We start from the raw sequence: 114,542 nt of genomic DNA on the forward strand, positions 1-114,542 counted from the left end.
CGCATCGTGAGGTTGGTCCGCCAGTAGGTGGCCACCAGCAACACCCGGTCTTCGAAACACAGCCCCCACGGCCGGCCCCGCAACGGCCGATCAGCGCCCTCGCGCCGCAACTGGGTGATCAGGCGAGCGAACGTGCGTGGCCGCAGCCCGGAGAACAACTCCACCATCACCGGGTCAGCCGCCGAGATCACCACCGGTGACACGATACCCGTTGCTGCTCAACAACTTACGGGACATCCCTGAGGCTTCGATACAGACACTTGCGCATAAGGAACGCCGACGCTGGGCATGCGTGACCAGTTTTCATCGCGATTGTTTCTACGATTTTTCTACAATCTTCACGCGGGTTGGCACAGGAACGTCCGGGAAAGTTCCGGTAGTCTCAGTACTTTCAAATAGCCATCTACCTGCGCAATCAGGGAAATCATGGGAAGTGTCGAGCGATTTCGGGAACCTGCGGAAATGCTGGGCCGACTTCATGACCGACAAAGCCTACACCGCCGCTGACCTGGGCATCTTCGGGGTCCACCCCTGCTCTCTACGATTTTTCTACGATTTACCCAAAATTCTCAACACGTGTATCACCTATCTGTATTCCTGGATCGGGGTCGAGAAGGCGGGTGAGAACGTCGAGTCGATGGGCTGAGGCGCTTGCCGATCGGGCGTCGCTGCGGGCCCTGGCGCTTTCGGTCGAGGCCGAGATGCGTGGGAATCTGGGGCGCCCACAGGAATGCATGCAGACGACCGACCGCGACGCGCGTAACCAGGGCCCTGCGGCGACCAGGGTGCGTTGTATGGCAACAGCACATCGCGGTTGCCCACTAGCGGCACCTGAATGGTCGCCAGCGCCGCCGCTGTCCGACCGCGACCTGGAATCCTGGGTCCCCTTCAACCCTGATCGAGCGGCATGTGGACATTGCGTGCAAGAGATCAGCGCATAGCCCATTCCGATCCTTCACCGACAACCGCGATTGCTGGCCGGTAGGCGCGACAACGCAGGCGCAGGCCGCGGGGAGCTGTCCCTCGGTCACGTGGTTGCTTCTCCCCCATCGGGCAGGTTCGACGCCGAGGAACGAACGGTGACGCCAGCTCCGCAGCTCAACGCCGGGCGTGACGGAGTGGGAACCAGTCGACGAGATACAGGACGATCAGGGCGATGATCGCTGTTTCGTGCAGCAGCTGACCGACCCGGTCGCCGAGATCCCAGGTGAGGATCATTCGCGCCGCACCGCCTGCTGCCAGGCCGGCAACGACGGCCGCAGCGACGATCCTGCCCGGCGTCCACCGCTTCCGAACTCCCACAGAGTCCGGGGCATGAACCGAAACGGCAACGACCACCGCCAGCCCGCCGACCGCAGTAGCAAGGCCCAACAGTTTTGCGGCGGCGACGTCGTTCCAATCCCAACTGATGATCAGCCGGACCATCGCGGTGATACAGAGGCCGACAACGACGGCCACAGTGGCCATCCGCCACGGTGCCCCTGCACTCCGGGGGCAGCCGGCCACCGCCGACGCGGCCTGATCTGTCAGGCAGCCATGATCTCATCGTGGCGCGGACCGCGCCGACTGGGTAGGTGAATTGCGTGGCGCCCCAAGGCATCGTGCTCACGCCTTCTGCAGTAGACGTCTGACGAGCTTGTCCTCACAGCCTATGCTCACGTAGTGATCGAGTCGCGATGCCCGCGGTGCGGGGAGCTGATGGGTGAGCTGCCACCCGCCAAGTCTCGGATGAAGATCGATCGTGATCTGCTCGTGTGCTCGGCCTGCGGCACCGACAAAGCCGCGCGTGATGCAGTTGGGCTTGCGCCGGTCGAACCTTCGGCCTGGCCGACGGAGCGCTTGAATCTGAACGACTACATTCCCTGACCTGCCGAAACCTTATCCCTACGGTCAACCGCCAACCGCTGGTCGGCGCCCACGCCGCGCGTGGGTGAGCGCCAGGGCTCGACGCGGAGTTCACCCGAAGAACGAGTCCGACTGTCCCCCACTCAAGTTGACACGCAGTTTGTCTATCGCGAGACTTGGCCAGGCGGCTGACCAACCGGTCGCTACAGCGATTAGGTGGGGATTCGCGTCAAAGTGCAATACATGAGCCGTTCCCAGGCGGCGCTCCAAGGTGTGGTGATGGCAACTCAGGGATGGTTCAACCACTACGACGACCCGGATGAGTTCTGGGACGACGAGCCCTTTACTCCACGGAAAGCTCCATGGGATTCAGCGAACGGTTCCGCCGTTGAACATTCCGCACGGCCGGTGGCGCAAAACTCCCTTACGAACTCTGCCCCGCAGCCAGAGAGCGCGGCACATAACGCGGGGGGTGCGAATGAGTTGCAGCATCGATCCGGCTCCTCCTTCGTCTCTATGGACCTCGATCACGGGCTCCTACCCATCCGGCTAAACTTCCGCGCCGGGTGGAGCAGGCACGTGGCGCCACATGAGGTCAGCGAGGAACTGATGCTTGCCTATCGCGGCGCTGTTGCGACTCGAATGGCGCAAGTCTATTCCGGACACGCTCGACCGTCTCGCAGGGAGCTTTCGGTGAATGCTGTTCCGGACCGACGGACGATGCTGATGGTCCTACTCGAGACCGAGACATGGGAGCAATTCAGCGCAGTCTCCAGCAGCATGAACTGCGGCAGCTGGCACGAGGCCCGCGGACACGTCATGGACGACGGTGGGCGACCGGTCTCACTCACGGGCGATCGGCGATATCTGCGTTCGATTACGGTGCAGCCCAATTGGGCTGCGGTCGTTCATCCCGATCAGATCGCGGATGAAGTCCTGTGGTGCGCAGAGATCATCCGCGCCCAGCGACCCAATTTTTCGCCACGCGGTGACTATTCACGATATTCAGACGAGGATCTCGAATACGGCCTCGACCGTCACCGGGTTCGACTACTGAACGAACGGGTGGGGTGACATGAGTGACCAATTGAGACATTCGGCCGAGGCAATGGTCTACGCCGTCAAGATGTGGCGCGCAGGAGCAGAGGACCTACGCGCCGCGAGCGCGATGGTCAACAAGCTCGAACTGACCGCAACATCAGGCGGACCAGTTCAGCCTGGCGTAACCACCGCCACGGGACCGTTCGATGAGGCATTGAGCAAATATAAACCCGCCCCCGCCTATTTTCGGGATCGCGCAAACGAAGGCGCTGCGGTTTTCGATGAGATCGCCAGCGTCCTCGAGGAAGCGCTCACCCAGTATGCTGCGAGCGATGAGACATTTGCAGCCGAAGTACGTCGCCTCCAAGGCCAGATAGGAGGCTGAACATGACCGAGCTGACGAAGCAGCTGAATGCGCAGATCACGACGATCAGAACGAACATCGACGATATCGGCAACCTGCCGAACAAAGTAGACGAGTTCTGCGGGGCTCTCGCACTTTCGATGCGCTCCAACTACGCAAGCATCTCCGGGATCTTCAGCGCCTATGGCACAGAAAAAGCCATCAGCGACATGTACGAGGACAGGGACAATGTAAACGCAGCAATCCGCGAGGCTTGGACGAAACTCGACGCCACGGATCCAGACCTGGAAGTCCCGGTCCAGCTCCTTACGATCTCAGATGAATGGCGCAATTTCAAAGGCCTTGTGCAGGCCGCGAGAGCAGACTTCGACAACACTGACCTAAGCCAGAATTGGGCCGGCGATGCTGCGGCCGCGTATGTCGGTGTCCGCAACAGGCAAAAGCTCGCCTTGGAGTCTGTTCCACTTGCATGCGAGCAGATAGCGACCAGCCTCGGAAATCTGGCATCCTCAGAGTTGACGCTATATATCGAGCTCGCTCAAAAGACACGAGAAATGGTGACCGAGGTCACGGCACTTGTCGGTGGCTTGACATCCTCCACCGTGAAAATCGTCATCAACCCATGGGACATCGCCGAGTATGTCGACAGCATGAGCAACCTCGCGGTCACGATGGAAAACCTCAAGACTTTGATCATGGGGGTTGTATCGGCTATGGCGACGAACTCGGCCGCCAAGATCGCCGAGAACAATATGATCGGTCAAAGTTATTCGATTATTGATGGTCTACACAACAATAAATGGCCGACCGCAGTTTCCGCAGCGCACACAGGCGGCCTGCGGGACGTTATCGGCGACGCGACGACGAGCGATGGGGATAAATCAGATTGGGAACCAGGCACTACGGTCGTGGTAGCAACATCATGAAATTTGTCAGAATGGCACTTCTCGCAGCATGTCTCACCGCGGCGGGCTGCGCTCCGGAGAATCGCCCCGTTGAGCCAGAGCCGACGACGACGGTGGCCCCGCCGTTCAAGCTGAGTTCCATCACCCACGGGCAGATGTGTGATGCCGTGCTTCAGTTCTTCGGTCGAGAGCTGAAAGTTTACGAAGCAGGGGTGTACCCACTCGACAATCGAGACGGCACCATGGAGATAGGCGGTCACTGCCCGGTCCGGCAGGGCAGTATCCAGATCGGCTACTGGCAAACGCGGTCTGACCCTTCCCCCGACCCCACAGAGGGCGCGAAGAGATTCGATAAAACCCTTGAGGTTTCCGGCCGCACCGTATTCATCGACGATGAGAGACCCGACCCGACCGACACCCTGTCCGGTGTAACACTAGCCACGAGAGTTGGCGAATTCAACTCACAACTCAGTATTTGGCAGGCTTATGATGGCCATAAGACGCGTGCAGAGGATGGCCCACTGAGCATTTCGGACAGCCAGCTGGAATCGGCCGCGCGCTTTATCGTCGATGTAACGAGCCGCTTGGATGCCGGAACATGGTGAGGGATGCCACGAGAAGGCGTTCACAACCGATGACGTGGAATGTCGTCTGAGAATGACGGCTGCGGGGGCTCACCAATGGCGGTTTGCGGCGAACCAGGAACGTGAACGGGCCCGTTTCGCCGGGCGCGAGACCCACATGCCGGGCACCTGTTGCCACAGCACAGGCTGGGGTAACGCTTGATACTCTCGATTCGGCCGTGGCACAGTGCGCGGCAGAGCGTCCCAGGGGGGAAGTTGCGCAGATCGGCCGCCATTGGTGTTGTCGTCGCGGTATTGGGCGTCTTCGCATGTGCGTGCGGCACGGAGCAGTCGGGCTATCCCACTCCCGCCTCCGCCTCATGGTCGGCGGCGCCTACTACGGCCACCTCGACCATCAATCGGCCCGCCGCGTGGTCGACAGAGTTCGATGTCGGCGCAGGCAAGGTCGCTGTAGTGGGCGGGGTGGTCATCACGCCCCGGGAAACTTCGTTCATCGCGCTGGACCGCGTCTCTGGTCGTGAGCGGTGGCGACGCGACCAGAAGGTCACCGGCGGAGCGAGATTCGAGTATCGGATCAGCGGCGAGCTCGTCGTGGTCTCCGAGCGGCGAGCCGCAGTCAGCGACCCGACCTTGTTCGAGGTGATCGAGGCAGCTACGGGCCGCACTCTATGGCAGGCCAGTACGAATTATCTGAATGTCTTCGGTTACGCGGTGTACCGGACCGACTGCACGGCAATGGGAACACCCCAGGTGCAGTGCACCACGATGCGACACGATATCGGCGATGGAAAGGCGTCGTGGCCATACCCCGCGAGCGGTACCCTCGGCCACGACGTGATCGGAACCTGGCACCAGCAGGCACCACCGGAACCGGCATATCTGCCTGTCTGGCTCGGACCCTCGACGGCCGGCCCCAAAGACCGGCCATGGGCCTCGATCGCGACCGCTACCGGTCTCGTTCTCCCCGGACGCGGCGGCCATCACGCTTGGTACACCTTCAGTGTTGGCGAGCTGCTCGTCAATACCGACCACGACAGGAATGAGTACCTCTGCGAAATCGGCTTGGAGGCAATCGACGGCTCTACCGGAACGCGACAGTGGTCGGCATCGGTATACGGTGGTCGACGCAAAGCGAACGATTGCCAGAAGGCCCTGGGCGGGTCCGAGCTCAGCCAGATGATCGGTAACGGCTCGAAGATCGCGGCGAGCACCGCTGACGGAACTTCTCAACTGTTCGATCTGGCAACAGGTTCCACGGTATGGGCGGCCACCGATCGTGGTACTCCCCTCGACGGGGACGACCGCTCGCTGCTGGTCAGCGAATTCGCTGACCAGGGCGGCCTCTCCCTACTGGATTTCGCGACCGGCCAGAAGAAGTGGTCCGTACCCGATCCGGGATTCGCTCCGTACCCGAGCCAACGGACGACCTTCCTGACCGGTAACCGAGTTGTCGTGGGCGGCCAAATGGCGAGCGGCGAATTCGCCGGCCGCCCGACCACGATCATCTACGACCGCGAAACGGGACGGGAGATCGAGAGATTCGTCGGCCAGGTCCAAGGCGCTGGTCCTGACTGGCTCGCGTTGTTGGCGAGTGATGGCAACGGCGCCGACGAGCTCCAGTTCCACCGCTGATCTCTCGGCCGTGGTTCGGGCCAGGAACCCATAAGACAGCTCCAGGACGGGTCTTGCGCGGCCACCCACGCCTTGGCTGACCAGCATGAAGCTTGCTCGTCGAAGTCACACAACCACTGAAGTACTTGCGCGCCAAGCGCTTTTACGGCATCCTTACGGGCAGGTGAGCCGGGAAGTCTGGTCGGCATCTCGAATTCGTTCGGGGTTCGTTCGACGTGGGGAGACTTCTGTGCATAGTTTACGTTCGGCGCCTTTGCCAGTGACGGCCTTGCCGTCGCGTGAGTGAGTTCTTCGCCGCGATCCTGACCTTTCCGACCGCGCTCTTCACATTCGCGCTGCTCGTCGTCGTGGGCTTTTGGCTGCTCGTGCTCGGCGGTGGCGCAGAGGCGGATGCGCTCGACGGTGCTGAATCCGGTTCCGTCGTTGCTGCTTCGGATGCGCTCGGGCTCAGCGGTGTGCCTGTGTCGATCGCGGTGACGGGTCTGGTCACGCTGTCGTGGTTCACCAGCCTTGTCGGGACGGTGCTGGTGGACGCGGCGGGATGGTCCGGGATACCGGCGGTCCTGGCTGGGTTCGTGGTCCTGCTCGTCGCGGTTGTCGCCGCGGTCGCGGCGACCCGGATCGTGGTGATCCCGCTGCGGCGCTTCTTCGGCGCCGACAGTGAGCAGTCGCGGCACGACTTCGTCGGCCGGCTGTGCGTGGTGCGCACTGGCCGCGTCGACGCCGAGTTCGGCCAGGCAGAACTGACGTCCACCGACGGATCGTCGGCAATCATCCAGATCCGGCAGAGCACCACGCATGCCGCGATCGCTCCCCTGACGCAAGGGGATTCCGCTGTCGTCTTCGACTACGACCCGGCCACCGAGACCTTCTGGGTGGCCGCACGGGAGGGGAACTGATGTCCACCATCGCTATCGGAATCGGGGTACTGCTCGCGGTCCTGCTGGTCGCCGGTCTCGCCGTGCTCTTGCTGGTGAGCCGGCTGTTCAAGAAGGTCAGTCAGGGGCGTGCGCTGATCATTTCGAAGATGCGCAAGGTCGATGTCACCTTCACCGGCGCGGTCGTGCTGCCGGTCCTGCACAAAGCCGAGATCATGGACATCTCGGTCAAGACCATCGAGATCGCCCGGGTCGGCCGTGACGGCTTGATCTGCCGGGACAATATCCGCGCCGACATCAGGATCACCTTCTTCGTGCGGGTCAACAAGACCGTGGAGGACGTGATCAAGGTGGCCCAGGCGATCGGCACCGCCAGGGCCAGCGACCAGGCGACCCTGCAGGAGTTGTTCAGCGCCAAGTTCTCCGAGGCGCTCAAGACCGTCGGCAAGCACCTGGACTTCACCGACCTCTACACCCAGCGCAATGAGTTCCGCGACCGCATCATGGCGGTCATCGGCACCGATCTCAACGGCTACAGCCTCGAAGACGCCGCGATCGACTACCTCGAACAGACTCCGCTGATCCAGCTGGACAGCCAGAACATCCTCGACGCGCAGGGCATCCGGAAGATCACCGAGCTCACGGCGATCGAGCACGTGCGCACCAACGAGTTCCGCCGCCACGAGGAGAAGGAGATCACCCGCCAGAACGTGGAGGCACGTGAGGCGGTGCTCGAGTTGGAGCGCCAGCAGGCCGATGCCGAGAACCGGCAGCGGCGCGAGGTCGAAACCCTGCGCGCCCGTGAGGAAGCCGAGATCGCCCGGGTGCAGGCCGAGGAGCGCCTCAAAGCCCATGCCGCGGCGATGCGTACCGACGAAGCGCTCGGCATCCAGTCCCAGAACAAGGATCGCGAGATCGCGGTCGCCGAGAAGAACCGCGAACGGGTGATCGCGATCGAGTCCGAACGGATCGAGAAGGACCGCCAGCTCGAAGTCGCCGACCGCGACCGGGCGGTGTCGCTGGCGCAGATCTCCAACGAGCGTGAGCTCGAGACCGAGCGGCGCACGGTCGCCGAGGTGGTGCGCGAGCGCGTCGCGGTCGACCGGACCGTGGCCGAGCAGGAGGAGAAGATCAAGGGCCTGCGCGCGGTGGAGGCCGCCGAAAGGGAACGGCAGGCGATCATCATCCGCGCCGAGGCCGACGCCCAGGAGCACCTGGTCAAGGACATCAAGGCCGCCGAAGCCGCCGAAGCCGCCGCGAAGTTCCGCGCCAAGGAGTCGATGACGTTGGCCGAAGCGGAAGTCGCGGCCGCGGAACTGCAGGCCAAGGCCAAGATCCGGCTCGCCGAAGCGACCCAGGCCGAAGCTGCGGCGCCGGGTCTGGGTCAGGCACTGGTTCGTGAACGCGAGGCGGACGCGATCGAGAAGGTCGGCAGGGCCGAAGCATCGGTGCTGCGCGAGAAGCTCAAGGGTGAGGCCGAGGGTCTGCACGAGAAGGCCGCCGCGATGGCCGTGCTCGATGACGCCACCCGCGAGCACGAGGAATTCCGGTTGCGGCTGGAACTGCAGAAGGACGTGGAGCTGGCGACCGTGCAGGCGCACCGCGACGTGGCCCTGGCCCAGGCCGAGGTGCTGTCCACGGGCCTGCAGAACGCCAAGATCGACATCGTCGGCGGGGAATCGATGTTCCTCGACCGCCTCGTCGGATCGATCGGTCTGGGAAAGGGCTTGGACCGCCTGCTGCACTCGGACACCGGTGCCGCTGCCTCGGCCGTGGTCGGGTCGCTGCTCACCCGCAACGGAGCCGACGGCGGCGCGGCTGACGAGGTCACCGGACTCGACCTCGTGCGGGACAAGTGAACGCGGCACGGGCGCCGCACCAGGACACGGCGGTCGGGGCCGACACGTCAGCTCCGACGGCCGGTGCCGCCCTCGACGGCGGCACCTACGAGGTGCTGCGCACTCGATTGCACCAGCAGGCAACAGAATTGGCCGCACAGTGTACCGAACTCAACGAGCGCCGGGTCGAGGTCTTCGGCGGCATCGAACTGGCGCTCGTCGGAACCGAGCACATCCGCACCGAGCACAACTGTGTCCCCCGTGACATCGTCGCGGTCGGTGACGGCCGGATGCTGTTCGGCTACAACGTCTTCTTCGGGCTGAAGCCACAGACCGACGTCGGCGACGTCTTCGCCGTGCACCGGTTCCACCGGGACGGCACCGGCTACGGTTTCACCATAGCCGAGTCGGCCGGTCTGCTCGACGATCCACGCTTCCAGCGCGACTTCGCCGAGCTCTACCGGTATTACGCACAGGCCAGGCTGTTGCAGCTGCGCGCGCTGGACGGGCGGATGCTCGCTGTGTTCCAGACCGGGCAGCGCAGCGACGACATCAAGGTACTGCGCTGGCGGATCGGTCCGGCAGGGCCGGTCGAGTACCTCGACAACAGAGGCGAGCGCGACCACGTCTTCCCGCCCGCCTACGAGTTCGTATGGACCGAGACGACCCGCGACGACCAGGTCGCCGGCCGCCATCCGCACCTGTCGATCCTGGGCAAGGTGTTCGTCGAAACGCTCGGCGGCACACTCACGGTGAAAGTGGAGAACAACACCGAGACCGGCACCGGCGTGTACGCCGAGCCAGTCGACGAGCCGCTGCAGAGCCTGGCCGACGCCGACGTGCACTACGCCGAAGTGGGTGCGCTGATCCTGTTGCGGATCCGTCCCTACAACGAAACCGCGTGGCGGCACCTGGTGTTCAACACGCGAACCCGGTCGGTGGTGCGGCTCGACGGCATCGGGGCATCGTGTCGGCTACTGCCCGAGGACCAGGGCATTGTCTTTCCGGGCGGCTACTACCTGGAGACCGGGGTCCACAAGACCTTCGACATCGCCGTCGACGACCTCGAGTACGAACGCACGGTCCGCGCCGCCAACGGCGAGGACGTGCTGTACGTATTCCATGCCCGTGCCGAGGGACGCACACTCCTGCTGCCCTACAACGTGATTCGCAAGCAGATCAGCACGCCGATCACCTGCCACGGGTACTCGCTGTTCGACGACGGCACCATGGTCGTCTTCCGGGCGAGTTCGGATGAACCGACGCGAGTCCACACGATGCAGGTGTGGCGCACGCCGTTCGTCGCCGACATCCACGCGACGCGTGAACCGGTCACCGACGGACCGCTGGCCCGCATCGGCAACGCCGAACTGGTGCGTGGCCTCGCGGACTGTCTGTCGGTAGCGCGCATGGTCGAGGACATGGCCGCCACCACCGAGGTGTTCGAGGCGGTGATCGCCGCGTGCGACCGGACCGTCGATCACCACCACTGGCTCGCCGATGCCGAGTTCGCCGGCCCCGCCGCCGCACTGACCACGCTGCGCGCCACCGCCGATCAGATGGTGGAAGAGTTCGCCAAGGTCGAGGCGAGGACGGCGCAGGCGACCACCGCCGTGTCGACGGCCACCGACCAGGTCGCGGCCCTGATTCGGGGTGGCGGTGCGCACACCACCATCCAGGGTTGGGTCGATGAGCTCAGTGCACTGCGACGCATGACCGGCCACGTCGAGACCCTGCGCGAGCTGCGCCACGCCGACCTCGGCCGGATCGACCGGCTGGCCGAGACGGTCGCCGAGGCGCTCGCCCGCACAGGTCGCCGATGCGTGGAATTCCTCAGTGAACCAGCGGCTTTCGACGACTACACCGAGGCCGTCGACCAAGCCGACCAGCGCGCGGGGGCCCTCACCACCCTCGCCGAGGCCACTCCGATTCAGGCGTGGTTGTCCGAACAGACCGAGGGCCTGCACACCGTCATCGAGATCGTGACGGGTCTGGATATCGCCGACACGACCCTGCGTGCGGACATTCTCGAACGAGTCGCGACGGTGCTGGCCGCGGCGAACCGTGCCACAGCGACCCTGCGCGCTCGCCGCGCAGAGTTGGCCGGAGTGGAGGGGCGCGCCGAGTACGCCGCCGAGTACGCCTTGCTCGGCCAAGCGATCACCAGCGCGCTCGCCGTGGCCGACACCCTGGAGTCCTGTGACGACCACGTCGCGAAGCTGCTGCTGACCGTCGAGGGTATGGAAACCCGCTTCGGTACGTTCGACGAGTTCGCCGAGCGAATCGCGAGCAGCCGCGACGACATCTACGAGGCATTCGCCGCGCGCAAACAACACCTGCTCGACGAGCGCGCGCAGCGCGCCCGACGGTTGGCCGATTCCGCACGACGCCTGGTGTCGAGCATCGAACGCCGCAGTTCGGCGCTGTCCACTCTCGACGAGGTGAACGCCTACTTCGCCACCGACCCGATGGTCGTGCGGTTGCGCGCGACGATCGCCGACCTGCGTACCGCCGGGGAAGTGGTCGTCGCCGAGGAGTTCGACGGCCGGATCGCCAGTGTTCGGCAGGAGGCCGGACGGGTTCTCCGGGACCGGACCGACCTCTACACCGATGGCGGCGGCACCCTTCGCCTCGGCAGGCACCGATTCGCGATCACCACCGCCGAGCCGGAGCTGGCGTTGCTCCCGCACGGCGACGCACTGGTTTTCGCCATCAACGGCACCGACTACCGAGCGCCGCTGCCCGCCGACGAATTCGGTCCCGATACCGCGACCCTGTGGTCGCAGCTGCTGGTCTCCGAGACCGGGCAGATGTATCGCGCCGAGTTCCTGGCGACCTCGATCCTGGCCGACGTGGAGGGAGCGCCGGCCGGGATCGAGAGTCTGGCGGACGCGGCGGACGCGGGCACGCTTGGCGACATCGTGCGCGACACGGCTCGGCAACGCTACGACGAGGGCTATCAACTCGGCGTGCACGATCACGACGCCACGCTGATCCTGCACGCACTGATCGAGCTGCGCGGTGCCGCCGGCTTGTTACGTTTCCGGCCGATCGACCGGGCCGCGGCCCAGCTGTGGTGGCAGTTCGGCGCCGCGAATTGGCAAGTCCACGACGCGTCGGCTCGGGCGCACTGGCTCACCCGCATCGGTTCGACGGCCCGCGCCGCCGAACTCTTCGGTGCTCCGGGCGCCCGTACCGAGGTGATCGCCGACCTGCGTAGCGCGATTGCCGCGTTCGCCGACCGGCTGGGGCTCACCGACACGGACGCAGACCTCGCCGCAACGTATCTTTTCGACGAGCTCTCCACCGCACCAGCGGGTTTCGTAACCGCCGCCGTCGCCCGGGAACTCACCGAGGGATTCCGCGAGCGTCTCGAGGTGGTGCGGCCCGGCGCCTACGCGGACTTCCGGCAGGACGTGGGTTCCCTGGCCGGCGACTTGCCGCGCCGGTATCACCTCGTGGTCACGTGGCTGCGGGCCTACGCCGACAGTGTCGGCGATCCGGAACACCTCGAGTATCTTCCCGAAGCGGTGGCGATCGAACTCGGCGACGAGCACACCGCCCGCTATGACCGCGCGACGGAGCCGACCACCGAGGTAACCGGACTTCTCGGGGAACACCCGCGCATCACCGGACGGACCATGCGGGTGCGATTGGCCGAACTGATCACACGCGGCCACCGCTTTCGCACCGAGACGGTTCCCGCGTTCCGCGCGCATCTGCGCAGGCGCAGCGAACTCCTCGCGGCACGGCGCGAGCGCCTGCGCCTCGACGACTACCGACCCGCGGTCATGCACGGTTTTGTCCGCAATCGACTACTCGACGAGGTATACCTGCCGTTGATCGGCGACAATCTGGCCCGCCAGCTCGGCACCGCCGGCACGACGAGCGGAGCGGTACGGTCGGGGCTGCTGTTGCTGGTCTCACCACCGGGGTACGGGAAAACGACCCTGATGGAGTACGTGGCCGCCCGGCTCGGTCTCATCTTCGTCAAGATCGACGGGCCGGCGCTGGGCAACGCCGTGCGCTCGCTGGATCCGGCCGCCGCACCGAACGCCACGGCGTCCCGTGAGGTCGAGAAGATCAATTTCGCCCTGGAGCTGGGCAACAACGTGCTCCTCTACCTCGACGACATCCAGCACACCTCGCCGGAGTTCCTGCAGAAGTTCATCGCGCTCTGCGATGCGCAGCGCCGCATGGATGGCGTGTGGGAGGGCGAAGCCCGCAGCTACGACCTGCGTGGCAAGCGGTTCGCGGTGTGCATGGCCGGAAATCCCTATACCGAACAGGGCAAACGGTTCCGGATCCCGGACATGCTCGCCAACCGCGCCGATGTCTGGAACCTCGGTGACGCGCTGTCCGGGCGAGAGGAGCTCTTCGCGCTCAGCTATGTCGAGAACGCGCTCACCACCAATCCCGTCCTGGCCCCACTGTCCGCGCGGGACCCCGCCGACCTGGAACTGCTGCTGCGGATGGCGGCGGGCGACGACTCCGCGCGGACCGACCAGCTCGTCCACCCCTACTCCCCCGCCGAGCTGTCCGACATCTGCTCGGTGCTGAACAAACTCCTGCGCGTCCGGGAAGTCGTACTGGCCGTGAACCGTACCTATATCGCCTCGGCGGCCACCACCGACGCCGCCAGGACCGAGCCCCCGTTCCGGCTGCAGGGCTCCTACCGCGACATGAACGCCCTTACCAGCCGCATCGTGCCGGTGATGAACGACGACGAACTCGAGGCTTTGATCGACGACCACTATCGCGGCGAAGCCCAGACCCTCGCCGCGGACGCGGAGGCCAACCTGTTGAAACTGGCAGAACTCCGTGACCGACGCGCCCCGGCACAGACCGCGCGCTGGGGGGAGATCACCACCGCGTACGCGCGCGAGCTGGCACTCGGCGGAAACGAAGAGGACCCCGTGGTCCGTGTCGTCGGTGGCCTCGGTCTGCTGGCCGACCGCCTCGACGGCGTCGAAGCGGCGATCCGGGGAGTCGCCGACAGCCACCCGACCGGCCACCACGCTCGGATTCCCCAGCCGTAGCCGTTGCCGGTCACCGAGAGCCCCGGTTTGCGGTGGCGGTGGTCTTTGCGGCATCTTTACGGGTAGGTGCGCCGGGAAGTCTGGTCGGCAACCCGGCTCGAGCGCGGTCGAGGCGGGTTCGATTGGTGACGGGACTCAGCACTTGCTACTTGATTTGCCTCTTCTTCGAGTCGAGGTTCAGTTCCCCGGCGACGCGCGGGTGGCTCTACAGTGATGGCCGAACCGAAGACTCGGTACAAGGTCCTCACCCGCAGTAGCTGGCCGGAATCGCGTCGGATCGCCTCGGTACTACGCCGCGAGACGGTCGGCGGCATGCTACTGATCGGCGCAGCTCTCGTAGCTCTGATCTGGGCCAATACCCCGTGGGCCGCCGCCTACAGCGCGCTGCGCGACTTTCATCTCGGTCCGTCCTCACTGCACCTGAACCTGTCGTTGAACGAATGGGCCGCCGACGGGCTGCTCGCGATCTTCTTCTTCGTCGTCGGCCTCGAACTCAAACGCGAATTCGTCGCCGGTGATCTGCGCGATCCACGCCGCGCGGCACTGCCGGTCGTGGCCGCGGTCGGCGGCATGGCGGTACCCGCGGTCATCTACGTCCTGGTCAACCGCGGCGGACCCGACGGTGTGCTCGACGGCTGGGCGATCCCGACCGCGACCGACATCGCCTTCGCGCTCGCCGTGCTCGCGGTGATCAACACGCATCTACCCACCGCGTTGCGGACGTTCCTGCTCACCCTCGCCGTCGTGGACGACTTGCTGGCGGTCACGGTGATCGCGGTCTTCTACACCAGCAAACTGGATCTGCCGTATCTCGCGCTGGCGCTCGTACCGATCACGCTGTTCGCTCTCGCGGTGCAGCGCCGCATCAGCTCGCCCTGGCTCCTGGTGCCGCTGGCGCTGATCGCGTGGTGGCTCGTACACCTGTCGGGTGTCCACGCCACCGTCGCCGGTGTGCTGCTCGGCTTCACCGTCCCGGTGGTGGTGCGCGAGGGTGAAGACGCCGACCACGGCCCCGCGGAACGCTTCGAACATCGCATCCGTCCGCTCTCGGCCGGATTCGCGGTGCCGATCTTCGCCTTCTTCGCCGCCGGCGTCACCATCGGCGGACTCGACGGGCTCACCGATTCCCTCGCCGACCGGGTCACCATCGGCATCATCGTCGGCTTGGTCGCGGGCAAGCTGATCGGCATCACCGCCACGACCTACCTCACCGCGAAACTCACCCGCGCCGAGCTGGACGCGGAATTGTCCTGGATCGATGTCGCCGGGGTGGCGTTGCTCGGAGGCATCGGTTTCACCGTCTCGCTGCTCGTCGGTGAGCTCGCCTTCGCCGGTGATCCCGCCCATGGCGACCATGTCCGCATCGGCGTGCTGTTCGGGACGGTCACCGCCGCGATCCTGGCGACCATCGTGCTGCGGGCGCGCAACCGCATCTATCGCACCCTCGACGAAGCCGAAACCCGCGACAACGACGGCGACGGCATCCCCGACGTCTATCAACGCCCGACGCCGGACTAAAGCCGCGCCACCCATCACCGACCACCGCTGACGAGGAGCACCGATGACCGGAGCACTCCCCCATCACCCCCACGGCGCGCTCACCCACGTCACCATGGGATTGGGCTGGGATCCCGCCCGTACCGCCGGTTTGTTCGGTCGGCGCCGCAAGGACGTCGACCTCAACGCCGCCGCGCTCGCCTTCGCCGGTGAGCGCTTCGTCGATGTCGCCTTCCACGAGCAACTGACTTCACGTGACGGCGCCATCCGCCACCTCGGCGACAGCGTCACCGGGGACGGCGACGGGGACAACGAGGTCATCGTCGTCGACCTGACCCGCCTCGATTCCGGTATCACCACGATCGTGTTCATCGTGACCTGCTACACCGGGCAGGGCTTCGACCAGATCGAGAACGGATTCTGCCGCGTCACCGACAACGTCACCGGCACCGAGCTGGTCCGTCTCGAACTGGCCAGTGCCCGCTCCCACACCGGGATCGTGCTTGGCAAACTGCATCGCCCGCACCAGGATTGGGCTTTCACCCGGATCGAGGAACCCATCTGGGCCCAGCACATCGTCAACGTCATCCCCCAGCTCACCAACCATCTCCGGTGATCCGCGCTCTGCTCGCGCCCCGGAATCCGACATCCGGGCAGATTGTCGCGATGATCATGTGGCCGCTGGCGATCGTCGCCGGGGCCGACATGGTGATCCAGAAGGCGATTCCGGGCCATCACACCAACGACTTCAAGCCCGTCTACACCGCGGTCGCCGCGTTCTGGCGCAACGAACCCGTCTACACCGCGAACCTCAATTCCGTTGACCCGCACTACCTCTACCCGCCCGGCGGTACGCTGCTGCTGGCACCGATCGGACTGCTCGACGAGAGCACAGGGCGCCTGGTCTTCCTGTTCCTCAACCTGGCCGCCGCGGTCTTGGCGGTCTACCTGCTGCTGCGGATGTTCGGCTATTCGTGGCGATCGCCGCTGGCGCCGGTCGGGTATTTCGCGCTGTTTCTGTCCGAAGCGCTCGTCAACACGCTGACCTTCGGTAATGTCAACGGGCTGTTCTTCCTCGCCGAAGTGGTCTTCCTGACGCTGTTGCTGGGGCGCCGCGACACGGCGGCCGGAATCGTCCTCGGTGTGACAATTGCGATCAAACCCATTCTCGCGCCGCTGCTTCTGCTGCCCGCTGTGCGCAGGCAGTGGTCCACGGTCGCCCTCGCGGTGGCGGTACCGGTGCTCGCCACCGCCGTCGCCTGGCCGCTCGCCGCCGACCCCGGCCACTATTTCGTGCACAACCTCCCGTACAGCTTGCGGATCCGCGACTACTACAACTCCTCCGTCTCCGGATTCGGGGTGTACTACGACGTTCCCGCGCCGGCGATCCTGCTGGTGCGCGGGCTTCTAGCGCTCGCGGTGATGGTCAGCCTCTGGCTGCTCTACCGGTACTACCGCGAGCAGGAACTCTTCTTCGTCACCACGACCGCCGGCGTGCTGCTCACCGCCGAGTTCGCGTTGAGTTCGCTGGGGCAGCAGTACTACTCGATGTTTCTGTTCCCCTTCCTGTTCACGATCGTCGTCCGGAACTCGCTGCTCCGGAACTGGCCCGCGTGGCTGGCGATCTTCGCCTTCTACAGCTATGAGACCTGGCACCTGTTCCGCTGGCCCGCCTTCGGCCGGAATCTGGAGTACTCACGGACCACTTTCGGCTGGGCGCTGCTGCTGATCGTCGTGTGTTGTGTGCTGGTCGACCGGTACCTCGCCGCGCGGCGCGAAGGCCGGCTGGCGCACGGTATCGACCCGGTCCACCTGGCCCCCGACCTACCGACTCGCGACCACTCTCACGGGTGGGCCGCGAACGATCCACGCTCAGGGTGTACCACCGGCGTTGACTCCGAGCTCGAAGCCGCTCACAGCCGGTCGCGACATGTGGAGTGAAGATCGCGTCCGCGTCGGCAATCGTCTCAGAGGGTTGCTGACCGAATCCTTCCCGACCTGGACGCGACTTGTCAGAACCTGCGCGGTCTGGTCGGGTTCGGTTGATAACTCTGCGCACCGGGTGCTGTGGTGTGGGCGTCGGCTCCGCGCTAGCTTGATCCCCACGTCACCTCCCGGAAGGACACCTTGTGGCTTGTGGTGAGACTCCCGTGCCCGTGCCAAGACTCTCGGTCGGAGAGCTGGTTGTCCTCTGTACCATCTTGCTTTCACTGATGTCCTGCGCGCGCCCTGAATCCGCGATGACGCCGCTCCGATTCGACCGGGCGCCGATCAGCTGCGCGGTCGCACTGGCACCCGCACGCGCCGAGATCGATCAGTTCGCAGATGGACTGCAATCGGACCGGGACCGAATCAGTACCGATCCCGACCCCGACCTGTTCGAGAACTCCAGCGGGGTTCGGTGTGCCGCAATTTTCAGAGGTGGGTCCAACGCCTGGGATCCACTCGACGACCAAACACAGCGACCAACCAGTCGTCACCTGTTCGTCTCCATCGCCGTCATCCTCCCCGACGACTCGTATCCCGATCCCGAGACACGAGCACATAGTCTCTTCGACCGACGCCGCCCTCATGACGCAACTCAGGTCGAGGGGATCGGCGACGCCGCCTACTCCGTATCTACCCATTCCCGATACCCCGGCGGGATCGAAGGAACGATCGCCGCCTCGGTCGAAATCCGTTTCCGGATCAGCAACCTGATCGTGGACGTCGACGCCGGGGGCATCAACGTCCACGACAGCAACGAACCCGCCGAGTTGCCGACGGACTTGGCCCGGGATGCAGAAGCCATCGCCACCGCTCTCGCATCCAACATCGATGCCGTCATGACCTGACGATTCAGTGAAACTCACGGGTGGGAACCCGGTCGACGCTCAGGCGAACCATCGGCAGCGTAACGACCGGCGCCCCTGTGGCCTGCTCGATCGTCGCACGCAGTTTCGCCCAAGCCTCGGGGTGAGCACGAGCATAGCGGTCCAAAGTCGTCGCGGAGTCATCCTCCGTCAACGGTGCCGCAGTCGCCGAAACATCACGTCGGCGACCGATCCACAGCCCGACCTTCGGGTCGGCCAGCACGTTGCGGTACCACTGTGCGGTGGTACCGAAGCCGGATACGACCACGAAGCTGTCGGCCGACGGCCGGTCGACCACTTCGAGTACCACGTACCGTGCGACGCCGGAACTCCGTCCGGTGTGCCGCAGCATCAGCAGCCGTCGCCCCAGCAGAAAGCCGAGGCCGGCGCGATACAGCCAGATGGGGGCACGAACCAGCCATCGAGTGCGTAGCGCTCGCGCGCCGAGCTTCGTCGCAAGATCCGATCCGATCATCATGTCCTCACTGAACGACGTCACAGACAGTCCACGGTCATTTACTATCGATGATCGCATCCAGGAACCGCCTGGTCCGTGAGCTGGCAGGGTCGGTGAAGATCTCCTCTGGCGGACCCGATTCGACAATACGACCGCTGTCGAACATCAATATCCGATCGGACACTTCGCGGGCGAAACGCATTTCGTGGGTGACACAGAGGAAGGTGATATCGGTGTCGGCGGCGATGTCAGCCAGCAGATGGAGCACCCCGGTGACGAGTTCCGGGTCCAGCGCCGAGGTCACCTCATCGAGCAAGAGAACTTTCGGTTCCATCGCCAGTGCCCGCGCGATCGCAACACGTTGCTGCTGGCCACCGGACAGTTGTGACGGCGAGGCGTCGGCTTTGCCCGCCAATCCGACCAGCTCGAGCAGCTCCCGCGCCCGCTGGTCGGCCAGGTCCTTCGGCAGGCCGAGACTGCGCACCGGACCCAGCGTGATGTTGCGCAATACCGACATATTGGGGAACAGGTTGAATTGCTGGAACACCATGCTGATCAGTCGACGCATCTGGCGCAGGTGCGCTTCCCCCGCCGGAATCAGCGCGTCGCCGTCGCGTTCGTGGCTGAGGTAGTCACCTGCCACTTCGATCGTTCCGCTGTCGGCCCGTTCCAAGGTCATCAGCATCCGCAGAATCGTTGTCTTACCCGAGCCCGATGGCCCGATCAGCGTAACGAACTCACCTGGTGCAACAGCGAAGTCGAGGTGATCCAGGCACACGGCGGTGCCGAAACGCTTCTCGACATCGGTGAACCGGATCATCGGTTCAGATACTTGCGACACGCTTCTCCAGTTTTCGAATCAGCACCGAGCAGGGATAGCTCAGCGCGAGGAACGTCAGCCCGACCGCGAACCATGCCTCGGGACCGGCTCCGCCGACATCGGCGGCATAGACCGTCTTCACCTGGTAGACCATGTCCAAAATGACGATCGCCGAGAGTAGCGGAACTTCCTTGAACATCGCGATGGTGTAGTTGCCCAGCGCCGGAACAACACGCGGCACGGCTTGAGGGATGATCACATCGGTCCACGCCCACCGCCGAGGCAGGTTCAACGCCACCGTTGCTTCCCACTGAGCGACCGGCACCGCGTCGATGCCCGCGCGGAATACCTCTGCCGTGTAGCAGGCATAGTGCACCCCCAACGCGGTGACGCCGACAATCATTCGCTGAGTGTCCACCGGCAATCCGCCCAACAGTTCCGGCCGCACCACCCAGTAGAGGAAGAAGATCTGCACCAGCAATGGTGTGCTGCGGACGAACTCGATGAACACCCAGACAAGCTGGCTCAGCACCGGCAGTCCGGATCGGCGGATCATCGCGAAGATCAAGCCGAGTACGTAGGCCGCCAGCGATCCGAGGATCGTGTATTCGACCGTGACCAGAAGTCCCTCCCAGATGAACGGGAATGCATCGAAGAACCGTTGCCACCGCCATTTCTCCATCACGTCTCCAAACCCGCCGGTGCGGTTTGGTGGCCCCACCGCGCCGGCCGTCCCGCCCGACGGGCCGCGATCTGTTCCAGCGCCCGCATCACCACGGTGATGACGGCCGCGATCAGCAAGTACGCCACCAGCTCGACCAGGTAGATCAGGCCGAGCTCGCGGGAGAACGCGGGCACCGCTCGCAACTCGTCAGCCTTCTTGAAGATCTCGGGTACGGCGATGAAACTCAGCAGCGCGGTGCCTTTCAGCAACTGGATGAACAGGTTGTTGAAGGAGGGCAGCATTTCCACGACCGCCTGGGGCAGCACGATCCGCCACAGGCGCTGCCGCGGTGACAAATTCACCGCGATGGCGGCCTCCACTTGACCTGCCGGCACGGAGCGGATCGCGCCGCGAACGATCTCGGCACCGTAGGCGCCGTGGTTGAGCCCCAGCACAAGAATGCCGATCACCAACAACCCGCGATCAGTAGCGCCCAGTGATACCCCGAGAAAGATCGGGAGCGCGACCGCGAAGAAGAACAGCTGAACCACCTCGGAGCTCCCCCGAAGCGACTCGACGTAAATCCGCGCCAGTACACGTGGCAGGCGGTACCGCGACAACAACGCGATACCGGCGACCGACGACAACACGATTGTCAACGCGATTCCACCGACGGTGGCCCACACGGTGAAAGGCAGTCCGTCCAGAACCCGTTCTACGTAGGTCGGGAGATTGTCCGAAACCACGGGTCAGGCGATGCAGTACTGCTCGGTGGTGGATGTCGGATCCGGCTCGTTCGCCGCGGTGAGGCCGAACGGCTCGACCAGCTTCAGCCACTCGCCGCTCTCGTGCAGAGCGCGCAATTCGCGGTTGAAATCGTCTCGGAACTCGGTGTCGTCGAGCCGGAAATTGAACGTGCCCACGGCGGGCTTGTCCCCGAACTGGAACGACGGGGTGGTCTCCAGTTTCGCCTCGGGATTCTGCCGAACCAGCCACGCACTGGTGACGTCGAGCAAGGCGGCGCCATAGACGTCTCCGGCCTCCACGGCCCGCAGAATATCGTCCTGCTTCGCCATGGGCTCGATCAGCCCGCTCGGCACCCCGGCGGACTCGGCGTACCCGTTCTCCACCGCGCCGCCCAAGGTCGCGATTCGGACGTTCTCGCGGGTGATGTCTTCGAAGCGATCGATCTTGCGCGGATTGCCCTCCGGCACGAGGAACGCCGACCCGACCTGATAGTCGGGAATGGCGAACGCCGAACTCTGGCATCGTTTCGGATTGATGAACATCCCCGCAGCGACGAATCCGTAGTTGTTGGCACGTACTCCGTCGATGAGACCGTCGAAGTCGGTGACGACGCCTTCGATCTTGTCGATGCCGAGTTTGCCCAGGACCGCGCGCGCCACCGTCGGGGCGTAACCGGTGAGTTCGCCATCGGGACCGAGGTAGGCCCACGGTGACTCGTTGGCGAAACCGACTTTGATCGATCCGGAGGCCTTCGCCTCGGCATACGTCACCGCCGCGGGCTCGCCGTCACCGCCGAGGCCGCAGCCGGTGGCTGCCAGTGCCAGTGCCACCACCACGATCGACACGCCCCAGCGGGAACGACGGACCGATTTCCGCACACCGATTCGCAAGATCCGACCATCCTGTTCGTTCCTGGTCGACCACCGACCGAGTCCGGACAGAGTCGCGGGCCGATATTGAGATCCGCAGCATGGCTGTTTTGCGATCGTGTGACGATCACCCGTCCGGCCGAGTCTCGGTGGCAGGAGTCACCTCCGTTTGCCATCGGCACGGCCCTTGCGGCATCTTTGCGGTAGGTGTGCCGGGAAGTCTGGTCGGCAACCCGGTTCGAGCCCCTTCGCACCGGGGTATATCGCTGACGGCTGGTACGACACTCGATGTTCGACGATCTCGGGTCGCGAGGTGGATCGAGCTCAGGAGGATCCCATGACTATGCACCTGCTGATCGTCGAGGACGACACACGAGTCCGCACATCGCTGCGGCTGGCGATGGAAGACGAGGGCTACTCGGTCGGTGAAGCCGAAGGCACCGAAGCGGCCCTGGACGCTGTGCGCGCGAACGGCGTACCCGATGTGATGCTGGTCGACCTGATGTTGGGGGGGTTGGACGGATACACCTGCATCCGCGAGATCCGCCGCGATCACGACGTGCCGATCATCGTGGTCAGCGCGCGAGACGACACCCATGACGTCGTTGCCGCCCTGGAATCCGGCGCCGACGACTTCGTCACCAAGCCGTTCGAAGTCAAAGAACTCACCGCGCGGATCCGTGCGCTGCGCAGGCGGGCCCGAGCCACCGTGGTCGAACGCGAGGTCACCGAACTGGTACTCGACGCATCGCCGGGGCATCGACTGGTGCTCTGTCCAGAACGTGGATCGCTGCGGCTCTCGGGTGAGGACGTGTACCTCACCCTCACCGAGTTCCGGCTGTTGTGCGAGCTCGCCCAAAACGACAGCCTGGTCCTGACCAGACAGATGCTGCTCGACAAGATCTGGGACCGCGGCTTCTTCGGCGACGAACGCATCGTCGACGTTCACGTGCGACGGCTGCGCACCAAAGTCGAACGAGACCCCGCCGATCCGAGCCTGATAGTGACAGTACGCGGCTTGGGCTATCGCCTCGATGTCCAATCCTGACCGGGTTCACCCTCGGCTGTCCACCCGGCTACGCGGACTGCGCGGGCGGGTCATGGTCGCCTTCATTGCCAGCGCGAGCATGGTCACACTGGTGCTCATCGCCTCGGTCTACGCGATCAGTGCCGACTACATGCAATCGCAGCGCGAGCGCACCGTGGATCGTGCTGTCGGCGTACACGCGGAGCTGCTGCGGTGGCGACTCGACGACCGGCACATCACCGGCGAACAGGCGTTGGCCGGGCTGAATCTGTCGACGGGAACCATCGCTATGTTGCGGTGGGAATCGCGCTGGTCGATCGTCGACGCCGACGGTGGCCTCCCGGTGGTGCCGCCACCGGTGTTCGACGCCGATCAGTCCGATCAGGGCGACAGCGCCGCGATCCGGGTGACGATCAACGGCCAGCCCTACCTGCGGGCATCAGCGCCCGTCGACGGCAGCGGAGACGCCGTGCTCTACGAGTTCGCTCCCCTCCTCGAACTCGAGTCGACCTTGCGAATGCTGCGCACCATTCTCATCGCCTGCACGGTGGTTGCCCTCGGAATCGGTGCCGCTCTGGGCGGTTGGGCCGCGCACCACGCGTTGAGTCCACTGCGCCAGGTGGCCAGAACCGCCTCCCGGATCGCGTCCGGGGAGCAGGAACTACGCCTGGCACCCTCCGACGACCAGGACCTGTCGACCACCGTCGAGTCGTTCAATGCCATGGTCGATTCGTTGCAACACCGCATCGAGCGTGAACGCCGCCTCGTCTCCGACCTCAGCCACGAACTCCGAACACCGCTGACGACCCTCACGACCGCTGCCACCGTGCTGGCCAAGCATCGAGACGAACTGTCCGAGCGTCCCAGAACCGCCCTCAAGCTGCTCCTCGAGGAAACCACCTACCTGCGAGGACTCCTCGACGACATGCTCGCGCTGGCCCGCGTGGAGGCCGGAATTCACCGATCCGATCTGGCGCCCCTGTCGGTATCGGAGCTGCTGAACCAGATCATGTCGGTCCATGCCATCGCGCCGGACGTCCTCCGAACACACGATCCAGGGCTCGTTCGCGGCAGACGCCTCGAGCTCGAGCGTGCGATCGTCAACGTCCTTGTCAACGCCGACCGCCACGGTGGCGGCGTCACCTGCGTGATGGTCGAGCGCGAAGGCGCCGACATCGTGATCACCATCGACGACGCCGGCCCAGGTATTCCCGCGGCCGACCGCGAACGAATCTTCGGCCGGTTCGTCACCGCATCACGAAGCACCGCAGGTACCGGCATCGGGCTGGCCTTGGTCGCCGAAACCGTCACCGGACATCACGGGCAGATCCGCTGTGACGAAAACCCCGGCGGCGGCGCACGATTCGTCATGACACTGCCGGCCCACGAGCACGTTCGTCATGAGATCGCAAAATAGCCGATCGAGCAGCTGCAACGAGGCACTGCCAGCCTTTGTGCGTGTCGCATGCCCAGCACCGCAGAGTGTGTCGCGCCGCGACGCGTCACGACCCGGACAGGACACGATGAGGGTCAAGTCCGCCGGACAGGAAGCACGCAGCGAGGGCACTGCGCACATCGCGATCATCGGGACCGAGTCGTCGTCAGCACGGTCGGTTTCGGAGGAGGACACGCAGCCGGGTCTCGACAGTGTTGTCGAGACATCGGCGACCGACACAGCGACCGCGCCGCGACAGCGCTCGGTCCCGGTGACCGCTTCGAGAAGTGCCGGTTCTTACCACGCGGGGATGGTCCGCGTCCGACTCCGGTTTCCGCAGGGCGGCGTCGCGCTCGACTACCGGACCACCGCCGCCATCGCGGATCGGATCGCCACCGAACTCGGTCGCTACGGAATCGTGGTGACCATCGACGGCGACCTCACGACGGCACTGCGCGACCTGCCGACCGACGACATTTGGTCGGCCCGTGGTGGTGAGATCTCAGCCGATGCTGAACGGCCTGCCCCCACAGGGTGACCACCGAGTTCACGTTCGCGGTCGACACCTTCACCTTGACGAAGGCCCGCGCCTGCGCGTAGCCCGGCACAGCCACTCAGGCCGATGGTCGAGTCTGCCCAAGTCACCGAGCCACTGCTGCCGCTGAACTTGATCCGCTTCTGATGGCTCTCACTGCCGAACGCGTCGGCTTCCTCGAGATCGAGCAGGTAGAACGAGGTCGCCTGCCCAGGGCCCAACGTCAGATCAGCGCCGCTCTTGGCACCGACGCTGACCTTCTCCCCATCCCAGCTGCTCGCGCCGTCGACGCCGCCGCTGGCCGCGCCGCCGTCGATGTTGACTTGACAACCGACGACGTAGCCAGGGTAGATCTTTCCGCCCTTGGCGTTGGGGCCCGACAGTTCCACCTGTGCGCTCGTCCACTAACCACCTACCGCCAGCTCTGCCCCTCCGTTGATCCTGATTCGTCCACCCCGCAGGCCAGAACGCCAAACGCCCCGCGCTCGCAACTTCGGTTCACGCGGTCGTCGACCTCGGTCGGGTGCAGCATCAGCAGGCCTCGGACCCGGCATGCGAGATCGCTGTTGGCGACCGTGTATCTGTGCTGTCGCTGGGCTGAGGTCAGCCCGACGAGCAAGTGGTGAAAGCGGTGCGGAGTTTGTCCGCGTGCAGCGCTCGATGCACCATCGGCTCTTCGATAGATGAGCGGTGATGGGCCTGCCGTGAACAGATTAGAAAGGTGGGTTCAGGAACCCTTCGGCGGCGCTCAGCCATCGGAGCGATCATCGACGGAGGCTCTGTGACCGGTGTCGTCGAGCACGATCGCCGTGGCACCGCGGATACGTTCGGCGCCCTGTTCGGCCAGCGGGGCGGGGAAGATCATCTCCCAAAACGCCGTGAAGCCGAAGAATCGGCACGCCGGTGTAGGCGAGCTGACGCACTGGGTCGGGCAGACGAACCGAGGCACTAGGGATCGGGCCACTGTGGCGCTCGGATTGTGTAAATATGCTGGGATGCAGCAACTGTGGGCTTTGTGGCGCGACGGGTACCGCGCCGACTCTGTCCGCCATGCACTGGCGATGCCTGTTCCGGGCCGCTTGTCGCTGCGCTGCAGATACGAAGCGTTGTGCGAAGGAAACACTATCGGGCGGCCAGCTTCGGAGTTCGACATCACCGAACAACTATGGCGAGAACAGATCACGTTGTTCGATGCCGGTGACATGGCGCTCCGGCGGAACGACACCGACAGCGCGACTGCTGCCTTCGATCGGTTGGTCCGGTCTCAGCGTGAAGGGCACCACCCGATCACTGGAATCGACGGCCGCATTGGCCTAGCCGACGCGCATCGACAGGCCGAGAGGGTCGATGAGGCTGTCGACCTGTATGCCGCCGCATTGGCCGAGGCGAGTTCCTGTGGATACGGGTACGGCCAAGTTCGAGCGGGCATACCACTGGGGTACCTACATCTCCGAAGCGGAAGCGCCGCCCGTGCAGCGCGGGAGTTCGAGACGGCATCCAGGGTTGCGCTAGACAACGACTGGCGTCTGGAAATCGCGAACGCTCTGACCGGCCTCGGCGAGGCATTGCAACGTCTGCGCAACGCCACAGGGTCGATGAAGGCACTGCTGGCGGCACTGACCATCTTCGAGGCACTGTCCTCGGACGAAGGGGTGGTGAACGCAACTGTTCAGCTCGGGGAACTGTGCCGACGCAACCGATGGCTCGCAGAAGCCGCGGGTTGGTACGGGCAGGCAATCGACATCGCGCGACCACGTTCGATGTCTATCGCGCTCACGAACGCGTTGGACGGACTCGCCGAGGTCCAACTGGCACAGGGTGATCGGCTCTCGGCAATCCGGAACCACTTCGCAGCCTATCGAGTAGCAGGACCGGGCAATCCACGCGGCCGCGCGCACGCGGTCAACGGACTCGCCCGCTGTGCGGTGAACGCCCGACGCTACGAAACCGCGATCAAATTCTTCAGTCAGGGGTTACAGCTGTATCTGTCGATCGACGACCTCACCGCGGCGGCGACATCGGAGACCGGAATAGCGCACTGCCGTGAGGCCCTGGGTGACCTGGAGGCAGCCGTACAGCACCGCGTTTCAGCGGTCACCCTGGTGGAAGCCATGCGGGCGGCTCAGCTGCAGCACGCCCATCAGGCCGAATACTTCGACCGGTTCGGCACCGCTCACGAGATGGCGGTACGGACAGCCTTGCGGGCCGGTGATGCCGCCGCATTCGTCGCGGTGTTCGAGTCCATGGCCGGACGCAGGCTTGCCGGGCTCATGACCTCCGTGCCCGAGAGCGCCACCGCGGCGGAACAACTGGCAGAGTCCGTCGCGAAAGCGAATGACCAGGCGGGACAGCGGCGCACCCGGACGCGAACACTGGATGGCCTGGCCCTCGGCGAACCTCGGTCCGACCAGGCCAACCAATCTTTCGACGACACCGTGTCCGGACTCTACTCCGCGTTCGATCCAACCGAGACCGAGAACCTCTGGGCACAGACCGACACCGGGGATGCACACCTGCTCTTGATCGTAGCGTTGCGAGATCCCGACGAACTGGCGTGGCTGCTACGACCGGCACGAGGCCAGCTGCACATCGGGCTGCAGGACTTACCCTCGGCCACACGCGAAGTGATCGATGCACTGCACACCGACGGGTTGCCGTTGAACACCGGACCCGAGTTCGTCGCTCCGCTCGGCGAGTTGATCCCGTCCGCGGTACTCGACGTGATCGCCCCCGACGAGCCGATCGTTGTAGTCCCTCTCGGACGACTGTGGGCGGTACCGTGGACCGCAATTCCGCTGCCCGACGCGACATACCTGGGTGAGCGAAATCCGGTATCTGTCAGCCCCTCGCTGACCTCCGTAGCGCACACCAGCGGTGGCGCGCGACAGCCAGCGGGAACGCGCATCGCCTATTGGGAAAGCCCGACCGTCGACCATCACCGCGTCGTCGCCTATCACGGCCGCGATGATCTGTCCGTCGAACGGGTCGCCGACGCTGCAGCGTGCCGCAGTGCCATCCTGGAAGCCAGGACCGATCTGGTCGTGGTGGTCGCGCACGGACGTCCGGTGCGAGCACTGGTCCACTATCTCGAGCTCGACGAGCATGTTGCGCTGACCCCCGCCGACATGCTCGACGCAGCGCCACCGCCGACTATCATCCTGATCTCGTGCTGGGGCGCGCACGCCCCCGGCCGGGTCTCCGGGGATCCGATGACCATCGCCACGCTGGCACTCGCGCGCGGGGTGAGAGCGATCGCCGCGACCACGTCCGAAATGCTAGACGACCCGTCGAGCTCGGCATTTGTCAACCAATTCCTCAGCGCGGCGACGGTTCACCCACTGCCACAAGCCCTTCACATCGCAACACGTCGCTGGTTGGCACGCCCGGCCAACCGGGAAGGCTTCTTGTCTCGATGGGCACCACTGATCACTCTGGGCGCTTGGTGAAAGGACTACTCCATGCCCGACTCCACCACCGATGATCTCCCGTTCGAATTGAAGAATCCTACCGCCTATCAATGGACGGAGAAGGCCTACGATCTACTCCTCACCGACGCGCTGACCGTCGCTCTCACTGTCCGCCACAGGATCGAGATCGCAACCGCCAGCGGCGATTGCCCACGTTGCGGCCATGACGTGCAGTTCTCCATGGAGCGCGACGCTCCCATCCCGGGCACTATCGGCGGACTGGGTACCGAGGACTCCTCGATGACCGAGGACTACGTGGCCGTCGATGTCGAATGCCGCTGCAAGGGTGGTCATCCAGGACGTCCCGATGGGATTTCGAAAGGCTGCGGCATCGTTTTCCGCACCGAGGTACAGCGGACGACGACATGAGCAACCCCGAGCACTTCCGAAAGCCGGCCAAGGGGCCTTCGCCATCCGCCGCCGACGATATCGCCGACTGGGATGCGCTCGTCGTCGGTAGCCTGGACCGCGCCACCGCGACAGCGGAGAAATGGCGGACCGGACTGGCCGGATTCGTCACCATCGTGACCTCGGTTCTACTGCTCAAAGGACCGGATTCCCAGAAGATAGAACGCCCGTGGAACTTCCTCGTCATCGGGCTTCTCGTCATCGGAGCAGGCTTGCTTGTGGGCGGATTATGGCACGCTTTGTCCGCCAGCGCGCCACGGAGCCGCTCGCAGAACTACTCCGACATCGTCGATAGGTACGGAACGGTGCGTGCCTATTCGATCGCTGTCGCGAACAGCATCTACACGTCGCTCGAGCGAGCCAAACTACTTGTCATCGCAGCCCTGGCCGTGTTCGGCATGGGGATCGTCGCCTGGTGGCTCGTCCCTCAAACCACGGAGAAGCCCAAGACCACGGTCGTCTCGGTCACCACGCCGAACGGTGGGACCACCTGTGGGATTCTGGTGGACTCCGGCAGTGGCGATGTGACCATCCGACCTGACGGCAGTCCGACATCCACCTCCGTTCCCCTCCGAGAGGTGACTTCGGTGAAGCTCGTCGAGCGGTGCGGAGCCGGAAAATGAGAGAACCGGAGTTCCCAGCAGACCGTGGTCGATCTCGGCATCCACCCACTTGTCGACATGACTGCGCCAGGTCGGCATCGACCATGAACTCCGCCCAGGCCTGCGTCCGGCCGCGTCGGCGGTGACACGTAGGCACGCCGCGGAAAAACCATGTGCGACACGAGATCTGTTCCAAGACAACAGGACTCGACACCGTGCTACCGTGTACGCACGCGCATGGAGGCCTCTGCTTTCGCGGAATCTCCGACACGCCATTCGGAGGGCGCATGTCAATCCATCCCGTCGACCGATCTCACCGCGAGCGCCACGAACGAAAGCTGGCTGCGGCCGAATCGGCGCTGTCAAGCTTGGCCGCGACGCCGAACACTCCACACGTCCTGTTGCACGCAGCGTTGGAGCTGTCAGTCGAATCCGCAACCGCAATCGGAGAATCCACAGCCGCGTGGCGCCGACGGACAGCACAGCGGTACGGTCCCGACATATTCGCCCGCGGCCGATGGGAGGGAGAACGCGAACGAGCCGATTCCCGCTCACTCGCAACGCAATTGACCCGTGCAGGGTACCCCGGTCTTCGGAGTGAACCCGACCTGCTATCCAGCGATCCCCGCACCGACGTCCCCTCGATGCGCCCGGCAATATCGGTTCCGGTTCTTGTCGGAGTCGGTGATGTTCGATTGGCACTTCGCCTGTACGACGACTGGCCAGTTCTCGACGCCAAAGCCGACCTGAAGGTTGCAATTCCGGCGAATCAACGCGGTGCGCACATGTCCCGCCTGCAGGAAGCCTGCATCGCAGCGAGCAGGCAGAGTCACCAGAGCTCGGTTGACTTCGCGATCGAGCTGGCCCGCCTCGCTTCGACTTCGCAGGCCTGCTCGTCGGCTACCGCCGAAGTACGGATCGACCAACAGCCACCCATATCTTCCTCAGTCACAGGTCGTGCATCCGGGCTGGATGTGACCACCACCCTGTCGATAGATCATGACGGCAGCCGCGTTTCCCGGCTGGAGCTATCCCTGACGGTGCAGGTCATGACCGCGTGTCCATGCACGATCATGTATTCGCGGCTAGCGTCCGAACGCGAATCGGGTCGCGCATACGGGCCTTCGATGCCTCCGACCTTCACCCACTCCCAACCCGGAACCCTGACGGTGGGAGTTCGGACCGGCGGCGCGGCCGCGATCTCCCCCGCCGAACTACTGACCGCTCTACGTTCTTGCGCAGTCCTGCGCGAGTCGGTCCTCAAGCGCCCTGACGAGCACGAACTGGTCGACCGCGCGCACCGCAGACCCCAGTTCGCCGAGGATCTCGTCCGCGAGGCGGCAGCGACAGTAGCTGCCCGCCTTTCAGCAGACACCGCAGTCTTTGCTGTCGCGTCATTGGCGGAATCCATCCATCCTCACCACGCGGTGGCGTCCCTTCATGCCCTCGCCGGCGACCTGCAGTCCAAGTCACCATGACGGCGCAAGAAAAGCTCCCGTTGCCCTCGGCAGGATGGGCAGTCATCGATCCCGGCCCCGAGACGACGTCCGATCCGGCCGCCGTGATCGAGTTCGCTAGGCCATACGGCACGGTTTCCGCTCGTGACGGTGGGGCCGCTTGGGCCATCCGACCACGGCAAGAACATGGGACCTTCTCACAGACGAATGTAGAAGCTCCCCTCCACACAGATGCGCAGTATCGGGACAACCCAGAAGGGGCCTTTTTGCTCGCTTGTGCCCGTCCGGCTGAAACCGGCGGCGACAGCATCGTATTGCGGGTTTCCGATCTGCTGGAGAGTCTCGCGGCCCGACCTGGTCGAGAGGATCTCCTACACCTGCTGACTGCGTCGATTTGGCGATGGCGCACACCACCCGTTTTCGGCGGACCGAGGATCAGTGCCCCCTCACCGATCCTGAAGTTCAGGCCGGATGGCACACCAACCATGCGTTGGCGTCTCGACAACCTCGTTGTGGACGAGAAGTGCGATTGGGCTGCTCGGGTGGTGGCGGAAGCCGCCGCGACGCACAAAGCACGCCGCCTACTGCGGGTCACGGCCGGGCAGATTCTGGTGTGCGACAACGCCACCGTCCTGCACGGACGCACCGCGTTCACCGACCCGAAGCGGCTGCTGTGGCGAGTTCGAGTACACCCGTGACAGTCCCAGATATCAGGAAGGCCATCAGCCACGCAACGGCCCTCCCGGAGGGGCTCTCCGCTCAAGAACTCGCCTCATGGACGCTCCGAGGTCTAACCGAGATCGCTCTGTTCGGCATCGCACATGGATTGCCGTTGGACGACATTGACGATGCGGTCGCCTCTCTCGGCGCCCTCGGCAAACACGCCCATCCTCGATTCGCTGACCGCCTCCGAGAGTTGCGAGCGACCGCTGGACCGCCGACGGACGTGTTTGCGGACCTCGCAGCAGACTGGAGTCCACCCGCGCCACCGAAGACACCATCCGGCCCAGCTGTCGAAGGGTTCTGCCGCCTGGCCGATCTCATCGGACCGATGCGTGACGAGCCCCCTGGCATGTTCGTCAGCGCCGCCGACGGACATGGCCGTACGGCATTGGCGGAGAGAGAATCGTGGCGTCCCGCCAGCCTTCCGACTACTGGTGTCGTGTTCATCCCCGTGTCTGTGCTGGCGGCGCTGACGTGGCGTGTATGGACAGCTGGGTCCACCGGAACGCCCACCGTCGTGCTCGTCGAGGAAATGCTCAGTCCCCCAACCATGGATATATGGTGGGGAATTCACAACGGGACCCATCTCGACCATCTCGGCCAGCTGGCCCTGGACGGTCGAGATCCCGAAGAAATCGAGTACAGCTCCGGACTACTGATCACAGAGTCCTTGGCCATGACTGCCGAACTACTCGCCGGGCTGGAGACTGAGAACCCGACGACTGCGCGTCTGATCTGGGACGGACTGGTCGAACGCCTTGCGCGGCTACCAGTGCCACCGCTGGATTCGTCGCGCACCGCTCGGCGTGCACAGAACCTCAGCGACGCAGAGTTCACTGCCCTGCCAACACTCGCCGGAGCGTACACCGCCGGAGCAATTGAACTGCTTGCTTCAGGATTCGACCACCCATTGATACCGGAGAGGCTGCGCGATGCCATGAGATGCCGCTGGGATCAGGCCTCCGATCGAAATCCCGACGTAGCCGGTGTTCTAAGGGACCTCCGGTGAGCCGGCCCCACTCCGACCCGACCACGCCGGGCAACAAGCACCTGCGCCACCTGACCGAACTGCTGTCCGCGCATGGCCAACCCCCAGGAGCGGTCGCAGCTGCCGGATGGGCCGCGGCGATGGCGGCAGCTGTCACCGAGTCCGCGATCCTCGACCATGGCACGGGTGGTGAGGAAATCGCCGCCGTACTACGCACCGTTGACGACGACACAGATGCCTACTGGAACTCAGCACTGTCGACGAATGACTGGAAGAGCTCCACTCCAACACAAGTCGCCGTTCGAGCCGGTCACGTCGCGGCGCTCAGCGGCCGTGCGTTCTCATCGAATCCGGCGGATACACGAGCATCCTGGGCTCTCGCGGTAGGAGCCGCCGCCGCTGCCCAAGCGGTCGCAGAGAGCAACGCGCCGGCTCATCCGACCCGCGCCGCGCTGATGGCCGGCACTGTCGACGAAATACCCGATCCAGTCATGGTGATCGATGCACACGGCTCTCGGGTTCGTACCGCTGACGGACGCGTTCTATTGGACGTTTCCTCGGGCCTTTACAACACTCCGCTCGGTCACCGGCACCCGGCACCCGCCATCGCCATGCTGGCTCAGGCGTCGTCGGTCGCTGCCATAAATCCCTTCAACTCCGTGACCGCAATCGCAGATCGCGTTGCCGAGCGTCTCCTACAGCTGTTCGATTCACCAGGAGGTCGCGTCGTATTCGCCTCGTCGGGATCGGAGGCGGTCGAGACCGCACTTCGGTTCGCGCTGTCAGTGGCGGGTCCGACCTTGCATGCGCGCCCTCGCACATTTCATGGGATTACCGCGGGAGCCGCCGGCCTGTCGACCTATGCATCCATCCGCGGTCCGCTCCCCCGAATGGTGCAGATCCACCACCACGCGATCTCGGAGTGGAACGCACCGGGCGTCGGCGTGGTCGAGCCTGCCGGCATCGCCTCAGGTCGACCTCCGTTGAGCGCTACCGAGCGCGAGCACCTCCAGCACTTCCGAAGTCGTGGAGGGGTGGTGGTGGTGGACGAAGTCCTCTCTGGGCTGGGCCGCACTTTGTGGCCTGGGCTCACCCCCGCACTCGGTATCCCCGCCGACATCGTCGTTGTCGGAAAAGGATTGGCCAACGGCATCGCACCCGTTTCGGCCGTACTGCTAACCGCCGAGATGATAGGCCGCATTCGCGCGAGTGGTCCCCTGGACCACGGCCATACCCATACCAATCACCCGACCTCACTGGGCGCGGCACTGGGCTGCTTGGACGCACTGGACGGGCTCGATCACGATCCAACCAAGCTCGCCGATGCTGCGAGAGACAGCGGACTGGAAGTCACTTCGCTGGGATGGCTCGCTACGATCGCGGTTCCAGCGACCCCGAGAGACCAACTCGTGCGATCTCTCTCACGTGCCGGAGTTCTGCTTCACCTCCCGTCAATGGTCAGCTCCGTTGATCGCCTGGTAGTAGCACCACCACTCACCACGGAAGCTGATGATCTGGCCGAGATGATGCGATGCCTGGCAAACGTAGTCGAGGGTCTTCGAGGATGAAGGTGGCAGTGGTCGGAAGCTCTGCAGGGCTCGGCGCGGCAGTGGCGCTACGGCACGCCCGGCGCGACGACGATGTGGTCGCGGTGGCCCGGCGCGGCGACCGCCTGAAGCAACTCGCGGAGTCGACTCCGCCCCGTGCCGGAAAATGGGTATCCGTCACTGCCGATGTGACATCACCCGAAGGACTCGCGGCGTGCCTGGAAGCGTCAGCAGGATGCGACCGCATCTACTTGACAGCAGCTGTGAATGCCGGAATCCGCCACACTATCGCCCTCAACTTCGAGGCCCACTGCCGGATCGCAGAAGCTCTCGACCGACGTGGGCTCCAGGTAGTCGCTATTTCGTCACTCGCCGCAGTTGTCGCGTTTCCAGATCTTGAAGTCTACGGCGCGAGCAAAGCAGCCCTGGAGCAATGGTTCGCGTCACACAGCCGGACTGCGGAGTCGGACTTGTTGATTGTCCGCCCAGGACGCTTCGCATCGGAGTTCCACACCGGCCCACTCCCATTCGATCCTGGATCTCTGCCCCACGGACGCGCGGCCGAGGTGGTCGCGGCGGCGGACAGCAGTCGATCCGGCACAGTTACACTGGGCGGTGTCCGGGATCGCATCGCGGTGGCGGTATCCCGAATCTTCGGCCCGGTCCATGCGCTGGGAGTGCTGTGACCGCTCACTTCGTCACCGTGGCAGTCTGGCAAACACTGATCGACGAGTCGAAAGCATTTCATCGACAGGTTCAGCAAGCTCGTATCGACTGTGTGGTGGAACTGGCGAGAGAGCAAATCGGCACCAACATTGCCCCAGAGGCAGCGTCGTCGGCTCTCAGCGATGCAGCCGAGAGGTTCGAATCCGCTTACCTCCAAGGAACACCGATCAGCAACAGGGATCGCGCGCGCTTGATCAGCGATGCGCTCGAACTCCGATTACGCGACAACGCACTGCACGAACTTGCTGAGCGATTAGGAGCGACCCATGCGCCTGCCAGCATGCGCCCCCGTCCCGGAGCACGCGAGATGCTGCGACTCCTCGCGCGACGCTATCGGGTGGTGGCACTGTCCGACACTTGGCTGTCACCTGGATCCGCCCTACGTGCTGCGCTCGAACACCACCGTATGGCGGAATACTTCACAGACATGATGTTCAGTGACGAGACTGGGACGCACAAAGTGCGCGGAGATGCTTGGAGAGCGACAGCCGCCGATCGTCTCCACACGACGGTTGGAAATATCATCCACGTCGGCGATCTGCCAGCGGTCGACGGCTCCGCGGCTGTTGCCGCCGGATGTGCGGGCGCTGTCATCATCGATCACCCCGAGCATCCGGTTGGAAGCCACAGTTCCGACGACTCGGACGGGGTGTACTTCGCGTCGAGTTGCGAACAGGTGCCGGGGCTGGTCGCAGCAATCGCACAGAAATGGAAGCCACCCGCGCCGTTCCCCGCCGAAACCCGGTAGGCCTCCACGACATCGTCCGACCCAGCTCGATCACCGACTCCGGCAAGTACATGGACATCGCCACCCAGATGTCACGGTTGCTGCTGGATCGCCCCAGCCCATCCAGCACGCTGCGATCTCCTCATCGAACACCGCGACCAGTCAAACATTGCCGTGTATCCCGACGGCTGCTACAGCATCGAGTTCAGCTCTGTCGCATCACCATCAGACCGATAGCCCCACCAGCGCGGCCGAATCGGTACACACCACTCCGGCTGTCGCGCGGCGAATCCGGCTGCGGCGGAGTAGATTCCCGTCCCGTCGGATCCCGAAGAGCCGGTCAGGGCAGGATTCGACATCGCCGCGGTGCAGTTCTCTGGCGTGATACATGCCCCGCGCACGTCCCGGTCGGCCGAACCCACCCCGTCAGGGCCCGGCCGACCGGGGCCATCTTCACGGCCGGCGGTGCAAGTGCAACGCACTGCCCGACACCGCGGTGAAACCGAGCGCTTCGAAGAACCGTCGGCGGCCCCACCGACCCTGGGGGTCGGTGTCCAGGACCACGGTCACCTCACCGGCGCCCGCCGCCTGGGCTCGTTCGATGAACGCGCGTACCAGTGCCGACCCGACACCGCATCGAGGCTGCAGGACACCGACCAGCGCGAGATGGCCGATGCCTGGGTTCCCGGCGAGGAACCCTTCGGCCCGACCGTCGCGGCGGGCGAGCAGCCGGATCGAGTTCGGTTCACGATCCCGGTCACCCGCGCCGGTGCCGCGAACACACTGTCACGTAGCCGGTGGAGCTCGTCGAGAGCGCCAGCAGCCGCGGGAGCACCGCGTGCTCACCATCGATCTGCTCGACCTCGATCCCGTCCACACCGCCCACGCTGCCACACCGGTACGGCCGTACAGAAATGCCCGGTGAGCCGAGCCGCCGACCCCCTCGTGCATCCCGCCGTACCGCGGCGCGCGGGCGAACCGCTACTCCGCCGGGCTGAGCGCGTGCGCGGGGCACCACTGGTGTAGCTGGAGTTGTCCGTGTCCGTTGCCGGTGACCAGGGTGAAGGTGCACAGGCCCATCCAGGTTCCGTCGCCGAGCAGCACCCAGGCATGCAGCCACCCGGGAACGTTCTCGGCGAGCCGAAGCCCACCCAGCTTCACCCGCATCGCCAACTTGTCCTGACGGAAGTGTTTGGGCTTGGTCGCGATCGCCAGATGGGCGGCGACCATCACCTTCTGCGGCGGGTCGACGATCCGCCACGGCGAGGGAGTGAAGGTCACCGGCCAGTTCTCGAACACACCGGCGAACCTACCTGTTATCGAATATATGTTCGATAACAGGTAGGATGCTCGACATCCCCGAGATGCCCCGCCCCGCGCACAGGGCAGCGGCGCTGGCCACGGTCCGCCGCCAGCTCGACGACTCCGCCGCGTTCGGCACCACACTCACCCCTGATCAGTTCGAACAGATCGCAGTGCGGCTGACCGAGCTGCTGCGCGGCTACGCCGAAGCCGACACCCGCAGGTATCCGCGGTTGCGGCGTCCACTCCGCCCGCGTTCACCCTGGACAATCCACCCGCGGGAACAAGCCCGTGCGCCGCACGACCCCGAACAGCCACCCCTGTAGGTCGCGGCTGCCGTTTCCCGGTAGCCGAAGCCCCTCCGGCGGATGCCGCCGGAGTCGCCGTGAGCCTGCGCCGAGCACCGATCGCCCACGCTGGCGTGGATCGGGTGGGTGGCGCTGTGGCCGATGAACATCTGCTCTCGGCCGGCCAGCAAGAGCTGTCCCTGGCCGTCGTCGAAGCCCTCAACCACGATTGTGACCACCCATGCCAGGGTGCGCGCCGCGATCACCCGCCGCCGGATTCCGCCGACATCGAGGCCATCGTGCGGATCGTCGAGCTCGACTGGATCGGCTACACCCCCGGCGAGAAGCCTGCGGTGATCCTCGCGCGACTGCTGGACCGGATCGAGGAAACCCTCGGCGACCACTGAACCCCACGACCAACACCGCCGCGGTGCGACCTCTGCCGACGCGGGTTCGCGAGCCGGCAGCAAATCGTCCGAATTGCCGGGAACCTCGACCGGACACGGTGCGTCCAACCTGGCACATGACCCCCGAGGACCGTGAAGCGTTGATCGAGGCGGGCTACGACCCGAACGCCCCCGATGTCCAGCACCGCATGCTGCAGGTGAAACGTGGCCTGCAACTGCTGCGTGAACGCTGGCACGACAGGTCCGGTCCCAGCCACCCCAATACCGAGGGGCGCGCCGCGAAAAGGGCAGTGCCCGCGATGCCGACGAGCCGTCCGACACGGAAGCCGCCGTGCGCTCCACACTGATCCTGCTCCGCCACGCCGCCCCCGTCATCCCCGCACCTGTTGGGCCCGACGACTACACCCGCCCGTTGACCACCCAGGGACACCAGCAGGCACGCAACGTGATCGACGAGCTACGCACGCTGACACCCCACGCGATCGCGTCGAGCCCCTATTTGCGGGCCATACAAACTGTTCAGCCACTGGCACGATCCCTGGACCTACTCGTGCGGACAGACGACGAGTTACGGGAATGGGACTCCGGGCTGGAGCCGCGCCCGGACTACGCCCGCCACTACGCCCTCAGCTGGACGATGCCGAGATTGGCGCGCGCTGGTGGGGAAAGTCTGGACCAGCTCAGCCGCCGCGCGGTCGGGGCCTTGCTCGCACTCGCCCACCAGCACCACGACGACACCGTTGTCGTCGGCAGCCACGGGACGTTCATCGCTCGCGCTCTTGTCGGGCTCGGACTCACCCAGGTGGACTGTGCATTCAGGAACGCGATGCCCATGCCCGCGATCTACCGCCTCGATGTCACCGACCACCGTGTCCAGACAAGCGGCCCCGGCCTGACCGGACCGTAGCCCCCTTACGCCCCTCGCTTCGGCACATCGTCGCCATCTCGAGTCTCGCGTGCATGTCGGCCCTGTCCCGTGACCCCGGGGGCGGTGAGTGCGCACTGGCTCGAGCAGCCCCTGAGGACGGTGCGTCGACGCCGGTGGCGGCGATCACCGAGATCGAAGACGCGTTGATCGCGATTCAGGCAGGCGCGGTCCGATTGTGCGCCGCGACGTTGCACAGCGAGATCGGTGACACCTACCGGGGACCGATCACCGCCGCGCCCGGCGACTGTTTACCGCGTGTCCGCCCGGGAACACCAGGGGCATAGCGCTGATCAGCAATAAGTCCCCGCTCTCGCGAGTGGAGCCTGAACCGTCCGTCCCCACCGATCGAGGGGGGCGTGATGAGCGCCGAACATCGGCAACCGAGTTCATGACGGCCATCCAGCGGGCCGGTAGCGCCGAGTCGAGTGTGCGCACCGTGGTGGCGGCGCGCCCGGGCAGTGCGGTTCGACGCGGTCGGCGACACCGAGGGGTGCGGTGAGCGTCTCCGCCCGCTGGCGGGCGCTCAACGCCGGGGAGCTGCGCACCCGGCTGTGGCCAGTGCCGGCCCTGGCAGTGCTGATCGCGATCGCCGCCGGGGTCGGGGTGCCGCAACTCGATGTCGCCGTCGACGACTCGCTGCCCCCGGCGGTGACCGATTACCTGTTCGGCGGCGGTCCGGCCGCGGCCCGGGAGGTGCTCGGGTCGATCGCGGGGTCACTGATCACCGTCACCTCATTGACGTTCTCGTTGACGGTGGTGACGTTACAGCTGGCCAGCAGCCAATTCTCGCCCCGCTTGTTGCGCACGTTCGCGCGGGACCGGTTCGTGCAACGCACCCTGGCGTTGTTCCTGGCCACGTTTGTGTACGCGCTGACGGTGCTGCGCACGGTGCGTACCGGCACCGACGGCGAGGCGGATTTCGTGCCGATGGTGTCGGTGACGTTGGCCTATCTGCTGGCCGTGCTCAGTGTGTTCGGGCTGGTGTTGTTTCTGGCGCATCTGGTTCGCGAAATCCGGGTCGAGACGATGGTGAACAATGTGTACGCCGAGGCGGTGGCGACCGTCCGCCGGGTATGCGGGCCGGCCGAGCCGGATGGGCCGGCCGAGCCGAACTCTCCCCGGCCGCCGCTGCAGTGTGCGCCGATCTCGGGTAGCGGGTCGGGTTTTGTGATCTCGGTCGACGAGGACGCACTCACGGCCGCGGCGTCGGCAGCCGGGGCGATCGTACTGGTCGATCGCGCCCCGGGCAGTTTTCTGGTGGCGGGCACACCGGTGGCGTTCGTCTGGCCCGCCGACGCGGGGACCGACTTCGAGGCCGAGCAACTGGTGCTCCTGCGGCGGGCGGTGGCCGAGGCCATCTCCCTCGGGCCCGAACGCACCGAGGCCCAGGATGTCGGGTACGGGGTGCAGTTGTTGACCGATGTGGCAGTCAAAGCGCTCTCGCCCGGCATCAACGACCCCACCACCGCCATCCAGTCTCTCGGTCGCAGCGCGGCGCTGCTGTGCGAGTTGGCTGGGCGCGACCTCGGAGCGAGGACGCTGCGCGACATGGACGGGCAGGTGCGGGTGGTACTTCGCCGCCCTGATCTCACCGAATTGCTCGACGCCGCGGTCGGCCAGCCCCGCCGCTACGGCGCCGCCGACCCCTTGGTGTTGGCCGGGCTGTTTCGGCTGCTGCGTGACCTCGCCTGGTGCGCCCGTCTGCCAGCGCAGTCCGATGCTGTCGCGGACCAACTCGGGCGGCTCCGTGACACCGTGTCGGGGCAGGCTTTCGACGCGGTCGAACGTGCGCACCTCGAGCAACTCAGCGAGGCGGTCGCCGCCGCCCTGGCCGGCGACTGGCCACCCCACACCGACCGCGTCTGACCGCCAGTGCAGGTGCATCGTGGTCGATGGACGCACGTCCAAGGCACGAGGTGGGCACGGAAACCACTGGTGGACGTTGGCCCGGTCAGGCCGGGGCAAGTCCGCCGAGGCGAATCGCCGAGAAGATTCGACAAGTCGCTGCCCAACGACGAAGCCCGGCTACGGGCCGTCTTCGACCAGCTCGCCGCCCGCGGACCGCTATTGATCGTGATCGACCAGCCCAGCATCATCGGCGCCCTGCCGGTCACCGTCGCCCGCGACTGCGGCCACGACGTCGCCTACCTGCCCGGCCTAGCGAGAATGTCGCGGCGTTCATCCGGTGGCGAGCTGGCCGGTGGCGGCGTTCCATTCGATCCAGCCGTGTTCGAAGTTCGTACGTCGGCCGCCAGGGACGTCTGTCTCCTCGGAGGTGGGGAACCCGAGGCGGCCGTTCTCGTAGCCTTGGCGAGCCCATTCGGTGAAGATCGCACCGTAGACGGGGTAGGTGCCGGCCGGGGAGGAGTAGATGTTGCCGGTCTGGAACCGGTTGAACCTGCCGACACCGTTGGGGGTGGACAGTTCACCACTGACCGGCCATTTCAACGGCGAACCGGGCCCGCCGAGGCGCTGGTATTCCTGGCCGATGAGACCGTAGACCTCCCACGCGCCGGTGCTGGGACTCCAGTAGATGGCGCCGTGGTCGAAGTCCTGGACCCGCCCGCTCTCGGTGTCGTGTTCGCCGCTGGTGCAGTCACCGAGCGGGCCGGTGGGGCCGGTGAGTTCAGCGTAGCGGGTGCCGATCGCCGCGGTCGGCCAGCAGCACGCGGAATCGTTCGAGTCGCATGCCGAGAGCGCCAGCGTCGCGGCCAGGGCCACGGTCATGGTGATGGTGATGGGGATGGTTCGGATCGCGTCCATGACGCGCCTTCTTCCTGATTCACAGACCCCCCTTCTGATCAAGCATGACACGGCACCGGTGGTCAATGACAGCGGTCCAGACGAGTCCGCAACCCGCCCCGCCGCGCCGGGGACTGTTTACCGCGTGCCCGCGCGGGAATACCATGAAAATAGCGCTGATCAGCAATAACAGCCCGCGCTCTCGCGGGCGGAGCCGACCAGCCGACCTCACTCGCCGACAGGTCATGGGGTCCCGATCAAGGAGGGCGCGATGAGCGCCGAACATCCACCGGCCACCGCAGCGGGCGGAGCCGGCAAACGCTTCTTCGGTCGCCGACACCACGGCCCGAAACCCTCCACCGTGCGGGCATGGCGTGGACACGCCACAGCGTGGACCGCGCGGGCGTGGGTAGAACTCGCCGTCGGCGCGGTCCTGGTGATCGCCCTGCTGATCTTCATCCTGCAGAACACCGCGAAAACCGAGATCTCGTTCCTGCCATGGAGTTTCACCATGCCCCTGGGAGTGGCGCTGCTGTTCGCCACCGTCGGCGGGATCCTGGTGATGGGACTGGCCGGCGGGGCACGCATCTGGCAGCTGCGCCACCGACACCACACCCCCGCACCGCCCCAGCACCACTGAACCCACAACCACGCCGCGACCGGGCCCAGAACCGCCCCACCCACTGTCGCTGTTCGAGCGCCGAGCAGCGATCGACTCCGCATGAGCCGCTGCTGGGCACCGCCACGGGAGTTCTGCTCCGGAAAGACAGTCGATGATGAGCACCGCCGAGCACTCCACCGCCGGATTGCCGCTCATACAGGCCTGCGGCGAGCGCGGCATCATCGAACGCCTGCTGCTCGGGTCCGGGGAGACCCTCGACCAGTACACCCGCTGGCATCAACGCGTCACCGGCCCCCAAATCCCCGGAATGGTCTCCACCATCACCCTGCTGTTCGGAACCTGGCTCGCGATCACCCCCCTGCTGTGGACACACCCTGACGGTGCGGGCTGGTTCGCGTCCGGCTGGAACGAAGCCCTCACCGGCACCGCCGTGGCCGTGCTGGGGCTCACCCGCCTGAGCAGACCCAGCCGGCTCACCACCGCCACCAGCCTCGGCATCGGGCTCGGCGCCTGGCTGGTGGCGGCCCCGTTCCTGTTCGGCTACGGCAACAGTGAGGAAGCGATCCCCGCGACCGTCACCGACATCATGATCGGCCTGATCCTGCTGGCAGTCACCGCTCTGGGCCACTACGACGCCCGCCGCACCCCGCAACCAGACGCCACCGCACCCATTCAGGACACCATCGCATCGGCTGACCCGCGAACACCCACCCTGACCACGCCTCCCGAACCCCGCTGAACAGGTCCCGCGTCGACCAGAAACAAGGATGCGTGTCGTGGCTGATCAACACCTGTTCGGTCCCGGCAGCCGACCCGAAACACAGCAGGACCGTGCGATAGCTCCGACCACCTCCTCCACAGCACCATGCCTCGGGCACCAGCCCCGCTAACGCCAGTTTCCGTTCAACTGGACCCCACGTGCCGAGTCCGACCCCAATGTCCACCCGTCTGTCCGAACGCTCAGGCGAGTCTAGCCGGACAACACCGGACTGGCCTGGACCCGCAGCCACCGCCTCGAAGCGCACGACATGAAGGATTCGCGGTCTCAGCGCAGATCCAACCTCAACCAGACGGATTGGAATCGGCGTGTGTGGCTAACCGCCAGGCATGCGAAGCCGACGACTTTTGATGCCGATCACCGTACTCGCGGCGGCCGCTCTCACCGGATGTAGTGACAATGCCGGCGTGAACTCCAGTCATGCCCGCGGCAGCGAGGGCAAGATCGGGGCGATTACCGTCCAGAACGCGTACCTGGTGCCCGCGCTGGTCCCGGGCACCTGCGTAATCCAGTACGAGGCGCCCGCCGAGTTGGCGTTCACCGCCACCAATAACGCTCTTGAGCCAGACCGCCTCACCGCGATCGAAAGCCCAGCCGCCGCATCGATACAGCTCCAAGCCAGCCCTGAGCAACTGGTCATTCCGGCCGACGGCGCACTCGCCGCTGGGCAACCCGTTGCCCAGCCCGAACGCCCCGGCAGCGAGGAGCCGATCTCGGTACAGGTGAACCAACTCCAGGACTGGGTCGAACCTGGCCGCAACCTCGACATTCGTTTCACCTTCGATCACGCCGGCACCCTGGAGCTCGCCGTCCCCGTTGACTCCTGCCCCACCCAGCAGTCGCCCTGACCGCACGTCGCCAACCTCATAGGCAGTCAAGCCAAGCAATATCACCATGCCCCGCAGCCCGATTTGGTAACCCACCCTCACCTCTGGTGAGGCGATCTCTTGTCGTTGGTTTCACACTCCTACCACCGAACCCCGTTACGATCTCGTGAGCACTTCACAGCCGCTGGCGAACGCGCGGTCGTCGTCACAGGTGTGCGCGTCGGCGGTGACTTCACCGTCGTCATCCACTATCACGGAGCCACCGAGGACTCCCACCTCGAACTGTCCTCACTCACCACGGCCGACGCGACCGACAACGAGGGAGGTATCAGCACGCTTCTGGACCTCAAATTCCGCAATACCGGCGGAAAATCGGCGCTGCTGCACCACTCCACTGTCCGTGTCCACCGCGCGGTAGCCATCGGCTCGATCAGCTTGTTCCGCTTCATGCCCTACAAATTGTTGCTGGTTGCCGGCTATCTCCAACCCAGCCACGAATACGACGTCGGCCTTCCCGTTCCTGAGAAGGCCACCGGCCATGAATGCAGCGTGGATTTATCCCAGGTGATCGCCCCCGGTGACACCGACCGCTTCCACATCCGCCTCACCACCCCCATGGAGCGGCGGGTCCGCGTTACCCCGGCCTACCTGCTCCAGCTCGACATCCATTACGACGCGAACCGCACCCTGACTTCACCGACGATCGCGATAGCGCTAGCGCCCGGCGAGGGTCGGCTCCCCACCCCCGTGGAGATCCGCCGCGGCGCCAGCGTGCCGGAGGCGGACGACCGACGTCATGTCGAGACGGTGTGCCCCAGCAAGCCGCCCGCACTCACCCTGCCAGCGGCCCGTGCGCTTCTGCGCCTGCTACTCCATGCCGCACGCGGTTCCGAATCGAAAGACGATGCCGACAAGGAGCTCTCATGACCGCCGACGTCAACGAATGGGCCGTCCTCGACGACCTGTTCGGACTCGAAACCACCGACCTCGATCCCGTCGGCGAGGTAGAACTGGCCTTCTACGGTCGCTGCAGCACCGAGGACAACCAGGACCCCGAGACCTCCTACCAATGGCAACTCGGCAACGCCGAGAAGTTCGTCAACGGGCGGATCGTCACCAGCTACTTCGACATCGGGCAATCACGCTCCGTGCCCTGGCATCGCCGCACCGAAGCCGCCAGGCTCCTCGACGACCTACGCAACCCCGACCGCGGGTGGACCGGCATCGTCGTTGGAGAAGGTACCCGCTGCTGGTTCGGTAACCAATTCAGCCTCGTCGCGCCCCGCATCCACGCCTACGGCGTCTCGATCTGGGTTCCCGAACTCGGCGGCCGCTACGACCCCGACAACGTCACCCACACCATGATGATGAACATGCTCGGCGGACTCAGCGAGTCCGAACGCCAGCACGTCCAGCAACGCACCCGCGCGAGTATGAACGCCCAAGTCCTCAACGAAGGACGCCACCAAGGCGGACGACCACCCTACGGATACCTTGTCGTCGACGGACCACCACATCCCAACCCCAACCGGGCCGCCAACAGCCTCAAGCTGCGGATCCTGTCGATCGACGCCGCGGCCGCACCTGTGGTCCAGCGAATCTTTCGCGCCTATATCGACGGACGCGGCGACAACGCCATCGCCAACGAACTCAACCGCGAGAACATCCCCTGCCCCTCAGCACACCGACCCGAACAGAACCGCCACCGCAGCGGCGACGGCTGGCAACCCTCCACCGTCGCAGCCATCCTGCAGAACCCCCGCTACACCGGCTACGCCGTGTTCGGACGCTGGAGCAAGACCGAACAACTCCTCGACCCCGACGACGTCGCCGCCGGCAACATCGTCAGATTCAAACGCTCACCACCACAACGCATCGTCCGGTCACGACGGCCCGCACACCCCGCGATCGTCTCCGTCGAAACATTCACCCAAGCCACCCTGAAGCGAAAAGAGCGCAGCGGGATGAACAACCAGTCCCGCAGCAAGCTCGAGCGCACCCGGGCAACGCCTGCTGCCGCACCTCGGCTCTTCCGCGGCCGCATCCGCTGCGATCTGTGCAACCGGAAGATGCAAGCCGAAACCATCCGAGGATCGGTCTACTACCGCTGCCGCGCCTCGAACCTGCCACCGGACAGCCCACACCGCGAACAACACCCAAGCACAATCAACCTTCGCGAGGACCACCTCATCGAACCTGTCGACGACTGGTTGGCGACCCTGTTCGATCCCGAACACCTCGACACCACCGTCGCCTCACTGCTCGAATCGAGCAACGACGACAGCACCGACACCCGACGGGCTGCACTGCGCCGGCAGATCCAACAAGCTCAGACCAAGATCAACCGCCACCTCGCCGCGATCGAAGCCGGCATCGACCCCCAGGCCGTCGTCGCAGCCCTCAATGCAGCCCAGGCGGAGAAGGCTTCTGCGGAGGTAGAGATCAACGCGTTGCCCAAGACCGAGCAACTGACCGCGACCGAGATCCGCAAGCTCATCGAATCACTGGGCGATGTTCGGCTTGTCCTTGCCAACGGTGCTCCTGAGCACAAGCAAGAGCTCTACGAAACACTGATGCTCCAGGTGCGGTATTCGCACCTGGAGCATCGAGCAGATATATGTGCACACATAGTTGTGTTTAGCACTGGTGTCCGAGGGGACTCGGCCACTATGCACACGCCTTGCACCAGAGGAAACACCTGGTAATAGAGTTGTAAGCGCATGGTGCCAGGAGCCGACGGCGCGCAGCAACGACAAAGCATGCCCGAGCTGCCCTAGCTATGCGCGCCCTGTTCGACGGGAGTCGATCTCACGCAGTGCGGCGACGGCAGCCGGTGCAATCTCCGGATCCTCAAGATATCCCTCGATGATGGCACGTGTCCGATCGTCCCCGACGCGGCTCAGGGCTTGTAGCAGGCCGTCCCGTGAGCTGATTACGTGCCGTCCTGCGGCGGAGCGCAACTCGTCCCAATGATCCACCGCCCACTCGAACAGGGTCTTCAACTCGGTGGCGTACGCCTGCTCCAGCATCTGATAGGTCGTGGTGCTGCTGCGGTCCCCTGACCAATACTGCGCGGTACGGACCTGTAGCAAAGCGTCGACCGCAACAGGACGGCAGGGGCCTTGAAGTTGCAGCCAGATGTCATGATTCCTGGTCGTGGCGGTGCCAGCGAGCAGCGGGAAGATGAGCTCGTCGATCAGGCGCCATGTGCGTGCGATCAGATCCTGTCCCGCCTCGTCGACACCGGGGAGTTCATCTCTGATATTGGCCCATCCTCTGAGTGCCTCCAGATGCGCTCGCACTCCCTCGTAGTAGACGGCGGAATCAGCAGGAGGGGCCGCAGCGATCTGGGCAAGGAGATTCACCTGCTGCGGTCCAGCGGCTTGGATATGGTCTGCGATACGCGCAACGGCCCAGTCACGTGTGATCGAAAGGATGGCGTCCTCGTCGCGTAGTGCCACCGTGCAGAGTTGTACCAGTTCTGCAGCGGTAAGGGCATCGATGACCTCTGAGACGGGGCCGAAGATTGCCTCGTCCTCGAACAGCCTGCCGAGGATGGACCTGGCTAGACCGCTGGCATGAGGGTCGTCGAGATTGTTCAGAACGTTGTCAATATCGGCACGGATGCTCGCTTCGGTGCCGATCGGCTCGACTGCACCGCATGCTGCGAGCGCCTCCAGATGCAGGCTGGACAGCGCCCAGTTGCCGTGAGTATCGAAACCTTCGAGTGCATCCCGGAGTCGTGCTCGAGTCGCGTCATCCATCCGACGGGCACCTGCTTGTGCTGCTTGCAGCGCTTCCAGCCGAAGGTGATAGCCGCCCGCGGTCCATGCGTCGGAAACAAGCATTGGCACTGCGACCAAGTCCTGTTCGCTGTTAGTGTTGAGAATCATGAGCGAGGCCGAAAGCCGGCACCATCGTGGTGATGCAGGAGTTGCGGTTCGGAGCGGCGCGGCCCGTGGAGATCGGTCGGAACTCCTCCAGATCTGGACGCGGACTTCGTTGGCAGAACGAAGCACGATAGTGGCAGGCAGATCTCCGACGGCCAGTGACTCGATCGAGGAGGCTACTTCTCGGAAGTGCCTAATGCCAGGAGTACAGGTGATGGCTACGACGGCCGATATTGGGTTGGGGATGTCTGCTGCCCGCAACGACTTCATGGCGTTAGCACAGACGCCATCTGTCGTGTCCAACAGGGCAGAAACCTCTTCCACGAGCACACTGTCGACCAAGCAGCGCCCTGCCGCCTGTAGGAGGGCGGCCGCTGTGGAATCTATTCGCGGTCGTTCCCAGTGACCGCCGAAAATGCTACTCGAGTCGGAATCGCCAGTGAATACGAAGCGCGCGGAACTGGTCACCTCAGCCATGGCAGCGAGCAGGCGTCGAATCTCGGCTAGCGCACGCAGTTCGGTTGTCGGACCGTAGCCACCGCAGGCAGCCTTCGCGATCAAGTCCGCACGGTGGCTGGCGATGATCGCATCGAAACGGCGAGCAGGGTCCGGCTCGATCTCGAATGCCAGGTCGCTGAGATCTGTCAGATCAGGTGTTTGCAGCATCGTCGCCAGGGCGGCTCCATCGCCGGCATTCAAGGTCAGGTGCTGTGCTGCGAGGAATCGGGTGAGGCTTTCGTGTGCGAAGGACACGCGCTGGGGATCGATCCGTAGGAGCTTGCTGCGCAGTAAGGTGTCGAGCTCATCCGCTGTAGCGGGCCGTCCCTGCTCGGCGAGGATGACTGATCGTATTTGGTTGAGGTGCAGGGAGAGCCGCATCGATCGGCGCATTGTCACTGCCAGTGCGCGCAGTTGGTCACGTTCCACCTCGGTGCGGCTGAGGCGCCGGCAGTAGGTGTCGACGACGTCGATGGCGGTGGCGTTGGTGGGGAGCTCGTTCGCGCACTGGGATGCCATTGCCAACTCCCAGGCTGTGGTGAACCCCTCAGGGATGTCCCGTAAGTTGTTGAGTGGCAACAGGTATCGTGTCACCGGTGGTGATCTCGGCGGCTGACCCGGTGATGGTGGAGTTGTTCTCCGGGCTGCGGCCACGCACGTTCGCTCGCCTGATCACCCGGCTGCGGCGCGAAGGCGCTGATCGGCCGTTGCGGGGCCGGCCCTGGGGGTTGTGTTTCGAAGACCGGGTGCTGCTGGTGGCCACCTACTGGCGGACCAACCTCACGATGCGGCAGCTCGCGGCGGTGTTCGGGATATCGAAATCAGCGGCGGCCCGGGTGATCGAAGACCTGGGACCGGCGTTGACGCTACGGCCCCGCGCCCGGTTCGGCCGTGGTGCGGTGTTGATCGTGGACGGCACCCTGGTCCCGACCCGTGATCACAAAGTCGCCGCGCAGAGTAAGAACTACCGGTACTCCACCAACCACCAGGTCGTGATCGACGCCGACACCGAACTGGTCGTCGCGCTCGGAAAACCGTTGCCGGGTAACCGCAACGACTGCCGGGCTTGGACCGAGTCCGGTGCCGCTCACACCTGCCGCAACGCGGTGGTGATCGCTGATGGCGGCTACCAGGGCACCGGTTTGATCATCCCGCACCGCCGCTCACCCGGTGTCGAGCTGCCGGAATGGAAACAGGCTCACAACAAGTCTCACCGTAAAGTCCGTGCCCGTGTCGAGCATGCCTTCGCCCGGATGAAGACCTGGAAGGTCCTGCGCGACTGCCGCTTACGTGGTGACGGGGTGGGTGTCGCGATGGCTGGGGTAGCGAGGCTGGCCAACCTCGCCCACGCCTATTGATTCCTGGCCGGTGGACCTCTCGCCGTCAACAACTCAGACTTACGGGACAACCCTTAATAGGGTTCGTAGTAGTCGTGATTGGCCTCGACACATCCCAAAACTGCCTGCTACATGTGAGAATGGCCATCGCCCAGGTCCCAACCTATCCCGGCAGTTCCGATCGTTTCCCCCTCAACTCGTGTCGATCCCGTGTCGGACGTCAAGTTTCGGCCGACTGATTCTCACTGGCGTCGGCCGACAGCCCTCGCCTTCACCTGCGTGCTCGCCGGTTGGGTTCGAACGGATCTTGCGACGCCGATCGCGTACCGGGTCGACCCGGTCAGGAGCGCGTTGCTCACCACGGGCGCGCGCTCGACAGCACGATGCTGCATGAATCTAACCTCTGATCTTCTCGATTCGGGTTATCGAGGAGGTCAGCTCGCGGTGGAACGCGAGGTATCGCGATCCCTGCCGGCCCATCGCGTGGCGGTACTCGATCAACACCGTTGGCCTATACCCGTAGACCGTCGGCCATGACTGACGCCATGCCGGGCGAGCCAACTGACCTCGACAAACGTGACGTATCCCCATCCGACGAACTTGCTTGGAGCAGCAGATTTCACCGAATCGCGACTTGCCAATCCGCCGCATGTACCCGAGGCCTGCGACGCCGCCTCCGTACAGAGTCGGTCGCAAAACGGAGGCGACTTCAAGGCGGGCGCACAAAGCCGGGAGATTCACATGAATACCGCACGGTTCACAACGACGGCGTGTTCGGGGGTCGACCTCAACTCCTCGATTCGCTCGAATATGACTGCCGCAGCCAGGTCGCGACGCTTCGGCAACCTCGCAACCTCGCAGCCTCGGCCGATGCCAGCGCTATCGGCATCTTGTCACTGGTGAGGTCGGTGCAGTAGCAGGGGGCGCCGGGCTGCTGGCGCCAGGATTGCGCCAGGGTTCCGGCATCGAATCCGTCGAAGCCGGTGTCTTCGACCAGTGCGATACCCACCGCGCGTTCCCTCTCGTCATCGGCCGCGACCGGGATGGCGATGCGTCCATCGACCCCTGCGGGCGTGCCCTTTCGAGCGAACGAGTTGGATCCGATCGCGTTCCACGCCTTGACGATCGGGCGCCCGAGCTGTTCGGCGACCCAGAGACTTTCGACCTGACCGGCTTGAATGGCCTCGACGACGGAGTCGCGTGACGGATAATAGTTCGATGTGTCGATGACGACCGTCCAGGCGGGCACGGTGGCGATCAACGGTGCGATGTCTGGAATCCGGTTCAACGGAATGGACAGGACCACCGCGTCCACACCCTGCACCGCGTCGGCCGCGGCAACAGCCCGCGCACCCGAGACCAGTATGTCGGCACCGATCGTTCCCGGCCCCCGCGAGTTGGCCACCTTCACGTCGTGTCCGGCCGCACTCAACTTCAGAGTCAGAGTTTTGCCGATAGACCCAGCACCGATAACACACCTATCTTCATACAGGAACTCATTTCTGCCACGCAGCATTTCATCCAACGCGGGACGCTCGTTCCGCATGTCCGGTCACGCTGGACCTCTCGCCTGCACCACCCTGTGGGCAAAACGGAGGTTTCATCCGTATTTGAACAGCATAAAACGGAGGTGGCATCCGGTCAAGTCTGGCGACGGAATCTCCCGCGCCACCGCCCGCGCCTGCCGTGTCCGGCCAACGGTCCACCGCCGGTTGCACTCCATCACGTCAGGCAGTTGCTCGCGAAATATGTTGCAGCAGCGCCTTGTTCGATATTGCAGTCGCCGCGCCTAGCCCCCGGAGATGATCATGATTGGCCTACCGCTCAACCGCTAGGTGATCCGTCGCCCGATCCACTTGCGCCAGCCAACTCGACGACGAACTGACCGGACAGCACCTGGTCGGCTCCGCGCGCAGCACGCACGAACCGCCCTCCGTCCACGGCATGGAAGCGGCCAGGGAAGCCTGGACTCTGCGCAACATACTCGCCAACTTCGACTTCCACCCGATAGTCGCAGACACCGCCACCTACATTGCTGACCATGCAGGAATAGTTCGCAGCCGGGCCTGTGACGGCGTCGCGATCGCCTCGACGATTTCCACGCCGGATTCACCGCTACCCCCGCACTTATGCACCTACGGGACGCCGGTTTGCGAAACCCCCGCGGGTGCGGGGCCGAAGAACTTGGCCGTGATCGGACCGAAATCGTCATCCCGATCCAGGACGGGGGCGAGGTCGTGGTCGCGATTGCCGCGTGCGGTGTCTGCCATACCGATCTGACCTGCCGTGAGGCGGCATCAACGACGAATTCCTGTTCCTGCGCGACCACGAGGCCGCAGGCACGGTCGAAAGTATCGGCGCGGGCCTCGATTCCGTCGAAATCGGCGATTTCGTCGTGCTGAACCGGCGGGCGGCCTGCGGGCGCTGCGAGCCCTGCAAACACGGCCGCCCGCAGACTGTTTCGACCCTTCAAACCAGCCAGAAGTTGACACTCACCGACGGCACAGAGCTGACTCGAGCGCTCGGCGTCGGCGCGTTTTCCGAGAAGACCCTGGTTTACGCCCGGACAACGCACGAAGGTCGACCCCGCCGCCGCGGGACTGATCGGGTGCGGTGTGATGGCCGGTCTCGGCGCCGCGATCAACACCGGCAATGTCAGCCGCGGCGACTCTGTCGCGGTGATCGGCTGCGGCGGGGTCGGCGACGCAGCGATCGCCGGTGCCCGACTGGCAGGCGCGTCCACCATCGTCGCCGTAGGCCGCGACGAGCAGAAGCTGGCCTGGGCCCGCAACCTGCACCACCATACTGTGAACGCCACTACCGCCGACGCAGTCACCGCTATCCAAAACTCACCGGCGGGTTCGGCGCGGATGCCGTCATCGACGCGGTGGGCAGGACCGAAACCTGGCAGCGGGCGTTCTATGCCCGCGACCTCGCCGGCACCGTCATCCTCATGGGAGTGCCCACATCCAAGATGCGCCTGGAGATGCCGCTGATCGACTTCTTCTCGCGCGGTGGATCATTGGAATCCTCCTGGTATGGCAATTGCTTGCCCGAACGTGACTTCCCGATGCTGATCGACCTCTGCCTGCACTCGAGGCTGCCGCTGGCGCGATTCGTCACCGAACGCATCGGGCGCGCGGACATGGGGCATGGCTTCCACACCATGCACGCCGGCCAGGTGCTGCGCTCGGTCGTCGTGCTGTGAGCGGAGCGCTGCGCATCGACCGGGTGGTGCCCTCGAGGGTGTTCGAACTCGACGGGGCAGAAGGGAAATCGACAACAACGTATAGGTCGTCGGCGACGACGACGAGGTTGTCGTCACCGACGCCGCACATGACGCGAAACCGGTGCTGGAATCCATCGGCGGACGCAATGTCATCGCGGTGCTGTGCACCCACCGACACAATGACCACGTCACCTTCGCACCGCAACTCGGAGAAGACGTCTACGCACCGGTGTTGCTCCACCCCGGTGACGACCCGCTCTGGCAGCTTTCGCACCACTCTCGACCCGGACCCACAATGTCGGCAGAGTCCGGTGAGCTGCAGGTTTGCCGCGCGGGCGCCGCTGATCGCCTTGGCCGATTGCTAGTGCACCTCTTCGGATGGCAACATTCGGCGCGGCATACGATCGAATAGTGAATTCCACATTCTACTATCGAGCAGGATAGGTATGGATTGAGAAAGGATCCGTTCTGGTGCGTGACAAGCCAGGCCCCTCGGGGTCGCAAACTCTCAGCCGCGGCATCTGCCTGCTGGAGATTCTTGCCGCCGCGGGCCGGAGCTTGACGATCGACGAACTCGCCGAGGCGCTCGGTGTGCACCGATCGGTCGCCTACCGGCTGCTGCGCACGCTGGAGGATCACGGCCTGATCGCTCGTGACCCGCCGGGCCGGATCGTGCTCGGCGCGGGCCTGGCCGCACTCGCCTCCGGCGTCTCGCGCGACCTTCAGCAGGCGGCTGTTCCGCAATTGCGCGCGGTCGCCAACGAATTGGGCATGACCTGCCTGCTGGCCGTCCGGCTGGACCAGGACGAGGCGGTCACCCTCACCAGCGTTGCGCCGGAGCACAGCGTGGCCGTCACCTATCGACCCGGCCATCGACACCCGCTGACTCGCGGCGGCCCGGGCAAGGCGATCTTGCTCGAACTGCCGGAAGAACAGTGGCCGCAAGAGCTGCACGATGAGCTGATCCGCAGTCGTTCGCGCGGGTTCGCCGTCAGTCACGACGAAGTGGTGCCGTCGCTGCGGTCGGTCGCGGTCCCGCTCGGGGTACCCGGTCAGCCCGCCGCCTCGATCGCGGCCATTCATGTATCCCTTCCCCGGCCCGAGGCCGAGATCGCCGAACGTCTCACAGCGGCGGCCGAAGCCGTCGCACGGGCGCTCGGCGGCTGATCGCGGCCTCCACCGCAGTCGAACCGGTCGGTGTGGGACGTTCACACGGGGACGCCCCACACCGACCGATCAGAGCGCGCTCAGTCGATGCACGAAAATCCCGCCGAAGAAGGCGGCGAGATCGTGCCTTGCGTCGAGCGGCAACACGTGAGCGACGTACTGATCGGGCCGCACCACGACCACCACACCGTCGCGGGAGACGCCACGGGCCGCGAAGATGTCGTCGGCCGGGTCGGAGGCGTACACCCTCTCGTAGTCGGTGATCTGGAAGGGGCCGACTTTTGGCAGAAATACCGCGGGCACCTTGCCGAGGTCTACACCGGTGTGATCCTGCTGGTAGATGACCTTCACGTCGAACCAGCTGTCGATGTCCGTACCGTCGGGAGTGTGAGTGAGTAGCGGCGAATCCGGTGCGGTGCGCAGCCATTCGGCCAAGTCGGCGGTCTTCGACGGCTCACCGGCGGCTGGTGTGTCGGCGAAGACGTAGATACGCCAGCGTCCGTCGGCGGTCGCATGGTGGCCGAGGTGTTTGGGGTTCGCGTCGCACACCCGCGTCACGACATTCGACTTGAAACGTTTGCCGACCGGGAATCCGGTCGCGATCTCCTGGTACGCGGCGTCGGCGACGAGCATCGAGGGCGCGTACTGTGTCATGAAGCCTGCGGGGAATTCTGCGGTCTCGACGTAGAACTCCTCCAGTTGGGTGAGGTCCTCCAACTCTTCAGGCTTGGCCGCCATCAGCGCCGACCATTGCCGGTCGAAGTCGATGAGGTTCTGCGCGATGACCTGACGCTCGGCCGAGTAGGTATCGAGAATCGATTCGGGCGCGCGGCCGTCCAGCACGTGCGCCAGCTTCCATGCAATGTTCCACCCGTCCTGCATGGACACGTTCATGCCTTGGCCCGCCTTGGCGGAATGGGTGTGGCAGGCATCGCCGGTGATGAAGACCCGCGGGGTCCGGGTTCCGCTGTGCCCGGGGTGTACGTCGTCGAACTTGTCGGTCACGCGGTGGCCGACCTCGTAGACGCTGCGCCACGCGACGTGCTTCACTTGCAGCGTGTAAGGGTGCAAGATCCGGTTCGCACGCTCCTCGACCTCCTGCTGCGAGGTCTCTCGCACCTTGCCGTTGTCGCCTTCGGAGACTTCGCCGAGGTCCACATACATGCGGAACAGGAAGTTGCCCTCACGCGGGATGTGCAGGATGCTGCCGCCGTCGTGCGACTGGATGGCGCACTTGGTGCGGATGTCCGGGAAGTCGGTTTCGGCGAGCACGTCCATCACGCCCCACGCGTGGTTGGACTGCACGCCCACGAATCGACGCCCGATGGACTCGCGAACCTTGCTGCGCGCGCCGTCGCAGCCGATCACATACTTGGCCTTCACAATTCGCTCCTGGCCGTCCAGTCTGCCTGCCGAGTGCCGCAGGGTCACGGTGACCGGGTACTCGCCTTCCTCGGCGACCGTCAGAGTGACGAACTCGTAGCCGTAGTCGGGCTCCAAGCGCGTCGGCGCGTTGCGCGCCACCTCGGCGAAGTAGTCGAGCACGCGCGCTTGGTTGACGATGAGGTGCGGGAACTCGCTGATCCCGGTCGCGTCGTCGGGAGTGCGCGCGGCGCGGACGATATTGCGCGGATTGCGCGGATCGGGCTTCCAGAACGCCATCTCGGTGATGCGGTAGGCCTCCCCGATGATGCGCTCGGCAAAGCCGAACGCCTGGAAGGTCTCCACACTGCGCGCCTGGATCCCGTCAGCCTGCCCGACCTCTAGCCGACCAGGACGGCGCTCGACGAGACGGGTGTTGATGTTCGGGAACTGCGCCAACTGCGCCGCAGCGATCATGCCCGCCGGGCCCGAACCGACGATGAGCACGTCCATCTCGTCGGGAAGCTCAGCAGGGCGATCGATGCCGAAACCAGCAGGCGGGTGGATGCTCGGGTCACCGGACACGTAGCCGTGGTGATGGAACTGCACGGAATCTCCTCACTCCACAGACCCAAATTGGCCTGCTGTTCGATAATAGAATTATGAATTCTCATATAGATTTCCCTGATCGTAGAGGGTGGCCCGGCTCTCACACAACCGGCCGCCCGCCGCGGGTCACTTCTTCCAGGCGTAGATCCCCACTTGCTGTTCAGCCTCGTTGGTCGGACTCAAGTCGATGCCCTTGCGGTCGCGTAGCAACAAGGTGCTGACCAGGCCGATCATGGTCATGCCGAGCAGGTAGTAGGCCACGTTCGCCGACGAACCCGTCGTCTGCTGGATCCACTGCGCGATCGTCGGAGCGAACGCGCCGCCGAGGATCGAGCCGAGCGCGTAGGAGATCGAGACTCCGGAGAACCGGACCGACGCGGGGAAGAGCTCGGTGTACCAGGCCGCTTGCGCGCCGTAGGTGAAACCGAGCCCCAGGGTGATCAGCATGAGCCCGGCACCGAGCAAGCGGACGTCACCAGTGTTCACCAGGGGGAAGAGTGTGAGCACGAAGACGCCCTGCAGACCCCAGCCGATCATGTAGGTGGTCCGGCGACCGAGGTAGTCCGATGCCCATCCGGCGGCGAAAGTGGCGATCAGCCAGCTCACCGACGACGCGGTCACCGCCCACAGCACGTCACCGCGGTCGAGCGCGAGCGGCCCGGCCGGATTGGTGGCGTACCCCTGGATGTAGCCGCCGGTCGTCATGTAGCCGACGGCGCCGTTACCCGCAAAGACCAGCGCCGACAGCAGCACCAGCGGGGTGAAGCGGGCGAACAGGTCGACGACGGGCGTCCTGGCCTGTTCCTTGCGCTCGGCGATCTCGGTGAACACGGGGCTCTCTTCGACGCGGCGGCGCACCCATGAGCCGACAAGGATGAGCACGATCGAGAACAGGAACGGGATGCGCCAACCCCAGGTGAGGAATGCGTCTCCGGGGAAGATCATGTCCATCGTCGCCATCATGGCGCTGGCCAGCAGCAAGCCGATCGGCACGCCGATTTGCGGCATGGCGCCGAAGAGGCCACGGCGGGTCGACGGCGCGTGCTCGACCGCCATGAGAACGGCGCCGCCCCATTCGCCACCCGCCGAGAGGCCCTGCAGAATCCGCAGCAGCACCAAGAGCACGGGCGCCCAGACCCCGATGGAGGCGTAGGTCGGCAACAGGCCGATCAACGCCGTGGCCAGGCCCATCAGGATGAGCGTCGTCACCAGCACCGGACGACGACCGACCTTGTCGCCGAAATGCCCGGCCAGGAACGCGCCGAGCGGGCGAAACAGAAAGCTGACGCCGACAGTCAGGAAGGACAGGATCGACCCGAAGCCGGAACCGGCCGGTTCGAAAAACAACTGGCCGAACACCAGACCAGCAGCCGCAGCGTAGATGAAATAGTCGTACCACTCCACTGCGGTGCCGACCATCGTGGCAAAGGCCACGCGTTTGCGATCGGCGTTCGGGGCGATGATGCCGGGCGGCGTGACCGGGCCGGCGGCTGAGATATTCGCGGACATCTGACACTCCTTTGTGACGCCGTGGTGAGTCCGTCCTCACAACGGCTTTGCGACGCGAATAATGATCGTATATGATTTCGAATATGACAATGGGCAATGGAGCTCCGATCAGTAAGCCGACCGCCGATCCCCGGTTCGCGGCCCTGCCCGCCCCACCCGGCAAGATCGTCGCGGTACACCTCAGCTATGAGTCACGCGCCGCGCAGCGTGGGCACAAACCCGCCGCGCCGTCGTACTTCTTCAAGCCCACGAGTTCCGTCGCGGCCTCAGGGTCCGACATCGAGCGACCAACGGGGACGGAACTGCTCGCGTTCGAGGGCGAAATCGCGCTCGTCATCGGCACTCCCGCTCGGCACGTCTCGATCGAGGACGCCTGGTCGCACGTCGCTTGGATCACCGCGGCCAACGACTGGGGGCTCTACGACCTGCGCGGCAACGACAAGGGCTCGAACGTGCGCAACAAGGGCCGCGACGGTTACACACCACTCGGCCCGGGGCTCATCGATGCACGCGGAATCGACCCGGCGGCATTACGCGTACGCACCTGGCACAACGGGCAACTCGTGCAGCACGACACGACGGCGGGCCTGATCTTCCCCATCGCGCAGTTCGTGGCCGACCTGTCGCAGCATTTCACGCTCGAGACCGGTGACATCATCCTGACCGGCACCCCAGCCGGATCGTCGGTCGCGAGACCGGGCGACGAGGTCGAGGTCGAGGTCGACGCTCCGGGCGCGGCTGGCGCACCTACCAGTGGGCGCCTCGTGACGCGGGTTGTCGAGGGCTTCACCACCTTCGACCCCATGCTCGGATCACTGCCTTCGGTCGATGACCGGCACCGCGAGGAAGCGTGGGGATCACGAACCGCCGCAAGCCTTCCCGGCACCGAGCCGCCGCCTTCGGCACTCTCCCCCGCACTCCGGGCGAAACTGCTGACAGCCCCCGTGGCGGGACTATCTCAGGCGCTGCGCAAACGGGGACTGGACAACGTCTCGATCGACGGTGTGCACTCTCTGTGTCCCGGGGCGAAGCTGGTCGGCACTGCGAAAACTCTGCGGTTCGTGCCGAACCGCGAGGACCTCTTCCGTAGCCACGGCGGCGGCCACAACGCGCAGAAGCGCGCCTTCGACGCTGTCGCCCCCGGCGAGGTGATAGTCATCGAGGCCCGCGGCGAACGCGGGTCGGGAACCCTCGGCGACATCCTCGCGCTGCGGGCCAAGGCGCGCAACGCGGCGGGCATCGTCACCGACGGCGGCGTGCGCGACAGCACGACGGTCGCGAATATCGGCATCCCGGTGTTCACCCAGGGCGGGCACCCAGCCGTGCTGGGACGCAAGCATGTGCCGTGGGAGGTCGATGTCGCGATCGCCTGCGGCGGCGCGACGGTGCTCCCCGGCGATGTCATCGTCGGTGACGACGATGGCGTCATCGTCATCCCGGCCACGCTCGCCGAAGAAGTCGCCGACGCGGCCCTCGCCCAGGAGTCCGAGGACGCGTGGGTCGCCGAGCAGGTGGCGGCCGGGCACCCGGTCGACGGCCTGTTTCCGATGAACGCCGAGTGGCGGGAACGCTATACGACAGCACACGGCGATGCGAAGGGATGATTCTGTGGTGGCCGAGACGATCGATACCCCGAGTAAATCCCAGCGCGCGTACGAATGGATCCACGCACGCATCACCGACCGCGGGTTCGTGCCGGGATACCGGCTCGTGCTCGGATCGATAGCCGAGACGCTCGGCATGAGCGTCGTTCCGGTGCGTGAGGCCATCCGGCGTCTGGAGGCAGAGGGACTCGTCGAGTTCGAGCGCAACGTAGGCGCCCGGGTCGCCCTGATCGACCCGACCGAGTACGTCTACACGATGCAGACCCTCGGGGTCGTCGAGGGCATCGCCACGGCACTGGCGGTCCCGCATCTCACCGACGTCGAACTGGACCGAGCCGCCGCCGTCAACAGCCGGTTGCGGGAATTGCTCGGCGACTTCGACCCGCGCCTGTTCACGATGATGAACGAGCAGTTCCACACGGTGCTGTTCGAGCCGTGCCCGAACCCTCACATTCTGGACCTGGTGCGCCGGGGCTGGACGCGGATGTCGGGCGTACGCGACTCCACCTTCGCTTTCGTGCCCGAGCGCGCCCACGAGTCCGTCGACGAGCACGACCACATCATCGACCTCATCCGCCGGCGGGCCGATCCGCTCGAGATCGAGCTGGCCGCCCGCGAACACCGCTGGAAAACGATGAACACCTATCTCGCCCAACGAGATCAGGACCGCCGCACCGGCCCCACCGACTGACCGAAACCGTCACCTTTCTACCGCGAGAAGGAGGACCCATGGCCGACAGCGCACTGCGCAACCGCCACGTCCCCGCCAACCTGCCCGAGCGCATCCAGCACTACATCGATGGGCAGCCGGTCGACTCCGTCGACGGCGACACCTTCGAAGTGCTCGATCCGGTCACGAACGAGACCTACGTGCGTGCCGCCGCGGGCAAAAAGGCCGACGTCGACCGCGCCGTGCGCGCGGCGCGCACGGCGTTCGCCGAAGGCCCGTGGCCCAAGATGCTTCCCCGCGAACGCTCCCGGGTGCTGCACCGCGTCGCCGACCTCGTCGAGTCGCGCGACGCTCGCCTGGCCGAGTTGGAGAGCTTCGACTCGGGCCTGCCCATCACCCAGGCGCTGGGCCAGGCGCGCCGCGCCGCGGAGAACTTCCGTTTCTTCGCCGACCTGATCGTCGCCCAGGCCGACGACACCTACAAGGTGCCCGGCCGCCAGATCAACTACGTCAACCGTAAGCCGATCGGCGTCGCGGGCCTCATCACGCCGTGGAACACGCCGTTCATGCTGGAGAGCTGGAAACTGGCTCCCGCGTTGGCCACCGGCAACACCGTGGTACTCAAGCCCGCGGAATTCACACCGCTGTCGGCCTCGCTGTGGGCGGGCATCTTCGAAGAAGCCGGACTGCCGCAGGGTGTGTTCAACCTCGTCAACGGTCTCGGCGAGGACGCGGGCGATGCCCTCGTCAAACACCCCGACGTACCTCTCATCTCGTTCACCGGCGAAAGCCGCACCGGGCAGATCATCTTCGGCAACGCCGCGCCCTACCTCAAGGGCCTGTCGATGGAACTCGGCGGGAAGTCACCGGCCGTGGTCTTCGCAGACGCCGACCTCGACGCCGCCATCGACGCCACCGTCTTCGGTGTCTTCTCCCTCAACGGTGAACGCTGCACCGCGGGCAGCCGGATCCTGGTGCAGCGTGAGGTCTACGACGAATTTGTCGAACGCTATGCCGCGCAGGCCGAGCGGGTGAAGGTCGGCTACCCGCACGACCCCGCCACCGAGGTCGGCGCGCTGGTGCACCCCGAGCACTACGACAAGGTCGTCAGCTACATCGAGATCGGCAAGGGCGAGGCCCGCCTGGTGGCCGGTGGTGGGCGCCCAGCCGAATTCCCGACCGGGAACTTCGTGCGCCCCACCGTCTTCGCCGATGTAAAACCCGATGCGCGGATCTTCCAGGAGGAAATCTTCGGCCCGGTCGTGGCGATCACGCCTTTCGACACCGAGGAAGAAGCGCTCGAACTGGCCAACGGCGTGAAATACGGTCTGGCCGCCTACATCTGGACCAACGACCTCAAGCGGGCACACAGCTTCTCGCAAGCCGTCGAGGCCGGCATGGTATGGCTCAACTCGAACAATGTGCGCGACCTGCGCACCCCCTTCGGCGGGGTGAAGGCCTCCGGTCTCGGCCACGAGGGCGGCTACCGCTCCATCGACTTCTACACCGACCAGCAGGCCGTGCACATCACTCTCGGCAAGGTTCACAACCCCACCTTCGGCAAGTCCGCGTGAGCTCAGGACCTCTCCCGACCCATACTCACTCCAAGGCAGCAGCAATGACCGAACGCACCCGTACCTCTTCCGGCTTCTTCGTCACCCAACAAGCCCCCATCCACGCCGACGACCCGGTAGCCACCCCCACTGCGCCACCGCCGGATATCGTGCGCGCCGCATACGCCGAACTCGTCGTCACCGACCTGGCCCGCTCCCGCGAGTTCTACGTGGATGTGCTCGGTATGACCGTCACCGAGGAGGACGAGAACGCGGTCTACCTGCGCACCCTCGAAGAGTTCATCCACCACAACCTGGTGATCCGCCGCGGGCCGGTCGCGGCGCTGGCGGCCCTGTCCTACCGGGTGCGGACGCCAGAGGATCTGGACCGGGCGGTCACCTTTTACACCGAGCTCGGCTGCCGCGTGGAACGCCGGGCCGAGGGCTTCACCAAGGGCATCGGCGATTCGGTGCGTGTCGTCGACCCGCTCGGCTTCCCGTACGAATTCTTCTACGAGACCGCGCACGTCGAGCGGCTGGCCTGGCGCTACGACCTCTACACCCCCGGTGCGCTGGTCCGCCTCGACCACTTCAACCAGGTCACCCCCGACGTCCCCCGCGCGGTGAAGCACTACCAGGATCTGGGCTTCCGGGTGACCGAGGACATCCAGGACGAAGCCGGCACGACCTACGCCGCCTGGATGCGCCGCAAACCGACCGTCCACGACACCGCCACCACCGGCGGCGACGGCCCGCGCCTGCATCACGTCGCCTTCGCCACCCACGAGAAGCACAACATCCTGGCGATCTGCGACAAACTCGGTGCGCTGCGGCTCTCGGATCGCATCGAGCGCGGCCCCGGCCGCCACGGCGTCTCCAACGCCTTCTACCTGTACCTGCGCGATCCCGACGGGCACCGTATCGAGATCTACACCCAGGACTACTACACCGGCGACCCGGACAACCCGGTCGTCACCTGGGATGTGCACGACAACCAGCGCCGCGACTGGTGGGGCACCCCGGTCGTGCCGTCCTGGTACACCGACGCCTCGCTCGTGCTCGATCTGGACGGCAACCCGCAGCCGGTTGTGTCGCGGACCGATTCCAGCGAACTCGAGGTCACCATCGGAGCCGACGGATTCTCCTACACCCGCGAACCCGGTGACGAGGACCTTCCGGACTGGAAAAAGGGCGAATACAAGCTGGGCCACCAGCTCTGACGACCGAGGCCGGTACCGCCGCGCGGGACCGGCCGACAGGAAGGATTTCCGATGGCGCTGGACGCCGCAACCATAACGGCGATCGCCGACGAACTCGCCGCCGCGGAACGCGACCGCGCAACAGTGCCGCTGCTGACCGGGCGTTACCCGACGATGACCGTCGAGGATTCCTACGCCGTGCAGAACGAATGGCGCCGTCGCGGGATCGCCGCGGGCCGCCGGCTGGTGGGTCGCAAGATCGGGCTCACCAGCAAGGTGATGCAGGCAGCCACCGGTATCACCGAACCCGATTACGGTGCGATCTTTGCCGACGCGGTCTTCGACAACGGCGCGGTCATCGAACACGCGCAGTTCTCCAACGTCCGCATCGAGGTCGAACTCGCCTTCGTCCTCGCCGAGCCTCTGCGCGGCCCGGACCTCACCATTTTCGATGTGCTGCGCGCGACCGAGTACATCGTCCCGGCATTGGAGATCCTTTCCTCGCGAATCGAACTCCAGGGCCGGACCATCGTTGACACCATCAGCGACAACGCCGCCTTCGGCGGTCTCGTCTACGGCGGGAACCCGGTGAAAGCCGGCGACACCGATCTGCGCTGGGTATCCGCGCTGCTCTACCGCAACGAAACGATCGAAGAATCGGGCGTCGCCGCTGCGGTGCTCAACCACCCCGCCACCGGCGTCGCCTGGCTCGCGAACAAACTCGCCCAGCACGGCGGCTACCTCGAGGCCGGCGAGATCGTCCTGGCCGGCTCCTTCACCCGCCCGATGTGGGTGGAGCAGGGCGACACCGTACTCGCCGATTACGGACCGATGGGAACGATATCGTGCCGCTTCGTCTGACCCCCACCTTCCGCGACCACCTGGCCGCCACGGACCGCACACTCTACGGCGGATGGATCTGCTCGGGTTCGCCCGTGGTCGCCGAGATCATGGCCGGGGCGGGGCTCGACTGGTTGCTCATCGATATGGAGCACGCGCCCAACGGCCTGGAGTCGACGCTCACGCAGCTCTACGCCGTCTCGGGCTATTCGTCGACGCCGGTCGTGCGTGTCCCGGCTGGCGAAACAGTGATCGTCAAGCAGGTGCTCGACCTCGGCGCACAGAACATCCTCGTTCCGATGATATCGACCCCTGAGGAAGCGAAAGCAGTCGCCGCGATGACCCGGTACCCGCCTGCGGGAGTACGCGGTGTGGGCAGCGCACTCGCGCGATCGGCGCGCTGGAACCGTGTCGAGGGATATCTGGGCAACGATGCGGCGCACGTTTCGGTGTACGTGCAGATCGAGACTGTCGAGGGCGTGGCGAACGCCCGCGCGATCGCCGAAACTCCCGGCGTCGACGGTGTTTTCGTCGGCCCGAGCGACCTCGCCGCCTCGATGGGACTGATCGGGCAGCAGACGCATCCGGATGTAGTAGCCACGGTGAAACGCGCCTTCGCGGGCATCGCCACGGCCGGAAAACCCGTCGGAGTCAATGCATTCGATGCGGCCGCCGCGCGCGACTACGCCGCAGCCGGAGCCCGGTTCATCCTCGTCGGAGCCGACGTGGCGCTGCTCGCACGCGCCTCGGAGAAGTTGGCCGAGACCTACCTCGCAGACACGGATCGGGCTCCCCGTGCCTCGTACTGAAAATACCCGCACGCTGCACCCCGCGCGCAGCGGCGTACCGCAAGCCGTGTCCGAGACAACCGCCTCAGGAGTGACATCGTGACCGAACGCGAGACCACACTGCTATCCACCACCCCCCACCAGTTGTTCATCGGTGGCGAGTGGATCGATGCCGCCAGCGGCGACACCTTCCCGGTACGCGACCCCGCCACCGGGCAGACCGTGCACGAGGTGGCCGACGCCACCGCCGACGACGCGATCCGCGCGCTGGACGCCGCCGTCGCCGCACAGGAATCGTGGGCGGCCACGGCACCCCGCACGCGCAGCGACATCCTGCGTGCCGCGTGGCAACTCGTCCAGGAGCGCAAGGAAGATCTCGCCTTGCTGATGACCGTGGAAATGGGCAAGCCCATCGCCGAGGCACGCGGTGAAGTGGCCTACGGCGGTGAGTTCCTGCGCTGGTTCAGCGAGGAGGCCGTGCGCATCCACGGCAGGTACGGCCTCAATCCCGAAGGCACAGGGCAGATGATCGTCTCCCAGCGGCCGGTGGGACCGTCGTTCTTCATCACGCCATGGAACTTCCCGTTCGCCATGGCAACTCGCAAGATCGCTCCCGCGCTCGCCGCCGGCTGCACGGTAGTGATCAAGCCCCCGCAGCTGACGCCGCTGACCACGCTCTACTTCACACAGTTACTCGTGCAGGCGGGTCTGCCCGCCGGTGTCGTCAACGTCGTCACCTCCGCGTCGTCGCGCCGCGTCTCGGCGCCGATCATCGCCGATCCCCGACTGCGGAAGCTATCGTTCACCGGCTCCACCGAGGTCGGCCGCCAATTGATCGCCCAAGCCTCCGACAACGTGCTGCGTGTATCGATGGAACTCGGCGGCAACGCACCCTTCGTGGTATTCGAGGACGCCGACCTGGACAAAGCCGTGAACGGAGCGCTCACGGCGAAATTCCGCAACATCGGCCAGGCGTGCACGGCCGCGAACCGGTTCATCGTGCACGAGGACGTCGCCGACGAATTCGCGAAACGGATCACCGAGCGCGTCGAGGAGATGAAAATCGGCCGCGGCACCGAGGAAGGCGTGACGATCGGCCCCCTCATCGACAACGACGCGGTGAACAAGACCGCCGAACTCGTCGCCGACGCGACAGCGCGCGGCGCCCTGCTGCTGGCCGGCGGCGCGAAGGTCGACGGCCCCGGCAGCTTCTATCAGCCGACTGTCCTCACCGGTGTCGCCGACGGCAGCGAAATTCTCCGGGAGGAGATCTTCGGCCCGGTCCTCGCGATCGCCACGTTCGCCACCGAAGAGGAAGCGATCCGCCTCGCCAACGACACCGAATACGGCCTCGTGTCCTACGTCTATACGGACGATCTTGCCCGCGGGCACCGCATGATCGACAAACTGGAGACCGGCATGATGGGCCTGAATGCCGGCGTCGTCTCCAACGCCGCAGCACCATTCGGTGGCGTAAAGCAGTCGGGCGTAGGCCGGGAAGGCGGCTTCGAAGGCATTCACGAATTTCTCTCTACGAAATACACCCTGATTCCGAATGAGTGATCACCTGCAGCCGTCGGCATCGGATTGTTCGTTGAGCACGCGACAGGTAATCGCGGTCAGGCCACAGTTCTCCGCCATGTCGTCTCCAACTCCGCCAAAGTGATGCTGGCACCCAAATCCCCACAGTTCAGAGAAAGCGAGGTCTGTTCCTGATGCGCAGTAAGAAGAAGCCCGTCATAGCGGCTGCGGCTGCCATGACGGTTGTGGCAATCACCGGCAGTGCCGTCGGATGCGCTGAGACGGCGGACGCCACTACCCGCAAGATCACCGGCACACTGTCCGACGGATCCACCTATCTGTTCGAGGTGCCCGCCAACTGGAACGGCACCGTCCTGCTCTACTCCCACGGCTACAACCCCGGACCGTCCAACCCTGCCAAGAACGCCGGCTCCGCCGAGGTGAACGAAAAACTGCTCGCGGACGGGTACGCCCTCGCCGGTGGGTCCTATCCCGGCGTCGGGTGGCAGACCCCCAACGCGCTGGGCGACCAGATCGCCACGCTCGACCAGTTCGCCGCACAGGTCGCGGCGCCTCGACGCGTCATCGCCTGGGGCGAATCCATGGGCGGGGAGATCACCTCCTTGCTGGCCGAGCGGTACCCGGACAAGATCGACGGTGCGATCGCGATGTGCCCCGCCGTCGCCGGCACAGTGCCGTGGTTCAACACCTACCTCGACGGTGCGTTCACCCTACGGACCCTGCTCGACCCCGACGGAACCGTCCCGCTCGTCAACATCACCGACGTGGCCTCGACCCAGAGCTACTGGACGCAGCTCGTCGAGAACGCACAGAAAACGGCGGAAGGCCGGGCAAGGCTCGCGCTCGCGGCGGCATTCACCACCTTGCCGACGTGGTCGCAGCCAGGAACGTCCGAGCCAGCCGGCACCGACCACGCGGCCCACGAGCGCAACCAGTACTACAGCCTCAGCACCACGTTCACGTTGTTCCAGGCGGCGGTGCGTGCGGACATGGAATCCAAGGTGGGCGGGGCATTCTCCTGGAACACCGGGGCGGACTACCGCGAGCTGTTCAGCGGTCTCGGCCAAGGCGCGAAGGCCGAGGTCGACGCGCTCTACAAGCAGGCCGGGCTGAGCATCGAGGACGACCTGGGCGCGCTCCAGGCCGCCCCACGGATCGAACCCAGCGACCCCCAGGCGATCGCCAAGATGAACGAATACGCCCCGACCGGCTCCCCGCGGATGCCGATCCTGACCGTGCACACCACCGGCGACGACGCCGTCTTTCCCAGCCTGGAATCACCCTACGCCGCAAAGGTGCGTACCAACGGTGATACCGCGCTGCTCAGGCAGACCTACGTGTCCGCCCCGGGACACTGCAACTTCACCACGGACGAGGTGGTGGCATCGATCAAGACGATGGACCAGCGCCTGAGCAGCGGCGCCTGGCCGAGCACGAGTCCCGAGGACATGAACAAACGCGCGGCCGACAACGGCACCGACTCCTCGCACTTCGTGGAGTTCCAGCCGGACCCGCTGCCCCGGCCAGAGCTCTATCCGTAGTCCCGAACTATTTCGGGCAGATCTACCTGGTCAATCGTGTCAACGGGCGGATCGAGAAGACCGTTCAACCCATCGTTACCGTGAACAGGGACGGAACGATCGTCAGAGCGTAGTTAGGAGGCGGGTGCCGGGGCTGACCCAAACCATCGAGCAGTTGGCCGAATTGGTCACCACCGCTGGCGAGGACTGGGGAGCGGAGAAAAGTCGAGGCCCCCGCAGCCACTTGCAGATCGTCCAGTGTCGAGGCGAATTTTGGATACGCCCGTGCAATTCACTGTCACCGACGCGGAGTTGCGGGCTTACTCTCGCCGACGAAGCCGAGCAGGGTGTGGCACCGGTACCGGAGTGTGAGTAGTAGACAACGCTGATGTCGACTCACCTCGCTGAGCGCGCCACAAACTAACTAGGAGTGCCGACTTATGGCTCAGTGGATGGCTGTGAACCGCGCTCGATGGTGGGTCGGTGTCTCGATCTCGTCGACCACGGCGATCGCAAGGTCGGCCGCTGAGATGGTGGAGTTGCCGTCGGCATCCTTCAATAGCACGTCGCCTCCGAGCACGTAGGTGCCCTTATTGGGAGTGCCGAGCCATGAGCCGTAGTCGATGGGCGGGCTCACGAAGAACCAGTCGAGCGACTCGGGCGACGCTTGCAGTGCTTCATAGACTGCGATACCGGTTTCGATCTCGGGCTTCACATCAGCAGGGAGGCCGTCTCTGGAGACTTCCCAGAGCGTCGGACCGCCTACTTCGGTATGTAGTGACGACGCGCCGCCGGTGTAGCCGAGCCGGGTAGGGGTATCGGCGAGGCGGGCGATGAGCACATCCATCACTCCTTCGAGCTTGCCAGCCATATCGCCGCGCGGTGAAAGTGCCGAATAGACAACATCACGGCCGGGCAGAACGGCATCGAGGACGTTGGCGTCGGCTGCCGAGCCGATCACGTAGTCGACACCCTGAATGCGGGTCGTTGGCTCGGTGCGGCTGACCGCGGTGATCTCGTGCCCGCGCTTGGCCGCCTCTGAGACGACCGCTGCCCCGGTGTAACCGGTGCCTCCGAGAACGGTGATTCGTGCCATGCCTGCTCCCCTACTCGCTGCTGGTGACTCAGTTACCAGAGGTCATGTATCCGGAGTGCGGAAGTACGCACTTTCAGGTCAGAAAGAATATTCGCGGTGATTGTCATCTCGTGGGACCCCTACCGCCGGAGTGTCCGTCCCGTCGGCTGCTCGACCGCGCACGACACAGCCGATCACCTCCCCGGAGTAGGCAACAGCGTCGGCCAATCCGGTGACCGCCGGGCGGGGACGGTTACCGCTGGCCTGACTCGGCCTCGGCGGACAGCTCGGCCCACTCCTGCCAGCCCTTGACCCGGTCAGCGTAGAGCTGGGGGACAATCTGGAGGGGGAAGGTGCCGAAGAAGATCCGGGAGGGTGGGGTGTCGGCGTCGACGACCTTCAGCAGAGCGGGGCCGACGCCAGCAGGGTTGGGGTTCGGGATGGTGGCGAAGCTGGCGTTGACCGTCTCCCGGAAACTGTCGTAGGCCGACAGCGGCGCGGAATGGGCGGAGGACGCGTTGAACTCGGTGCCGAACGGGCCGGGTTCGACGACTGTGACCTTGATGCCGAAGCCGGCGACTTCCTGGGCCAGCGAGTCCGAGAGACCCTCGACCGCAGCCTTGGCGGCGGTGTAGCCACCCGTGGTGGGGAAAGCGGCAAGGGCGAGCAGGCTGGTCACGTTGATGATGTGGCCGCTGCCCTGAGCACGCAGGTAGGGCAGTGCCGCCTGCACGACCCAGAGGGTGCCGAAGACGTTCGTCTCGAACTGTGCGCGGAGGTCGTCTTCGGTCAGCTCTTCGACCATGCCGAACAGACCGTAGCCGGCATTGTTGACGACGACGTCCAAGCGCCCGAAGTGATCGTGAGCCCGCCGGACGGCGTCGGTCACCGCGGTTTTGTCCGTGACGTCCAGGGTCAACGGCAGGATCGCGTCGCCGTGGGCCGCGACAAGATCGGCGAGCGCGTCGGTGTTGCGGGCAGTGGCCGCGACCTTGTCGCCCCGCGAGAGCGCGGCCTCGGTGAAGTGGCGGCCCAGGCCGCGTGAGGAACCAGTGATGAACCAGATCTTGCTCATGGGGAGAACTCCTCGGTAGAAACTGAGACAACATTAGAGACGATATACCTATATGGGATTGAGTACCACTTAGGTATGTTGTATTACACTCATGGCATGGCCGAGACCTCCAGGACCGTGCGCTCGACGTTGCGGGAGCGGACACGAGCTGCTATGCGCGACGAGGTCAGCGAAGTCGCGTTCCGGCTGTTCTCCGAACAGGGCTTCGACAAGACGACGGTCGAGCAGATTGCCGCTCATGCCGGGTTGTCGCGTACCACCTTCTTCCGGTACTTCGGCACCAAGGAGGAGCTTGTCCTCGGCAAGATGAATGAGTTCGGTCCCCGGTTAGCCGCAGCGCTTGCCGCCCGCCCGGCCGAGGAGCGGTCTTGGGAAGCGCTGCGACGTTCTTTCGACGTGATCACCGAGTCGACCGCCGACGAGCCACAGCCCTTCTTGAACCTGATGCGACTGCTCAACGACGCCTGCGCCCTGATGACCCGCCAGTGGGAGAAGACGCAGGGCTGGCACAGTCTCCTGGTGCCGGAGATCACCCGCCGACTCGGCGGAGACCCGGAATCCTCGGGCGACCTGCGCGCCCACGCCCTCGTAGGCTCGGCAATCTCCTGCCTGGATGCCGCGACCGACGCCTGGACGGCCACTGGCGGGGCCACACCGTTGTCCGAACTACTCGACCAGGCCATGGGTGTACTGGTCGAGCCGGTCACATAGCCGAGGAACATACCTGCCGATACGTGGCGCCCAACGCCGCGGCGGTGCGCAAGCACATCAGCTTGGACCACCTCACGCCCACGAGGCCCACCTGCGCTTCTCGCAAGTACAGCCGCGGCGGCATACCAAGACCCGTCCGAGATCGCGGGGAAGCTTCAGCAATGGAGCCCGCTTGACCGGATGCAACCTCCGCTTTATGCTGGAGTCTGCTGCGGAGGCAGCATCCGTTTTGATGCGGCCGCAGGATCACCGAAAGCGGGAGGGCACATGAACGCCAGTGAACAGCAGGAGCGCAAACCTCGCGCGGATGTTCAACGCAACCGCGCGGCCCTTCTGGAGACGGCACAGCGTCACTTCCTGCGACACGGGGTCGGCACCTCGCTCGAGGCGGTCGCCAAGGACGCGGGCGTCGGGCCCGGCACCCTGTACCGACACTTCCCCACCCGGGAAGCACTGCTGGCAGCCGTGCTGCAGACACGCTCCGAGAAGCTGGAGACCCGCCAAGCCGACATCGAGCAGTTGAGCGATGCTGGCGAGGCTTTGGAGCAGTGGCTGCGGGCGATGGAGGAGTACTTCAGTGCTTTCAGCGGGCTCCCGGACCCGCTCATGGCCGCGGCCAGGGCACAGGATCCCGACAACCCGCTCACGATCCCTTGCGACATCTTCATCACCGCCACCGACAAGCACGTGAAGGCCGCACAGAACGCGGGGCACGTACGCGCATCGGTTCGAGGGTACGACCTGTTCCTCGCGGCCTGTTCCATTGCCTGGATCAAGGGCAACGGCGCCGACGAGGAGTCCCTCGACCGGCTCCGCACACTCCTCGCGAGCGGCTACCGCGAGCGGGACGAGAAGGCGTAAATCGCCGGGCGCCCGGCTCACTCAGTTCTGATCCGACAGCGCCCGGTACCGCAGCTTTTATCAAGGAGGATTTAGATCTATGAGTCATTCGCCAAGGGTTCTGCCCGCTGACGCTCGCCGCATTGTGGCGCAGGGCGATCTCGGCTACCTCGAGGCCGCCCGATGGCACCGTGGGGCGCTGTGGTTCTCGGACATGACCCGGCGCAAGATAAGTCGCCTCTCCCCCGGCGAGCCACCCGAGGATATCGCCGATGTGCCCGGGCGCCCCTCGGGTCTCGGCTTCGGACCCGACGGGGCACCGATGGTTGTTTCCATCGACGATGATCGGCTGCTCCGCGTGGGAAGCAGCGGGTTGGAGGAACTCGCCGACCTCGCGCCGGTCGCATTCAATCCCAACGATATGGCAGTGGACCGAGAGGGCCGCGCGTATATCGGTCCGCAGGGCTACGCTTTCGGAACCGATCCGATCGGCGTGGGTTTGGTCATCCGCCATCCCGACGGCCGGATCGAGACGGGCGGCAAGGACCTCATTTTCCCCAACGGCATCGTCATCTCAGGCGACGGGCGCACGCTGGTCGTCGCGGAATCGTTCCGGGCGCCACGGACCAGGCTCACCGCGTTCACCGTGACCGACGACGGTGCGCTGACAGACCAGCGCGTGTTCGCTGAATTCGGGTCACCGGATACAGAGGCCATCGATGGCATCGGCATCGACAGTGAGGGCGCGGTGTGGGCGGCCTTCCCGTGGATCGGTGAATTTCGGCGTGTCCGCGAAGGCGGCGAGGTCACCGACGTCATCCGGATCGACCCGGACACCGCAACATATCCCGATGGCGGCACTTTCGCAGTGGACGCGGCACTCGGTGGACCAGAGATGAAGACCCTCTACCTGCTCATCTCGGATACGAGCCCCGAGCGCCTCGTCAATGGCTTCGATGCCACGGGCCGGATCGAAGCCATCGAGGTCGAGGTGGCCGGAATCCAGGACTGACGGCAGGCCCTTGCGTCGGCGTAAGCGTCTCCCGGCAGCGTCCCGGAACGCTTCGCGCCCTCCCGGCGACAGCCATCCTGGAGGACATCGTGGAGATGAATCCCACCAGCCACCGCTGACCCGCCCACTGCCCTCGTGCGCGAAACGGCATGAGGGCAGCCTTCTACGGACCGTCAGTACCCGACGAACACAAAAGATGAACACGAACAGCGCGCAGTCTCCCCGCGCTGCGGCCGGAGTCATGTCGTCCCGCCGCCTGCGAGCATCCGCAACCCTGTCGGCACCCGCACAGTGCCCTGCGGCCAGTCGTTACGACGGCCGCCTATTCGGGGCAGAACGCACTGTGCCACTGCCACTATTGCTGCGACTGCGCGCTATGGAAAGGAAAACCATTGCCCGGCACAGCATCCCTCTTCGCTGACCTCGCACGCTCCCGGCACTCCCCCCGCAAATTCCTGCCAGCTCCCCTGCCCTCTGCCGACATTCGTAGCGTGCTCGAAGACTGGACAACGAGTGAGACGAACTGACGGGCAGCACCCGACGGATCGTCGACGTCCAGTTCGCCGTGCTCACTTCGACGACGCAGCAGGTCTGCGATCTGCGCGACGAGTTGTTTCGGTTCGCCGTCCGCGCAGGCGGGGCGCAGGGACGGGATCCGCGCGACCTCGCTGATGACGAGCCGGCGCAGGGCGGAGGCGCGCTCGTCCAGCAGGACCTGCAGGACGCGGTGGCCGATCTCGACGAGAGTCGTGGTGACATCGAGGACTTCACCCCTATTCGACTCGGTGATGTCTGTGCCGAAATTCGCGGCGACACGGCTGCGTTCATCATCCACGGCGGCCAGGAACAGGGTCTGTTTGTCGCCGAAGTGGTTGTAGGCGGTCTGGGCGCGTTCGGCGATCACGTCGAGGGTCGCCCGCTCGTAGACGTCTCGCAGGAACGTATCGATCGCGGCATCGAGGATGGCGCGACGCTTGCCCGGGTCGCCGCCGTGGGGACGGCCACCGGATCCACTTGATCGCATGGCCGATGTCGGCATGTCCGTCTGCGCCTTTCGCGGTGAGTGGCTGCGCTTCCTCGCCGGCATCGGACTCGGGGCGCATTCCGAATAGTTATGCCTACGGCGCGGAATTCGCCGCGAAGCGGATTCGCGCCACCGTTGTCACGATCGTCGTTGCGAGTAGTGCTGCGTCTGTCTTCGGACGGCGCAGATGACGCTCCCTCTGATCGCCCGAGCCCCGAAAGCGATGGAGCGACCCGCGACCAGACATGCGAGGGTGGCGATCCGGTCACTATAGCGACCGGCGAATTCCTGCTCCCGGTCACCGACCTCGACCTGCCTGGCATCCTCCGCCTGGCTCTCGAACTTCTCTGCACCATGCGAGTCGACTAACCCGCCGTTCGTCGGTCAATACACTGGTGGTGACGAAAGCGCTGCACGCGCCAGTCGTCAGGATCGTGCCCGGCTCGAGCAGTGCTCGGCGATCGTCGGCGCTCATACCTGGTTGGACGTGCCGTGGTGCCGCTCAGTTCCCGGCATTTCCGGCGACTTCCTCTGGCCTGAGAAATCCCGCGTGGCGACGAGCAGGGCGACGCGGCGTCGGCCTGGCGTCCACGCGGCAAGGAGTACGGCCGCACAGATGGTCAGCCAGCCCAGAGCTGTCGCGGACTGGTGCAAGCCGTAAATGAACGCGGACTTCGCGAAATCGGCAAGCGGCTGCGCCGATGGACCTGCGCGCTCCACGATCTGAAGCGCCGCCGCGAGTGAGTCGCCGACTGGTTCGCGCGCGGCTTCGGGGAGGTTGGGCAGTGCGGGGGCGATGCGCTGACCGTATCCCGCCGCGAGCACACTGCCCGCGATCGCGATACCGATCGCGGCACCGACTTCGCGGGCCGCGTCGTTGACCGCCGCGGCGACGCCGTGCTTCTCCACCGGGGTGCCGTCGACTATCGCGGCTGTGGCCGGCGCGGTGCACAACCCGATCCCCGCGCTCATCAGCAGCAATGGGCCCAACAGATTCAGATAGGACGTATGGTCGTCGAGTTGCGCGATCATGAGCAGCCCGCCCCCGATCGCCAACAATCCCGCAAAGGTGGGGATTCGCAGTCCGATCCGTTCCGCCAGCCGGGGTGCGAACGCGGAGATCACCACCATCGGAATACCCATCGGGGCAAGCGCCAGCGCAGAGAGCAGTGGCCGGTAGCCGAGAATCAGCTGAAAATATTGCACGATCAGCATGAACAAACCGAAGGTCACCAGGAACTGCACCGTGACTATCGCAGTGCCGCTACCGAAGCCCCGGTCGGCGAAGAGTCGAATATCGATCAGCGGATGCCTGACCCGTTTTTCGATAACGACGAATGCGATAGCCACGGTGAGCCCGATCACGGTCGCGCCGATCACTATCGGATCGAGCCAGCCACGCGCGGGCACTTCGATCGCCGCAACCACGATCGCACCGACTGCCAGTGCGCTGGTGACCGCGCCGAGCGGGTCCATCGCGGGTCTGGACGTGTCCACCGATTCGGGCACGGTAAAAGCTGCCGCCGACAGCACCGCGCCCGCAACGGCCATCCCGATGAAAATCGAAACCCAGGACCAAATTTCGATCAGTATGCCCGAGCCGAGGATGCCGAGGATCGCGCCGACGCCCGCGACACCGGCCCACAGTCCGACCGCGCTGCCTCGCCGTTCCTCCGGGAATCCAGCGGTCAGCAGTGACAGCGTGGACGGCATTACCAGCGCCGCACCGACTCCAGTCAGGGCTCGCGCCGCGATCAGCCAGGTCGGAGTGTCGAGTATCAACGGCGCCGCCGAAGCGAGCGAGAAGATCAACAGTCCCACGATGAGGACCACGCGCCTGCCGTACCTGTCGCCCATCGCACCCGCAGGCAGGACGAGGCAGGCCAGTGCCAGGGTGTATCCGTCGACAATCCAGGTGAGTTCGGCCTGACTAGCACCCGTGGCGGCCGCGATCTCCGGTAGCGCCGTGTACAGCGCGGCCATCGAGGCAGTGACGAGAATTACCGCCAGACAAGACAGTGTGAGCAGCCAGCGTTGGGCCGCGGACAGTCGCGCCCGTTCGGTGGGATCCATCGGGTCTCCGATACTGTTAGTATTGCTACGCTACAACTTGTAGCACAACTGCGCAGCAGGAGATAGGTCGATGGGATGACGCGCCCGGACGGAGGAATACTGGGCTACATGAGCGGAACTGACGACGTCGAGGTCGACCCACGCAGGGCACGCTCGCGTGCCCGCCTACTCGATGCCGCTGCTGCCCTGTTACAGGCCGGTGGATTGGAGGCGGTGACCATCGAGGGCGTCACCAAATTGTCGAAGGTCGCCAGAACCACCTTGTACCGGCATTTCGACAATGCGATGCAACTACGGGCGGCCACCATCGAACGTTTGCTGCCACCAGTGCTGGAGACTCCGCCGGAAGGCCCGCTGCGAGACCGCCTGATCACATTGCTGGAGCGACAGGCCGACGCGATACGAGACATGCCACTGCAGGTGTCGACATTGGCGTGGCTGGCGACCGGGTCGGATCGCAACAACGACAACCCTGCCATCACCTCGCTCCGCCAGCGCATCATCGACCAGTACCGGGTGCCGTTCGACCAGGTGCTCGATACGCCGCAGGCCCGTCGGCAACTGGGCGAATTCGATACCTTCTTCGTTTTGTCGCAATTGGTCGGTCCGCTCGTTTTCGCAAAGCTCATCGGCTTGCCGGCGTCGACTCCACGCGATTGTGCCCGCATCGTCGACGACTTCCTCACGGCACGCCCAAACTTCACCGAGTGAACGGCAGTACCGCGGCCAGCGCGCGTAGTGCCTCGAGGTGGTCCTCGTTCAACGCCTGGATCGCGACATGGTCGGCACCCGCATCCAAATGCTCCATCAATCCGGCCGCCACTTCGGCGGGTGCGCCGTCGACGGCGAGAGTATCGATCAGCCGATCGCTGCCCGGCTGGGCGATGCCCTCCCCTTCTACTCCGCGACGAGAAGTGCGTCTACACCAAGCATTTCGCGGGGTGGGCTTACGTCAACCACTATATTGCCGGACGCCGTTCGCCTTCGACTTCGCGGAGGAAGGACTCGATGAGGTCGATCACGTCGGCATGGCCGGTGTCGACATCGAAGGCTTCTTCCATGCGCAGGAAGCGGGACACGCTCGACATGAGTAGCACGAGGGCGCCGGGGGTGTAGCCGACGGCGTGGTTGCCGTATTCGGCGAGCACTTTGGTCACGGCCTCGAGTTGCAGCGTGCGGAATCGCCGGGAGGAATCTGAAATTTCGGCGCGAATCGCTTTTCGGTGGTTTGCCAGCGCGACGAATTCCATCGTCAGGGCTGTATGCGACTGGTCGTGGATGGCTTCCCACAGCGCCCACAGTGGCTGGGCGGATTCCAACGCCAGCAGCTGACGTTCGTAGCTGCGGTCGGCGCCTCGACGGAACAGTTCGACGAACAAGTTGTCCATATTGCCGAAGTAGTAGTAGACCAGCGCGGGGTTGACCTCGGCACGGGTGCCGAGCCGCCGGGAGCTGACAGCCGCGTAGCCCTCTTCCAACATGATGTGCTCGGCCGCGTCGAGTAGCGCGGATCGGGTGCTGGAGTCCTCAGTGTCGGCGCTGCGCTCGGGCTTCACACGGGAGACCTTTCTGTTGGGCGGCAGGCGCGAGGCCTGCGGCGTGGGTCGTCTGTCGGGCGCCCGGCGATGGTGGAGTTCAACAGTTTACGTCCACGCGGAGTCGTTCATCGTCTGCAAGGGCCGGTTCGCGAATCGACTCTTGACAGCCGTGAGCGCCGTCACGTATATCTTAATCACTCGCTCAATTTGAGCAGTCGCTTAAGGCCTCCGAGCAGGCCTCGAACGGTCATCCAAGGCCGGCAGAAGGTATGCCCACGGCGACCAACCCCTCCCCCGAATCAAGCGCGTCCACCGCGCTGACGACAGCGGGACCCCTCTCCCAGCGGCGGGGATCGACGAGTAGAGGAGTACCGAAATGAACGACACAGCTACCGCAAAATCCGAACCGGCACATGGTCGGTCGACACCGCCGAGGGTTGCGGTCGTCACCGGTGGAGCGTCCGGTATGGGGCTGTCGATCTGCGCGGCACTCGCCGAAGCCGGTCATCGGGTCGCGGTCCTGGATATCAACGGCACCGCCGCTCAGCGAGCAGCCGAACACTTGCGAGCAGACGGGGCGACAGCGATGGCCTGTGCGGTCGATGTCACCGACCGAGACGCAGTTCGCGAGGCCGTGCGCAAGGTTCGCGTCGAGTTCGGTGCGATCGAAATCCTGGTCACCAGTGCGGGGTTGGTTGATTTCGCGCCGTTCACCGACATCACGCCGGAGGCGTGGAACCGGGTGGTCGCGGTGAATCTGGACGGGGTTTTCCACTGTGCGCAGGCTGTTGTCCCGGATATGCTCGCCGCTGGATGGGGTCGGATCGTGACGATCTCGTCGTCCAGCGCGCAGCGCGGCTCGCCCGGCATGGTGCACTACACCGCGTCCAAAGGCGCGGTCCTGGCGATGACCAAAGCGCTGGCACGTGAATACGCGGCCGCGGGAATCACGGTCAACACGATTCCGCCCTCAGGTATTGATACACCCATGTCGCGCCGGTCGCAGGCGGCCGGGCACCTGCCCGACAGCGCTGTCATGGCCAAGGCGATCCCCGTCGGGCATCTGGGTACCGGTGAAGACATCGCCGCCGCGTGCGCGTTCCTGTGTTCGGAGCAGGCGGGCTATATCACCGGACAGGTGCTCGGCGTGAACGGCGGATCGGTGATATGACCGAATCCGTCGGTCCTCGCCTAGCACCGTTGCCGGTGCACGAGTGGGACGAACAAACACGGGCGATGCTGCGCGGGCATGTGAAAACCGCCGATCGGTACCTGTCCGGCGCGCCCGGCGCACCGGCGATGCCGGGCATCCTCGGTGTACTCGCCCACCACACCGAACTGGCAGGTGCGTGGCTTGCCTACAACGGTCTGCTGCTGGACCGCCCGCTGCTCGACCCGCGCGATCGCGAGCTGGTGATCCTACGGGTGGCCTGGCGTAGCAGGTCGGATTACGAATGGGCACAACATGTTCGGATAGCCAAGGGGCTCGGCGTCACCGACGAGCAGGTCGAGGCGGTCCGGCGCGGGCCGCAGGCCCCGGTGTGGTCGCTCATGCAGCGATCGCTGATGGCCATGACCGACCAGCTGCTGGATCAGCATCGCGTCGACGACACCACGTGGGCCCAACTAGAACGCCATTTCGACAAGCGGCAGCTGCTCGAGCTGCTCTTCGTCGCCGGCTCCTACCTGTGCCTGGCGATGGTACTCAACAGTGTTGCCCTGCAACCGGACCCGGAATCGGAGGAACGACCGTGATCGAGCCAGTGAACGCACCGGCCACCCCACACCAGTGGCCGCGGCCTGCCGAGGGAAGTTGGACCCAGCACTATCCCGAGCTGGGAACCTCGATGATGTCGTTCGAGGATTCGGTCTCCCCGGAATTCTTCGAACTAGAGCGCGAGGCGATCTTCAAACGCGCGTGGCTCAATGTGGGGCGGATCGAGCAAGTACCACGCACCGGCAGCTATTTCACCAAGGAAATCGACGTCGCACGCGCGTCGATCATCGTTGTGCGTGATCGCGACGGTAGCATCAACGCGTTCCACAATGTGTGTCGCCACCGCGGTAACAAACTCGTCTGGAACGAGTTTCCCAAGGAAGAGACCTCGGGAATATGTCGTCAATTCACCTGCAAATACCACGGCTGGCGCTACGGGATCGACGGTTCGCTGGCGTTCGTTCAGCAGGAAAGTGAATTCTTCGATCTCGACAAGTCGGACTTGGGTCTTGCGCCGGTGCATTGCGAGGTGTGGGCCGGATTCATCTTCGTCAACCTCGATGCCGTGCCGAGGCAGACATTACGGGAATTCCTCGGCCCCATGATCACCGATCTGGACGGCTACCCGTTCGACAAGATGACCGAGTGGTACGAATTCACGGCCGACAATCAGAGCAACTGGAAGCTGTTCGCCGACGCGTTCCAGGAGTATTACCACGTCCCCGCCCTCCACACGCAACAGGTGCCGAGCGCGGTGCGCACCCCGGGCAAGGGTTTCGAATGCGCGCATTTCCAGCTCGACGGCCCGCATCGGCTGGTGTCGACCGGCGGTGCGCGACGCTGGACGATGCCTCCGGAGTTCATGTACCCGATCGAACGGCTCACCCGCAGCGGCCTGGTGGGGCCATGGGAATCACCGGATATCGGCGAGGTTCCCAAGGGGCTGAATCCGGGCCGAGTCGAACCATGGGGCATCGACAACTTCCAGATCTTTCCCAATATCGAGATCCTCATTTACCGCGGCTGGTATCTGTTGTACCGGTATTGGCCGACTTCCTACAACACCCACCGGTTCGAAGGAATGCTGTGCTTCCAGCCGGCGCGCACGGTCCGCGAACGGGTCGAGCACGAAGTGGCCTCGGTGGTATTCAAGGAATTCGCGCTCCAGGACGCGGGCATGCTCACCGGCACGCAAACCGCACTCGAGTCCGCCTACCGGACCGCCGGTCTGTCACATTTCCCGGTCAATGATCAGGAAATACTGGTGCGCCATTTCCACAAGGCCGTCGCCGACTGGGTCGATGAGTACCGTCACGATCTCGCCGGGACCGGTGCGAGATGACACAGACCATGCTGCCGCCTGCGTTCGCCGATCTCGAACGGTTCGCCGAAACTTGGTGCCTGTCCACCGAATCCGAGCGCTATGCCCGGCGTCTGAACAGTTCCATGCAGGAGCTGATCACCTTCTACAACGCGTGTTTCCCCCGCGTCGAGGACGCACTCGCCTATTGCGACAAATTTCCGCTGGAGGAACTTCCCGAGGATGCGATACACCTACTGCACCTGGTGTATTCGCTGGTGATGGTCGCTATGGCAGTCGAGATCTTCCAGCAGCCCAAGCCCGTCGACAGCGCCGATGCCGAGCTCGAACGCGTCGCACAGCCCTGGCCGTAATACACAAAGGAAACACCCATCATGACGATTACGATCGAGAAGATCGGCGACGCTGTCGGAGCCGAGGTCATCGGCATGACACGCGAGCAGTTGCTCGCTGATGACACCGTGGCCGAGACCGTGATGGCCGCTCTCGAAGCCAACGGCGTGCTGGTTTTTCGCGACCTGCAATTGGACCCGGAAACCCAGGTAGCGTTCTGCCGCACACTCGGACAGGTCGACACCTCACCGGGCCATCATCCGACCGAGGGGATCTACCGGGTCAGCCTCGACACAGCCAAGAACTCGTCGGCGAGCTACCTGCGCGCCACCTTCGACTGGCATATCGACGGCTGCACACCGGAGGACGACGCCTACCCCCAGATGGCGACCGTGCTCACCGCCAAGGCCGTTGCCACCAGCGGTGGTGAAACCGAATTCGCCAGCACCTACAAGGCTTTCGATGACTTGAGCGCCACGGAACAGCGGCAACTCGCGCCCTTGCGGGTGGTGCATTCACTCGAGGCATCCCAACGCGGGGTCACCCCGGATCCGACACCGGAGCAACTCGCGGCGTGGCGACGGCGGCCGAGCAAGGAACATCCGCTGATCTGGACTCACAAATCCGGACGTCGATCGCTGGTGCTCGGAGCGTCGACCGACCATGTTGTCGGTATTCCCGCGGCGGAAAGCAGGGAGCTGCTCGATGGTCTGCTGCGCCGCTGCACCGCGCCCGACCGCGTCTATCGACACACCTGGGCTGTCGGCGACACCGTGATCTGGGACAACCGCGGCGTCATCCATCGCGCCGCGCCATATCCGGCCGGTTCCCCGCGAGAGATGTTGCGCACCACCGTGCTCGGTGAAGAACCGATCGAATAGGAGAACACCCATGCCTCGTTGGCCCAAGCCGGCCGAGGGTAGCTGGACACAGCACTACCCCGAACTCGGCACCGCACCGATGTCCTACGAAGACTCGATCTCCCCGGAGTTCTTCGCACTCGAACGCGACGCCATCTTCAAGCGAGCCTGGCTCAATGTCGGTCGCATCGAACAACTGCCGCGCACCGGCAGCTACTTCACCAAGGAGATCCACGCCGCGCACACCTCGCTCATCGTGGTCCGCGACCGCGACGGCAGCGTGAACGCCTTCCACAACATCTGCAGGCACCGCGGAAACAAGCTGGTGTGGAACGAATTCCCGCGCGAGGAAACCGCAGGAACGTGTCGCCAGTTCACCTGCAAGTACCACGGCTGGCGGTACGGACTCAACGGCTCACTGGCCTTCGTACAGCAGGAAAGCGAGTTCTTCGACCTCGACAAGGAAACCCTGGGGCTCGCGCGCGTGCATTGCGAAGTCTGGTCGGGATTCATCTTCGTCAACCTGGCCGCCGAACCGCGTCAGACACTGCGAGAGTTCCTCGGCCCGATGGTAACCGGCTTGGAGGGATACCCCTTCGACAAGCTCACCGAGCGCTATTCCTACCGGGCCGAAGTCGGTGCCAACTGGAAGCTCTACATGGACGCGTTCCAGGAGTTCTATCACGCGCCGATCCTGCACGGGAAGCAGACTCCGGACAACTTCTCCGTTGCCGCCCAGCAGGCCGGGTTCGAGGCGCCGCACTACCAACTCGACGGGCCACACCGGCTTGTCAGTACCTCTGGCGTTGTCACCTGGGAGCTCGATCCCACCATGCGCAAGCCGATGGAAGACATCACCCGCAGTGGACTGTTCGGTCCATGGGATGTACCGGATCTCGGGCCCATGCCGGCCGGGCTCAATCCGGCAGGCTGCGACCCGTGGGGCCTGGATTCGTTCCAGCTGTGGCCGAACTTCAGCATTCTGATCTGGTCCGGCGGCTGGTACCTGACCTATCAGTACTGGCCGACCTCGCACAACACCCACATATTCGAAGGCAATCTCTACTTCACGCCCGCGCGCTCCCCGCGCGACCGCGTCGCGCACGAGATGGCCGCGGTCACCTTCAAAGAGTATGGACTGCAGGATTCTTCGACGCTAGAGGCGACACAGATCATGCTCGAATCCCGGGCCGTCACCACGTTCCAACTCAACGATCAGGAGATCCTGCTGCGGCACCTGCACAAGGTCGCGGCGGACTGGGTCGGCGATTATCAGCGCGAGCGCACGGAGGCCAAGTGATGAGTGCAACTCTGCTCCCTGACGAATTCGCCGATCTCGAGCAGTTCGCCTCGGTGTGGTGCCTATCCACCGAAACCGAGCGCTACGACCGGCGCCTTGGTTCGACGATGACCGAGATGCAGCGGTTCTACGACGCGATAGCCCCGCGCGCCGAAGACGCGCTCGCCTACTGCGACAAGTTCACGATCGACGATATGCCCGACGACGCGAAAAACCTGATGTATCTGCTGTATTCGATGATTCAGGTCTCTTTTCCGGTCGAAGTATGGAGTCAGCCACGCATTCCCGATACCGGGTCGGCATCGCTGACCTGCGTGATCGAGCCGGGCCTATGACCGGGCAGGTCGTCGTGCTGCGCGCCGCTGCCTGGGTCGAGGTCGAGACCGGGCAGCGACACACGCCGGCGGTGATCGTCGTCGAGGGCAACCGGATCGCCGCGATCGATCCGGTCGAGGTACCCGCGGGCGCGCAGGTCATCGATCTGGGTTCGCTCACGCTGCTGCCCGGGTTGATGGATATGGAGGTCAACCTGCTCATCGGGGGCCCCGACAATCCCTCAGGGCTGCCGAATCCGATGCACGGTGTGCAGGACGACCCGGTGTACCGAACATTGCGGGCTTCGGTGAACGCCCGGACGACCCTGCACGCTGGTTTCACCACCGTCCGCAATCTCGGTCTGATGGTGAAAACCGGTGGCTATCTTCTCGATGTGGACCTGCACCGCGCCATCGAGCAGGGTTGGCTCGAAGGTCCGCGTATCGTCGCGGCCGGGCACGCGATCACTCCCACCGGCGGCCATCTAGACCCGACGATGTTCCAGCGCCTCGCCCCGCACATCATGCCGATCACGATGGAAGAAGGCCGCGCCAACGGGGTGCCACAGGTCCGCGAATGTGTGCGATACCAGATCAAATACGGCGCCGAGGTCATCAAGGTCTCGGCATCGGGCGGGGTGATGTCACACGGCACAGTCGCCGGTGCGCAGCAGTACTCCGATGACGAGCTGGCCGCGATCGTCGACGAGGCTCATCGCGCCGGTGTGCCCGTCGCCGCACACGCCCACGGCGACGCCGGAATTCGCGCCTGCATCCGCGCCGGCGTCGACTGCATCGAACATGGCTCGCTGGCCGAGGACGACACCATCGCGCTGATGGTCGAGCGCGGCACCTATCTGGTGCCGACCAGCTATCTCTCCGAAGGTTTGGACATGTCCAAAGCCGCACCAGCACTGCAGAAGAAGGCTGCCGAGGTCTTTCCCAGAGCGCGGGAAACGCTACGCAAGGCGATCGCGGCCGGGGTCAAGATCGCCTGTGGCACCGACGCGCCCGCGGTTCCGCACGGGCAGAACGCGAAAGAACTGTGGGCGCTGGTCGACCGCGGGATGACACCCGCACAGGCGTTGCGGGCGGCCACCATCACCAGCGCCGAACTGATCGGCGTCGACGATCGCGGGCGCCTGGCACCCGGGCTGCTGGCCGACATCGTCGCCGTACCCGGCGACCCCACCGTCGACATCACGACCATCGAGGACGTGCGGTTCGTGATGAAAGACGGTCGCGTCCACAAGCAACCGTAGTCAGCGAAACCCGTTCGCCCGCAGTCCGAATGCGCGAATCAGATCCGAGGTAGCAATGTCGCCACGTCATCAGCTCTATATCGGCGGGCAATGGGTCGACCCCGCCACCAGCGAAACGATCGAGGTCATTTCGCCGCACACCGAGCAACTCGTCGCGCGGGTCGCCGACCCGGCACCTGCCGATGTCGATCGCGCGGTCGCGGCCGCGCGCAGGGCATTCGACGCGGGGCCGTGGCCTCGCACGGATCCGCAGGCGCGGGTGGCGATCGTTCGCGAACTGGCCGAGTGCTACAGCGCACGAGAAGACGAACTCGCACAACTGATCACCACCGAAATGGGTGCGCCGATAACCTTCTCTCGCTCGGCGCATGCCAAACTGCCCGGCGTCATGATGCGCGCTTTCGCCGAAACCGCCGCCGGTTACCGCTGGCAGGAGACCAGAGACGGATTCCTCGGGGGTGACGTCGTCGTCGGCCACGAACCCGTCGGAGTCGTGGCCGCGATCATTCCCTGGAACATGCCGATGTTCCTGATCGTGGGGAAGCTGATTCCCGCGCTGCTCGCCGGATGCACGGTGGTACTCAAGCCTTCTCCGGAGACGCCATTGGACGCGCATCACATGGCAGAGCTGCTGGAGCAGGTCGGGTTGCCGCCCGGAGTGGTCAGCATTCTGCCGGGTGGACGCGAGGTCGGCCGGTACCTGGTCTCGCACCCGGGCGTGGACAAGGTCTCGTTCACCGGCTCCACCGTGGCGGGCAGGCAGGTGGCCGAGGTCTGCGGTTCGGCACTGCGCAGGGTCAGCCTCGAACTCGGCGGCAAATCCGCTGCGGTGGTTCTCGACGACGCCGATCCCGACGCCGTCGCCACCGGCATGATGATCGCGGGGCTGATGAACGGCGGACAGGCGTGCGTCGCCCAGACCCGGGTGCTGGTCCCCCAGCGCCGCCGACACGAGTTCGTCGACGCGCTGGTGAGTGTGATCGAAAACCTCATTGTCGGAGACCCGTTCGATCCCGCGACGCGCATCGGCCCGATGGTCTCACGCCGTCAGCAGCAGCGGGTCCGGGACTATATCGACCTGGGACAGCGCGAAGGAGCCCGCCTGCTCGTCGGCGGCACCGACCTCCCGGCGGGCATCGAGCGTGGCTGGTACGTCCGGCCCACTCTGTTCGCCGACGTGGACAACTCCATGCGGATAGCGCAGGAAGAGATCTTCGGTCCCGTTCTCGGCGTGATCGCCTATGCCGACGACGAACACGCGGTCCACCTCGCCAACGACAGCGAGTACGGGCTCTCGGGCTCGGTGTGGTCACCCGACGTCGAGCGCGCCACGGCGATCGCCCGCCGCGTGCGCGCGGGCACCGTCGGTATCAACGAGCCCTACAGCATGGATCCCGTCGCACCGTTCGGCGGAGTCAAGAACAGCGGCATCGGCCGCGAGTTCGGCACCGAGGGCCTCGCAGGCTATCTCGACACCGTGTCGCTCTCGATTCGCCCGGCAGCGGCGAATTCCGCAGTGCCGCAAGAGGGTACCGTCGGCGCTGCCCGCGCTGCGGGACCACCGAGGGAAATCCGCAGCTCATGAGCAACCGAGGTCGGGAATCGCGATCAGGGCAGCTTGATCGCCGACATGTACATCTCGAGGATCGGTCCGTAGAGGTCGACGCCGTCGAGTTCGGTGCCGAGCACGACCGACGGCGTCGTGTGGATGAGCACCCTCGCCATCGTCATCGGCGGAATCAGCGAGGTCGCTCCGAGGCGGTCGAGATTCTCGACGATGAACCGCCCCAGGGCTTCTACCGCCTCTTCCCGCCGGGCAGCGACTCGTTCCCGAACCTCGGGGTTGCGCAGCAGGTACAGAGTGAACTCCATACCGAGCGCGGCGTGATCAGTACCGCGGTCGGCGCCGAGCCGACGCCACAGCTCGCCGACTCGGTCCAGCTCTTCGGCGCCCATACTCGATGCCGCCGCCAGCACCTCAGCGAACATATCGAAGTAGCGCTGCAGGTATCGATCGTTCACCTCGAGGAAGAGCTCTTCCTTGGTGGCGAAGTGCTTGTAGATCGCACCCTTGGTGTAGCCGGCGGCATGCGCGATGTCATCGAGTGTTGCCGCCGCGAAGCCTTTTTCGGCAAATACTTCTTCGGCAGCATCCAGGAGCAGCCCCCTGGTGCGCTCGAGTCTCCGCTCTCGGGTCCAACGCTCAGCCATGCCAGCGATTATGGCACGAATCTAAGAAACCCTCCGGAATCTGAGATCCCGGGTGGTATATTTCTATTCGTACAGATACTTCAGGAGCGTGACCGATGACTCCCCCATCGACTACCACGGCCATCGCCGATTCCATTCCGAATTTCGCGCGTATCGACGCACGTCAGACCACAACGATTCATCGAGGAGGTGCGCTGTGAGTGGACCGACGGAGCCGAAAAAGGGAACCACCATCACCGAACCACTCAGCAGCGTGGCGACCCTCGGCGCAAAAGTTCAATCCACCAGCAAAGCAGTCAAGATCTGGGCCACACTCGGTGGCTTGATTCTTGCCCTCCAGATATATGTGTGGATCCGCTGGATCACCGGCCCTAATTTCGAACGCGTGCCCACCGGACCGAGCGATCCACCGACTTTCATGAAGGTGATACTCACCGTCTGGACCGCGGTGATCCTGCTCGGTCTGCCGTTCGGCATGTATTTCTTCATAATCCGGCCATGGCTACGGGAGCGGCGAATAACGCTCGACGGCATGCTGTTCGTGGCCTGCGGTCTGATGTTCTTCCAGGATCCACTGCTGAACTACTTCAATACGTGGAGTACGTACAACACCTGGATGTTCAATATGGGCTCGTGGGTGCAGGACGTGCCGGGCTGGCAATCCTATGGCGAACCAGGCGCCATGATGGCCGAACCGATCCTGATGAACGCACCGGGCTACTCGTACGGCGTGCTGCTGTGCACGATCCTCGGCTGCTGGGTGATGCGAAAGACCAAGCAGCGGTTCCCCAATATCAGCACTATGGGGCTGATCGGTGTGCTCCTCGTCTGGACGTTCTTCTTCGATCTCGTCATCGAAGGTTTGTTCCTGATGCCGATGGGACTTTTCACTTACCCCGGTGCACTCCAGGAGTGGTCCATCAACGCCGGCACCTATTATCAGTGGCCGCTGTACGAAGGGCTTATGTGGGGCGGTGTTCAGGCCGGCCTCTGCTCGCTGCGCTATTTCACCGACGACCGCGGCCGAACCATCGTCGAACGTGGCTTGGATCAGATCCAGGGCGGATTCGTCAGACAACAGTTCACGCGTTTCCTGGCGATCTTCGCGGCGGTCAGCACGTTTTTCTTCGTGGGCTACAACCTGCCCGCGCAGTTCTTCGCCCTCCACACCGATCCCTGGCCCGAGGATATCCAGAAGCGCTCGTACTTCAACATGGGTATCTGTGGTGAAGGGACCGACCGGCTCTGCCCGCATCCCGATCTGCCGATCCCCTTCCGGAACAGCGGCTATATAGATTCGAATGGCCGACTCATCTTGCCCGACGGTGCGGAGCTGCCGAAGATCATTCCCTTCGCCGACACCGATAAAGGAAACTGACATGACAAGTCGATCCAGCGCTGTACTCGACGTTGCGCAGGCACCTTTCTATCGGGCGGTCGGTGACGAAGTGGAAGTCTTTCGCGCCGCCGCCGTCGGCGGCCTGCCGCTTCTCCTCAAGGGCCCTACCGGCTGCGGCAAGACCCGCTTCGTGGAAACCATGGCCGCCGAGCTCGGCCGGGAGCTGATCACCGTCGCCGGCCACGAGGACATGACCTCGGCTGATCTGGTGGGCCGTTTCCTGCTCAAGGGCGGTGAAACAGTCTGGGTGGACGGTCCGTTGACGCGGGCCGTGCGTGCGGGCGCCATCTTCTATCTGGACGAGGTCGTGGAGGCACGCCAGGACACCACCGTGGTGATCCATCCGCTCGCCGACCACCGCCGCGAACTTCCGGTCGACCGGCTCGGGGTGACATTGCCCGCGGCGCCCGGGTTCCAGCTGGTGATCTCCTACAACCCGGGCTACCAGAGCGTTCTGAAGAACCTCAAGGAGTCGACTCGGCAGCGGTTCGTCGCCATCGAACTCGGCTTCCCGCCCCCCGAGATCGAGCGCGAGGTCATCGCGCACGAAGCCGGGGTCGACGCCGCGACCGCACGGGCTCTGGTCAGAGTCGGCAGTGCCATCCGCAACCTGGACAACTCGCCGCTGCGCGAGGTGTCCTCCACCCGGATGCTGATCCTCGCCGGTGGTCTCGTGGCCGGCGGGCTGAACCTGCGCACTGCCGTTCAATCGGCCGTCGTGCAGGCGCTGTCCGATGACGCGGATATCGTTGCCGCCCTCGGCGAACTCGTCGACGCCGTCCTGCCGCAGCCATGACCACAGACGATCCGAACGGGCCGGAAAGGTTCCGGCTCCTCGCCACCTACATCGCAGGCAGGTCTGTGGGTATCGCAGAACTGCCTGCGGGCGGGGCCCCGTATACGAACGGCCAGATCGTCTTCATTTCGGGAGGCGGTACCGACACCGAGCAGCGCCGCGAAGTACTCGTGCAGAGCGCACTGCTCGGCGCCGGGAGCCTGGATCCGGCATTGATGCGGTCACTGCGGGGGCGTCCCTCGGCAGCGCGCCGCTACCTGGCCCTCGAAGGCCACCGCGTCCTCACCGAACTCGCCGAACGCCTTCCGCTCGCGGCCGGGCTCGGGTTCGACGGAGAACCGAGAACCGCGACCGCCGCGGATTCACTCGCGGCGGCCAAGGGAAAAGTGAAGGTCGCCGAGCCACCGGAGTGGTTCGGCACCATCAAGCCCTCCCAGTTGGTGGCGTCGGATCCCCGCCCCGGCGGGCGGGCGACCGACCGAGAGCTACACCTGGAATTCGATCTCAGCGAGATACCAGAGGCCGACGAGGAACTCGAGGACAGCGTCGAGAAATCCGAGGAGAGCAAGATTCTCAAACTCTTCGAGAATCCGCTCTTCAGCGGCAAGTCGGTGATGGAATTCCTCCGCAAGACAGCGGGCAGCTCACGTTCGGACGGAGACGGGCCCGCCGGCGCCGAAGCGCAGGTCAGTGCGGTGCGGCGGGCGCGGATGGTCGGACCGGCGGCCAGGCCGCTGCCCACCCGGATCAAATTCACCGATGCCGACAAGCCCGGCGCTGCCGCCGGTATCGGCGGTGCTCTCTATCCGGAGTGGGATGTTTTCAACGAGCGGTACAAACCGGATTGGTGCCGAGTCGTCGATTTTCCGCTGACGGTTCCCACCGATATCTCGGCCGCGCGTGTTCCGGAAGACGACGTGCTACGGCGACGGCTGGCTCGGGTAGGGCTGGGCCCCAGGGTGTTACGCGGGCGCCCCGATGGTGACGAGCTCGATATCGAGGCGCTCATCGACCTGTTTGTCGATCTGCGTTCGGGCTATTCACGGCCGGAGAACGTGTACCTGGAACACCGCAGGCTCGAACGCAATCTCGGCGTGCTGATCCTGCTCGATGCCTCCGGATCGGCCACCGATGCCGATCTGGAAGGCCTGTCCGTGCACGAACATCAGCGGCGTGCGGCCGCCACCCTGGCCGTCACGCTCGAAGAGCTCGGTGACCGTGTCGCGGTGTACGCCTTCCGCTCCGAGGGCCGCCACGCGGTGCACCTGCCTGCGATCAAAACCTTCGATCAGCGGTTCGGGGCCGTCGGACGGGCCAGACTCAATCAGCTGCAGCCTTCGAACTACACCCGTCTGGGGGCGGGCATCCGCGGTGCGGGCGAGATCCTCAAAAACGAAGCGGGAACACAGAACCGGCTGTTGGTCGTGCTGTCGGACGGCTGTCCCTACGACGGTGGCTACGAAGGCCGCTATGCCGAAGCCGATGCCGCCAAGGCGCTCGAGGAGTTGCGTGCCGAAGGTGTGGCCTGCCTGTGTCTGTCAATCGGCACCACCACGCCCGCAGACGCCCTCGAACGTGTCTTCGGCTCCGCCAGTCATGCCGGCGCGGCGATCCTGAGCGAACTGAGCCCGCACATGGATGAACTGTTCCTGTCCTCGCTTCGGGAACTCGCCGCGCCCTCACCGCGGTAGCGCGACATCGAACCGGAAAGAGGAGGCTCGCAGTGGAACCCAGCGCATCCGCGGTCACCGAGATCAAGGACTGGTCGAAGCAATACAACCGGCGCCACCCGATTGCCTCGCTACAGACCGTCGGACGACAGGTCACGCTCGGGCGAGACGCGTTTCGCTACCTCGTCACCGATGTCGCTTCGCGGCGCTTTCCCTTCGACGAATTTGTCGGCCAGGCGGTGTTCATGGTGAAGACCTCCCTGCTGCCGACTGTGGCGGTCGCGCTACCGATCAGCGCCACCCTGTCCATCCAGTTCGGTTTGCTGGCAGGGCAGGTCGGGGCCACCTCGCTGGCCGGCGCGGCGAGTGGGCTGGCGGTGATCCGCCAGTCGGCACCACTGGTCACCGCCATCCTGCTCGCGGCAGCGGTCGGTTCGGCGCTGTGCGCCGATCTGGGTTCGCGCAAAATCCGCGAGGAGATCGATGCGATGGAAGTCATGGGCGTCTCGGTGCTGCGCAAGCTCGTGGTGCCGCGGTTGGCCGCGGGAATCCTCATCGCCATGGCTCTCACCAGTGTCAGCTGCTTTGTCGGATTCCTCGCCGGCTACCTGTTCAATGTCTATGTCCAGGACGGAACACCGGGCAGCTACATGGCTACTTTCTCCTCGTTCGCGACTGCGGGTGACCTGTATCTGGCCATGGTCAAAGCGGCGGTTTTCGGGGTCATCGTCGTCGTGATCGCCTGTGAGAAGGGCCTGAACACCCGGGGTGGGCCGGGGGGCGTCGCGAACTCGGTCAATGCCGCCGTGGTGGCCTCCATTGTCGTGCTGATGGTGGTCAATCTCGGCTTCACCCAGATCTACACCATGCTGTTCCCGAGGACGACGCTGTAATGGCCGCTACCTATCTCCCACCGGGTGTTCGGACCGTGATGACCGCGGCGGCCGTGCCGTGGCGCGGCATCATCAGGTTCGGGCACATGTTCACGTTCTTCGTGCGCGCGGTGGTGTCGATACCGGTGGCACTGCGGCAGTACAGCCGCGAATCCATGCGGATCCTGTCGGATGTGACCTGGGGAAACGGCTCCCTCATCGTCGGCGGCGGAACAGCGGGAGTGATGATCATCCTCGGTGCCGCCGCGGGGGGCATCGTCGGCATCGAGGGATTCAACGCGTTGAAGCTCCTCGGTATGGAGCCCGCGACCGGGATGATCGCCGCGACCGCCGCCACCCGTGAACTGGCTCCGATCATGGCCTCGATAGCCTTCGCCGCGCAGGCGGGGTGCCGGTTCACCGCGCAGCTGGGCGCGATGCGAATCGCCGAGGAGATCGACGCCCTCGACGCCATCGCGATCCGCCCGGTGCCCTTCCTCGTCTCGACGCGGCTGATTGCCGCGATCGTGGCGGTGATTCCGTTGTACCTTGCCGCGCTGGCCGCGGACTACCTCGCCGTCGAGTTGTTCGTCGGGTTGGTCGGCGGCCAATCGTTCGGCACCTACGCGCACTATTTCGACCTGGTTCTCGGCGGCACCGACATCGTGTATTCGCTGCTGAAGGCGATCGTCTTCGTCACCATCACCACCACGATCCAGTGCTACTACGGCTACTACGCACGCGGCGGACCACAGGGAGTCGGTGTCGCGGCCGGTCGCGCGATGCGCGCGAGTATCACCGTGATGATCTCGGTGAATCTGTTGATGACGTTGGCGCTGTGGGGTTTCGACGCCGGTTCCAGGATCAGCGGGTAGTGCGATGTCGATAGTGTTCGAATCCGATGACAGGCACCTGTCGAACGCGAAGCTGTTCGTGCGCGGGGTGGCCGCGCTCGCTGTGGTCGCCGCGGCGGTCACGGCGATGATCGCCCGATCCGAAGGCGCGTTCGCGCACACCGTCGAGGTCACCGCGATGCTGGTCGACGTCGGCGACGGCCTCCCGAAACACTCCGACGTCAAATACCGTGGTGTGCTGGTCGGCAGCGTGGCAGAGGTGGTCCCCGCTTCCGGCGGCCGACCCAACAAGGTACGCATCGACCTGGTTCCCGAGCACGCGGCGGGAATCCCGGACACCGTCACGGCACGCGTGGTCCCGAGCAATGTGTTCGCGGTGCCCTCGATCCAGCTCATCGACAACGGTCCCGGCGCGGTCCTGTCGGCAGGCGCGTCGATTCCAGAGGATCACAGCCGCGCCAGTGTGCAGCTACAGACCTCGCTGACGGCGTTGAGCCGGATCGCCGCCGCGGTCGCACGACCCGGCACCGATCCCACCGTCGGGATCTTCGAGACCGTCGAGCGAGCTACCAGAGGCCGAGGCGGCGACGCACTGGAAGCCGCGTCCCAACTCGAGCGAATCGTGCGCGCCTACAACGCCGAAGCGACTTCCGGCGGCGGGCTTCCCCTCATCACCGGGCTGTCCGAAGGCGTCCAGGGGTTGCAGCAGTCCGCCCCCGACCTGCTCGCCGCTCTGCATGCCGCAGTCGGGCCCATGCGCAGCATCGCCGAACAGCGAGATCGCTTGGCGCAGTTGTTGACGGGTGCCGTCGCTACCTCCGAAACGGTCGGTACGGCGATGACCAATCGGACCGAGACACTGATCGATCTCAACTCCCGACTGGGTCCGGTCCTGCAGGTACTCGCCGCAGGCAGCGACAACTTCGTGCAGATGACGACCTCGCAGACCCGGATCGCGCGCGTGTTCGCCCACGACTTCTGGCAGGTCGATACGCAGAGCGGCACTGCCAAGGTCATCGTCGAACTCACCCCACACAAGCACTACACCCGGACCGACTGCCCCCGCTACGGCGAGCTCGCCGGGGCGAGTTGCCACAACGGCCCGGCGGCGAGCGCACCCGTCATCGGAGACGCCGACCAAGTGGTCACCAAACTCGAGCCCCGACAAGATATCGCCGAGCGCCTCGGCTTGCCGCTGGAATCCGTCGGCCTCGCCGAATTGTTCGGCCTGGCCGCACCGACGGCGGGAGAACCACGATGAAACGCAGACGCGAACTCGCTGGACTGACCGCGTTCCTGCTCGTCGCCGCGCTCTTGATGTGGATGGTCCGCGTGACCCTGCAACGCGATGTCGCCGGTGACACGCATTCCTATTCCGCTGTGTTCAGCGATGTCTCGGGACTGCGTGTCGGTGACGACGTCCGGGTCGCCGGGGTGCAGGTGGGTCGAGTCGACACCATCGCGATCCACGGACCGCACGCGAAAGTCACCTTCCGGCTGCACCAGGATCAACCGGTCTACGGCAACACCCGCGCCGCGATCATCTACCAGAATCTGATCGGCCAGCGCTACCTCGGTCTCAGCATGGCCGACTTCGGCGACCCGGCTCGGCTGGCTCCCGGAGCGCTGATTCCGCTCGAACACACCGAACCCTCCTTCGATCTTTCCGGGCTCCTCAACGGATTCCAGCCGTTGTTCAGCAGCCTCGAACCGAGCGACGTCGACAATCTGACCTCCGCGTTGATCCGAGCACTGCAGGGCGACGACGGCGCGGTCGCCGCGCTGATCACCGAGACCGCCGCGTTGGCACAGTCCTTCGCCGGGCCGGACCAGATCCTCGGCGCACTCATCGACAACCTCACGGTGGTCATGACCACGCTGGCCGGGCAGAGCGCCGGGATGCAGACGACGATCGCCCAGACTCGCAAGATCTTCGACGGGCTGGAGGGTCGGCGCGAGGCACTGATGGACCAGACCGGCCGGATCGCCACCGTACTCTCCGATGCCGCGACCGTCGTCGACGGTGCCAGCCCGTGGCTGAACGAGTTCATGCGTCGCGAACCCGGCTTCGCGAGCCATTTCGTCGACGGCAGACAACGTTTCGCCTATCTCGGTTTCAATCTTCCGCTGCTGCTCAAGTCGATGGTCCGGGCAACCGACAGCGGCGCCTTCGTCAACGCCTATGTCTGCGACATTGCATTCAGCATCGTGCCAGGGGTAGATCCAGTGATTTCGCAGATCCTGGGAGCCGCATCCCCGACCGGCCGTTCCCAGAACTCCGCGATCTGTAGGTAGGACCATGATGAAGAGAATGCGCGCCCTCGTCCGTCGGCAGCCGCTTCCTGGCAGGGCCGGCGCTGAGGTTACCGAAACGGATAAGTCGCTGCGCATCGGACTCATCGCCGTTCTCACGATGGTGCTGGTGCTGGTCGTGATGGTCGCTGTCAATTCCCTACAGCTCGGGTCGCGGACCTGGCGCGCGGAATTCGCGCAGGCCGCGGGGGTCGGCGCGGGCGACTCGGTGACCTGGGCCGGCATCCCGGTGGGCACGGTGACCAGCACAGAACTCGTCGGTGACCACGTGGAGGTGACCATGAAGATCGACGACGAGGTCACTTTGGGCGCCGATACCCAGGCCGCGATCAAGTTGACCACGCTGCTGGGCTCACGTTATGTGGAACTGCGCTCGACCGGCGTCGGCGCACTGCCCGGCAATCGAATTCCGTTGTCGCACACCGTAGTTCCGTATGACCTCGAGACCGCGCTGCAGGATGCCACCACCACCTTCGATCAACTCGACGCCGACCAGATCGCCCAGTCGATGACGGCGCTGTCGCGCGGACTCGACGACGTACCGGCCCTGGTCCCCGGCATCCTGCGCGACGTCCGATCCCTGTCGACCGTCATCGCGACACGCCGCCAGCAGATCGGCGACCTGCTCACCACGACCAGCCAGGTCAGCACCGTCATCCGTACTCAACAGGCCGAGCTCGGAGCGGTCATCAGGCAGGGCAGCACCGTGCTGGGGCACATCGTCACCCGCCAGGACGCGCTGCGCCGACTGCTCGACGCGATCACCACCCTGGTCCGGCGACTCGAACCGATCGTGGTCGGCGAGGCGACCGAGATCGAACAACTACTGACCGACCTGCGCGAGATGACCGCGATGCTCACCAGCCACGACGACCTGCTCCGCAACATCCTGCAAATTCTTCCGGTGCCGTGGCGAATGTTCGCCAATGCCACCGGCACCGGCGCGGAGCTGAACGCCAACGCCCCCGATGGAGCTTTCATCGACTCCTGGATGTGCGCGTTGAGTGCCACCGCTGTCGCCGCGGGCCGAGCCCCCTACCTCCAGGACTGCCGATGAGCGTCACCCTGTCCACCGTCAAACTGGCCATAGTCAGCCTGACTGCCGCGTGTCTGGCCGGATGCTCGTCCGGTGCGGAAACATCCACCACCATCACCGCCCAATTCTCCAATGCCAACGGCCTCTACGAAGGCAACGCGGTATCGGTACTCGGGATGCGCGTGGGCCGGATCGTGCGCATCGAAGCCCACGGCGCCGCGGTCGAAGTCCAGATGCGCATCGACGGCAGAATTCGGCTGCCCGCCGACGTGCAAGCAGTCACGATCTCGGACTCGATACTCACCGACCGCCACATCGAGCTCACCCCGGTCTACCGCGGCGGGCCCACCTTGAGCGCGGGTGCGGTGCTGGACACGGCGCACACGAAATCTCCGGTCGAGTTCGACGCCCTGTTGTCGATGGCGCAGCAGTTGTCCAGCTCGCTCGGCGGTGACGGCAACGGTTCGGGGCCGGTCGCGGACCTGATGAACCTGGGGTCCGCGGCGACCAGCGGCAACGGCGAGGACATGCGAGCCGCACTCGGCGAGCTTTCGCGTGCGCTGCAACTGAGCCAGGACAACGGCGCGGCCACCCGCGACGCGATCACCACCGTCGTCACCAACCTCGACGCACTGACCGCGGCCGCCGCGCGCAACGACGCGACACTGCGTGAATTCGGGGGCGCCGTAGCCCAGCTCAGCGATTTCCTCGCCCAGCAGCAACTGGGTGCCGGCGCGACCGGGGCCGCAATGAACAGAATCATCGTGGCTGTGACCGATCTGCTCCGACGCCACCAGGGCACCATCTCCGGGTTGGCGACCGACGCGAACACCCTGACCGGTTCCCTCGCAGCGTACGATTACAATCTCGCCGCGTTTCTCGACGTCTTCCCACTGGTTGTCGACAACGCCTATCACTCCGTCGACCAGAACGTCGGCGCGTTACGCGCCTCGGTCGACATCAACCGGCTGCTACTCGACGGCCAGATGGTCAAGGAGATCTGCAACCTGCTGCAGCTGCAGAATCTCGGCTGCGCCACCGGGACCATGCGGGACATGGGCCCGGATTTCGGAATCACCGCCATCCTGGCCGGCATCGCAGAAAAGAACGGCCGATGACACGTCAAGGCAAGGCGATCCGGATCGTCGTCACCGCCGCCACGCTCGCAATGTCGGCCACCGGATGCGCCGTGGGGCTGGACCGGCTGCCACTGCCCGCACCAGGGCTCGGTGGTGACACCTACACCCTCACCGCGACGTTCTCCAACGCCCTCAACCTCCCTACCAAAGCCAAGGTCAAGCTCAACGGCGCAGACATCGGCCAGGTCGAATCCATGTCCGCGCGCAACTACACCGCGGTGGTCACCCTGCGGATCACCTCGACCGTGCGTCTTCCCCTCGGCACGTCGGCAGAGCTGCGATCGGCCACCCCGATGGGCGATGTCTTCGTCGCGATGAAACCACCCCGGATCGTCGAGCCCGGCACCGCCATGCTCGACAGCGGTAGCGCGATTGCGCTGGAATCCACCTCGGCCGCGTCGACGATCGAGGAAATGCTCACTCGCGCATCACTTCTGGTCAGCGGTGGCACCATCGAATATCTCACCACAGTGATTTCCGCCCTCAGCGAGCATGTGGGCGGCCGCGGTGAGCGACTCGCCGAGCTGCTCGCCGAGACCCGGGCGCTGCTCGGCTCACTGTCGGCTCGGTCGGGGCAGATCAACGAACTCCTGCACTCCGCCGCCGATCTCAGCGCGACCGTCGCCGCCCAGCAGGGAACCCTGTCCGATACCGTCGCGGCGGCCGGGCCGGCGATGCAGGTTCTCGCGGAAAACACCGGTTCGATCGTCACGCTGGTGGAGCGCATCGACACCATCGCCGCCCAACTTGCCCGGTTTCCCAGTATCCAGGGCACCAACCCCACGAGTATGGCCGCCAACATCAACCGACTCGCCGCCGGTCTCAACGCCGCGGCCACCAACCCTGAGGCGGACCTCGACGAGGTAAACAACATGCTCGGCATCGTCATCAAAATGATCAGTGGCCCCAACGGTCACGTCAAAGCCGACATCACGGGAATCGCGGTCCCCGATCCCGCCTTTCCCAGCACATCCGGTGCCAGACCTCCCGATCTCACCGATTGGGCGGCATTCGTCGGCTCGCTACAGCACATGCTCGCCCGACTGGGCAACCGTCTGGAAGGCGCGCCACGATGACCGAGACCTTTCGTCGAAGCGTGTGGGAAGGACCCGCAGCGCTACTCGTCGGCGTCGTCCGCCGCGCACACCACTATCGGGTGGTGGTATCGCTACTGGGCCTGTTCACCATTCTCGGTGGCGCCTGTGGACATCTGCTCTTCAACACCCTCGACATCGATCCGCTGAGCCAGCCGTATCGGGTTCGCGTGGAACTGGATCGATCCGGTGGGCTACTGCCTGGACAGGAAGTCACCTTGCGCGGGGTCCGCGTGGGGCGCATCGATTCTGTCGCTGTCGCCGGGGAGGTCGTGGTTGTCATCGCCGCCATCGATGAGAATGTTCGAATCCCCACTTCCGGCCAGGTCCGTGCCGCGGCCCTGTCCGCGGCCGGAGAACAGTACCTGGATTTCGTCCCGGCCGGTAACGACGGCCCCTATCTGACCGACGGCGCGCTGATCACCGCCGATCGCACGTCGACTCCGGTGCCGATGTCGGACATGCTCGAAAGCCTCAGTGGCACGCTGTCCCAGATCGATCCGGCTCGGCTCGCGGCGATTTCTCGGGAACTGGGTGTCGGCCAGGCGGGCCCCGACAAGCTGGCCGCGATCATCGACGGCGGGACGTTCCTCATCTCGACCCTGGACACAACACTGCCGCACACGGTGAACCTGCTTCGCAACAGCAGAGTAGTTCTGGCGACGCTGCACGACGGTCAGAACGCGCTGCGGTCCACCTCGACGAACTTGTCCGCCACGCTCGGCGGCGTGTCCTCGATGACCGCCGGATTCGAACAACTCGTCGCGCAGACACCACCGCTGCTCACCGCCCTCGACACCATCCTCGCGGAGAACTCACCGACGATGGTCCAACTGCTGGGCAACCTCGTCACCGTCTCACAGGTCGCCTACTCTCGGATCCCCGCCCTCAACGAATTCTTCTTCCCCCAGCAACGCGCCGGATCGGCCCTCGATGCCGTGACATCGGCCTTTCATGACGGCGGCGTGTGGGCGCTGGCCAGTATCTACCCCCGCTACGCCTGCGACTACAACGTGCCGCGGCGGGCTGGTTCTATACCCGACTACGCCGATCCGTACCTTCACGCGGACTGCACCGACCCCGACCCGACACTGATGCCGCGCGGCGCCCGCAACGCTCCCCGCCCTGTCGACGACCCCGTGCCGCCTCCCCCGGTCGATGATCCATTCCAGACTGCAGACCCCTCGCCGACCGGACCACTCACCATCCCGACTCCCTACGGCGGCCCATACGCCCCTGTCCCGCGCTGACGGAGATCCCGGAGCAGATTCTACCGCGGCCACGTCACACAACGAAATGCCGAATACCTCCGATTCCGTCCCTCTCACTGCCTCCTGAGTGGTAGCGTCCCGACCAGCGGTAACACAGTTACCGCTGACGCGGCAAACATTGGGCTGCATCTGAATAGCGCAGCCGCCCAACAGCTTCCATGAAAGGCAGCCCCATTTCTCGGGGCCAAAACCCACCTCATGACTTCCTTGTTCACACGGACGGCGCGACGGTGCGCCACCGTCGCGGCGGTAACGCTGCTGATCCCGCTCGGTGCGGCGTCCATCCAGCCCGCCGCCGGTACACCGACAGGGCAGGCAGTGGGCCGAGCCGACTGCCTACCCGACTCCCTCCCGGAAACCGGACTGCAGGGCGATGTACCCGCCGCCTACCGCGACAGCGGCCGGACCCGTGACGGATTCCGATGCAATATGCGCCTGCTCGGCAGTTCAGCAGGTAGTGGTGGCGGCATCACCTCGGTGACCTACGACCATTGCGCCTACATCGGCACCTTCTTTCCCGGCAACATGCTCGGTCCCGACATCGGGGTGCGCGTGCTCGATGTCGCCGATCCGACCGCCCCGGTGCAGACCGCGACCCTGACCGAACCAGCCATGATCGCGGGGACCTGGGAGAGCCTCAAGGTCAACGCGGCGCGAAAACTGTTGGTGGGCGCGGGCGTTCCCGCGCTGACCGGCGCCGGGCTGTTGTCGGTATATGACATCTCCGACTGTGCGCACCCGCGCCTGCTCAACCCGGGTCCCGGAACCGACCTCGCACTGCCGGTGCCGATCACCGCCCATGAGGGCGGCTTCTCCCCCGACGGGCGAACCTACTGGGCATCAGGAACAGCGCCTGGGCTGCTCAGCGCCGTCGATCTCACCGATCCGGCAAACCCACGCGTGCTCTGGCAAGGTCTGGCCGGGTTGTCGATGCACGGATTCGGCCTCTCACCCGACGGCAACCGAATGTATCTGGCCAACAACATCGGCGGGATGAAGATCCTCGATGTGAGCGCGGTGCAGCGGCGTGATCCCGAACCACGCGTGCAGGAACTCGCCGATATGCCGTGGACCGACGGCTGGGCCACCCAACATACCGTTCCCGTGACCTACCGGGGTGCGCCCTACGTCTTCGCCGTCGACGAGGCGGGTTCGGGCGGGGTCAAGCTCATCGACGTCTCCGACGATCGCCGACCCCGGCTGGCGCAGTCGATCAAACTCGCGATCAACCTGCCGGAGAACCAGGACAGCATGATCGCCTCGGCCTCGGGCGGCTCATTGTTCGCCTACGACGCGCACTACTGCGCCGCCGACCGGCCGGCCGACCCCACCGCCCTGGCCTGCAGCTGGACCTCTTCGGGTATTCGTGTGTTCGACGTGCGCGATCCTGAGGTCATTCGCGAGATCGCCTACTTCAACCCGCCGGCGCGCACGAACGAGGACGCCGAGCTGTGGAACTCGCCGCACGCGCTCGCCTCGATCATCGGGCCACCGCTGCTCGCGGCGCCGAGCGTGGCGCAGGCGATATTGCAGGGACAGTTCGATCCGCAGCAGGCACTCAGTTCACGCACCGGCACACTGACTTTCGGCGATCTGTCCACGGACTGGTGCTTCTCGCCGCCCGAATGGCGTGGCAGCCAGCTGTGGACCACATGTGCCGACAACGGCTTTCTGGCGCTCGAGCTCGCACCGACGGTGTACACCCCGCCCGCTGATCAGGAATCGACCACCGGGTCATGAGCCGGCACAGCGCTTTCCGTGTGGCGATCGTGGCCGGACTCGCCGTGCTGCTGCTTGCGATGGGCATGGCGCTGCGGCCGGTGCTGATCTCGGGTGAACCCGCGCGCCACCCGGTGCTGAACGCGACCGAGATCGGATTCGTGCAGGACATGGTTGCGCATCACAGTCAGGCCTTGATGCTGGTACAGCGGCTCGACCCCGGTGTGGAGCCGTCGGTGTCGACGTTGGCAGGCCAGATAGCCGACACCCAACGCACCGAGCTGGGAATGCTGCTCGGCTGGTTGCGGTTGGCGAATGCACCGGTCACCGCCACGCATCCGATGGCCTGGATGCAGCATTCCGAGGCACACCAGCATCGGGCTGCTGCTCTCGCATCGCGTGACTCGGCAATGCCGGGAATGGCAACGACCGCCGAACTCGACCAGCTCGCCGCCGCCCGCGGCGGGCAGGCCGAGGTGCTGTTCCTGCAGCTCATGCGCCGCCACCATTACGGCGGCGTCGAGATGGCCGCCGCTGCCGATGCACTGCTCACCGGCGGCGAAGTCGAGCGCGCAGCGCGCGGCATGGTGACCGAGCAGGGCCGCGAGGCCGGGCTGCTCGACCTACTCCTCGCTCAACGCGGCGTCTGACCGCCGCTCCTGTCTATCGCCCCGAACAATGAAAGTTGCTGACATGTCCGAGTTCACCCGCCGCTCACTGCTGACCGGCGCCGCTGCCGCCGGGCTCGCCCTGGCCGCGACGCGCACCGCCTCGGCACATGACGGCATCGCGGTCCGCACCGGCGGCGTGCCACTGACCAGGCACGAACGCCGGGTCGTCGTGATCGGTTCCGGCTTCGGCGGTGGCGTGACCGCGCTGCGGCTGGCGCAGGCAGGCGTCGACGTGCTGATGCTGGAACGCGGCAGGCGCTGGGAAACCGGCCCCAACGCCGAAACCTTCCCGCGCGCCTCGCAGCCCGACAAACGTCTGCTCTGGCACCGCTCCAACCCGGTATTGTTCGGCCGCCCACTGGTGTTCGAGCCCTACGCCGGCCTGGTGGAGGCGGTGGCCGGCGCCGGGATGACCGCACTGTGCGCCGCAGGCCTCGGCGGCGGCTCGCTGATCTACCAGGGCATGTCGCTGCAGCCCACCCGAGAGGTGTTCGAGGCGCACTTCCCTGCCGAGCTCGACTGGGGGCTGATGGACCGGGTTCACTATCCACGAGTCGCCCGCATGCTCGGCCTGGCCACCGCGCCCGACGAGCTCGTCAACCACGAGAACTACCTGGCAGCAAGGATTTTCGCCGATCGCGTACGCGCCGCGGGTATGCCGTTGTCGAAGATCCCGATGCCCATCGACTGGAACTACGCGCTTGCCGAACTGCGCGGCGAGATGAAGCCGTCCTACACCAATGGTGACGGCGCGATGGGGGTGAACAACGGCGGCAAGAACTCCGTCGATGTCACCTATGTGGCAGCGGCCGAGGCCACCGGCCGGGTCGACGTGCAGACCCTGCACGAGGTCACCGACATCGAACGCGCCGCCGACGGCCGCTGGGTGGTGCGCGTCGACCGACTCGACACCGCAGGCACCGTTCTCGAGAACAAGATCATCACCACTCCCACGCTGGTGCTCGCGGCAGGCAGCGTCAACACGACCCGGCTGCTCGTGCGGGCGGGCGCGAAAGGCCAGATTCCCGACCTGCCCGATGGACTCGGCGGCGGGTGGGGCACCAACGCGGACCGAATCTATGTGTGGCGCAACCCGTCCGCCGGGTTCGGCACCGCACAGGGCGGACCGGTCGTGTACGGCAGCAAGAACTGGGAGGACCCGAAGGCGGCGTTCACCGTCATCCAGGCCTCGATTCCACCGCTGACCGTCGACCCGGGCAGCACGATGCTCGTCGGCTACGGCGTAAGCAGCGGACGTGGCGAGTTCGTCTACGAGTCGGGCACCGACAGCGCGACCCTGCGGTGGCCTGGCGACGGCGACCGGGCAATTCAGGACGGTCACATCGACCCGGCGGTGCGCCGCATCGCCGGACCCGACAGCATGCTCCTCGACACCAACGCGGTGTTCCCGTCCACCTGGCATCCGCTCGGTGGCGCGAATATGGGCACGGTCTGCGATCTGGACGGGCGGGTGCTCGGTCAGCGCGGTCTCTACGTCCTCGACGGCGCGCTCATGCCCGGTAACACCGCCGCGTGCAACCCGTCGATGACAATCGCCGCTGTCGCCGAACGCGCGCTCGACAGTCTCGTCCGCACCGATGTGGGGACGGTGATCTGAGCCGCCGACACCAATCGGCTACCGCTGACCGGTGCGCGCGCCGTCCGCACGGGCGACGATCCGGCGAGCCTGGCTCAGGATCGGCGCGTCCACCATCGCACCGTCGACGGCGAAGACTCCTCGCGAGTGCTCCGCCGCGCCGAGGATGCGTCGCGCCCAGTCGAGTTCGGCAAGGTCGGGGCGGTAGGCGTCGGCGATGACCGAGACCTGCGTGGGATGCAAGGCCACCTTGATGTCGAATCCGGACGCGACGGCGTCGGCGGATTCGGCGGCCAGTCCGTCGAGATCGGGGATATCGAGATAGACCCCGTCGACGGCGAGCTTGCCGTGGGCTTTCGCCGCGAGCAGCGTTGCCGAGCGCAGGTGCTTGGCGACATCGCGATAGGTGCCGCTCGCGTGCCGTGACGAGCTGCCGCCCAGGGCTGCGACAAGGTCTTCGGCACCCCACATCAGGGCGATCACCGTTGGCGACCGGGCGATGTGGTCGAGCTGCCGAACACCGGCCGGGGTCTCGACCAGCGCGACGATGTCATAGCCGCCCAATATCGGCGGGATGTCGCCGGTTTCGGCTTTGGGGAGCATGAGTTGGCGGAAGGGCGTGCGCTCGATGACGCCGATGTCCGGTTCGAAATGCGCCGAACCGAGCGGGTTCGTCCGGATGATCGTCCGCGCCGGATCCAGTCGGCATTCCCGGACCGACTCGCGCGCAGCGCTTTTCGCGTCCTCGCCGACACCGTCCTCCAGGTCCAGGATCACCATGTCTGCGCACGCCGCCGCCTTGGCGAACCGCTCGGGCCGGTCCGCCGGACAGAACAGCCACACCGGGCCGGTCGGTTCCGCACTCATCGAACGGCTCCGCTCGCCGTCACCGCGCGGCTGCCCTGTTCGCTTCGTCCCTCGCTGTACGATTTCATGGCACTGACGATAACGCCATTCTCGCTTGTAGTTCAACATATTTCGACACAGTTGTCTGCCACAGATCCGCCAAGAGCAGATACGATGGAAATGCGATTCTCATCACTTGCCGAGAGATTTGGAACGCCTATGACCTCGAATCACGCCGAGTCCCGGCCCCGGAGAACCGTCGTGGCAGGCAGCACGATTCTCGACGTGCCACCGTCGACGGCGCTGGCATGACGAGCCGTCCCGACCACAGGCTCACCCGATTCGGCCGAGGTCGGCATCGCGGCCACGCGACGGCGAAGGCACCGGGCACCAGGCTGATAGCCGCCGCCCGTGTCCTGCACGAACTATCGATGCCGCCGGCCGACTCCGGTCAGATCCACCGCAGGCTCAGTGCGATGGAACGCACCGGCAGGCCCGAACCAGCGTGCGGCGACCATCGACTGTGCACCCTGGTCGACTACTCGATCGAGCACATGGAGCTCGCGGCCGAGGTCGCTCGGGCCCACGAGGTGATCGCGGTGGTACCCGAGCTGGCGGAGATCCTGTGGATCGTGTCCGCCTGCGCGTGCCGCCTGGCTGCCGACCTCGCCATTCCCCAGCCACCGCTGGCCGCGGTCGGCATACCCGGACTCGTTCGCGACGCCGAACACGCGACCGCGCGAATGCTTGCGCGCTGGCGGCGATCCAGCGGCTTCGATACCGCCCAGCGCGAACTCGGACTCGAACTGGAGACGGTCCTGCGCTCGTTCGAACGAATCCTACGAGCGCTGACGCACGCTGATCACACAGAAACGGACACTATGGGAACACGCACCACCGGCAGCGCGACAGCACGCGAAGGGGCACCCCGAACCGCGGATGTCCGGTGGCGGCGGCCCGATGTCGTCGACCCGTCGCCGCGCCCGAATGGACCCGCCCCCCAGGAGAAGCCGCAGTCACAGGCGGTACACCAGGTACTCGACTTCTTCGAGAAGTGCCCGGACTGCGGCTATCCCGCGGAGGCCACCGAGACGCGGCGCATCTTCGCCGACGGACGCACGGACACGACACTGCAGCCGACCTGCGGGCTGCCGTGCGGGTGGCGGGGAGCCCCGCGCGAGAACCGCGGCCGCTGAGCTGTCGGCGCCGGGATGAGCCCGCCCGGTGCCGACCGCTCAGCGCCCGCTGACGGCAGGGGTGGCGGCACCGACGCGCAGTGTCACCTGATCCTGGAAGAATGCCACGTGCCCGTGCAGCCGAGCGACCTGCGGGGCCGGGTCCTCGTAGCTCCACACCAGTGGCTCGTCGCCATCGCCATCGAAGCGCCAGTAGGTGGCTTCGCCTTTGAACGGGCAAAGACTGCTGTATTCCTGAGCCTTGCGCAGCGAGACCTCGACATCGGCGCGTGGCAGGTAGAAGACGAGTCCGTGGTCCTGCTCGTCGACCAGGAGCGCCCGCACCGAATCCGCTACCAGCAGCTCACCCACATGGACAGTGACGCGGTTGCGGCGGGCGTGGATGTCTATCCGGTAGTCGGGGCGGGTCACGAATCCTGGGTAGTCGGTCATCGAAATCCTCCTGTCACAGCCTCGCAGGCACAGGTAACGCGGCCTCGTCGGCACGTGGCCTGCGGATCATGGCCTCCTGGGTGAACGAGGCGAGCAATCGCCCGCTCTCGGTGTGCACCAGTCCGCGAACGCACGACATTCCGGCGCCGATCTGGATGCTCTCATGGGTGTACAGCAGCCATCCCGCCCACTCGACCGGCTCGTGGAACCGCACCGAGACGGTCATGACCGCGGTGGACAGAATGTGGTGTGCCTGCGCGGTGCCGATCCCGGGATGTGCTCGCAAGGTGGTTGACACCGACAAGTGCCCGGTGAAGTGGGCCAACAGCGCCTTACCCAGATCGTCGCGTTCGGGGACCGGGTCGTAGTGCAGCCATGCGTGCAGTTCCGGCGGACCGACTTCGTCGGGGTCGTTCACATCGGCCACCCCGACGATGCGCAGATCACGACCGATCATGGGCATATTCGCCGGCAGCGCGGCCGTTGGCCCCGGCACCTCGGGGCGCGGAATATGTCGGCGCACAAGGTCTTCGGTCGGCGCATCGGCCAGCACCGACACGGTGGCGCACCGTCGACCCGCCTGCTCCACAGCAACCACGGTGCTCGCCATGGAACGGCCGCAGTGCGTCACATCCACGGTGAAACGCACCGGTGCTGTTGCATCGACCGCGCGGCTGAACACCGCATGTGCGGATCGAACAACCTTGTCCGGCAGCGTCTTCGCGGTAGCGACCAGAGCCTGCGCCAGCAGCTGAGTACCGTCGACAACCTGTCGCGCGCCGCCGTCGCTGACGCCGACGAAGCCGCTCGGACCGTCGGGCTCGACATCGAAGATTCGCAACATCTCCGATACCGATGACATCGCCGAATTCTGCCGATTCTGTGTGGTCGTCATCTGACCTCCGTCGCCCCAGAGTCCCCTCGCCGCGACATCCAGGTCGCCACGCAACCTTCGAGAGGGACATTCTCTTCATACGAGAATCTATATTACACTGACACCATGCCCGACATGTGGAACGACCTGCTCGCGTGCCTGGAATTGAAGCCGGCGGCGAGCACAGACACCATGGCCTACGAGGCCGTGAACCAGAACCTGCCCTACCACCGGGTCTTCGGCGGTCAGATCCTGGGACAGCTGGTGGTGGCCGCCCGGCGCGTCGTCCCCGAGAAGAGCGTGAAGTCACTGCACACGGTTTTCACCCGGGAGGGACGGTCGGACACACCTATTCGGTACCAGGTGAGCGTCCAGCACGAAGGCCGTTCCTTCGCCACCGCCACCTTGCTCGCCTACCAGTCCGATCAGGTGATCGCGACCGCCGTCGCATCGCTGCACACTCCAGAGGGCGGCGGGCCTCAGCGCCAAAGCCTGCCCGCCGTCGACGAACCACTCGGCCCAGAGCACGAGGTGTCGTTTCCCTTGTTGCCGTGGGAAGCGCGCTCCACCGACGACCTCGACGCCACCTCGGCCGGTCCGCCCATCTACACGATGTGGATGCGCACACCACCTGTCGCACCGGAACTCGGCGCCCCCCTGACCGCCTACGCCACCGATCTGACCCTGATCGGCACAGCACTGCGACCCGAGGACGGGATCAGCCACACCGGCAACGGAACCCGGTTCCTGTCCGCGGTTACCTCCCACACGCTGTGGTTCCACCGGCCGGTTCGCAGCGATGCCTGGCAGGTGCTGCGTCAACACAGCCCGATCCTGGCCGAAGGCCGTATTTTCGGCCGCGGCGACGTGCTCACCGAGAACGGCGAGCTGGTGGCGTCTTTCGCACAGGAGGCAATGTTGCGGATGCGCCCGTGACACACGTGCGCACAGCGGACCGGGCCGTCGACACCATCGTGTCGGCGGCCCGGTTGCCCTTGCAGGGTCAATCGCTTGCCGGTAGCGGTGCGGCACCTTTCAAAGCCAGCGGCTCGGTGCCTACGCTGAGTGTGCCCGCGCCCGCCTTTGTCACGAGAATCTCGGCACCGGACTCGTCGACGTAGCGCTTACCCAGCACATTCCCGTCGGCGAATTTCGGGTCGGGCACACCGTCGGCCCGCGCACCGTCGATTGGGACCATCGGAACTCCACCGGCCCGCAAATCGTCGAGACTGCTGCCCGCTTTCACCACGATGACTTCGGTGTCACACACCTGGCTGCGCAGTCGCGCACCGTTGTTGACCATTGGCACTGTTCTCCTTTTTGTGGCTATCTACCCGCGGTGCCGCCGGGCACCGGTTGCGAGCTGTACTCCGCGACCAAGTCGCGCCGCAGGATCTTCCCGGTCGGCGTCGCCGGCAGCGTGGTCCGGAAAACGACCCGGTCCGGGGTGCGCGAGCCACGCAGGCTCGCGCGGACGAACCCACGCAATTCCTCCGGGTCCGGCTCGCGGTCCCCGTCCGGCACCACCACCGCGACGATGATCTGACCCCATTGCGGATCATCGATCCCGATGACGGCGACCTCGCGCACCTGGGGGTGCTCTACCAGCACGTCCTCGATTTCGGCGGGTGCGATGTTCTCCCCGCCGCGGATGATGGTGTCGTCGGAGCGCCCCCCGATATACAGGAATCCGTCGACGTCGAGTTCGGCCACATCCTTGGTCGCGAACCAGCCGTGCGCGTCGAGAACTGATCCGATTCCGGTGTAACGACCCGACACCTGCGGCCCGCGCACGTAGAGCTCACCCGTCGCACCCGCTGGTAGCACGGTGCCGCTCGCGTCGCGGATCTGCAGCTCGATACCGGGGACCGGGGTGCCGACCGAACCCAGCCTGCGCGCCACCGCCGGATCGTCGGAAGTCATGGCGGCGCGGTGCTCGTCCGGCCCGAGAACAGCGACGGTGGAACTGGTTTCGGTCAGGCCGTAGGCGTTGACGAAACCGACCTCGGGCAGCAGGTGCAGCGCTGAACGCAACAGCGGCAGGGCAACCTTGGAGCCACCGTAGGCGAGAGTCTGCAGAGACGGCAGCGTCGCGCCGGTGCGTTGCAGCTCGGCGACGATGCGGGCGAGCATCGTCGGCACGACGGTTGCCGTGGTGACCGACTCGCGGGTGACCACGGCGATCCATTCGGCCGCGTCGAACGCGCGCAGGTACACCACTTTTCGTCCGGCGTACAGGTGTGACATCGCCGCACCGATACCAGCGATGTGATAAGGCGGCACGCACACCAGCGCGGCGTCCTGCGTTGCGGCGGAATCGAATTCGATCGTGCGGGTGATGTAGCTGACCAGGTTGTTGTGCGTGAGTTCGACTGCTTTCGGCGTCGAAGTGGTGCCGGAGGTGAACAGCACGACCGCGACCTGTTCCGGGTCTACTGCCACCGAGACCGGCTCGGCCACAGCGGCCTGTTCCAGGAATTCCACCGAACGCACAACGGCCACACCGGAACCCGACACTTCGCGCGCGACGATCTCGTGGAACTCGTCATCGCAGACGAGCAGCGGGGTGTCAAGTCGTGCGATGAGCGCACCGAGGGCATCGGCACCGAGCCGATAGTTCAGCGGCGTGAAGGGCACCGAAGCTTCCGCGGCGGCGAAAAGCAACAGCGGCAACAGATGCCCGCCGGTCCCCACATAGACGAGGCTGCGGGCGCCAGAGCCGGCCAGCACGCCGGACCCGCCCTGTGCCAGCGCCTTCAGCTCGGCCACGGTCCAGCGCACCTGTCCGCAGACCACCGCCCGCCGGTCCGGGTTGCTCGATGCCGCCATGTCCAGCAGCAGCGAAATGCTCATGTCGCGCCCTCTCCACCCGCACCGGTCGACGGCGCGCTGAGGTCCGTCCATGCAACCGTTGCCGTTATATTGCATTCTCCGTGGATGAGAATAACATATTCAACGACAGTGACTGCGAGCTGAAGGGGCGGATAAGACCCGTGATCCGTGTGGTCGATGCGCTAGCCGAGCCAGATTTCGATGCCACGGCGACGCCTCCGGGAGTTGTCATCGCGGTGGCCGACGATCCCGCAGCTGCTGGCGGCGCATACTGGCTCGACCACGCCACACTGACCCTGACCACGAAGCCCTCGCTCGACCCGCGGGTGGTGACCGTGCCATCGGTCTCCGACGCGCTCGACCGAATCGACCGTCAGTGCACCGACCGCCCGCTGGCCGCGGCTGTCTGCGACGACGTGCTGCGTGCCGGGCGGCCTGGAGCGGGCTTCGACCAGGGTCTGCTCATCGAATCGCTGGCGTACTCCACCCTGCAGGGCGGGCCGGAGTTCGCCGCCTGGCTCCGCGAGCGCGCGACGAAGAGCAGTGCACCCCAGTCCGGTGAACCGCTCGTGATCCGCCGCGACGGGCAGACGCTGCACATCGGCTTCGATCGACCGCACCGGCACAACGCTTTCGACGATCGGACGCGCGCCGCGCTGCTCGACGCGCTGGCCGTTGCCCGCTGGGATGAATCGATCTGCGCGGTCGAACTCACAGGCAGCGGACCCACGTTCTGCAGCGGTGGCGATCTCGCCGAATTCGGGACCTTCACCGATGTGGCAAGCGCCCATTTGGCTCGCACGAGATACAGCCCGGCACGTGCGCTGCACGCGCTCGCACAGCGTCTCGGGCCGAATCTTCGGGCCCGTATCCACGGCCGCACAACGGGCAGCGGACTCGAGATGGCCGCCTTCTGCGGCACTGTAAGCGCTCACCCCGACACGGTTGTCGGGCTGCCCGAACTCCGGCTCGGGTTGATCCCCGGCGCGGGCGGCACAGTGAGCGTGCCGCGCCGGATCGGTCGCTGGCGCACCGCGTACATGGTGCTCAGCGGGAGCGTGATCGACGCACCCACCGCGCTGGACTGGGGGCTGGTGGACGAGATCATCGACCCCGGCAGCGCCACGCCACCGTCGGCAGCGCGCTCCAGCGCAACGCAGTGACGGCCACCGATTGGGCGGCTTGTGGCGCTCTGTGGCTGACCGGTGACCCCGACGAGGCGCCAGACCAGAGCCGCTCTGGAATTCTCGCCCGTGCCCGCGCGGTCGCCGACGCGTTCACCGCGCACACCGGGGTCCCGATCGACGTGGGGACCGAACTGACCGGGCGAGCCGCGTTACTCGGGTTGTCGCGCCGAGGGCGGGTCTCCGCGGGCGGCGCCACGCGGCTGATCGCGACCCGGGACGGGTGGTGTGCGCTCACCCTGGCCCGAGACGTCGACCGGGAGGCGATTCCCGCGCTGCTCGAGACCGCCACGGTGTCGGCACCTTGGACGGCGATTGCCGAATGGGCCGCGAACATTTCCGCGGCGGAGGTCACAGCGCGCGCCCGCTTGCTCGGTCTGCCCGTGGCGGCACTCGGTGAGCAGGAACCCGCCGCGCCGGTCGTTCGGCAGATAGGGCCTGTCGGACCACCGCGGAGCCCATCCGGTTGTCTCGTGGTCGACCTGTCCTCGATGTGGGCTGGCCCGTTGTGCGGCAGGCTTTTGATGGAAGCGGGCGCGACCGTCGTCAAGGTCGAAAGCCCTTACCGCCCGGACGGCACCCGCCGCACACCGCGATTCTTCGACTGGATGAACGCTGGAAAGCTTTGCTATTCAGTCGATTTCGATGATACCGAGGCGCTGCGCACCTTGCTCGCTCGTGCCGACGTGGTCCTGGAGTCCTCGCGGCCGACGGCATTGGCCCGGCGCGGACTCGGCCCCGACCTACCCGCTAGGCGGGGCCGGGTGTGGGCGCGGATCACCGCCCACGGCAGCGGAATCGGCGCGAACTGGACCGGATTCGGCGATGACGCCGCAGTCGCGGGCGGACTGGTCGGCATCGCCGAGGGCGGTCCCTACTTCTGCGCGGACGCGATTGCCGATCCGCTCACCGGACTGGAGGCGGCCCGGTCGGTCGCCGATGCGCTTGCCCGCGGCGGCGGTGAACTTGTCGAGGTGTCGTTGAGTGCTGTCGCGGCGGAGTATGCCGCGCTGCCACCGACTCCCGCACTCCCCTGCTTCGTCGCCGTGCGACCCGCTCGGCCCCGGATCACCGAGCGTGCCTCGGCGCTGGGCGCGGACCGAGACGCGGTCCACGCACTCGCACCAGTTCTGGTTCAGTGAGGCCGATGCCGGGTGCTCATTGGAGACGCCCGGCAATCACAGCGGCGATTTCGACAGCAGTCGCGCAGAAATCCCAGTCCGGGTAGGGATTCGCGGGAGCGAACTCGAACTGGAAGAGCCCACCCGAGGCCACCGATACCCAGATCCGGCAATTTCGGTGGCCGCTGTCACTGTGATCGTCGACGAGGAACGCGGGTCGGCCCGCGACAGCTAGCGACCGGAAGTTCTCCTCGGTGCGATTGAGGTCCTCGAGCGCACCGAATCTCTGCCGATAGTCGGGACCGAAGTACATCCTGACCTGGCGAGGGTTCGCCGCCGGGGTGAGCCACTGACAGTAGTGGCCGCCCGACGAGCTGGGCTTGCCCGGGTCGGCGAATCCGAGACGGGCAAGGTCGTCGGGCCCGAGCACCGTGCACGGGTGATTCACCAGCTGGGCCATCGTCCACGGCGGGGTCACCGGCGGTGGTGTATCCGGCCCCAGGACTGTCGGCAGGGGCGTGGGGTCCGCCGGCTCCGAGGTTTCGCATCCGGTCATCGCGGCCGCAATGACCGATCCGATCGCCACGATCACGATCGTGCGCCGCCAACCCCGGGCTCGCTTCGGCATAACCATTCCTCCCGCACACGATCACAGCACATTCGACGCGGATGCGCACCCGACGACGCGCCAGTTGAACGAGGCTCGGGCGCCCGAATGCAACTCTCACAGCAAGAGAAGTGTATTCTCCCTAACAAAGAGCGTATCCCTTCAAGTGGCGCCTGGTTGATCTCCACGCGCCGGGCAGGAGGCCATCATGGGTCTTTCCCCGCTTCCCGAGGACCAGTGGGATGACGAGGTCGACAAGGCACTGGCGCGAATGCTGCCCCCGGAGCGGCGCAATCCAGCCCAGGCAGGCAACGCACTGTCGGTACTGGTCCGCCACCCGGCACTGACTCGCGCATTCCTCGGCTTCAACGTGCACCTGCAGTTCAGCTCTACCCTCGAGGCCCGGCTACGCGAGCTGGCCATCCTGCGCGTGGCCCACCGCCGCGACTGCGACTACGAATGGCAACATCACGCCGCGATGGGACGTGATGCCGGGCTCACCGACGCCGACATCGAAGCGGCACGGCGCAACGGCACCGCGGCCGACGAATTCGATCGCCTGGTGCTGGACGCGGTGGACGAACTGAACGAGAAGTCTGCGTTGTCCGACGAGACGTGGACGGCTCTCGGCGCGCGACTCGACGACCGCCAGCGCATGGACTTCGTCTTCACCGTCGGCTGCTATGCCACTTTGGCCATGGCGTTCAACACCTTCGGTATCGCACCGGACGCGACTGCTGGCTACTCGCAACACTGAGCGAGAGAGCGCGAGTGCCCCTTCCCTCGCAGGCGCCACTGAACGACCAATGCGGATGCGGGCATCCCGACGCAGAACCGGGGCGAGCGCGCCCTCAACCCATATCCGCCCGAAATCCATATCCGCCCGCAATACAGCCTGATGCTACGGCTGCCCCTGTGAGGGGAGAGCGACCTCGGCGGTCAGCGGGTGCTGGGCCGGTGGTGTGCGGCGCGGTTGATCGCGACGGTCTGATCCAGCGAGGGCGCCTCGGTGAGGCTCGCGAACTGCTCCCCGAGCCGGTCACGAGTACGGGGCGCTTCGTCCTTGTCGGCCGCTGCCAATGCCCGCTGCAACTCCGCAGCATCCAGTTCTGTGCAGTAGCCGGGGGTCCCCGGTTGCTGCCGCCACGAGTCGGCCAGAATACCGGCGTCGACGGGATCGAAGCCCGTATCGTCCACGAGCCGCATGACGGTCCGGCGTGCTCGTTCGGAATCCGCGGCAACGGGGATGGCGATGCGACCCGGAGTCCCGGTGGGAAGCCCTTTGGTCTGCTGTGTCCCCGCCAGTGCGGCGTTCCACGCCTTCACGATCGGTTTGCCGAGTTGCTCCGCGCTCCACACACTTTCGACCTGTCCGTTGTCGACCGCCTCGATGTGGCCGTTCATGACGGGGTAGTAGTTCGAGGTGTCGACGATCACCGTTTCGTCGGAAACCCCGGCGAGGAGGTCGGCGAGCTCGGGCTGCTTCGCGAACGGGATCGACAGGACAATGACCTCCCTGTCCTGGGTCGCGGCGTCCAGCTCGACCGCACGCGCGCCTGCCTGTCGGACTTCGGCGGCGACGGCCTGCGGTCCGCGGGCGTCCGCGACCAGTACCTCGTGTCCGGACTCGGCGAGCCTGCGGGCGATATTGCCGCCGATGGCTCCGGCGCCGATAACGGAAATCCTCATATCGTGTTCCTTTCCTTTCATCGTGTCCGGATAGCTACATGAACAACGCGCGGCTGAGGCGGACTAAGTACTCGGTGTCGGGGTTGGTCCTTTCGCCGTACCTTTCGGCGATGGCGGCACCGGACAGGTCGCGCCGCTTCGGCAATCTCGCGGCCTCGGCGCCGGCCAGGGCGGTCGGCATCTCCTCGCGGGTGAGATCGGTGCAGTAGCCCGGCGCCCCGGGCTGCTGGCGCCACGATTGGGCCAGCGGTCCGGCGTCGAATCCGTCGAATCCGGTGTCCTCGACCAGCGCCATGCCGACCGCGCGTTCGCTGTCGTCGTCGGCCGCGACCGGGAGCGCGATACGGCCCCGGGTCCCTGGAGGTGTGCCTTTCAGGGCGAAGGAGTCCGAGCCGATGGAATTCCATGCCTTGACGATCGAGCGGCCGAGCTGTTCGGCCACCCAGAGACTTTCGACCTGGCCGGCTTCGATGGCCGCGATCTCGGAATCACGCCCCGGAATGTAGTTCGAGGCGTCGATGACGACTGTCTTGGCGGGTACACCGGCGAGCATCGGCGCGATCCCGGGAACGCGGTCCAGCGGGATGGAGATGATGACGACGTCCACACCGTCCACGGCCTCGGACGCGGGCACCGGACGTGCTCCCGTGAAGAGAACTGTGGCGTCGATCGTTTCGGGCCCGCGTGAGTTGGCCACCTTCACGTCGTGTCCGGCCGCGCTCAACTTTCGACTGAGCGTTTTACCGATATGGCCGACACCGAGAATGCCTATGTTCATCCAAAAACTCCATGGTTGTTGTCGATTTCCTGCATTGGGCAAGGCTGTGCGGAAACTTCGCAGGCGCCGTACTGGCAGAGCTATGGGGCGGCCTTTGCCTGGTCTTCGGTCCTGTAGATCTCGGGCCGAAGATGTCGAATATGTGGCCACCGCAACGCTGGGTCGCACAGATCTCTACTGCTTGTCGTTTGTTCGCGGTAGCCGTTTTCGATGAGTGTCAGGAGTCGGTCGAGCACCTCATGGTCGGCCTCGGCGGCGCCCATGGTTCATGTCACCGAGACGGCGAGGAGGAATAGGTCGCGCCCCGTCACCGTAACCCGTACCTGCCCAGTGAGCTGCGCGGCGCGCACATACTCATCGGTGGTCGCGATGACGTTCTCGCAGGGCACCGTCAGCGGGTTGTCCGGATCCAACGCCCTCGCCGCAGCCATCAGCGGTTCCGGTAACCGGCTGAACGCGCTGAAATATTCCTCCATCGCACGCAGCCATCGCCGCAGCTTCTCCAACGCGTCGTCGAGCTGCGAGATATCGGCTCGACGCGCCTCCAGCTCTTCGGAACGAGACTGCAACACCGCGCCAGCAGTGCCTCGCGGTTGGGGAAGTGTCGATACAACGTGCCCGGCCCGACACCGGCATCCTTGGCGACCGCCTCCAGCGAAGTGCCGACCCCGAACCTCAGGAAATGACGCTGAGCCGCCTCGAGCAGAGCGACCCGGTTGCGCGCGACATCCACACGCGGCCGACGGCCCGGCTGCTCGCCACCCATACGTCCACCTGTCTGCTCCAAGATCCGCAATAAAACGGAAACTGCCTCCGGATACCTTCACAGCATAAAGCGGAGGCCACATCCGGTCAACAAGCGGGGTGCGCCGAGTGTTACGGACCACAGAAGAGCAGATGATGAGCCAAGTCTGTCGTGGGTACTTCAACGACGCCGGGCCCTAAGGGATGTCCCGTAAGTCCGACTCGGTGACGGTGACGGGTCCACCGGGCCAGGAATCA

Annotated in this window: 106 protein-coding genes and 8 pseudogenes; 82 read left to right on the forward strand and 32 right to left on the reverse strand. The window is 65.3% G+C overall.

Going from position 1 to position 114,542, the window contains the following annotated elements; translation table 11 throughout:
- Positions 1 to 167 (reverse strand): annotated as a pseudogene (locus tag IEY60_RS33290) (IS5/IS1182 family transposase); the annotation flags it as partial.
- Positions 168 to 292: 125 nt separating this feature from the next.
- Here IEY60_RS33290 and IEY60_RS33295 point away from each other — a divergent pair.
- Positions 293 to 646: a hypothetical protein gene (locus IEY60_RS33295; RefSeq protein ID WP_189034526.1), complete on the forward strand. Its 354-nt coding sequence runs from the start codon at positions 293 to 295 to the stop codon at positions 644 to 646.
- Positions 647 to 1,098: 452 nt separating this feature from the next.
- On the opposite strand, the gene IEY60_RS33300 is transcribed toward IEY60_RS33295, so the two are convergent.
- Positions 1,099 to 1,425 (reverse strand): hypothetical protein, encoded by a 327-nt coding sequence (locus IEY60_RS33300; protein WP_189034527.1) that lies wholly within the window; start codon positions 1,423 to 1,425, stop codon positions 1,099 to 1,101.
- A 273-nt stretch (positions 1,426 to 1,698) separates the two neighbouring features.
- Between IEY60_RS33300 and IEY60_RS33305 the strand changes: the two genes are divergently transcribed.
- The 13 genes from IEY60_RS33305 to IEY60_RS33365 all read left to right on the forward strand — a co-directional run bounded on the left by IEY60_RS33305 (position 1,699) and on the right by IEY60_RS33365 (position 18,457).
- Entirely contained in the window at positions 1,699 to 1,866 is a 168-nt protein-coding gene (locus tag IEY60_RS33305) for a hypothetical protein (protein WP_229740343.1), read from the forward strand.
- A gap of 222 nt (positions 1,867 to 2,088) precedes the next feature.
- Entirely contained in the window at positions 2,089 to 2,919 is an 831-nt protein-coding gene (locus IEY60_RS33310) for a hypothetical protein (protein ID WP_189034528.1), read from the forward strand.
- 1 nt (position 2,920) lies between these two features.
- Positions 2,921 to 3,271, forward strand: coding sequence for a hypothetical protein (locus tag IEY60_RS33315; protein ID WP_189034529.1), 351 nt, complete (start codon positions 2,921 to 2,923; stop codon positions 3,269 to 3,271).
- Positions 3,272 to 3,273: 2 nt separating this feature from the next.
- Positions 3,274 to 4,176 carry a hypothetical protein gene (locus IEY60_RS33320; RefSeq protein ID WP_189034530.1) on the forward strand — a complete coding sequence of 301 codons (903 nt, stop codon included), beginning with the start codon at positions 3,274 to 3,276 and terminating at the stop codon, positions 4,174 to 4,176.
- A complete protein-coding gene (locus IEY60_RS33325) occupies positions 4,173 to 4,760 on the forward strand; it encodes a hypothetical protein (protein ID WP_189034531.1) in 588 nt (195 codons plus the stop codon). The genes IEY60_RS33320 and IEY60_RS33325 overlap by 4 nt, the downstream gene beginning before the upstream one ends.
- 234 nt (positions 4,761 to 4,994) lie before the next feature.
- Positions 4,995 to 6,371, forward strand: a complete 1,377-nt coding sequence (locus IEY60_RS33330; RefSeq protein ID WP_189034532.1) for an outer membrane protein assembly factor BamB family protein — start codon at positions 4,995 to 4,997, stop codon at positions 6,369 to 6,371.
- Between the two features lie 278 nt (positions 6,372 to 6,649).
- Entirely contained in the window at positions 6,650 to 7,270 is a 621-nt protein-coding gene (locus tag IEY60_RS33335) for a hypothetical protein (protein WP_189034533.1), read from the forward strand.
- Positions 7,270 to 9,108 (forward strand): SPFH domain-containing protein, encoded by a 1,839-nt coding sequence (locus IEY60_RS33340; protein WP_189034534.1) that lies wholly within the window; start codon positions 7,270 to 7,272, stop codon positions 9,106 to 9,108. The genes IEY60_RS33335 and IEY60_RS33340 overlap by 1 nt, the downstream gene beginning before the upstream one ends.
- Positions 9,105 to 14,126, forward strand: a complete 5,022-nt coding sequence (locus tag IEY60_RS33345) for a DNA repair ATPase (RefSeq protein ID WP_189034535.1) — start codon at positions 9,105 to 9,107, stop codon at positions 14,124 to 14,126. The genes IEY60_RS33340 and IEY60_RS33345 overlap by 4 nt, the downstream gene beginning before the upstream one ends.
- A 213-nt stretch (positions 14,127 to 14,339) precedes the next feature.
- Complete coding sequence (gene nhaA, locus IEY60_RS33350) at positions 14,340 to 15,644, forward strand: Na+/H+ antiporter NhaA (protein ID WP_189034536.1); 1,305 nt, start codon at positions 14,340 to 14,342, stop codon at positions 15,642 to 15,644.
- A 43-nt stretch (positions 15,645 to 15,687) separates the two neighbouring features.
- Positions 15,688 to 16,239: a TerD family protein gene (locus tag IEY60_RS33355; protein ID WP_189034537.1), complete on the forward strand. Its 552-nt coding sequence runs from the start codon at positions 15,688 to 15,690 to the stop codon at positions 16,237 to 16,239.
- A 50-nt stretch (positions 16,240 to 16,289) separates the two neighbouring features.
- A complete protein-coding gene (locus tag IEY60_RS33360; protein ID WP_189034538.1) occupies positions 16,290 to 17,564 on the forward strand; it encodes a glycosyltransferase family 87 protein in 1,275 nt (424 codons plus the stop codon).
- Between the two features lie 260 nt (positions 17,565 to 17,824).
- Entirely contained in the window at positions 17,825 to 18,457 is a 633-nt protein-coding gene (locus IEY60_RS33365; RefSeq protein WP_229740344.1) for a hypothetical protein, read from the forward strand.
- Positions 18,458 to 18,461: 4 nt separating this feature from the next.
- Here the strand turns inward: IEY60_RS33365 and IEY60_RS33370 are convergent, their stop codons facing one another.
- From IEY60_RS33370 to ehuB, 5 genes are read right to left on the reverse strand one after another with little or no spacing between them, the layout of a single operon-like run.
- Positions 18,462 to 18,950 carry a nitroreductase family deazaflavin-dependent oxidoreductase gene (locus IEY60_RS33370; protein WP_189034614.1) on the reverse strand — a complete coding sequence of 163 codons (489 nt, stop codon included), beginning with the start codon at positions 18,948 to 18,950 and terminating at the stop codon, positions 18,462 to 18,464.
- A 37-nt stretch (positions 18,951 to 18,987) separates the two neighbouring features.
- Entirely contained in the window at positions 18,988 to 19,752 is a 765-nt protein-coding gene (gene ehuA / locus IEY60_RS33375; RefSeq protein ID WP_189034615.1) for an ectoine/hydroxyectoine ABC transporter ATP-binding protein EhuA, read from the reverse strand.
- Between the two features lie 4 nt (positions 19,753 to 19,756).
- Positions 19,757 to 20,434: an ectoine/hydroxyectoine ABC transporter permease subunit EhuD gene (ehuD, locus tag IEY60_RS33380; RefSeq protein ID WP_189034540.1), complete on the reverse strand. Its 678-nt coding sequence runs from the start codon at positions 20,432 to 20,434 to the stop codon at positions 19,757 to 19,759.
- The gene (locus IEY60_RS33385; RefSeq protein WP_189034541.1) at positions 20,434 to 21,162 is read right to left on the reverse strand and encodes an amino acid ABC transporter permease; all 729 of its coding nucleotides are present in this window, start codon (positions 21,160 to 21,162) and stop codon (positions 20,434 to 20,436) included. The genes ehuD and IEY60_RS33385 overlap by 1 nt, the downstream gene beginning before the upstream one ends.
- A gap of 3 nt (positions 21,163 to 21,165) precedes the next feature.
- Positions 21,166 to 22,053, reverse strand: coding sequence for an ectoine/hydroxyectoine ABC transporter substrate-binding protein EhuB (gene ehuB / locus IEY60_RS33390; RefSeq protein ID WP_189034542.1), 888 nt, complete (start codon positions 22,051 to 22,053; stop codon positions 21,166 to 21,168).
- A 316-nt stretch (positions 22,054 to 22,369) separates the two neighbouring features.
- Here ehuB and IEY60_RS33395 point away from each other — a divergent pair, with 316 nt between their 5' ends.
- The 3 genes from IEY60_RS33395 to IEY60_RS36615 all read left to right on the forward strand — a co-directional run bounded on the left by IEY60_RS33395 (position 22,370) and on the right by IEY60_RS36615 (position 25,032).
- Positions 22,370 to 23,080 (forward strand): response regulator transcription factor, encoded by a 711-nt coding sequence (locus IEY60_RS33395; protein ID WP_189034543.1) that lies wholly within the window; start codon positions 22,370 to 22,372, stop codon positions 23,078 to 23,080.
- The gene (locus IEY60_RS33400; protein WP_189034544.1) at positions 23,067 to 24,476 is read left to right on the forward strand and encodes an ATP-binding protein; all 1,410 of its coding nucleotides are present in this window, start codon (positions 23,067 to 23,069) and stop codon (positions 24,474 to 24,476) included. Before IEY60_RS33395 ends, IEY60_RS33400 begins: the two co-directional genes overlap by 14 nt.
- 106 nt (positions 24,477 to 24,582) lie before the next feature.
- Positions 24,583 to 25,032: a hypothetical protein gene (locus IEY60_RS36615; protein WP_373291805.1), complete on the forward strand. Its 450-nt coding sequence runs from the start codon at positions 24,583 to 24,585 to the stop codon at positions 25,030 to 25,032.
- 16 nt (positions 25,033 to 25,048) lie between these two features.
- On the opposite strand, the pseudogene IEY60_RS36620 reads toward IEY60_RS36615, so the two are convergent.
- Positions 25,049 to 25,108, reverse strand: a pseudogene (locus tag IEY60_RS36620) (hypothetical protein); the annotation flags it as partial.
- Between the two features lie 46 nt (positions 25,109 to 25,154).
- Positions 25,155 to 25,418: pseudogene (locus IEY60_RS36625) on the reverse strand (MspA family porin); the annotation flags it as partial.
- Positions 25,419 to 26,024: 606 nt separating this feature from the next.
- Here IEY60_RS36625 and IEY60_RS33410 point away from each other — a divergent pair.
- The 9 genes from IEY60_RS33410 (at position 26,025) to IEY60_RS33450 (ending at position 35,695) form a co-directional block, all read left to right on the forward strand.
- Positions 26,025 to 28,475: a tetratricopeptide repeat protein gene (locus tag IEY60_RS33410; protein ID WP_189034545.1), complete on the forward strand. Its 2,451-nt coding sequence runs from the start codon at positions 26,025 to 26,027 to the stop codon at positions 28,473 to 28,475.
- Positions 28,476 to 28,487: 12 nt separating this feature from the next.
- Entirely contained in the window at positions 28,488 to 28,865 is a 378-nt protein-coding gene (locus tag IEY60_RS33415; protein ID WP_189034546.1) for a hypothetical protein, read from the forward strand.
- Complete coding sequence (locus tag IEY60_RS33420) at positions 28,862 to 29,527, forward strand: hypothetical protein (protein ID WP_189034547.1); 666 nt, start codon at positions 28,862 to 28,864, stop codon at positions 29,525 to 29,527. Before IEY60_RS33415 ends, IEY60_RS33420 begins: the two co-directional genes overlap by 4 nt.
- Before the next feature lie 623 nt (positions 29,528 to 30,150).
- Entirely contained in the window at positions 30,151 to 30,984 is an 834-nt protein-coding gene (locus tag IEY60_RS33425) for a GTP cyclohydrolase, FolE2/MptA family (protein WP_189034548.1), read from the forward strand.
- On the forward strand, positions 30,981 to 31,661 hold the full coding sequence (locus tag IEY60_RS33430; protein ID WP_189034549.1) for a TauD/TfdA family dioxygenase: 681 nt from the start codon (positions 30,981 to 30,983) through the stop codon (positions 31,659 to 31,661). The genes IEY60_RS33425 and IEY60_RS33430 overlap by 4 nt, the downstream gene beginning before the upstream one ends.
- Positions 31,658 to 32,695, forward strand: coding sequence for a hypothetical protein (locus IEY60_RS33435; RefSeq protein WP_189034550.1), 1,038 nt, complete (start codon positions 31,658 to 31,660; stop codon positions 32,693 to 32,695). The genes IEY60_RS33430 and IEY60_RS33435 overlap by 4 nt, the downstream gene beginning before the upstream one ends.
- Before the next feature lie 119 nt (positions 32,696 to 32,814).
- Positions 32,815 to 34,242 (forward strand): aminotransferase class III-fold pyridoxal phosphate-dependent enzyme, encoded by a 1,428-nt coding sequence (locus IEY60_RS33440; RefSeq protein WP_189034551.1) that lies wholly within the window; start codon positions 32,815 to 32,817, stop codon positions 34,240 to 34,242.
- Entirely contained in the window at positions 34,239 to 34,907 is a 669-nt protein-coding gene (locus IEY60_RS33445; RefSeq protein ID WP_189034552.1) for an SDR family NAD(P)-dependent oxidoreductase, read from the forward strand. Before IEY60_RS33440 ends, IEY60_RS33445 begins: the two co-directional genes overlap by 4 nt.
- The gene (locus IEY60_RS33450; protein WP_189034553.1) at positions 34,904 to 35,695 is read left to right on the forward strand and encodes an HAD family hydrolase; all 792 of its coding nucleotides are present in this window, start codon (positions 34,904 to 34,906) and stop codon (positions 35,693 to 35,695) included. The genes IEY60_RS33445 and IEY60_RS33450 overlap by 4 nt, the downstream gene beginning before the upstream one ends.
- Positions 35,696 to 36,127: 432 nt before the next feature.
- Here IEY60_RS33450 and IEY60_RS36630 read toward each other — a convergent pair.
- Together IEY60_RS36630 and IEY60_RS33455 are read right to left on the reverse strand one after the other, a co-directional pair.
- Positions 36,128 to 36,412, reverse strand: a pseudogene (locus IEY60_RS36630) (GNAT family N-acetyltransferase); the annotation flags it as partial.
- 243 nt (positions 36,413 to 36,655) lie between these two features.
- On the reverse strand, positions 36,656 to 36,973 hold the full coding sequence (locus tag IEY60_RS33455) for a hypothetical protein (protein ID WP_229740347.1): 318 nt from the start codon (positions 36,971 to 36,973) through the stop codon (positions 36,656 to 36,658).
- Between the two features lie 47 nt (positions 36,974 to 37,020).
- On the opposite strand from IEY60_RS33455, the gene IEY60_RS33460 reads away from it, so the two are divergent.
- The 6 genes and pseudogenes from IEY60_RS33460 to IEY60_RS33485 all read left to right on the forward strand — a co-directional run.
- On the forward strand, positions 37,021 to 37,302 hold the full coding sequence (locus tag IEY60_RS33460; protein ID WP_189034554.1) for a DUF6374 family protein: 282 nt from the start codon (positions 37,021 to 37,023) through the stop codon (positions 37,300 to 37,302).
- A 116-nt stretch (positions 37,303 to 37,418) separates the two neighbouring features.
- Positions 37,419 to 37,670, forward strand: a complete 252-nt coding sequence (locus tag IEY60_RS33465) for a hypothetical protein (protein WP_189034555.1) — start codon at positions 37,419 to 37,421, stop codon at positions 37,668 to 37,670.
- A gap of 116 nt (positions 37,671 to 37,786) precedes the next feature.
- Positions 37,787 to 38,017, forward strand: coding sequence for a hypothetical protein (locus IEY60_RS33470; RefSeq protein ID WP_189034556.1), 231 nt, complete (start codon positions 37,787 to 37,789; stop codon positions 38,015 to 38,017).
- Positions 38,002 to 38,577, forward strand: a complete 576-nt coding sequence (locus IEY60_RS33475) for a histidine phosphatase family protein (RefSeq protein WP_189034557.1) — start codon at positions 38,002 to 38,004, stop codon at positions 38,575 to 38,577. The genes IEY60_RS33470 and IEY60_RS33475 overlap by 16 nt, the downstream gene beginning before the upstream one ends.
- Positions 38,578 to 39,093: 516 nt before the next feature.
- Positions 39,094 to 40,464 carry a DUF2254 domain-containing protein gene (locus IEY60_RS33480; protein ID WP_189034558.1) on the forward strand — a complete coding sequence of 457 codons (1,371 nt, stop codon included), beginning with the start codon at positions 39,094 to 39,096 and terminating at the stop codon, positions 40,462 to 40,464.
- Between the two features lie 126 nt (positions 40,465 to 40,590).
- A pseudogene (locus IEY60_RS33485) lies at positions 40,591 to 40,761 on the forward strand (IS110 family transposase); the annotation flags it as partial.
- Between the two features lie 15 nt (positions 40,762 to 40,776).
- On the opposite strand, the gene IEY60_RS33490 reads toward IEY60_RS33485, so the two are convergent.
- Positions 40,777 to 41,361, reverse strand: coding sequence for an LGFP repeat-containing protein (locus IEY60_RS33490; RefSeq protein ID WP_229740348.1), 585 nt, complete (start codon positions 41,359 to 41,361; stop codon positions 40,777 to 40,779).
- A 250-nt stretch (positions 41,362 to 41,611) separates the two neighbouring features.
- Here IEY60_RS33490 and IEY60_RS33495 point away from each other — a divergent pair, with 250 nt between their 5' ends.
- From IEY60_RS33495 to IEY60_RS33515, 5 genes are all read left to right on the forward strand, one after another.
- Positions 41,612 to 41,980, forward strand: a complete 369-nt coding sequence (locus IEY60_RS33495) for a LapA family protein (protein WP_189034559.1) — start codon at positions 41,612 to 41,614, stop codon at positions 41,978 to 41,980.
- A gap of 133 nt (positions 41,981 to 42,113) precedes the next feature.
- Complete coding sequence (locus IEY60_RS33500; protein ID WP_189034560.1) at positions 42,114 to 42,701, forward strand: SPW repeat domain-containing protein; 588 nt, start codon at positions 42,114 to 42,116, stop codon at positions 42,699 to 42,701.
- A gap of 389 nt (positions 42,702 to 43,090) precedes the next feature.
- Positions 43,091 to 43,588 carry a copper chaperone PCu(A)C domain-containing protein gene (locus IEY60_RS33505; RefSeq protein ID WP_189034561.1) on the forward strand — a complete coding sequence of 166 codons (498 nt, stop codon included), beginning with the start codon at positions 43,091 to 43,093 and terminating at the stop codon, positions 43,586 to 43,588.
- A gap of 192 nt (positions 43,589 to 43,780) precedes the next feature.
- Positions 43,781 to 44,494: a hypothetical protein gene (locus IEY60_RS33510; RefSeq protein WP_189034562.1), complete on the forward strand. Its 714-nt coding sequence runs from the start codon at positions 43,781 to 43,783 to the stop codon at positions 44,492 to 44,494.
- Entirely contained in the window at positions 44,377 to 46,272 is a 1,896-nt protein-coding gene (locus IEY60_RS33515; protein WP_229740349.1) for a recombinase family protein, read from the forward strand. Before IEY60_RS33510 ends, IEY60_RS33515 begins: the two co-directional genes overlap by 118 nt.
- Positions 46,273 to 46,344: 72 nt before the next feature.
- Here IEY60_RS33515 and IEY60_RS33520 read toward each other — a convergent pair whose 3' ends face one another.
- The gene (locus IEY60_RS33520) at positions 46,345 to 48,474 is read right to left on the reverse strand and encodes an NACHT domain-containing protein (RefSeq protein ID WP_189034563.1); all 2,130 of its coding nucleotides are present in this window, start codon (positions 48,472 to 48,474) and stop codon (positions 46,345 to 46,347) included.
- 104 nt (positions 48,475 to 48,578) lie between these two features.
- On the opposite strand from IEY60_RS33520, the gene IEY60_RS33525 reads away from it, so the two are divergent.
- Positions 48,579 to 49,313, forward strand: coding sequence for a transposase (locus IEY60_RS33525; protein WP_189034619.1), 735 nt, complete (start codon positions 48,579 to 48,581; stop codon positions 49,311 to 49,313).
- Between the two features lie 766 nt (positions 49,314 to 50,079).
- Here IEY60_RS33525 and IEY60_RS33530 read toward each other — a convergent pair.
- Positions 50,080 to 50,838 (reverse strand): NADPH-dependent F420 reductase, encoded by a 759-nt coding sequence (locus tag IEY60_RS33530; RefSeq protein WP_229740350.1) that lies wholly within the window; start codon positions 50,836 to 50,838, stop codon positions 50,080 to 50,082.
- A gap of 583 nt (positions 50,839 to 51,421) precedes the next feature.
- Here IEY60_RS33530 and IEY60_RS33535 point away from each other — a divergent pair.
- The 3 genes and pseudogenes from IEY60_RS33535 (at position 51,422) to IEY60_RS33545 (ending at position 53,688) form a co-directional block, all read left to right on the forward strand.
- Positions 51,422 to 52,500: pseudogene (locus tag IEY60_RS33535) on the forward strand (zinc-binding dehydrogenase).
- Positions 52,497 to 52,795 (forward strand): annotated as a pseudogene (locus IEY60_RS33540) (MBL fold metallo-hydrolase); the annotation flags it as partial. The pseudogenes IEY60_RS33535 and IEY60_RS33540, both read left to right, overlap by 4 nt.
- Positions 52,796 to 52,992: 197 nt before the next feature.
- Positions 52,993 to 53,688: an IclR family transcriptional regulator gene (locus tag IEY60_RS33545; RefSeq protein ID WP_189034564.1), complete on the forward strand. Its 696-nt coding sequence runs from the start codon at positions 52,993 to 52,995 to the stop codon at positions 53,686 to 53,688.
- A 69-nt stretch (positions 53,689 to 53,757) separates the two neighbouring features.
- Here the strand turns inward: IEY60_RS33545 and IEY60_RS33550 are convergent, their stop codons facing one another.
- The gene (locus IEY60_RS33550) at positions 53,758 to 55,659 is read right to left on the reverse strand and encodes an FAD-binding monooxygenase (RefSeq protein ID WP_189034565.1); all 1,902 of its coding nucleotides are present in this window, start codon (positions 55,657 to 55,659) and stop codon (positions 53,758 to 53,760) included.
- A 126-nt stretch (positions 55,660 to 55,785) separates the two neighbouring features.
- Positions 55,786 to 57,168: an MFS transporter gene (locus tag IEY60_RS33555; protein WP_189034566.1), complete on the reverse strand. Its 1,383-nt coding sequence runs from the start codon at positions 57,166 to 57,168 to the stop codon at positions 55,786 to 55,788.
- An 89-nt stretch (positions 57,169 to 57,257) separates the two neighbouring features.
- Between IEY60_RS33555 and IEY60_RS33560 the strand changes: the two genes are divergently transcribed.
- The 8 genes from IEY60_RS33560 (at position 57,258) to IEY60_RS33595 (ending at position 66,905) form a co-directional block, all read left to right on the forward strand.
- Positions 57,258 to 58,772 carry a fumarylacetoacetate hydrolase family protein gene (locus IEY60_RS33560; protein ID WP_189034620.1) on the forward strand — a complete coding sequence of 505 codons (1,515 nt, stop codon included), beginning with the start codon at positions 57,258 to 57,260 and terminating at the stop codon, positions 58,770 to 58,772.
- A gap of 7 nt (positions 58,773 to 58,779) precedes the next feature.
- Complete coding sequence (locus IEY60_RS33565) at positions 58,780 to 59,463, forward strand: GntR family transcriptional regulator (protein ID WP_308426156.1); 684 nt, start codon at positions 58,780 to 58,782, stop codon at positions 59,461 to 59,463.
- Between the two features lie 38 nt (positions 59,464 to 59,501).
- Positions 59,502 to 61,016 carry a 5-carboxymethyl-2-hydroxymuconate semialdehyde dehydrogenase gene (hpaE, locus tag IEY60_RS33570; protein ID WP_189034568.1) on the forward strand — a complete coding sequence of 505 codons (1,515 nt, stop codon included), beginning with the start codon at positions 59,502 to 59,504 and terminating at the stop codon, positions 61,014 to 61,016.
- A gap of 44 nt (positions 61,017 to 61,060) precedes the next feature.
- The gene (gene hpaD, locus IEY60_RS33575) at positions 61,061 to 62,215 is read left to right on the forward strand and encodes a 3,4-dihydroxyphenylacetate 2,3-dioxygenase (protein ID WP_189034569.1); all 1,155 of its coding nucleotides are present in this window, start codon (positions 61,061 to 61,063) and stop codon (positions 62,213 to 62,215) included.
- A gap of 51 nt (positions 62,216 to 62,266) precedes the next feature.
- Positions 62,267 to 63,055 (forward strand): 2-oxo-hept-4-ene-1,7-dioate hydratase, encoded by a 789-nt coding sequence (gene hpaH / locus IEY60_RS33580; protein WP_189034570.1) that lies wholly within the window; start codon positions 62,267 to 62,269, stop codon positions 63,053 to 63,055.
- On the forward strand, positions 63,040 to 63,843 hold the full coding sequence (locus tag IEY60_RS33585) for an HpcH/HpaI aldolase family protein (RefSeq protein ID WP_189034571.1): 804 nt from the start codon (positions 63,040 to 63,042) through the stop codon (positions 63,841 to 63,843). Before hpaH ends, IEY60_RS33585 begins: the two co-directional genes overlap by 16 nt.
- A gap of 78 nt (positions 63,844 to 63,921) precedes the next feature.
- Positions 63,922 to 65,385, forward strand: a complete 1,464-nt coding sequence (locus IEY60_RS33590) for an NAD-dependent succinate-semialdehyde dehydrogenase (RefSeq protein ID WP_229740352.1) — start codon at positions 63,922 to 63,924, stop codon at positions 65,383 to 65,385.
- Positions 65,386 to 65,579: 194 nt separating this feature from the next.
- Positions 65,580 to 66,905 carry an alpha/beta hydrolase gene (locus IEY60_RS33595; RefSeq protein ID WP_189034572.1) on the forward strand — a complete coding sequence of 442 codons (1,326 nt, stop codon included), beginning with the start codon at positions 65,580 to 65,582 and terminating at the stop codon, positions 66,903 to 66,905.
- Between the two features lie 424 nt (positions 66,906 to 67,329).
- Here the strand turns inward: IEY60_RS33595 and IEY60_RS33600 are convergent, their stop codons facing one another.
- The gene (locus IEY60_RS33600) at positions 67,330 to 67,980 is read right to left on the reverse strand and encodes an NAD(P)-dependent oxidoreductase (RefSeq protein ID WP_189034573.1); all 651 of its coding nucleotides are present in this window, start codon (positions 67,978 to 67,980) and stop codon (positions 67,330 to 67,332) included.
- Positions 67,981 to 68,212: 232 nt separating this feature from the next.
- The gene (locus IEY60_RS33605) at positions 68,213 to 69,034 is read right to left on the reverse strand and encodes an SDR family NAD(P)-dependent oxidoreductase (RefSeq protein ID WP_189034574.1); all 822 of its coding nucleotides are present in this window, start codon (positions 69,032 to 69,034) and stop codon (positions 68,213 to 68,215) included.
- A 153-nt stretch (positions 69,035 to 69,187) separates the two neighbouring features.
- On the opposite strand from IEY60_RS33605, the gene IEY60_RS33610 reads away from it, so the two are divergent.
- The 3 genes from IEY60_RS33610 (at position 69,188) to IEY60_RS33620 (ending at position 71,597) form a co-directional block, all read left to right on the forward strand.
- The gene (locus tag IEY60_RS33610) at positions 69,188 to 69,745 is read left to right on the forward strand and encodes a TetR family transcriptional regulator (protein WP_229740353.1); all 558 of its coding nucleotides are present in this window, start codon (positions 69,188 to 69,190) and stop codon (positions 69,743 to 69,745) included.
- Between the two features lie 267 nt (positions 69,746 to 70,012).
- Positions 70,013 to 70,606, forward strand: a complete 594-nt coding sequence (locus IEY60_RS33615; protein ID WP_189034576.1) for a TetR/AcrR family transcriptional regulator — start codon at positions 70,013 to 70,015, stop codon at positions 70,604 to 70,606.
- A gap of 79 nt (positions 70,607 to 70,685) precedes the next feature.
- Complete coding sequence (locus IEY60_RS33620; protein ID WP_189034577.1) at positions 70,686 to 71,597, forward strand: SMP-30/gluconolactonase/LRE family protein; 912 nt, start codon at positions 70,686 to 70,688, stop codon at positions 71,595 to 71,597.
- Positions 71,598 to 71,952: 355 nt separating this feature from the next.
- Here the strand turns inward: IEY60_RS33620 and IEY60_RS33625 are convergent, their stop codons facing one another.
- Entirely contained in the window at positions 71,953 to 72,636 is a 684-nt protein-coding gene (locus tag IEY60_RS33625) for a TetR/AcrR family transcriptional regulator (protein ID WP_189034578.1), read from the reverse strand.
- A gap of 75 nt (positions 72,637 to 72,711) precedes the next feature.
- Between IEY60_RS33625 and IEY60_RS36635 the strand changes: the two genes are divergently transcribed.
- Positions 72,712 to 72,990 carry a DUF6531 domain-containing protein gene (locus IEY60_RS36635; protein ID WP_373291801.1) on the forward strand — a complete coding sequence of 93 codons (279 nt, stop codon included), beginning with the start codon at positions 72,712 to 72,714 and terminating at the stop codon, positions 72,988 to 72,990.
- Positions 72,991 to 73,092: 102 nt separating this feature from the next.
- On the opposite strand, the gene IEY60_RS33630 is transcribed toward IEY60_RS36635, so the two are convergent.
- Positions 73,093 to 74,694, reverse strand: coding sequence for an MFS transporter (locus IEY60_RS33630; protein WP_189034579.1), 1,602 nt, complete (start codon positions 74,692 to 74,694; stop codon positions 73,093 to 73,095).
- Positions 74,695 to 74,802: 108 nt separating this feature from the next.
- On the opposite strand from IEY60_RS33630, the gene IEY60_RS33635 reads away from it, so the two are divergent.
- Positions 74,803 to 75,405: a TetR/AcrR family transcriptional regulator gene (locus tag IEY60_RS33635; RefSeq protein ID WP_189034580.1), complete on the forward strand. Its 603-nt coding sequence runs from the start codon at positions 74,803 to 74,805 to the stop codon at positions 75,403 to 75,405.
- Positions 75,406 to 75,653: 248 nt separating this feature from the next.
- On the opposite strand, the gene IEY60_RS33640 is transcribed toward IEY60_RS33635, so the two are convergent.
- Positions 75,654 to 76,250: a TetR/AcrR family transcriptional regulator gene (locus IEY60_RS33640; protein ID WP_229740354.1), complete on the reverse strand. Its 597-nt coding sequence runs from the start codon at positions 76,248 to 76,250 to the stop codon at positions 75,654 to 75,656.
- Between the two features lie 358 nt (positions 76,251 to 76,608).
- Between IEY60_RS33640 and IEY60_RS33645 the strand changes: the two genes are divergently transcribed.
- Genes IEY60_RS33645 through IEY60_RS33685 form a run of 9 tightly spaced genes read left to right on the forward strand, consistent with a single transcriptional unit; the run spans position 76,609 to position 84,924 of the window.
- Positions 76,609 to 77,403: an SDR family NAD(P)-dependent oxidoreductase gene (locus IEY60_RS33645; RefSeq protein ID WP_189034581.1), complete on the forward strand. Its 795-nt coding sequence runs from the start codon at positions 76,609 to 76,611 to the stop codon at positions 77,401 to 77,403.
- The gene (locus tag IEY60_RS33650; protein ID WP_189034582.1) at positions 77,400 to 77,987 is read left to right on the forward strand and encodes a carboxymuconolactone decarboxylase family protein; all 588 of its coding nucleotides are present in this window, start codon (positions 77,400 to 77,402) and stop codon (positions 77,985 to 77,987) included. The genes IEY60_RS33645 and IEY60_RS33650 overlap by 4 nt, the downstream gene beginning before the upstream one ends.
- An 8-nt stretch (positions 77,988 to 77,995) precedes the next feature.
- Complete coding sequence (locus tag IEY60_RS33655) at positions 77,996 to 79,291, forward strand: aromatic ring-hydroxylating oxygenase subunit alpha (RefSeq protein WP_229740361.1); 1,296 nt, start codon at positions 77,996 to 77,998, stop codon at positions 79,289 to 79,291.
- Positions 79,292 to 79,299: 8 nt separating this feature from the next.
- Positions 79,300 to 79,623, forward strand: coding sequence for a hypothetical protein (locus IEY60_RS33660; protein ID WP_229740356.1), 324 nt, complete (start codon positions 79,300 to 79,302; stop codon positions 79,621 to 79,623).
- Positions 79,624 to 79,641: 18 nt separating this feature from the next.
- Positions 79,642 to 80,484, forward strand: a complete 843-nt coding sequence (locus IEY60_RS33665; RefSeq protein ID WP_229740362.1) for a TauD/TfdA dioxygenase family protein — start codon at positions 79,642 to 79,644, stop codon at positions 80,482 to 80,484.
- A gap of 10 nt (positions 80,485 to 80,494) precedes the next feature.
- Positions 80,495 to 81,763 carry an aromatic ring-hydroxylating oxygenase subunit alpha gene (locus tag IEY60_RS33670; protein WP_189034585.1) on the forward strand — a complete coding sequence of 423 codons (1,269 nt, stop codon included), beginning with the start codon at positions 80,495 to 80,497 and terminating at the stop codon, positions 81,761 to 81,763.
- Positions 81,763 to 82,098, forward strand: coding sequence for a hypothetical protein (locus IEY60_RS33675; protein ID WP_373291802.1), 336 nt, complete (start codon positions 81,763 to 81,765; stop codon positions 82,096 to 82,098). Before IEY60_RS33670 ends, IEY60_RS33675 begins: the two co-directional genes overlap by 1 nt.
- A complete protein-coding gene (locus IEY60_RS33680) occupies positions 82,095 to 83,339 on the forward strand; it encodes a metal-dependent hydrolase family protein (protein WP_189034587.1) in 1,245 nt (414 codons plus the stop codon). Before IEY60_RS33675 ends, IEY60_RS33680 begins: the two co-directional genes overlap by 4 nt.
- 55 nt (positions 83,340 to 83,394) lie before the next feature.
- Entirely contained in the window at positions 83,395 to 84,924 is a 1,530-nt protein-coding gene (locus IEY60_RS33685) for an aldehyde dehydrogenase (RefSeq protein WP_189034588.1), read from the forward strand.
- A 23-nt stretch (positions 84,925 to 84,947) separates the two neighbouring features.
- On the opposite strand, the gene IEY60_RS33690 is transcribed toward IEY60_RS33685, so the two are convergent.
- Positions 84,948 to 85,550 carry a TetR/AcrR family transcriptional regulator gene (locus IEY60_RS33690; protein WP_189034589.1) on the reverse strand — a complete coding sequence of 201 codons (603 nt, stop codon included), beginning with the start codon at positions 85,548 to 85,550 and terminating at the stop codon, positions 84,948 to 84,950.
- A 196-nt stretch (positions 85,551 to 85,746) separates the two neighbouring features.
- Between IEY60_RS33690 and IEY60_RS33695 the strand changes: the two genes are divergently transcribed.
- The 14 genes from IEY60_RS33695 to IEY60_RS33760 all read left to right on the forward strand — a co-directional run bounded on the left by IEY60_RS33695 (position 85,747) and on the right by IEY60_RS33760 (position 102,002).
- Complete coding sequence (locus IEY60_RS33695) at positions 85,747 to 86,928, forward strand: spirocyclase AveC family protein (RefSeq protein WP_373291803.1); 1,182 nt, start codon at positions 85,747 to 85,749, stop codon at positions 86,926 to 86,928.
- A 1-nt stretch (position 86,929) separates the two neighbouring features.
- Complete coding sequence (locus IEY60_RS33700) at positions 86,930 to 87,745, forward strand: CbbQ/NirQ/NorQ/GpvN family protein (protein ID WP_189034590.1); 816 nt, start codon at positions 86,930 to 86,932, stop codon at positions 87,743 to 87,745.
- A complete protein-coding gene (locus IEY60_RS33705; RefSeq protein ID WP_189034591.1) occupies positions 87,742 to 89,436 on the forward strand; it encodes a nitric oxide reductase activation protein NorD in 1,695 nt (564 codons plus the stop codon). The genes IEY60_RS33700 and IEY60_RS33705 overlap by 4 nt, the downstream gene beginning before the upstream one ends.
- Positions 89,437 to 89,468: 32 nt before the next feature.
- Positions 89,469 to 90,308, forward strand: coding sequence for an MlaE family ABC transporter permease (locus IEY60_RS33710; protein ID WP_189034592.1), 840 nt, complete (start codon positions 89,469 to 89,471; stop codon positions 90,306 to 90,308).
- Positions 90,308 to 91,162 (forward strand): ABC transporter permease, encoded by an 855-nt coding sequence (locus IEY60_RS33715; protein ID WP_189034593.1) that lies wholly within the window; start codon positions 90,308 to 90,310, stop codon positions 91,160 to 91,162. Before IEY60_RS33710 ends, IEY60_RS33715 begins: the two co-directional genes overlap by 1 nt.
- A gap of 4 nt (positions 91,163 to 91,166) precedes the next feature.
- A complete protein-coding gene (locus IEY60_RS33720) occupies positions 91,167 to 92,402 on the forward strand; it encodes an MCE family protein (RefSeq protein ID WP_189034594.1) in 1,236 nt (411 codons plus the stop codon).
- Positions 92,399 to 93,436 carry an MlaD family protein gene (locus IEY60_RS33725; RefSeq protein WP_189034595.1) on the forward strand — a complete coding sequence of 346 codons (1,038 nt, stop codon included), beginning with the start codon at positions 92,399 to 92,401 and terminating at the stop codon, positions 93,434 to 93,436. Before IEY60_RS33720 ends, IEY60_RS33725 begins: the two co-directional genes overlap by 4 nt.
- 4 nt (positions 93,437 to 93,440) lie before the next feature.
- On the forward strand, positions 93,441 to 94,511 hold the full coding sequence (locus IEY60_RS33730) for an MCE family protein (RefSeq protein ID WP_229740357.1): 1,071 nt from the start codon (positions 93,441 to 93,443) through the stop codon (positions 94,509 to 94,511).
- The gene (locus IEY60_RS33735) at positions 94,508 to 95,608 is read left to right on the forward strand and encodes an MCE family protein (protein ID WP_189034596.1); all 1,101 of its coding nucleotides are present in this window, start codon (positions 94,508 to 94,510) and stop codon (positions 95,606 to 95,608) included. Before IEY60_RS33730 ends, IEY60_RS33735 begins: the two co-directional genes overlap by 4 nt.
- Positions 95,605 to 96,705, forward strand: a complete 1,101-nt coding sequence (locus IEY60_RS33740) for an MlaD family protein (protein ID WP_189034597.1) — start codon at positions 95,605 to 95,607, stop codon at positions 96,703 to 96,705. The genes IEY60_RS33735 and IEY60_RS33740 overlap by 4 nt, the downstream gene beginning before the upstream one ends.
- Positions 96,702 to 97,973, forward strand: coding sequence for an MlaD family protein (locus IEY60_RS33745; RefSeq protein WP_189034598.1), 1,272 nt, complete (start codon positions 96,702 to 96,704; stop codon positions 97,971 to 97,973). Before IEY60_RS33740 ends, IEY60_RS33745 begins: the two co-directional genes overlap by 4 nt.
- A 219-nt stretch (positions 97,974 to 98,192) precedes the next feature.
- Positions 98,193 to 99,734, forward strand: coding sequence for an LVIVD repeat-containing protein (locus IEY60_RS33750; protein WP_189034599.1), 1,542 nt, complete (start codon positions 98,193 to 98,195; stop codon positions 99,732 to 99,734).
- Positions 99,731 to 100,363 carry a DUF305 domain-containing protein gene (locus IEY60_RS33755; protein ID WP_189034600.1) on the forward strand — a complete coding sequence of 211 codons (633 nt, stop codon included), beginning with the start codon at positions 99,731 to 99,733 and terminating at the stop codon, positions 100,361 to 100,363. Before IEY60_RS33750 ends, IEY60_RS33755 begins: the two co-directional genes overlap by 4 nt.
- Before the next feature lie 43 nt (positions 100,364 to 100,406).
- Entirely contained in the window at positions 100,407 to 102,002 is a 1,596-nt protein-coding gene (locus tag IEY60_RS33760; protein WP_189034601.1) for a GMC oxidoreductase, read from the forward strand.
- 18 nt (positions 102,003 to 102,020) lie between these two features.
- Here the strand turns inward: IEY60_RS33760 and IEY60_RS33765 are convergent, their stop codons facing one another.
- Positions 102,021 to 102,848: an HpcH/HpaI aldolase/citrate lyase family protein gene (locus IEY60_RS33765; RefSeq protein ID WP_189034602.1), complete on the reverse strand. Its 828-nt coding sequence runs from the start codon at positions 102,846 to 102,848 to the stop codon at positions 102,021 to 102,023.
- A 410-nt stretch (positions 102,849 to 103,258) separates the two neighbouring features.
- On the opposite strand from IEY60_RS33765, the gene IEY60_RS33770 reads away from it, so the two are divergent.
- On the forward strand, positions 103,259 to 104,023 hold the full coding sequence (locus IEY60_RS33770; RefSeq protein ID WP_189034603.1) for a hypothetical protein: 765 nt from the start codon (positions 103,259 to 103,261) through the stop codon (positions 104,021 to 104,023).
- Positions 104,024 to 104,062: 39 nt separating this feature from the next.
- Here the strand turns inward: IEY60_RS33770 and IEY60_RS33775 are convergent, their stop codons facing one another.
- Positions 104,063 to 104,455: a DUF427 domain-containing protein gene (locus IEY60_RS33775; RefSeq protein WP_189034604.1), complete on the reverse strand. Its 393-nt coding sequence runs from the start codon at positions 104,453 to 104,455 to the stop codon at positions 104,063 to 104,065.
- A 13-nt stretch (positions 104,456 to 104,468) separates the two neighbouring features.
- Positions 104,469 to 105,350, reverse strand: a complete 882-nt coding sequence (locus tag IEY60_RS33780; RefSeq protein ID WP_189034605.1) for an acyl-CoA thioesterase — start codon at positions 105,348 to 105,350, stop codon at positions 104,469 to 104,471.
- Between the two features lie 105 nt (positions 105,351 to 105,455).
- Here IEY60_RS33780 and IEY60_RS33785 point away from each other — a divergent pair, with 105 nt between their 5' ends.
- Positions 105,456 to 106,265, forward strand: coding sequence for an acyl-CoA thioesterase (locus tag IEY60_RS33785; RefSeq protein ID WP_189034606.1), 810 nt, complete (start codon positions 105,456 to 105,458; stop codon positions 106,263 to 106,265).
- Between the two features lie 67 nt (positions 106,266 to 106,332).
- Here IEY60_RS33785 and IEY60_RS33790 read toward each other — a convergent pair whose 3' ends face one another.
- Together IEY60_RS33790 and IEY60_RS33795 are read right to left on the reverse strand one after the other, a co-directional pair.
- Complete coding sequence (locus tag IEY60_RS33790) at positions 106,333 to 106,632, reverse strand: hypothetical protein (RefSeq protein WP_189034607.1); 300 nt, start codon at positions 106,630 to 106,632, stop codon at positions 106,333 to 106,335.
- Positions 106,633 to 106,655: 23 nt separating this feature from the next.
- The gene (locus tag IEY60_RS33795; RefSeq protein ID WP_189034608.1) at positions 106,656 to 108,182 is read right to left on the reverse strand and encodes a class I adenylate-forming enzyme family protein; all 1,527 of its coding nucleotides are present in this window, start codon (positions 108,180 to 108,182) and stop codon (positions 106,656 to 106,658) included.
- Between the two features lie 140 nt (positions 108,183 to 108,322).
- Here IEY60_RS33795 and IEY60_RS33800 point away from each other — a divergent pair, with 140 nt between their 5' ends.
- Together IEY60_RS33800 and IEY60_RS33805 are read left to right on the forward strand one after the other, a co-directional pair.
- A complete protein-coding gene (locus IEY60_RS33800; RefSeq protein WP_189034609.1) occupies positions 108,323 to 109,324 on the forward strand; it encodes an enoyl-CoA hydratase/isomerase family protein in 1,002 nt (333 codons plus the stop codon).
- Entirely contained in the window at positions 109,321 to 110,487 is a 1,167-nt protein-coding gene (locus tag IEY60_RS33805) for a CoA transferase (RefSeq protein WP_189034610.1), read from the forward strand. Before IEY60_RS33800 ends, IEY60_RS33805 begins: the two co-directional genes overlap by 4 nt.
- A gap of 16 nt (positions 110,488 to 110,503) precedes the next feature.
- Here IEY60_RS33805 and IEY60_RS33810 read toward each other — a convergent pair whose 3' ends face one another.
- Positions 110,504 to 111,052: a DUF3558 family protein gene (locus tag IEY60_RS33810; RefSeq protein WP_229740358.1), complete on the reverse strand. Its 549-nt coding sequence runs from the start codon at positions 111,050 to 111,052 to the stop codon at positions 110,504 to 110,506.
- A 229-nt stretch (positions 111,053 to 111,281) separates the two neighbouring features.
- Here IEY60_RS33810 and IEY60_RS33815 point away from each other — a divergent pair, with 229 nt between their 5' ends.
- Positions 111,282 to 111,830 (forward strand): carboxymuconolactone decarboxylase family protein, encoded by a 549-nt coding sequence (locus IEY60_RS33815; RefSeq protein WP_189034612.1) that lies wholly within the window; start codon positions 111,282 to 111,284, stop codon positions 111,828 to 111,830.
- A 182-nt stretch (positions 111,831 to 112,012) separates the two neighbouring features.
- Here the strand turns inward: IEY60_RS33815 and IEY60_RS33820 are convergent, their stop codons facing one another.
- The 4 genes and pseudogenes from IEY60_RS33820 to IEY60_RS36640 all read right to left on the reverse strand — a co-directional run.
- Positions 112,013 to 112,762, reverse strand: coding sequence for an NADPH-dependent F420 reductase (locus IEY60_RS33820; RefSeq protein ID WP_189034613.1), 750 nt, complete (start codon positions 112,760 to 112,762; stop codon positions 112,013 to 112,015).
- A gap of 34 nt (positions 112,763 to 112,796) precedes the next feature.
- The gene (locus IEY60_RS33825) at positions 112,797 to 113,582 is read right to left on the reverse strand and encodes an NADPH-dependent F420 reductase (protein WP_229740359.1); all 786 of its coding nucleotides are present in this window, start codon (positions 113,580 to 113,582) and stop codon (positions 112,797 to 112,799) included.
- Positions 113,583 to 113,806: 224 nt separating this feature from the next.
- Positions 113,807 to 114,112, reverse strand: a complete 306-nt coding sequence (locus IEY60_RS36135) for an SbtR family transcriptional regulator (RefSeq protein ID WP_229740363.1) — start codon at positions 114,110 to 114,112, stop codon at positions 113,807 to 113,809.
- 59 nt (positions 114,113 to 114,171) lie between these two features.
- Positions 114,172 to 114,306, reverse strand: a pseudogene (locus IEY60_RS36640) (hypothetical protein); the annotation flags it as partial.
- Positions 114,307 to 114,542 lie beyond the last annotated feature (236 nt).

This window comes from Nocardia rhizosphaerihabitans (genome assembly GCF_014646295.1).
Taxonomy (GTDB): Bacteria; Actinomycetota; Actinomycetes; order Mycobacteriales; family Mycobacteriaceae; genus Nocardia; species Nocardia rhizosphaerihabitans.

Bases quoted from the DNA above. Each gene is read 5' to 3' on its own strand.
- hpaH (WP_189034570.1), top strand. From the start codon at position 62,267: ATGGCGCTGGACGCCGCAACCATAACGGCGATCGCCGACGAACTCGCC.
- IEY60_RS33315 (WP_189034529.1), top strand. From the start codon at position 2,921: ATGAGTGACCAATTGAGACATTCGGCCGAGGCAATGGTCTACGCCGTC.
- IEY60_RS33745 (WP_189034598.1), top strand. From the start codon at position 96,702: ATGACCGAGACCTTTCGTCGAAGCGTGTGGGAAGGACCCGCAGCGCTA.
- IEY60_RS33700 (WP_189034590.1), top strand. From the start codon at position 86,930: ATGACAAGTCGATCCAGCGCTGTACTCGACGTTGCGCAGGCACCTTTC.
- IEY60_RS33750 (WP_189034599.1), top strand. From the start codon at position 98,193: ATGACTTCCTTGTTCACACGGACGGCGCGACGGTGCGCCACCGTCGCG.
- IEY60_RS33320 (WP_189034530.1), top strand. From the start codon at position 3,274: ATGACCGAGCTGACGAAGCAGCTGAATGCGCAGATCACGACGATCAGA.
- IEY60_RS33660 (WP_229740356.1), top strand. From the start codon at position 79,300: ATGCTGCCGCCTGCGTTCGCCGATCTCGAACGGTTCGCCGAAACTTGG.
- IEY60_RS33470 (WP_189034556.1), top strand. From the start codon at position 37,787: ATGACCCCCGAGGACCGTGAAGCGTTGATCGAGGCGGGCTACGACCCG.
- IEY60_RS33555 (WP_189034566.1), bottom strand. From the start codon at position 57,168: ATGTCCGCGAATATCTCAGCCGCCGGCCCGGTCACGCCGCCCGGCATC.
- IEY60_RS33615 (WP_189034576.1), top strand. From the start codon at position 70,013: ATGAACGCCAGTGAACAGCAGGAGCGCAAACCTCGCGCGGATGTTCAA.
- IEY60_RS33685 (WP_189034588.1), top strand. From the start codon at position 83,395: ATGTCGCCACGTCATCAGCTCTATATCGGCGGGCAATGGGTCGACCCC.
- IEY60_RS33725 (WP_189034595.1), top strand. From the start codon at position 92,399: ATGAAACGCAGACGCGAACTCGCTGGACTGACCGCGTTCCTGCTCGTC.
- IEY60_RS33705 (WP_189034591.1), top strand. From the start codon at position 87,742: ATGACCACAGACGATCCGAACGGGCCGGAAAGGTTCCGGCTCCTCGCC.
- IEY60_RS33620 (WP_189034577.1), top strand. From the start codon at position 70,686: ATGAGTCATTCGCCAAGGGTTCTGCCCGCTGACGCTCGCCGCATTGTG.
- IEY60_RS33495 (WP_189034559.1), top strand. From the start codon at position 41,612: ATGAGCGCCGAACATCCACCGGCCACCGCAGCGGGCGGAGCCGGCAAA.
- IEY60_RS33600 (WP_189034573.1), bottom strand. From the start codon at position 67,980: ATGGCACGAATCACCGTTCTCGGAGGCACCGGTTACACCGGGGCAGCG.
- IEY60_RS33780 (WP_189034605.1), bottom strand. From the start codon at position 105,350: ATGACGACCACACAGAATCGGCAGAATTCGGCGATGTCATCGGTATCG.
- IEY60_RS33730 (WP_229740357.1), top strand. From the start codon at position 93,441: ATGATGAAGAGAATGCGCGCCCTCGTCCGTCGGCAGCCGCTTCCTGGC.
- hpaE (WP_189034568.1), top strand. From the start codon at position 59,502: ATGGCCGACAGCGCACTGCGCAACCGCCACGTCCCCGCCAACCTGCCC.
- IEY60_RS33775 (WP_189034604.1), bottom strand. From the start codon at position 104,455: ATGACCGACTACCCAGGATTCGTGACCCGCCCCGACTACCGGATAGAC.
- IEY60_RS33815 (WP_189034612.1), top strand. From the start codon at position 111,282: ATGGGTCTTTCCCCGCTTCCCGAGGACCAGTGGGATGACGAGGTCGAC.
- IEY60_RS33395 (WP_189034543.1), top strand. From the start codon at position 22,370: ATGACTATGCACCTGCTGATCGTCGAGGACGACACACGAGTCCGCACA.
- IEY60_RS33755 (WP_189034600.1), top strand. From the start codon at position 99,731: ATGAGCCGGCACAGCGCTTTCCGTGTGGCGATCGTGGCCGGACTCGCC.
- IEY60_RS36615 (WP_373291805.1), top strand. From the start codon at position 24,583: ATGAGGGTCAAGTCCGCCGGACAGGAAGCACGCAGCGAGGGCACTGCG.
- IEY60_RS33425 (WP_189034548.1), top strand. From the start codon at position 30,151: ATGCGCCCGGCAATATCGGTTCCGGTTCTTGTCGGAGTCGGTGATGTT.
- IEY60_RS33440 (WP_189034551.1), top strand. From the start codon at position 32,815: ATGGCGGCAGCTGTCACCGAGTCCGCGATCCTCGACCATGGCACGGGT.
- IEY60_RS33765 (WP_189034602.1), bottom strand. From the start codon at position 102,848: ATGAGTGCGGAACCGACCGGCCCGGTGTGGCTGTTCTGTCCGGCGGAC.
- IEY60_RS33310 (WP_189034528.1), top strand. From the start codon at position 2,089: ATGAGCCGTTCCCAGGCGGCGCTCCAAGGTGTGGTGATGGCAACTCAG.
- IEY60_RS33500 (WP_189034560.1), top strand. From the start codon at position 42,114: ATGATGAGCACCGCCGAGCACTCCACCGCCGGATTGCCGCTCATACAG.
- IEY60_RS33430 (WP_189034549.1), top strand. From the start codon at position 30,981: ATGACGGCGCAAGAAAAGCTCCCGTTGCCCTCGGCAGGATGGGCAGTC.
- IEY60_RS33595 (WP_189034572.1), top strand. From the start codon at position 65,580: ATGACGGTTGTGGCAATCACCGGCAGTGCCGTCGGATGCGCTGAGACG.
- IEY60_RS33420 (WP_189034547.1), top strand. From the start codon at position 28,862: ATGAGCAACCCCGAGCACTTCCGAAAGCCGGCCAAGGGGCCTTCGCCA.
- IEY60_RS33820 (WP_189034613.1), bottom strand. From the start codon at position 112,762: ATGAGGATTTCCGTTATCGGCGCCGGAGCCATCGGCGGCAATATCGCC.
- IEY60_RS33650 (WP_189034582.1), top strand. From the start codon at position 77,400: ATGACCGAATCCGTCGGTCCTCGCCTAGCACCGTTGCCGGTGCACGAG.
- IEY60_RS33605 (WP_189034574.1), bottom strand. From the start codon at position 69,034: ATGAGCAAGATCTGGTTCATCACTGGTTCCTCACGCGGCCTGGGCCGC.
- IEY60_RS33445 (WP_189034552.1), top strand. From the start codon at position 34,239: ATGAAGGTGGCAGTGGTCGGAAGCTCTGCAGGGCTCGGCGCGGCAGTG.
- IEY60_RS33360 (WP_189034538.1), top strand. From the start codon at position 16,290: ATGATCATGTGGCCGCTGGCGATCGTCGCCGGGGCCGACATGGTGATC.
- IEY60_RS33675 (WP_373291802.1), top strand. From the start codon at position 81,763: ATGAGTGCAACTCTGCTCCCTGACGAATTCGCCGATCTCGAGCAGTTC.
- IEY60_RS33460 (WP_189034554.1), top strand. From the start codon at position 37,021: ATGCTCGACATCCCCGAGATGCCCCGCCCCGCGCACAGGGCAGCGGCG.
- IEY60_RS33415 (WP_189034546.1), top strand. From the start codon at position 28,488: ATGCCCGACTCCACCACCGATGATCTCCCGTTCGAATTGAAGAATCCT.
- IEY60_RS33370 (WP_189034614.1), bottom strand. From the start codon at position 18,950: ATGATCGGATCGGATCTTGCGACGAAGCTCGGCGCGCGAGCGCTACGC.
- IEY60_RS33410 (WP_189034545.1), top strand. From the start codon at position 26,025: ATGCAGCAACTGTGGGCTTTGTGGCGCGACGGGTACCGCGCCGACTCT.
- hpaD (WP_189034569.1), top strand. From the start codon at position 61,061: ATGACCGAACGCACCCGTACCTCTTCCGGCTTCTTCGTCACCCAACAA.
- ehuA (WP_189034615.1), bottom strand. From the start codon at position 19,752: ATGATCCGGTTCACCGATGTCGAGAAGCGTTTCGGCACCGCCGTGTGC.
- IEY60_RS33400 (WP_189034544.1), top strand. From the start codon at position 23,067: ATGTCCAATCCTGACCGGGTTCACCCTCGGCTGTCCACCCGGCTACGC.
- nhaA (WP_189034536.1), top strand. From the start codon at position 14,340: ATGGCCGAACCGAAGACTCGGTACAAGGTCCTCACCCGCAGTAGCTGG.
- IEY60_RS33785 (WP_189034606.1), top strand. From the start codon at position 105,456: ATGCCCGACATGTGGAACGACCTGCTCGCGTGCCTGGAATTGAAGCCG.
- IEY60_RS33740 (WP_189034597.1), top strand. From the start codon at position 95,605: ATGACACGTCAAGGCAAGGCGATCCGGATCGTCGTCACCGCCGCCACG.
- IEY60_RS33770 (WP_189034603.1), top strand. From the start codon at position 103,259: ATGCCGCCGGCCGACTCCGGTCAGATCCACCGCAGGCTCAGTGCGATG.
- IEY60_RS36635 (WP_373291801.1), top strand. From the start codon at position 72,712: ATGCCTACGGCGCGGAATTCGCCGCGAAGCGGATTCGCGCCACCGTTG.
- IEY60_RS33325 (WP_189034531.1), top strand. From the start codon at position 4,173: ATGAAATTTGTCAGAATGGCACTTCTCGCAGCATGTCTCACCGCGGCG.
- IEY60_RS33625 (WP_189034578.1), bottom strand. From the start codon at position 72,636: ATGCCGACATCGGCCATGCGATCAAGTGGATCCGGTGGCCGTCCCCAC.
- IEY60_RS33490 (WP_229740348.1), bottom strand. From the start codon at position 41,361: ATGGACGCGATCCGAACCATCCCCATCACCATCACCATGACCGTGGCC.
- IEY60_RS33790 (WP_189034607.1), bottom strand. From the start codon at position 106,632: ATGGTCAACAACGGTGCGCGACTGCGCAGCCAGGTGTGTGACACCGAA.
- IEY60_RS33690 (WP_189034589.1), bottom strand. From the start codon at position 85,550: ATGGCTGAGCGTTGGACCCGAGAGCGGAGACTCGAGCGCACCAGGGGG.
- IEY60_RS33355 (WP_189034537.1), top strand. From the start codon at position 15,688: ATGACCGGAGCACTCCCCCATCACCCCCACGGCGCGCTCACCCACGTC.
- IEY60_RS33560 (WP_189034620.1), top strand. From the start codon at position 57,258: ATGGGCAATGGAGCTCCGATCAGTAAGCCGACCGCCGATCCCCGGTTC.
- IEY60_RS33300 (WP_189034527.1), bottom strand. From the start codon at position 1,425: ATGGTCCGGCTGATCATCAGTTGGGATTGGAACGACGTCGCCGCCGCA.
- IEY60_RS33735 (WP_189034596.1), top strand. From the start codon at position 94,508: ATGAGCGTCACCCTGTCCACCGTCAAACTGGCCATAGTCAGCCTGACT.
- ehuD (WP_189034540.1), bottom strand. From the start codon at position 20,434: ATGGAGAAATGGCGGTGGCAACGGTTCTTCGATGCATTCCCGTTCATC.
- IEY60_RS33630 (WP_189034579.1), bottom strand. From the start codon at position 74,694: ATGGATCCCACCGAACGGGCGCGACTGTCCGCGGCCCAACGCTGGCTG.
- IEY60_RS33680 (WP_189034587.1), top strand. From the start codon at position 82,095: ATGACCGGGCAGGTCGTCGTGCTGCGCGCCGCTGCCTGGGTCGAGGTC.
- IEY60_RS33720 (WP_189034594.1), top strand. From the start codon at position 91,167: ATGTCGATAGTGTTCGAATCCGATGACAGGCACCTGTCGAACGCGAAG.
- IEY60_RS33760 (WP_189034601.1), top strand. From the start codon at position 100,407: ATGTCCGAGTTCACCCGCCGCTCACTGCTGACCGGCGCCGCTGCCGCC.
- IEY60_RS33610 (WP_229740353.1), top strand. From the start codon at position 69,188: ATGCGCGACGAGGTCAGCGAAGTCGCGTTCCGGCTGTTCTCCGAACAG.
- IEY60_RS33520 (WP_189034563.1), bottom strand. From the start codon at position 48,474: ATGGCATCCCAGTGCGCGAACGAGCTCCCCACCAACGCCACCGCCATC.
- IEY60_RS33305 (WP_229740343.1), top strand. From the start codon at position 1,699: ATGGGTGAGCTGCCACCCGCCAAGTCTCGGATGAAGATCGATCGTGAT.
- IEY60_RS33635 (WP_189034580.1), top strand. From the start codon at position 74,803: ATGAGCGGAACTGACGACGTCGAGGTCGACCCACGCAGGGCACGCTCG.
- IEY60_RS33340 (WP_189034534.1), top strand. From the start codon at position 7,270: ATGTCCACCATCGCTATCGGAATCGGGGTACTGCTCGCGGTCCTGCTG.
- IEY60_RS33505 (WP_189034561.1), top strand. From the start codon at position 43,091: ATGCCGATCACCGTACTCGCGGCGGCCGCTCTCACCGGATGTAGTGAC.
- IEY60_RS33530 (WP_229740350.1), bottom strand. From the start codon at position 50,838: ATGCGGAACGAGCGTCCCGCGTTGGATGAAATGCTGCGTGGCAGAAAT.
- IEY60_RS33670 (WP_189034585.1), top strand. From the start codon at position 80,495: ATGCCTCGTTGGCCCAAGCCGGCCGAGGGTAGCTGGACACAGCACTAC.
- IEY60_RS33645 (WP_189034581.1), top strand. From the start codon at position 76,609: ATGAACGACACAGCTACCGCAAAATCCGAACCGGCACATGGTCGGTCG.
- IEY60_RS33795 (WP_189034608.1), bottom strand. From the start codon at position 108,182: ATGAGCATTTCGCTGCTGCTGGACATGGCGGCATCGAGCAACCCGGAC.
- IEY60_RS33525 (WP_189034619.1), top strand. From the start codon at position 48,579: ATGGTGGAGTTGTTCTCCGGGCTGCGGCCACGCACGTTCGCTCGCCTG.
- IEY60_RS33715 (WP_189034593.1), top strand. From the start codon at position 90,308: ATGGCCGCTACCTATCTCCCACCGGGTGTTCGGACCGTGATGACCGCG.